Source organism: Paenibacillus sp. FSL H7-689, assembly GCF_000517905.1.
GTDB lineage: Bacteria > Bacillota > Bacilli > Paenibacillales > Paenibacillaceae > Paenibacillus > Paenibacillus amylolyticus.
On the sequence record NZ_ASPU01000002.1, the window covers coordinates 115,096 to 230,438 of the forward strand.

Below are 115,343 nucleotides of genomic sequence, written 5' to 3' on the forward strand. Positions count from 1 at the left end.
TTTTTGGCTGCATGGAAAGCGGGATAAAGACCATGAATCCGTTGGTCTCGTCTTGTAATTCACGGATCTGCACCATGTGGTTAACGCGGTCCTCATAGGATTCAATCGATCCATACAGCATCGTTGTATGGGTACGCATGCCCAGGTTATGAGCAGTACGGTGCACCTCAAGATAACGATCCACGTTCGCTTTGTCTACACGCATTTTTTTGCGATATTCATCTGACAGAATCTCAGCGCCGCCACCAGTCAATGTTTTCAGACCTGCTTTTTGCAGCTCCTGCAGAACTTCTCTGATACTGAGTCCGCTAATCCGGGTGAAGAAATCAATCTCGGCTGCCGTGTAGGCTTTCAGCGTAACATCCGGATATTTCTCGTTTAAAGCACGCAGGGAATCGACATAATATTGAAAAGGAACATGGTTGTTATGTCCGCCTACGATATGGAACTCACGTACGCCTGGATGAATATGCTGTTCCACATAATCGATCATTTCCTGACCGGATAATGTATAGGAGCCTTCTTCACCCTGGTCTTTACGGAAATTACAAAAAGCGCAGTGGGCTTCGCATACGTTCGTAAAATAAAGACTCATGTTTTCGATGAAATATACTTTCTTACCATTTTTCCGCAAGTTGGCCTCATTGGCCAGCTGGCCCAAAGTTAGCAGATCATCTGTTTCATACAGATATACGCCGTCTTCTACGTTCAGCCTTACGCCGTTCTGCACTTTCTCAACGATTTCAGCCATTCTTTTGTCTGTGAACGGTGTTACCAATGTGGACATACTGTTTCCTCCTGTTCTTAACCGGATTTGAGTTGTGTGTAGGATCTGCATACAGAACTACATAGCAAAGATGCGGTCAACTGCCGCCTTCTTATATGGACTAACTCTTATTTACCCGGTGCAGCGTGTGCTGCGTACGTAAAGCTAATTTTTTCATTAAAGTGAGTCTTGTGACTCTATATGCATTGGGGACTGCGGACAGTCTCGAAATGTGAAAAAAATTACAACTCTATATATGATCGTCACCTGAATAAGTCATGGCAAAATATCGACATTTCAGTGCGACCACCTATTCATTATAAACCTCGTGTCGCGGGGGTTCAATACACTGGGAAGAAAAAGGAGTAGAGGGGGAACGCGGAAAGAGGCAAACATGACTTGAGACCCTTGACGGGGTGGAGTATAATTTAAAGAAGAGTTAATGAAAAGGAGAGTGACCTGGCATGATTAACATCAGCGAAACGGCTGCTGACAGATTGAAAGAGATGCTTGCACAGCAAGAGACACCTGGTATGTTCCTGCGTCTTGGCGTAGCACCGGGCGGTTGCACCGGATTTTCGTACGCCATGGGCTTTGACGATAAAGAGTCCGATGAGGACCTGTATATGGATATTCAGAGTATGAAGGTTGTAGTTGAGAAGGAAAACCTGAAGTATCTGGATGGTCTCGAAATTGATTTTGAAGAGTCCGGTATGACGGGTGGGTTCACCATCCATAATCCGAACGCGGTAGCCACTTGTGGATGTGGATCTTCTTTCCGTACGAAGGAAGATGCGGGTGTGCCTGATAAGGATTGTTAAGAAACTGAGTTGTACAGCGGTTTCCCAATCTTGTTTTAAATAAGCAGTATGTAGTCCCTTTAATAGATAGCCTCTGAATTGTATCCGTTTTGCACGGGCATGATATCAGGGGCTTTTTTGCGTGTACTGATTGTGCATGGTTGACAAACTTAGTTGTAACAACTATAGTTACAATATAAAGTTCAAACATAAACAATATCGATAATTTAAAGGAGAGATCATGATGAACATTGCAATCATTGGTGCAACAGGCAAAGCAGGAAGTGTAATTTTGAAAGAAGCAGCAGACAGAGGGCATAAAGTAACGGCAATCGTTCGTAATGCATCCAAATTGGAAGATAAAAGCCTGAATACGCTGGAGAAAGATGTATTTGATCTTACAGCTGAAGATCTTAAAGCATTCGATGTGGTTGTAAATGCATTTGGTGCTCCAGCTGGTAAAGAAAACCTGCATGTGGAAGTAGGACAAGCGTTGATCAACATCCTCAAGGATGCACCAAACACTCGTCTGATCGTGGTGGGTGGAGCAGGAAGCCTGTTCACAGATGAGTCCAAAACATTGCGTGTCTTTGAATCCCCGGGATTCCCGGATGCTTACAAAGCAACTGCAACGAACCAAGGCCAAAACTTGCAGGATCTGCAAGCATCTTCAGGTATTCAATGGACATTCCTGAGCCCGGCTGGATTCTTTAATCCAGAAGGTGTACGCACCGGCAAATATCAAGCAGGCAACGACGTTATTCTCGTGAATAGCGAAGGCAACAGCTACATCAGCTATGCAGACTATGCGATTGCTTTGGTTGATGAGATTGAGAACCCACAACACAAAAACGAGCGCTTTACCGTTGTTGGCGAAGTGAAGTAACACTTTTAAATGATAATATGGAACATACAAACGGACGCTGATCTCCACAGATCGGTGTCCGTTTTTTTATGTTATCGAAGAGGGAAGTTCTGCAATAACGTTAGATAGGTTAGATGAGTATCGTTCAACTTCCAACTACTCCTTTGAATCTATGTTATATTATTCTAAAGTTGGGAGGAAAGTCTGATTGTGTGAAAGCCATCTTCTCTTCATTGGAATTGCTGCGAGTTCAAAAGTACAAGGGAGTGAACAGTTGTGAAGATGTATTCTAATGGAGTTATACTATTGATCTTTTTGGTTTTTATGATGAATGAATCGAGTGGTTCAGGGTTATCCCAATATACAAACGTTAAAAATAAGATGAATCAATTTCACATTACTTCTCTTTATCCGAAAAATAAGAATGGACAGACATATGGTTCTGCCGCATATGCGACTTCTCCAGAAACGGAACCTGATTTAATCTTGGCTACTGGTGTGGATGGTACAGACGGATATCTGCTGAAAAAAGACATGGATGGCGAGCAACCAAAAACACCTGAAGAAGCTATTGCGATACAGAACAGCAGATCACCAGACGGATGGGATATTCCACTGTATGACAAAGATGGTGAAACCGTAATTGGTGTGTTTCATGTTGGAGGAAAGTGAAAGTAACCAAAATAGGATCAAATGTGACGCTACCATACATAGACGATTCTTTTCTGAACGGCTTCCTACTACAGGATATGAACAGGTCGACGGAATGGAATTTGAAATTACTGGAGTTAAAGATGGACTGAATTTTGTTCCTAAAGGTCAGGAAAAATGTAACATTTTTCCTGTTAAACAGGTCAATAAAGATGTACCAATTAACATTATGAGAAGAAGGTGGAAAAACTGAAGCTTCGTATAATCACGTTAATTTTTTTTATATCTAGCGTGTTCTTTATCTCAAATGCACAAGATGTTAACGCTTTGTCATGTGTTGAATCGGGAAGCCCCCAAGAACAGTTAGAAATATATGATGGAGCTGTTTATGGTGAAGTAAAGCAAGTAAAGGTCGACTTGAAGCAAGAGGGATTTACGGGGACCAAAGAGAAAATTAGATATATTTTAGTGGAAGTTGAGAGGAGTTGGAATACTGAAGTTGACTCTCAACTAATTATTGCAACTAATTTCACATGGGGATTTGATTTCAAGGAAGGTAACAAATACTTAATATACTTTAGCGAAGTGGATGGCGAATTAAGTAGTAGTCCGTGCAGTTTGACCATCGAAATGAATGATTTGAACCAAGCAACTGAGCTATTTGGGGAAGGATATCCACCAAAACAACAAGTGAACGTAGAACACAAAATGTGGTTTATGTTTGAGCAAGATATTGATTTGTTTATCGTAGGTGTAGTCGTATTTGCGGCGATCTTTATCTTCTTCATGAGAGTAAGAAAGAAAAAGCGCAAAGCATAATTTGGTTGCGCTAAGCGGGGAATTTTACTCAAAGAAAAACTCATTTGAACTAGGCATGGATTCCTGTATGACCTATTACCCCCTTTACTTAAATGAGGATCGAGGCGTATAATCCGTTGAGATATCAGAGCAGTAAGAGGGGATACAGTTATGAATAGTGGATTAATCAACGCGATCATTGCGTATATCATGTGGGGAGTTCTCCCGCTGTATTGGAAGTTGTTTGAAAATGTACCGGCAGGCGAGATTTTATCGCACCGGGTTGTCTGGTCATTTGTCTTTATGGGGATTTTCGTTGCCGTCCAACGTCGATGGAGTGACATGAAGCGCATTCTGACCAGTCGTTCGACCCTGCTGTCCCTCACCGCGAGTGGGCTGCTAATTGCTATTAACTGGCTTATCTTCATTTGGGCGGTTAATAACGGTCATGTCGTTGAGACAAGTCTGGGCTATTATTTGAACCCGTTGCTGAACGTGTTACTGGCAGTTGTCTTCCTTCATGAAAAGCCAAACCGTGGACAATGGCTCGCGATTGCCATCGCTGGTGTCGCGGTGCTTATCATCGCTATTGACTACGGACGTTTCCCATGGGTTGCGATCTCATTGGCCGTGTCATTTGGCTTGTACGGTCTGGCGAAGAAGAAGATTAAGCAAGACGCTTCTGTGGGTTTATTTTCGGAGACAGCTGTAGTTCTGCCCGTCGCACTGGGCTACTGGATCTACTTAGCCATAGTAGGAAAAGCAACGGCATGGACGTTGCCTGCACCGATGTTCTTCGAACTGCTGCTTTCCGGTGTGGTGACGGCGTTGCCGCTGCTGTTCTTTGCACGGGCGGCTGCTCGAATGTCGTTGTCCACACTCGGCTTTGTACAGTATATTGGGCCGACAATCATGCTGATCCTGAGCGTGTTTGTGTTCAAGGAAACGGTCTCGCCAGTTCTGCTCGTTGGTTTCGCGCTGATCTGGACAGCGCTCATCGTATACGCTGCCGCATCGATACGTGCTACGAGACTCGCTAAGGTAAGCTGAACAGAGGTATCTGGTATCGCCATAATTGCCCTTTCTGCCAATGAGGTGGAGAGGGCAATTTGTTGTTTGTGGGGGAGCGATAGGTCGATAAAAACTAAAAAGGAAGGCTGATCAACGTTATGGTAAAATACAGGAGTAGTAATCAAAAATAGTAACCAAAAAGAGAAATAGAAAAACGAGGAGGCGACAGATATATGATGGTTAATAACCGTTACCGCAAACGAGAACCATTCTTTGTAAAGAAGGCTGTAGTTCAGATACTATTTCAGTTTGCAGTTTCAGCAATAATCGGTAGTATATATGGGTTCATGATGGTCAACGAGACGATAGGTAGATATATTAATAAACTATTACCGAGCACGGATGGTCCGGATCTTCATTTATATCTGCCCGTTGTGATAACGGTGTTCATCTACTCATGTTTTATTCAGAAGAAACAACGGATTTTTCTTGAAAAAATATCATTTAGTTGTCTCCATATTTTGGTTGCCCTAATAAGCTGTTTTTCTTCAGTTGTTGTGTTATTGGTGATCTAATCCGGATTCCGACGTATCCACACCTTCAGCCCCATCAACTGCATCGATGATACCGACAGCGAGTGTTGTTACCGCAGCAGCAGCTAAAAGATTCTTGGCACCAAGCTTCACTCTGTCCTTATCTTCCTCTTTCATGCCCACAACAACATCTTTACCGCTGTTATATACATACTTGGCTGATATCGCTACACCTTTTGCAGTATTGGTTACAGCACCTCCAATATCGGCAAGCCCCGCGTCTATGGCGGTATCATCTTTTCGAATTGCACCACTGGCAAGATCATATGTACCGCTAGCGAGTTGTCCAACGGTTTTGCCTGTATTAATCGTGGCTTTCTCTACGCCGTTTCCGACTTCTTTGATAAAGGGGCTTCCTGCAATTTCGCCAACAACCCTCACGCTACCGCCCAACACTTTCCCGGTAACTTCCCCAGCTAACTGACCGAACCCTTTTAAAAAACTCATCCATTTTCCCCCGCTCTTAAAATAAGCTAACCGATGTTCTGCATGATTTTATTTTATTATATTCATATGTAAGCGAAAAAACCATTCTGCATTTAGCCTGCTCATAAGAACGCTGCGCCCCCGGAACGCCGACCACGCTGCCCCCTCAACGCACTTCATCGCCAAAAGGCGCTAATCCCCCCGGGAACAGCGCCTCAAGCTCTTGTTTTACCTTACTACTTACCATTTGCCTACACACGGTTTTAGAAGTGTCTCAAGGAGCAGCAACGTAGTGGAGGGGGCGGAATCGATTCTGAAGAAGCGGAGCGGTCGCCTTTATCCCCGGATTTTCCCCCTATCAGGGGAATTCATAAAAATCTGGGGATAACAGCGATCATAAGAACGATCCGCCACCGGAACGCCACCACGCTGCTCCCCAAAGCCCACACTTCTAACCTCTCCGTGTTCTAGTCAATAAATCCTTCCATGACAACAGTTGGCATCATATTCGACTGCCAAGCACCCTTACCATATCCACTGTTATAACCTGGTGTAGCCTGAGGCTCCCAGTAGAATACACCTTTACCTTTGCCATTTGGCAGATTGCGAATTTGGTTTTTCATCGCGGCAACAAAACTTTTGCCAGCTGCAGCCTGGTTATTGTCCATGCCAATTTCGGAGATGATGATCTCTTTGCCATAACGGTTGATCATATCCTTGGCGTTGTTTACCGTATTTGTCACAGCAGTGTTCCAGCCGGAAGCTGAAGGATACAGGGACATGGCGATCATGTCAAAGTTAGCTCCGTTATTAATCAGACCACCAATATTCCATACATAGAGGGCGTTATCATCCCCACCTGCCAGATGCACAATGGTTTTGGTGCCGCTGCTCAGGGACTTCACTGCATTATGGCCTGTGTTCACCAACCAAGCATAGTTTTTCATGTTGGTAGATGCTTTACCATCTTCCCATAACATGCCGTTGCTTGTTTCATTACCGATCTGTACCCAGTCCGGGGTAACGCCTTTGCTTTGCATCGCCGTCATAACTTCACGAGTGTGGTTCCATACCGCATCCATGAGCTGTTGGAACGTATAGTTTTTCCAGGCAGCAGGTTTGGTCTGTTGACCAGGGTCTGCCCAAGAATCGCTATAGTGCAGAGTGAGCATTACACTCATGCCAGCATTCTTGGCACGTTGTGCGAGTGCAGCCGCACGATCCTTATTCATGTAACCGTTCCCATAATCATTCGAAGGATTAACAAATACCCGAATGCGAACGGAATTGATTTGATAGTCTTTTTTCAAAATATCAATGATGTCGCGCTGTACGCCGTTTTTATCTTTCCATTTGTAACCCTGGGCTTCCATTCCGGGAACCCAACTGATGTCGGCTCCTTTGGCGAAACTTGGTGCTGCGCTGGCATGCTGACCTGCGGGCAACATGATGGAGGTGAATAACAAAACAAAAGCCAACATGATGGATGTCTTGAAACCCCTTACATTTTTGAACATTACAAGATGCCTCCTCGGATTTAGGTTGAGTTGCATCCTAATTATAGCCATCCTGGTTTACTCTACTAAAGGGTCCATTTCCAATATTTTGGGTGTTTTATCAACCTCTCTACAGAAAATGAGAAAACAAAAAGCCGTCCGAAGACGGCTTTTCTACCCGTGGCGCTTTTTGAAACATTGATCCGTATCCCGCGCCTCCACCAGACTCTTTTAATTTGAGCTAGTGGATCGGGTAAGGGACACGTTCAACATGACATTAGAAATGTTGACGCACCTCCTTTCCTTGTGGCAAGAGTATACAACACCTTGTTTCGGAAAGCTAGTCTTTTTTACGTATTTACGAAAAATTATTTTTCAGTCTGGAACATCGTGATATCTCGTGCATAATGGCTCTTGGTTCCGTCATTGTTTCGGATGCGCACACTGTCTTCACTGATCCGCTCCACAATGCCACAACCAACCTCGCAATAGACGCCAGCCGGGTCTTCCTGCCATGCGCTTACCATACATTGGGATAGTGCAGCCGTGAAAAACTCTATATTTTTTTGTAACGTTCTAGGTTTGTTGGATTTCATTATATACTCCTTTGATCAATAATATTTGGAATGAGAACAAGCAACCGGACCAAATCACACTGTACTTCACTTTACTCTGTCTATTGACCTTTGTAAAGGGATGGAAAAAGTTGCGGCCATGAGGTATCATTTACATAAATTTTACGTAGCGTTTACACTGCGCTGACGCTTGATGTTGATTACGAATAGTACAATTATAGGAGAACTTCTAACCAAGAATAGATATGCAACACATTCGGAGGCCATACATGCATAGAGACGTCAAAACAGGCAACTACGTTAATCGTGATTTGAGTTGGGTTGAATTTAATCGGCGCGTACTTCAGGAGGCCCAGGATCCAACAACGCCTCTGCTGGAACGCATGAGATTTCTCGGCATTGTCGCTAGTAATCTGGACGAGTTCGTCAGTGTAAGGGTGGCGGAGACAAAAGAGAAGATCAAGGCCGGATTCACGCAAAAAGATTTTACAGGATACACGCCTTCGGGATTGTACCGCAGATTGATCAAACGAACCGGGACCATGGTCGCCGAACAGTATAAAACGTATCGTGAACTCATTCGTCTACTCGCCAAGAAAGGCGTGAACATTCAGGAATATACAGATCTTAATGTGACACAGCAGCGCGCAATGGACCAGTACTTTCATGAAATTATTTTTCCGGTACTCACACCGATGGCGATTGACCAGAGTCGTCCGTTCCCACTGGTACACAACAAGTCTGTCTATCTGTCCGTGATGTTACAGAAGGAAGGGGAGCAAGAGGGCGAGCCGTTTATGGCTATTGTTCAGGTGCCTTCCAATCTGCCGCGGGTAGTTCAGGCTCCCATTCGGGCGAATAGCAAAAAGAAAACATTCATACTGATTGAAGATCTTATCAAACATCATATCCATACGCTCTTCAGCGGATATATCTCGCTTGCTGCACAGGAATTCAGAGTGACCCGTAATGCGGATCTGTTTATTAATGAAGAAGAAGCGGAAGATCTGCTTGAGGCTATTGAAAAAGAATTACGCCGCAGACGCCGCGGGGCTCCTGTAAGACTGGAAGTGTGCAAGGATTTTCGTCCGGATGCCTTATTGGAATTGCAGGATGAATTTGATATTCAGGACCCGGTATATGAAATTGATGGACCACTTGATCTGAGTTTTCTGGCGGGATTCGTAGACAGTCTGGAAAGTTTCTCACATCTGAAATACAGTCCGGTGAAGCCAGTCTACCCACTTGAGTTTCTGCCAAGAGAAAGTCATTTTGAGCTACTGCGCAAACGCGATGTACTGGTACATCATCCGTACGAATCGTTTGAACCAGTCACTGATTTTATATTGGAGGCTTCGGAAGATCCAAGAGTTCTGGCCATCAAGATGACATTATATCGGGTCAATGGCGATTCACGCCTTATTCCGGCACTTGCACTTGCCGCTGAGAGTGGTAAGCAGGTCACGGTGGTGGTGGAACTGAAAGCCCGGTTTGATGAAGAGCGCAACATTGCTTGGGCGCGTAAGCTGGAGAAAGCCGGTTGTCACGTGGTTTATGGACTGGTTGGACTGAAGACCCATGCCAAAATAATTCTTGTTGTACGCAGGGAACAGCAGGGGCTGAGACGTTATGTTCATGTAGGAACCGGTAACTATAATGAGAGTACAGCCAAAGTGTATACGGACGTGGGACTGTTCACCTCTAATCCAATTATTGGGGAAGATGCATCCGAATTGTTCAATGAGATTACCGGATACTCCGGTCCAAAGGCATTGCAGGCGTTCCGTGTAGCTCCGGATGGTATGAAGGATGAGTTGTTTGCACTGATTCGTAGAGAAACAGAGCACGCGCTGAAAGGCAAACCTTCCAGAATCATTGCCAAGATCAACTCCTTATCCCATCAGGAAATGATTGATGAATTATACGAGGCTTCTCAAGCCGGCGTGCAGATCGATCTGATTGTGCGTGGGGTATGTTGTCTGCGTCCGGGGGTAGAGGGGCTCAGTGAGAATATTCGAGTCATTAGCATTGTGGATCGTTTTCTGGAGCATTCAAGGTTGTTTTATTTTGAAAATAGCGGCAACCCGGATGTATTCATCTCCAGTGCAGACTGGATGACACGTAACTTGAATCGAAGAATTGAACTGATGTGTCCCGTTTTTGATCCAGAGCTGAAGAAAATGCTAGTGGATATCCTTAATCTGTCCCTTATGGATAATGTCAAAGCGAGACAACTTATGCCTGGTGGCAATTATGTATTTGTAGAAAATGAAAAGCCCCCGCTGAGAAGTCAGACGGAGGCCATGGGTATTATCCCTTGGAAGCCTGCTGAATGGAGTGCGTTAACGTAACTCCCCAGGCTTCCTTCAGATCCTTGACGGCCTCTTCCAGGCCATCAAGTTCCAGTAACGGCTCAGCTGTACAGGTGAATTGCACCTGCAGCGAGTCGTTTTCTTTTGTTGCTTCAATCGCAGCAATGCTTTCGGATCGATTGATGGCTTCGGCTACTCGCAGCAGAGAGCCTAAACGATGAGCATGCCGCTCATCCGAGTTTTTCAGAATGTCCCGGTGCTTATTCAGTAGCTGGGGCGTTCTTTTTTTGGGATGATAATCAGCTGCACTGGCACTTAGAATGGTCTCCCGATGAGAAAGTCCATAGATGCTTGAATTCATGATCCAATAGGCCGAGTGCTGTGTATAACGGAAATAGTTAATCTGCTTACCAGCCATGTGCAACATGGAGGATGCATACAGGATTCGGGCATCTGCTTGATCAGGAGGGGTACCTTGTAATGCTGTATACAGGGTAACCATATCCTGATGAATCCGTTGCAGACGTTTCTCTGGAATAGGTGGACCAAAATGGATAAAGTTGCGGATACTGTCCTTCAGCGCGTCTGGAACGACCGGCTGCCCTCCAGCCATGTAATCACGCAACAACCCGTCTCGTAGACCCGCGCCACTAACCACATAACGATCTCCCTGTATTATCTGGAAGACAGTTCGTAGGATCAGTACGCCGGGCACAATGATGTCAGCGCGATCTTTGGCGAGCCCAGGTACCTTTTTGCGCTGTGCCGAGGTGAGATGTGGTAAGGAGCGAGCGATGTTCTCCATCGCTTCCTCACTGATCTCATAATGATGGCTGACAGGCAAAGAATACTGGGTGCGCTTCTGTTCCACTTTGGCGAGTGTACGCATTGTGCCGCCAAGTCCGATGAGTGGCAGACCAGGATGCTCACGAATCCAATCCTGTCCACGGAGAGCCTCAGTGACTTCGTTGCATAATGCATTTGCATTCTCCTCAGTCCACTGATCTTCGCCCCCGTAACGGGCATGTGAATTCACAGCACCAATAGGGAGGGAGATGCTATGTAACCTTTTCCGATCCCGAAAGACCGTGATCTCTGTGCTGCCGCCTCCAATATCCACGACGTAACCGTCTGCCAGATCAATGGATTGAGTGACACCAAGGAACCCATAATAGGCCTCCCGATCTCCCGATACACATTCAATGGTAAGCCCCGTCTCGGTCTCCAGCCATTCAATAATCTCCAGGACATTGCTTGCATTACGAATAGCTGCGGTAGCTGCTGCGCGAATCAGTTTGGTCTGATACGCTTCACAGGTCGCTTTGAATTGACTCAAGATGGTGATGGCTTTATCCAGAGAATGGCGCAGAATGGTTCCATCGGACTCAACAACGCTGCTCAGACGAGCGGCGTATTTGTCTTCATGAATGATGCGATAGGCTTCGTCCTGGTCCAGTTCATAGATAACTAGACGAATGGAGTTCGAGCCGATATCAATAATTCCTAAGGTTTCATTAGTACGTGTCATAAGCATCTCCTTCTACAGAGGTTCAACTACCCGAAGTGAAGAAGGGCAGCCATGGCTTCCGGTGAACCCGGCGGTGTGGCAGAGAAGGGCGTAGTTAACATAACAATAATGATAAAGACGATGAAACAGGCAAATATAAGACAACTCACGGCAAAGCCGCGATTACGCTTTTGCATAAACAGTCGAATACCTGTGACAAAGAGAAGTACCGTAACAGCTACCAGAACGATCGACATTGCAAAATAGGCTACGCCATAAAGTGATTTGAAAAATGCTTCCATTTGTTCTTAACGCTCCTTAGATCCTCATATTTAAGCCCTTCCAAGCCATTCCTTAGTAGCATACGACAGATTGACTTGTTTGAAAAGTAAACCGGGCGCTTGTTCCCGTTTCCGCCATCACCCCTGGGACAGGTTACATGGAAAAGGGGCCTTTGCCGTGGACAGACATCCAAGAAAGCAAGGCTTCTGTTGAGTATGTATAAGGAAGGACTATTGTTTCAAGGAAGGAGATCAACCCATGTCGAGACAACTTGCAAGCAAATGGCGGAAGACAGCGGCTCTGATGAAATATCCGGTAGCTGCTGTCCATATCCCACAGACCAAGGCATTCAACTCGGGTAATCTGCTGCAAATGCTCAGTCGTTATGGAATGGTGTATGTCAAACCTATTGTAGGAGGCGGAGGTTACGGTGTTATCCGGGTATCGGCTAGCGGTGGGGCTTATCGATACACCCATATGAAAACAACCCGTTCTTTCGCCAGTTTCAGCCAGATGTATCGCTCTCTGGTGCGTGTAAAGGCTAGACGCAAGTACTTGATCCAGCAAGGCATTCATCTGGCAACAATTCAAGGGAGACCTGTTGATTACAGAGTCAAAGTTGTCAAAACCCAACGAGGCTGGGTATTCCGTTCATTAGTAGGACGACTCGCTCGTCCCGGACTCTGTGTGACGAATCTGAGCAAGGGTGGCACCATGTTATCAGGAAGGCGAGCTCTTGGTTTATCCCTGCCACATATATCCGGTCGGCACAAACGCCGGGAGATGCGTTCACTTACAATGACATGTACGTACATTATGGAAAGTCAGTTCCCTGGTGTAGGTCAGCTTGGATTTGATTATGGACTGGATTATTCAGGCAAGATCTGGATTCTGGAAGTGAATACCAGACCCCAATAGAAAATGAATGGGAAAACTCAAGAAAATTCAAGAAAAACCGATAATATATAAAAGAAAACGGTATGAAAACCGTTTGAAATTTTACATTACCGGGTAATTTACTCGCAACAAGTCTTGAAACTATGAATTTATTCCAAAAAAAATACGCTGATAAACGTTCTGACAGTAGTACAAACTCCCTGTGCATAAATATTGTCCACACTATACACGTTGATTACTCTATATTTTTTCCATTTATCAACAAACTATGCACAGGATTTCCACATATCGTTGTGGATAACAAGAACGCTTGTTCTCTATATGAATCTCTGATATGATAGTTTTGAGGAAAAAAAAGGAAAGGTTGTGGCGGGAAATGGCTATGTTATCCGATGAGATGTTGTTGGATTCCTACCATAAAGCGATTGAGTTGAATCTCGAACGAGATTTCATCGCACTGCTGTTGGCAGAAATCCATAAGCGCAAACTGGGTACCGACGTATCTGCCATTCTTCACTAGAGATCCTCATTGCAGGCAATGTTACAGGTTTCCGGACAAGTCCCATAGTGAGACTGGCCATGGCGTGCTCGTCTGACAATGGTGACAGTACATCACATGATTGCAAACGTTTTCGACTTCGTCTGCCGTGTCAGAGGAAGTTTGGAATACGTAGGGGCTGTATGGTCCGGTGTAATCATCCAATTTGCCGCATTCTAACAGTCCCTGAAGGCAGTGGGGGCAAGCCTGCTCCGGTACAACCAGACCGTTACACAGCGGGCATATATAAGACAAGGGTATCCCTCCTGATATGGATTCACTCAGGAGTAAGATACCCTTTTTTGTATGAATATATGTTATTTCAGCAAAACTAGCGTTTCATGTTACTGCTGTGTCCTGGGGACAACTTGGCATCCGGATCGAAGTACACCTTCGCATTGTTGACGGCTGTTGGAGCTTCGCCGAATCCGACAGCGATCAGCTTCAGTTTACCCGGATATGTTGTGATATCTCCGGCAGCGAAGATTCCTGGAATAGATGTTTCCATGCGGGAATCAACAACGATGGAGTTACTGTCAATTTCGATACCCCACTCGGCAATCGGTCCGAGAGAAGAGACAAATCCGAAGTTAACGATCACGTCATCTACTTCGATTTCCTGAGTTTCTTTGGTTTTCACATGAGAAAGGGTTACTTTGGTAATCGTGTCATCTCCGTGAAGTTCCGTGATTTCGGTCGGTGTAACAACATTCACCTTGGAATTCATCAGGTTTTCGACACTGTGCTCATGTGCACGGAACTTGTCCCGGCGATGGATCAGCGTTACTTGCTCAGCGATAGGCTCCAGCATAAGTGCCCAGTCTACCGCGGAGTCACCGCCGCCACTGATCAGTACTTTTTTGCCAGCGAAGGCATTCAGATCACTGATGAAGTAGTGCAGGTTGCTCTTCTCGAACTTGGCAGCACCTTCAAGCTCCAGGCGACGTGGTTCGAATGCACCTACACCAGCTGTAATAATGACGGCTTTGGCATGATATTCATTCTCATCCGTCTTCACGACGAAATGTTGCTCATCCTTTTTCTCCACCGATACAACCTTTTCTTCAAGCCGGATGTTCGGGTTAAAATGATTCATTTGCTCAACGAGGTTATTCACCAGTTCCTGAGCTGTTACTTTCGGGAATCCGGCTACATCATAGATGTATTTCTCCGGGTAAAGAGCGGCAAGCTGTCCACCAAGCTGTGGCATACTTTCAACCAGTGTAACGGATGCCTGACGCATCCCACCATAAAACGCGGCGAACAGACCCGCAGGGCCTCCACCGATAATAAGTAAATCAGTCATATCATGACTGGAATTTTGTGCAGTCAAGAATCAACAACACCTTTCATATTTTAATAGGTAGTTAACAGAAAGAATGTGCAGGCTACGTATCGTAACCGGCATGGGTGCTGAACTGTCTTTCCTATTATAAACGGTGTATTCAGGGTTGCAAAGTTAGCGGCGTCACGAAACTGGGAACAATTGATGAAGATCAGATGAGAATAGGATGAAATTGGAAATGAAAGGTTATGAAAAATAACAAAAAAAACCTTGATCTTTACTAGAAATACAGATATCCTTGACCTGTACTATGTGTTTTTTTGTCTAATTTAGAGTCAATATGTAATATGAAGACAGATCCCGTGTTTTGTAGGATCTTGTGGTTAATTTCACAACTTGAAACGATAACTTGCGTGCAAACGTATCAATTTCATAAACCCTTTAGTTGCTTCAATCAAGTCTAGATATAGATCAAAACGGTTCGATACGTCGATATCTAGTTTCATAAAATCCATTTTTAGTGAGTTATGAAATTGATGCAAACGTTTAAATAAATTCGCGAAGTTAACATTTGTCGTCATAATGGGCAAGACCTCATCAATATTTGTAAGTATGTGCATTTTGCATCTCACCCAAGATCGGGCTGATGCAAGTGAAACCGGAAGGGGTATAGACATGAGCAGTATTCCCAAAATCGTCATCCTCGGCGCGGGCTATGGCGGGATTCTGACAGCCCAGCGGCTGCAGAAGGAATTGAACTATAACGAGGCCGACGTCACACTGGTGAATCGGCATGATTATCATTATATTACTACACATCTACATATGCCGGCAGCCGGCACGGATACCATTGAGCATGCAAGAGTGCCCATTTCCAAGCTGATTGATGAGTTCAAGATTGATCTGGTCAAGTCGTCCGTGAAGGAGATTCGTCTGCAGGATCGGAAGATTATTCTGGAGGACGGCACGTTATCCTATGATTATCTGATTATTGGACTAGGCGGTGAGCCTGAGACCTTCGGTATTCCGGGGATGCTCGATCACGCCATGACAATCCGCAGCATTAACTCGGTCAGATTGATTCGAGAACACATCGAATATCAATTTGCGATGTACAAAAACGACAACAAACGAAATCGTATTCGGTTTGTCGTAGGTGGAGCGGGTTTCAGTGGTGTTGAATTCGTAGCTGAACTTGCAGATCGTATTCCACAGCTGTGCAAGGAGTTCGACGTGAATCCGAAACATGTGCATATCTATAATGTAGAGGCAGCGCCTTCGGCCTTGCCTGGATTTGACCCGGAATTGGTAGAACATGCGATGAATGTGCTCAAGAAGAAGGGCGTTACTTTCAAAATTGGTGTTCCAATCAAGCAATGTCTCCCGGACGGGGTTATTGTGGGTGAAGGTGAAAAGCTCGATGCGGCTACAGTCGTATGGACCGGCGGCATTCGCGGTAACTCACTGCTTGAACAGGCAGGTCTTGAAGTGATGCGAGGACGTGTGAAAGTAGATGACTACTTGCGTGCTCCGGGGCATGAGCATGTCTATGTCATTGGTGATAATTCACTTGTGTTCAATGCTGAAGGACGGCCTTATCCGCCAACAGCTCAGATTGCGATGCAGCAGGGTGTGAACTGCGCTAAGAACGTCGTAGCATCCATTCGCAAGAAACAGCCACAACCTTTTGTATTTACGAGCAAAGGCACAGTTGCTTCATTGGGTAAAGGTGAAGCCATTGCCGTTGTGGGCGGCAAGAAATACAAGGGCTGGAAAGCGGCTCAGTTGAAGAAGCTGGTCGATCTGCGTTATCTGTTCATCATTGGTGGTATTCCGCTGGTCCTGAAGAAAGGGCGGTTTTTTGGATGAGACATTGTAGTGTTCAGGTCCGGGGACTATTAACACGTGAAGAGCTGGATCGTTACAACGCCCTGATGCAGGTCGGTGGTTATCTCGAGGAACAGGATCAGTATGATCTGGCCTACATCGTGCAGAAAGAAGTGGATATTCTCATTATGCCTGCGATTGAGCGGCTTAAAGAGAAGGGTCGTGACCGTGATCGGGCCACAGCCGAGTTCCTCGAATCGCTGAAAGCGGTAGATGATGAGGACGAGGATTAGAGACGATATAAGTTGAACTAAAGATGTTTACACATACACTTCAATGACAGAATAACCTTCCAATCGCTGTTATCCCCAGATTTTTTTGATTCCCTTTTGTTAAAGGGAAAATCCGGTGATAGCGTATGCTTCCGATGCAGCTTTCTTTCAGAAAGCTTGTAGCTTCGCTTTTTCAGTTTTTTTCTGTCCTTTCCGTTTTTGTGTAAATAAATAGTTCAAACAATATAGATCTAAATCAAGCTTGAGGTAGTAGAATATAGATAGATAATAAAGCACCGCTGACAATATCCTTTACAGGAGATGTCGCGGTGCTTTATTGTGCTTTGTGCTGTTTCTACAGCTTAAGCATGTCTTCCAGTGTTCCTTCGTTCAACAGACTTCCCACATAGAACGAACCGAATTCGCCATAACGGGCGCTAACTTCATCGAAACGCATCTCATAGACGAGTTTCTTAAACTGAAGTGCGTCATCCGCAAATAGCGTAACGCCCCATTCCCAATCGTCGAAACCGACAGAGCCGGTAATGATCTGTTTTACTTTACCCGCATAGCTGCGGCCAATCATGCCGTGACTGCGCATCATGGTGCGACGCTCGTCCATGGACAGCATGTACCAGTTGTCATTCAGCTCACGTTTTTTGTTCATTGGATAGAAGCAGATGTATTGTCGTTGTGGCAGAACAGGTTTCAGACGGGCGATAATATCCGGATTCTGCATCGGGTCTTCGCCTTCTTTGCCAAGATAGTTGCTCAGTTCCACTACACTGACGTAGGAATACGACTTAGTTGTGTATTGGGCAAACATCGTTTTGTTAAACGCGTTCTCAACAGCCTTCAGATCCTCCAGCGTTTCACGCAGGTGCATCATGACGAGGTCTGCTTTTTGACCTACAACCGTATACACAACGGTACTTCCTTTGGATGAATCCTCGACTTCTTTCCATTCTTTCCAGAATTCCTGAAGCTCGTCCAGTGCTACAGCGCGTTCTTCATCATCTGCTGCTTTCCAGGCGGCCCAGTTAATCGAGCGAAAATCATGCAGGGCATACCAGCCCTCCAGTGTTGATGCGGCTTCGTTCATTGGTTGTGTTCCTCCTGCAAGGTATATTTCCAAATCCCTATAAGAGGTTGTTCAAAAAGTCCGCTTTTGATTACGAATCATGCCTGGTGGCATCATCAGCATCGAATATGGCATTCAGCCGAAATAAGTGGGAGGCTTACGAAGTATGTTTCCTTAGGAAACATTGTAGCTGCTCACGTAGCTCTATCTACGCTCCGCTGCTCCATTTCTAACTTCATTCCATCTTCTCGGTACTGAAAACCAGTCTTTTTGAACATGCACTATAAGGGACGGGTGATTGCTTTATCGTTTACATTGTATCCCAACATGAAGCAGAAGGGCAAATGAACAGAGTATAAATATAGGGAAATTTGTCCAGAAAGTTCGTTGCTTCGCCACATTTTTTGCGGTACACTAACTACTATCCAGAAGTGAAACCTGAATGTGTGAAAGAAGAGGTGAATGTCGCCCGATGCAATTTATACCTGTGTTGGTATTGATGGTATTATTTTTCGTTATGATGTTTGGTATCGGTTTCATTCTGAACATGCTGATGAAGACAACTTGGTTTCCTTCCTATCTGTTCATTATTGTAATTCTGCCTATTGTTGTGTACTCTCTATGGGATCATTCGTCATCTCTGATGTCACATCTGGGTTCTTTCCAGCTTGTAGACTATATGACGGGCATCGCTGGACTGGCTGGTGCGATAATCAGTGGCTGGACGATCCAGAAGTTGCGTTTGGGTGGGTACAGAATGTTTTAGATTGTTGGGAGAGAGGTAACACATGCCACTGTAATCGCGTGAAAGTCTTGTCTTTGTCGTAAACGCTTACGAGTACAAAGGGAAGGCTTTTTTGCTATTCATTTATATTATAAGGATTATTGTACACTTGTACTTCATATACATCTGGAGAACATTCTCTTTAGATATTCCCTTGTATTCTGCGGCTACAGCTTTTATAGTATTCTAGCGGCTCTCGACATTTTATTTTAGAAATTTGCTGAATTCGGCGAAAACGTGAATGATGTCGACCTAGGACGAAACGGAACGAGAACAGGCCATCTTTTTACCTGTTTTTGAGCATTTGAGGATCAGACATTTATGATAGAATAGATAAACATACTTTTGGGGAGAAGGAGATCAGGCTATGCGCATGAAGAATCTGCACCATTATACTGAACATCATCGCTACTGCGTATACAGGGAGTTTGGACTTAGCGCCCTGGATGACCGTATGCTTACAGGAGCATATCAGCCCATGGTAGGTGCTTTTGCGGTTGGCTTGTATCGGCTGTTGTTTCAGCATCTTCCCGGTGAACAGGTCGGTTATTCGCCGCTTGAACAGCAACGGAGGCTGTTCATGACGCTTGGCTTGGAGCCAAGTGAGAAAGGGCGCAAATATTTGTTAGAGCAGACATCCAAGCTTGAGGCAGTGGGGCTACTTCAGACATCACGCCTATATATACCGGAAAATGATGATTACATCTACGAATATGAGCTGCAACCGCCGCTCTCTCCGGCAGAGTTTTTCCGGACACAGCATTTGACACTGCTGCTTCGTGACAAGATAGGCAAATTTGCCGTCCTTTCCCTGCGTTCCGGTTTCTCGGCAGTGGAAAATGGCGACGCGCCTTATCCGGCAGCTAATAAAGAGAATATTTCCGTTCCCTTTTACGATATATTTGAATTGAATACCCACGTAATTGATTATGAGTTGGAGCAAGCATTGTCGGAAGTATCAACTACGGCGCAGCGGACAGGCACGAATGATGCAGCGGAAGAAAATAGTTTGAACTATGCCGACATTATTTTGCGTTTCCCGCGGGAGTCCGTCAATCGCCGTCATGTAGAACAATTGCGATTTGATCACGAACAACTTGGCATTGTAAATTATGTCGTGAACAAGTTTAATCTCAGTGTGCAGGATGTATGCCGTCTGCTGGATGAAGATGATATCTTCAGTCCGCAGGGCCAGCTGATTCTGGATGATCTTCAGCATAAGGCGAGCATGCAGTTCAGACAGACGAAGAAGCGGCATGAGCAACAGACTGTACAGGCAGCCAAGGTCGTGGCACTGAGACAGCATATGGAGGAGCCTGAACGGAAAGAGGACTCTGGTGAACCACCTGTTGAACATGGAGTACAGATGGAATACTACGTCGAAGTACCTCCACAATTTATGACCAAGTGTGATATTCATCAATACAATATGATGTTGCGGAATGAGCCGTATACGCGTCTGTTGCAGACGTTCTTCCCGGGCGCAGTACCGGACAATCTCATCGATATATTTGAGAAAATTGATCTGAGCTACAAGTTGCCGGGTGAAGTCATCAATGTATTGATTCATTATTTGATGGCATTGCTTGTATCCGGTGGCGAGCAGCGGATTAACCGTAACTTTGTTGAGGCGATCGCCTCCAACATGTTGCTTAAGCAGGTAAACTCCTACGAGAAAGCCGTCCAATATATTCGTGATCAGGCCAAGGTCAAAGGCAAACAGGCTGCTGGTGCAGCTGGAACCCGTACCCGTACATACGGCAAAGGAACCAAAGCTAAACCCGAAATTCCGATTGTACAAGACATAAGCACCGATGGAGATGCCGTATCCGAGGAAGAGTTCGAAGAGATGATGAGATTTGCCCAGCAGATGCAGGCGAGTAAACAAAAAGGAACTTCTTAAATATTTATTATATAGCAAAAAGGCGAGTCCCCCGATTAATGGAGACTCGCCTTTTTGCTATATAAGTTGAACTGAAGAAACGTATTTTACGTTTAATCCATTTTTTTTATTATTTTGTAGGATATTTATCTAATTTAAACCACTGCTGAAATTCCTTTTTTGTGATTCTTTTTACAGGCTTAACTTTTTTGCTTCCTGTATCGTATCTGAAAAGAATCCATTGATCTGAAGGATACTCACTAATATAATCAATATTTTTTCCGTTCTTATACCATAAAATTAGACCTGTGCTAATATAGTTGGTTGCCCGAGGGAGATAAACAACACTGTCTTTCTTAGTGTCGTATATTGCTAACGTGCTTTTATCCGTACTTCCATAAGAAAATGCAATGATGTCTTCTTTTGGTGACCAATTATATGATGAAATGGTTTCTACATTTTGTTTACCTGCTTTTTCAAGACGTTCGTTTATAATTGTGTAATTTCCTGTTTTAAGGTTCACGAGAATGAGGTTGCTGCCGGCACTTTTTTCTACTTGGATAGCAACCCATTCATTCGATGGAGATTCAGCAACACTACTTATATCCAATAATTTCACTTCAAAATCTCCTGTTTGTAGGGTGTGCTTTTCTTTACCATGAGTAACTACAATGGTGTCAATGATGTTTTGCTCAAAATCGGCAGCAGCATCTAGCTTTAAGGTGTTCGCGGTTATCGTGATGTCGTCACCTCTCCAGACAATTTTGTTTGAGCCTTTTGTTTTTTCAAACTTAGATATACTCTGGTATGTCGAAGAGTTCACAGATGTTGAGTTAGCAGCAATATGTGCTATTTTATCTGAAGTATGAAGTGAAGATGATGCAGTTGATAACGTGCCTAAGCTACCTAAAACAATGACGCTTGATAATAAAACATTGGTGTATTTCATTATTATCTCTCCTTCATTTTGGGAAGGCGGTTACATGATGTGATTCCCTCCAGAACTATTCCAATCTTTGCTTATCATTATAAATTTGTAAAGATATGAAATCATAGAGATGATATGAAGTGAGATTTCAAAAAGGGTGATTAGTCCTGTAAGTAACAAACCTGAAAGATTGAATACATATTTATTTTATATTTATGTGGCCTTCTGACTCTCTCTGGTGTCTAATTCATTGTAAATCAAGAGGAGGTTCTTACCATGTCAGGAGCTCATGACACAAAACCTGTTTATCCGGATAAACAGGAAAGTATCACTAACTTTGAAAACACTTATGAGCTGTATCGTCAAAGAATTTGCAACTACTTTTCCCTGAAATTGAACCCGATGGTTGCAGATGATATGACTCAACAGGTGTTTTTAAAAGCAGTCGAGAATCTTCACCGATTCCAAGGGAAATCAAATTTATTTACATGGATATTCAAGATTGCTCAGAATACAGTGAAAAACGAATATCGAAGATTATTGCGAAAAAAAGAAACGCCGTTTGATTTTACGGGATATGAATCACAGTCGATCTCCCTTGAATTTACGAAGTATGTTGATTTTCGAATTGATGTCGGAGTTGCGCTGAAAAAGTTAAATGAAACCGACCAGGAAATCATTGCATTACGCTTTTTTGTGGACTGCACATTGCTTGAAATTTCTAAGATTGTCGGGATGCGTGAGAGTGCAGTAAAGAACAGACTCTACAGAGCTTTGGAAAAACTTAAAAAGGAACTGAAAGAATGGGGAGGCGTTACGATCATGTCTATTCAAGATCTGATTTCAATTGTTAATAAGGGTGAAAACGAGGGATTGAACAATCAGCCCAATAAAGTACACCATGATTTGTTCAATGAACTAAGTGATCATATTGAACGAATCTCGTTAAAGTACAATTATCATCCATCGCGAAAAGTAACGATTGAAGTATATCCTGATATGCCATCGTTTCACCAAGCGGTCGGAGAAGCAGATGCTCCGAATTGGTTCATGGGTACCTATGAAGGGAGTATTCTCAAAATTGTATCTCCATTAAATCCAGGACCGGAGCATACCTATCCATCGATTCTTAAAGGTACGGTTCACTTGTTCACCATGTGGCTAATAAGTGAAATCAATCCGAAGGCTCCGAAATGGATAAGGCAAGGAATTGGTGGATATGAAGCCAAGCTGATGACTCAGGACTATATTGAAGGTACAACAGAAGAGGCTATTCACAATTTAGAGATCCCAACGTTCGAACAATTAGATAATGATACCTGGGATTTCGAAACGATGAAGGGTTTTCAGTTTTCGTTCCTATTTGTGGAGTTTGTTGTTCAACGATATGGAATAGACCATTTAAACAAATTGATCCGTGACCCTCAGGATTTTAATGGTATCTTTCAATGTTCCGAGAAGGAATTGCATCAGAAGATGGTAGAGTTTATAAGTAAGTAACCCATACAAAAATGTATGTTGCCCGGGGGAAGAACTGGGCTTTTTTTAACGTGGTTATAGTTATGTTAAAGGTACGATCAATTAATTGGATTATTTTGTATAATGCATATAAAAAGAGGTTGTCTATGAATCCTATGGATGAATGTAAATAATACATATGGAGGTAATTAAGTTTGAAAACTCACTACTATTTCAGTTGGTTTAATCATTTTTTTCCTGAGAAGCTGGTCCATTGTTTGCAGGAGGATATACAAGACAGAAAATTGCTTGTTATGATTAGTGCTAATCCGTCTGGTTATAAAGATGAGCAAGTTAACTTTGATGATGTTTCTGAATGGACATGGTTGAATCAGGCTAACATTATTTTTGATGAATATCATTTCATCGATTACCGTATGCAGAAAGAAGATGCTCAGCGATTCATTCGGAACGCTTCTGTCATTTTTTTATGTGGTGGATATCCTGTTTTACAGAACGATTTTTTGTTGGATTATGAATTATCGGATGTTATTAAGAATAGCAATGCCATTATAATGGGTGCCAGCGCCGGTGCGTTAAACATGGCTGCAAAATGGTTAAGCTTGAATAACACTGATGAAGTTGAAACAAGTACTATTTATAATGGTATTGGTTTTGATCATTTTGCTTACGAATCTCATTCTCAACGCGATTACGCAATGTTTGTTCAAGGCTACCTGTTCCCCTTGTCTGAAGAGATTGATATTTATGCGGCAGAACAGGAGAGCGCTATACGTGTAAAGGACGGCAAAATAGAAATAATGGGACCTGTATATTTAATTTCCCACTCAAAGATTCAGAAGTTGGTTGAGACGCTCTAATTAGGGTGAGTGGCTGTGACCTTACATAAGTAATTCCTTTTGATGTATAAAATCATGGCTAACAGGCGAATTATCTCAGGTCTCCTTTCTATGAGTTTGTAAATAGATGCAATCTTAATATTCCTAGGACCTAAAGTCGGCAGGGTGTCAGAGTGATCAGTTACTTATTTAAACTAGCGGACTGACAATAGGATCGTTGCAAAAATGCTAACGATCCTTTTTGGTATACCTTTACAGAAAGTAGAGAACACGAAAAATTATATTAGGATGATGAGCTCCTTATTAAGCTAACGGGCAGGATAGTTTAATGATTGGGGCTATAAGGCTGTACTAGATAGAACATGTATGGTGTACTGTTGAGTTACGGGAGACCATAACAAAACCACCTTTTCGAAGGTGGTTTTGTTATGGTCAAATACTAGTATCAAAATTTAACATAGCCTAGATTTTAAATATTGCACCCACATCCCGTGCAGCTCAGCTTCCGATACTTGAAATGCGCCTTGAAAATCAGTGGCATCGCGTATGAATTTGTTGAGCGCATCTAAACTGTATGAATGGATGAGATATTCTACGAGCAAGTGCGAGAATGCATATCCCCCTATCTTCTCGAAATCCCAGGTATCATTAGTTAATGCTTGAAAGCTAGGGACAGCGTTATTTTGAATCGATTCGGAAGTTCTATACTGGATATATTCTTGTGACGTTTGTTTGGCTTCATGCCCGCCGAGACCGTGTGTAAGCCATTTCGGTGCCAACGGATTAATATCCTTCACTAACCACACCGTAAACAAGCTTAGAGTGTGCCGTAGTACCGATTGATACGTATGTTCAGGGCCTGGGTTGAGTGGGGATACGATTTTAATTTTATTGTCTTCATAGGTTCCCATAAACCAATTGGGCGCATCCGGCTCGTTTATTGCTTGATGAAAAGTGGGCAGATCCGGATAGATCTCAATAGCGATTTTCTGAGAAGGTCGATGACGATAGGTTATAATAATTCGATCTACATTGCTTTTCAACTCTTCAAATAAGTCATGGTATACCTTGTTCATACCATCATTCTTGGAGGGAGCCTCGTTTTTATCCACAATTGATATCAATTCTTTAATAGACATGATTGTAATGTCACCCCATTCTTTTAATTCTTTTTTTAGTTTGTTTAAGGCACGATAGAGTCTGTTCTTGACTGCGCTTTGAGGCATCCCGATGATTTTGGATATTTCCAATAAAGTGCAATCGACGAAAAAACGCAATGATATGATTTGTTGATCTAATTCATTCAATCGGGCTAATGCAACACTAATATCAAGACGAATATCGACATCTCTAGCAATATCGAGGGATATCGATTGGGACTGAAAATCGATTACTTCGTGCAATATTTCTTTATTTCGTGATTTCGTGCGATACTCGTTTTTCACAATATTTTGAGCGATTTTGAATAGCCAAGTAAATATACTGGAGTTATACTTAAACAAATGAAAGTTTTCCATTGCTTTTAAAAAAGCTTGTTGCGTTAAGTCATCGGCAGTTGCCGAATTTGTCTTTACTGCAATATAATTTCGAATTCTATCTCGATATTGATTATAAATGGCTTCGAAATGCTGGATGTGCTCCTGATCCTCCGGAAGAACAGGGATTTTCTTTTTGTCTTGAGCTCGTGACACCAGTAATACCTCCTCCTGAACTTACAATTCATTAGACACCGAAGGGAGGTAAAAAGCCACATCGTTTTAAAATAATTTTACACGACGCCACTCCACTTTTTTTAAACCCCGAAAAAGCAAAGCGTAAAGGCAATTCGGCTATGTGGTATTAAGTGAGGATTACCAATGGAGAAAGAGATGCAGGAGCTAAAAAACGTATTGGCTTTCTGGGAAAGCAAGTTCAGCTCACCTTGATTGGAATCTTTCAATTTATACCCCCCCCCAACGATTTGAACTAACGGGAAACGTTAGCTCAATAACAACAAGAAAGTAGCTGATCATTGTGATTGGCTGCTTTTACTCAACTAACGGACAGTTTTGCTGAATAGATCTGCTGAGTATGTGGAGCATCTGGCCTCTCGCAGTTGGTTGCGGACAAGAGAGATAAAAATCGTAAGGTAAAGGAGAAGTCTGGCAGATACGATTGCGATTAAAAAACTACCCATGACGCACATGCGTCATGGGTAGTTTTTTAATCATTTCCATACGTTCAGGAGGGGGCCGTGTGAAATAGCGATGTCCTAATCACTTCGTTGGACAGGACAGACAAAGTTTTGTGTAAAAATGGCCACCGTCCGGGAAGGGCTATTCTTCGTATCATTTCCGAACCGACTTACTTGACCGGCCCCATCCAGGTTGAAATCGTCTTCTGCTGGTGCGGCAACGGCGGTTTTAACTTCCCGTTATCGATCAAATGCTTCAAAATATAAGCGACAAGCCGGCCTCCGCCGGTGTTGCCTCTCACCATGTAAGCAAGTTGCGGCTCCAAATGCTTCGGCTGATTTTGCAGGAACAGCTTGAGCATTTTATCGTAGAGCTTGCCGACAGCAGGCGCATACAGAGCGGACAAATCCGGCATTGCCTTGTTCAACCGATCCAACGTTTGCGGAGAGTCGATCCAGACCGCATTGAACTTGTACCCCTCCTCCGTCTTGCGGATGTACCCCTTCTCCAGCAGGAACGAATATTGCTCGCTGTTCTCTTCGTTGTCGGGCAGTTCTCCTTGTTGGAACGCATGACAAACCTCGACATTCCGGTATTCCAGGGAACGCCAATCCACCTGGCGGTCGCTCCAGTACGTATTGAATTGCCACAAGTATAAGGGGCTGTCTTCGACGTAGCGGAGCGACGGACCGAAGGTGATGTAACTACTCAAATCAAAACCCGGATCGGCATTGCTGCTCGTGTTCAACGCCGCATAGGCAATATACTGACCTCCGTCCTTTCGCATTGGTGCGACCGCATCGAAGTTGTCGCCCGCCGGCATGCTCCGCCAAGATTGCTCCTCGACGTTCTTGGGCAGCAAGGTCCAGAGCAGGAAGTTATAGTCGCCGTCCGGAACGTACACTCCGCTATCCTCGACTTGCCGGCGAACTTCCATTAACGCGTCGAAATGAACATCGGCCACTTCGGCGGCGCAATCTTGCCAGAATTGATGACCAGCTACGGCTAACTCGAAGAGGTCCCAGACGATGGTATTGCTTTGATATTTGCCGGGAGAGGTTTGGATGAGAAAATTGTAATCGGCCAGGTGCCGGACTTCGCCTTCCAGCAAAGACGGCGGCATTCCGAGCTCCTCCGCGATTTGATGTACGGTACGCGCCTTATGATAAGCCGCGTAAACGATATTTTGCGCCAAGGCGCGTCCAAGAAAATCGTTGGTTTCGCCCAGGCTGCCGGCCGAACCGGAATGGCCCATTTCCCCCATACTGACCGGATTGACACTTAAAGTTCCTGTTGCACGCATACGTTTCATCCCTTTCCGTAACTTCTTTTTGGCCTCGCTCAAATGCCACTTCACCGTGTTGACAGGAATATTCAGAGCAATCGCGATATCGCCGATTTTAAGCTCGTCGTAGTAATGCATGACCACGATCCGGCGATGGATGTCGGACAGAAACGCGACTTCTCGGCGCAGCTCGCGGTAAGCTTCGGTTACCAGCAACCGGTCAAGCGGCTCTCGGAAAGGGGCAGCAGACAGTTCGGACATGCCGTTGATTTCGAACGCTTGGGGAACGTGCGCACGCTTTTTCAACCAATTCACCCAAGTGTATCGGGCAACCGTCCAGACGTAAGCGTCAAGGCTTCTAATGTCCCGCACCCCAGAGAAGGATTTTAACAACTGCAGCATAATCTCCTGAGCCAGATCCTCCGCCTCGGCCCGCTGTTTGATACGGTTTAAGGCAAAACCGAAAATCGGTTTGACATAGCTCCGAATTGCTTCCGCCGCTTCTTTTTCGTTTTTACCAATTGAATCCATCTTTTGCCTCCATAGTTGCATCTGTAATTCCTGACAATTATATAGTGTGCCAGGCGAAATAAAGGTTGGGATTATTTTTTTAAAAATTTGGACGTCCTACCGGATCACTCATACACGTATAATTACAAACATCAAGAGTAGATCATTTGAATGGTTAAAAAGACGTTATGAACTTTTTTGTTAAACGAGATGAAGATTACTTTAGATGTAAAGGTCTCACTTTTAGTATATAAAGATACTTCTTTTCCGTTCAACTATGGGAGGATACAAACTAGGAGCACGAGCCGAAGTTCTTCTTCGGGTACTTGGGGTACTCCTTCGTTCCGTAGTGAACCAGGAGTGGTCTCGATTAATTATTCAAATGCATAATTGAGGTTCATTAAAATAAGGGGAAACGTTAGCTTAATGCTCAAAGAATCAACGTAATCAACTGCGGTTTACAACTAACGGATTTAAAAAGGAGCCCAATTTTGGCTACCTAATTAAGCTAGCAAGTAGGTTAACGGCAAGGATCGTATGTGGGCAGAACTGTAATATCAGGAGAATTTATGAGCTTAATAGGGGATGATGATTACTTATTATTCCAGATATATGCTACTCTCTTTTTATTCCATAGTTTTCTTAACGGAGAAATGGAAATTTAAATGTTGGGGGTAATTGCTTGCTTCTATCCGAACGATTGCCAATTGCAGCAAGTCTGTACCCTGAGGAACCTGCGTTAATGCGACATGGGCAAACGATGAGTTATGGGGAGCTTTACGGTCTAGTTGAAAGACTCAGTCATACCCTGTATGTTGAAGGACTCCGAGCCGGTGATCGCTTTGCCCTTTTAGGTGATCCAGATCCCCAGCTCGTTGTTGCGTTTTATGCAGCAGTTGGGATCGGCGCTATACCACTCGTTCCTTCTCCTATGCTAACAGTGCCTGAACTCGCTGCGATATTTCAGGATGCAGAACCACATATGGTTATTCATGATGACCAACATGCTAAAGTAGCTATTGCCACGGTAAAGCTTCTTGGGTATTGTCCAAAACTGTTTACGATAGACGAAGAAGGGACGAATAACAGTTCGCTCGCTGCTCTTTTACAGCAGGAACCCGCGTTCTCTCCAAAAGACCATTTCAAACGAAGTGTAGACGATACGGCAGTCCTGATTTATACGGGTGGGACAACTGGTCGGCCAAAAGGAGTAATGCATTCGCATCGTGGTATGGCTGCTTGGAATCAACTTACGCCTTCTGCAGGCTTCGGTCATGATCTCGGGCGTCGTGTGTTAGTGCTCAACTTATCCCATTTGGTGGGTCAGTTCCAGCTGTGGGCGACCATGGCTGCTGGAGGCTGTCTTGTATTCCTAGACGAATACCCGGCGGATGTACACCGCATTATGGAAGCTATTGAACGTGATCAGATTACACAACTCAGCACAGTAGGCCAACTGCTTCGTGATCTTACCCGCGAGGCATCCGTAGGAGGTAGAAACTTGAAGAGTCTATCGCTTATTGGCTGCGGAGGGTCCATTATTTCCCCGGATACACTACAGGAGGTCGTATCGCAATTTCCTGAAGTTATCATTGTGAACAACTACTCACAAGCGGAATGTGGAATGTCCATAAGCCGCCTTTTTCCTGCTCAGCATATGGGCGATCCTCATCGCCTTCGATCCGTAGGTCGTCCTGCTGACTTGGCTGCCCAAGGTGAGCAGGCCTTCGAAGTTCGGATAATAGATACGGACGGAAGTGAGACAGTTACGGGCGAGGCTGGAGAAATCGTTGTTCGGGGTGCACAGACCATGCTGGGGTATTGGCTCCAGTTGGAGGCTACTGCCGAGACCATGTCCGATGGCTGGATTCGAACTGGGGATGTCGGTTGTCTGGATGTCGAAGGTTATCTTTATGTGTTTGATCGCTTGAAGGATATGGTTATTGTGGGCGGTTCCAATGTGTTTTGCGCCGAAGTGGAGCATGTTATGGTGAGACATGAGTCGGTAAGCGAGGCGGCTATAATCGGACATCCTCTTCCTGACGAAGGCGAGGAACTCGTCGCTTTCATCGTGTTACGGGACGGTGAAAGTATGGATCTGACGCGGGTGCGGGCGTTTTGTGAGCCACACCTTGCTCCGTACAAATGGCCGACTCAACTGTTCATTGTGGATACTTTGCCGAGAACAGCCGTGGATAAAATAGATAAAAAGCAGTTGCGCAAGCATCTATCCTCAATTTCATCCGAAGGACTATGCTAACGGGAATGCTGTTTAATAGCTGTTGGATTGAATATTTATTGTTAAATCAACAAAAACAGCCCTTCAACTTCCTTTTGGAAGTGAAGGGCTGTACGTTTTTATCTCAACTGTTATGCAGGCGAGAACAAAAAATACTTTGCAGTATTATCTCAAAATCGTACTGACCTGATTGCCCGCATAATCCTCAATAACCAGCTTCAATGAGCTGTTGTTGGACGATGGCGTAAAGGTCAGTTCACTCAGCTTTGTTCTTCCCCGAATGATATACGGGAATTTCTGCGAAACGTAAGTGACTCCGAACTCGCGTGGTACCCCATTTTCATATACATAGATCTTATACCAGTCCTCCAGATCCGGGAGGGCTAATGTGTACTTTCCATCTTTTACCGTGACCTTTTCCTTGGCGTATGGTGTAATCTGAAGATCTGCGAGCTGTCCGGTATGGGTAACCGGATTCTGCCCGCCAATGGCGATGTTCAGCACGTAATGTTCACCATTGGTCGGAAGTCCGGTCAGGACGGCAGATTGTTTTCCTTTTTTGACCTGAAGTGACTTGGTGAAAGGTTCTTTCGTGTATTCTGTTTCTAGTGTGAGCTGAATTGACTCGTTGCCTTTACCGTTGTCTTTATTTTTATCCCTGTCCTTATCCGTATTCTTATCTTTGTCTTTGCCTGATTCTTTCGCTTTTTTCGGGTTTTTCCAGCTTACAATAGCATCGCCATTCTTTTTGAATTTCACATCAATATTCTGAACGGCTGCATTCAGATCGTAAGGCAGGACGGTTGCTTCACTTTCGGTACCATCTGCACCAACCGCACGGATAGACAGTTCACCAGATGGCTGTTTTAGCGATTTGATATAAAAAGTGGAATCATACACGCCGCCTACATAGGCGCCATTTTCATATAAATTGTATTGTTTGACCTCAGAATAGTCTTTCATGTCCCATGCGACAACCAGTTCATCGGTATTGGTCAGTGCTTTGGCAATATGGAATCCGGTCGGTGCATCCGGTACAGCCGCTGAACCGTCGAACATACGGATCTCGCCTATATTCATCTGGTAATTCTCAATCTCTTTGCCATTCGGGTCGAAGGATAATCCCATAGCGGCAATGGTTTTGCCTTGATATGCACTCAAATCCAGCGAAGTTGTCTTCCAGCCTTCTGTATGCTGGCCTGACTGAGGCACTTCCACATTGACCACGTTAGATGGATTATCTTCGAAGATCAACCCAACATGCAGGGAGGAAGCGTCACTAGTCGACGGTTTGTTATACGTCAGTTCCAGTTTGGATTGTCCGTTGACGGACAGGTCGGTTTTGTAGAGGCGAAGGAAGTTCTCCGCGTTCAGTGTACCGTTCACCACGAGAGAGCTGCCGCCATTAAACGCTCCAATGGAGTCATAGTTGTACCTTGCACCTTTCTCATAAGATGGACCGTAGTCAAAATCAACACTGAGCTTGTCACCTTTACTATCCATCCACCATTGCCAAGTGACAGGGATATCCTGAATGTTGATATTTGACCATTCTTTATCGTTCGAGACAGCACCGTCTTCATAATATTTCAGGCCGTGGCCCGTATTGAAGCTGGTCGCAAAATTAGAGCCGTTGATGACGGATCGCTCGGTAAGATACGCAGCGATTCCATCCCAGTTTGCGCCGGAAGCATACACATCCGACAGATCGGCAGACGCATTACGACGTGCATCTGTCGGGTCTTGATTTGGACCAGACCACCAGGCACGATCACGTACAAAGGTCATCCACTGGTACTCATCTTCCGCACGATGATTGGTGCTGCCATCGCCCATCTCTTCATCCAGAGCGTTGTGGGTGAAGTCGGCACCTAATGTCGCGATGCTGTTCATCGGTTGACCGTTCTCATCCAGGTTATGGCGCAGGTCATAGGATTGCTTCCAGCGGCCGAATTTGTCATGTCCACCTTCGACACCAGCAAAGACGGTTTCCAGTGGATCAAGTCCCAAGCTAAGGGCATGATCACGGGAATCGCGGAGCATCTTGTGGTTCCATACATAGTTCAGGAAGATGGAATCCGAGACTCTGCCGAGAACGGAATCCTGCACAAAGGGGCTGTTGAGCCCATTAAATTGGTTCTGGTATTGAATTTTGCCTGTTGTATTGATGGTGGAATCATACCACTGAACGTACAGGCCTTTATCTCTTAGATATTTCATGAATTTCTTGTAGGATGCGATATCTTCAGGGGCTACACCCCGGGCAACCTCTTCCTGATTGAAGAAATATCCATCGTAGTTGTAGTATTCTGCCATCTCGGCCAATTTCTCGGCCACAGGGAAGTTACCGTTTTCATCCTGGATCAGCATTTGTTTGTACGTCTGTGGTCCACGGTCATTGTCCGAGAAAAAGATGTTGGCAATGGACTTAACGCCATTTTTGTGGGCTGCATTGGTGTAGGCCGGATTCGGAATGTTCAAAATACCAAACTCGAAGTATTTCTCCGTCCATTCTTTACTCGGATCGTACAGCTCCTCAGGTACTCCCGCAGAGGCCATACCGTGCCAATAGCTGTAGTAGTCTGTATATTGCCAATAATTAAACAGGTACTGGCTGAATTCATTGGTATAAGGTGTGCTATCGAAGAATGCATTGCCATAATCACCACTCATTGTGAACAGTTGGGTGTCCGGGCTAAGCTCAGGATAAGCCTGTGTGGCAGCGAACGCTTCATTACGGGGCTGCAAGGGAACATGGGCACGAAGGAGATCACCATGGATATCACTTTCCGGTGTCCAGTTCAGAATCTGGGCCGAGGTGTACCCGTGTTGATAGGGCTGATTCATCCCTTTGGCGCTTTCGCCTGTGTAAGGGAGCGTGTCTCCGGCATAAACGGATGATGCAACAACTTGTCCAAGCAGAGCCGTAGTCAGGACCATGGCAGTGACCTTGGGAATGAGGCCTTTTGGTTTGAGTTTGCGTGTCATGCTGTTCCTCCTTCAAGTGGAATGAATGTAAGGTATTCTTTTACACAAAGCTAAACTTATGGTTAACGATAGTGGATGAAAGCGTTTTTAAATAGGGTGAAATTAAAGAAACACAGATATAAACTAAAGAAAAGTTGCAGGTGACAAGTTAATGTCAGAAGCCTGATGGTATAATTCAAGTCAGGAAAACAGCATCGGAGGGAACATGCGAATTGAAAATTGTTAGCGTTTACAATAATTTCTTCAAAAATAATATGTTTATGAAAATGCTCCTGATCTTCTCGATGATATCGATTGTCACGATCATTACGTTATCTTATATCATCTTCCTGTCGGTGTCCGATTCCACGATTCGCCGGGAACTGGCGATCCAGAAAGCGGCGATGGAACATGTGGACCGGTACATTCATCAGCAGTATGAATCGGTGCAAAACATGGTGAGGGATATGCATCAGAATGAGGCGCTGTCCGCTAACATTACGTACCTGATGAATCATTCGTACGCTGAATATGTTCAGCACATGACCAATGGATATTACGCCAATCAGGATGACTATTCGGCCGATGTGTTGAAACATTTTCAGAACATTATGGATCGTAATTCGCAGATTAACCAACTCATGTTATATAGCGCTGAGCAGCAGGATTTGTCTACCTTTAATCAACACAAGCAGTTCCGCAAGCTGGACGCCAATGTAGCTCATTCCTATATTCCGGACGTGATGGCGATGGAAACGCCCAATATCAGTGCACCCAACTACTGGATTCGCAAAGAGATTAATCAATGGGACCCTGCGCTCTACTCCATCCGCGTACCGATTAACAATACACAGACTCTTCGGAATCTAGGCCAGTTTCTTGTCTTCTTTGACTCGGAGGGAATCGGTAACGCGCTGGATAACTACGAGAGTAATCTCAAGGGAGAAATCGTGGTGTTATCGGCGAAAGGGACAGTGTTATTTGACTCCAACAATCATTATTACGGGAAGAAGTACCCCTACGTGAATGTGGCCGATTCGCTGTTTGATCAGACGGATATGGATTCAATGAAAAAGGAGCAGAACATGTACGTCAACAAGTTTGTCTCCGCCGATCAGGGGTATGTGGTCATTGGCACCGTTCCGGTAGAAGAGATGGCTGAAACCTATGCGGGCATTCGCAATACCATTATCTCGATCAGTATCGTATGTATTTTGTTTGCCGTGCTGGTTCCGGCATTTTTCATTATTAACTTTGCCAAACGAACCCGTCGAATTATCCGCTTCACCCAAAAAGTGAAATATGGCAATTTGACGGCTCGCATCGACGATCCGCGAGATGATGAACTGGGGCAGATCTCACATAGCTTCAACGACATGCTGGATGAGCTGAATCTGTATATTGAACGGGTCTACAAGGCCGAGATCAAACAGAAGGAGACCGAGCTGGTCGCATTGCAGGCGCGCATCAACCCTCATTTTCTTTACAATACGCTTGAAGTGATTCGGATGAGGGCGATATCCCAAGGGGCGAGAGATGTTGGCGAGATGATCTATAGTCTATCCGTATTGTTCAAGAGCCTGGTACAGCAAAAGAAAAATTATACGCTGAAGGATGAGATGGAAGCTTGCCGCTTGTATCTGGAATTATTCCGAATCCGCTACAAGGATATTTTCATATATACGATCCAGATCGATGCTGCATATTATCAACATCCTGTGGTCAAACTTTCGCTGCAACCCATCATTGAGAATTATGTCGTACACGGCATTCAGACAGAACGTTCGGATAACCGATTATCCATTGTTGTGGAAGAGACAGATGATGTGGTGCAAGTGGAAGTCAAAGATAATGGCAAAGGCATTGATCCGGCACGCCTGACGGAAATCCTTGAAGAACTGGAACGTCCTGAAGAGTCTGGTCAGATGTTCGGGCTGCGCAGTGTCCATAGTCGATTGCGCTTCCTGTATGGGCCAGAGTTCGGTATCACCATAGAGAGCACCCTCGGAGAAGGAACACGAATCAGGGTGCGTTATCCATATTCAGAAGGGACAGGTGTGTAATATGTACAAGGTGTTTATTGTGGACGATGAGCCATTCATCATTGAAGGTTTATACGATATTGTGGATTGGTCTTCATTTGGAATGGAAATTGTGAGTCATGCGGGCAATGGACAAGCGGCGTTACAAGCGCTCTCTTCTCAGCCTGTGGACATTCTGATCACGGATATATCTATGCCACTCATGAATGGTCTTGACCTGATTCGGGAAGCAAGGCGAGTACAACCTGAGATTAAGGTCATTATCCTCAGTGGTTTCAATGAGTTCGAATATCTGAAGGAAGGCATGCAGCTGGGAATCGAAAATTATTTGCTTAAACCGATTAATGTGGAGGAATTGGAATCCACGCTGAGCAACACGGCGTCCAAGCTGGATCATACGGTATCACCTCAAGCCGATGATGCGTATGGCATCCAGATTCTGAAAGATAACATTCTTCATCGATGGCTTACGGGACAGATTGCAGCTACTGAATTTGAAGAACGTGCCCAGTTCATGAACCTTTCGTTGGATGCACCTGACGTTGCTGTAGCCATCCTGCGTGACAAAGGGCAAGTACCCGGCATGTTTGAACATGTAGAAGAGATGCTGAGAGACAGGCGCCATTTGAACGTATTTCATGATATCGATGGAGACATCGTCATTATTGCCAATATTCAGGGTACGAGTGATGAGGAACAGAAGTTGATGGATGGCTTGCAGGCATTATCTGATGAGATAACCGTAACCCATCCGGCGGCACGCATTGGAGCAGGCAGATTGATGAAAGGGTTATACCATGCGCCGACCAGTTATGCCGAGGCCAAAAAAGCACTCCAGTATGTGATGATTTATCCCGACCTTAAAGTCATCGACCATGCCATGCTGGAAAGGTGCGGAAGTTCAACGGCGACCTTTTTCATTGAATGGAGGGAGTATGCCAAACTCATTCTGTCCCGCAATACAGAACAACTTGCTGACAGGATTCGCATAGATTTTGAACAGCATCGCGATGGGCTTACGCCTGGGGAGTTACAGAATACCGCACTGGAAGTTGTGATTCGCTTCAAGATGGAACTGGAGAGCATCAAACACTCGGATGAGTCTGCCATATACCAACAAGGGCTTCAACTTGTACTGGACAGTGGTACTTTTGATGAACTCGTGCGGGCGCTTCAGCAGGTTGGGTCGCAGACGATCCAATCCCTATTGCAGGATCTGAAAAATCCAATTGTAAACCAAGTGCTTCAGCATATCGACAAACACTACGCAGAAGAGCTCTCCTTGAAGCTATTGGGTGCCCACTATCATCTGCATCCGGTGTATTTGGGACAATTGTTCCATAAGGAGACCGGGGAGACGTTTGCCGAATATATCAACAAATACCGGATTGAACGTGCGAAGGAGCAACTACGCAATTCCAATCTGAAGGTACATGAGATCGCCCGAAATGTAGGGTATTGGGAGACGGGGTATTTCTATAAACAGTTCCGCAAATATGTGGGGATTTCACCGACTGATTTCAAGGTGTTTGGTTAATTCGGTGACGGGTAGATCCAACCATGCGGACAGAGAGCCAAGAGACATATCGGGAACAGGAATGGCATGGTAGAAAATCATGGCATACGTTACCCGGCATGTCTCTTTCATGTAAGCGATTTATTTAAATAGGTACAAAAAAGTTGCCCAAGGACGATTTCTCTTTAATTTGTACCTCGAAAACTTAAGTTTATCTTCTTTTTGTAAATGCTTTCATTCGATAAGGTTAAAGCAGTTAGTAAGTAGAGCCTAAGGGAACACGAAAAGGGAGGATCAAAGAAATGAGTAAACAAAGAAAACGCTTCTCACTCGTTCTTGCATTGTTAATGGCCGTTACACTTGTTCTTAGTGCCTGTGGAGGAAGCAAAGATGCTTCAGAATCCGGGGGAGCTGGAGATGACGCGGTAGAGTTGATCTGGTATACCATTGGTACCCCTCAGAAAGACGTCAATAAAGTGATGGAAGAAGTGAGCAAGTATACCAAAGAGAAAATTAATGCCACGGTAACGATGAAGATGGTTGACTGGGGTGACTACCCGCAGAAGATGCAGGTTAACGTAGCATCCGGTGAGCCAATGGACATTCTGTTCACTTCTTCTGGTGGATTCGATTATGTACAAAATGCCAGAAAAGGTGCATTCCTTGAACTGGATGACCTGCTTGCTGAATACGGTCAGGATCTTACCAAGACCATTGATCCTGCGTTCCTCAGCGGTTCTAAGGTAGATGGACACAATTACGGAATTCCAGCCAACAAAGAGCTGCCACAACAAGAGGTATGGCGCTTTAACCAAATGCTGGTTGATAAATACAAGCTGGACATCTCTGGCGTTCGTACGTTAGACAGTCTGGAGCCTCTGCTCAAAACAATTAAGGAAAACGAGGCGAGTGTAACACCATTTGCTATGGATAAAAACTATGTTCCTTACGTGCCTTATGACTATGTCATTCAGAATCTGCCAATGGCAATCAAGCTGGATACAACAGACTATAAGCTTGTAAACATACTGGAAACACCTGAAATGAAAGAAGCACTTACTACGATGCACAAATACTACAAGGCTGGTTATGTATCGGCAGAAGCGGCAACAACAGGTTCCACGAACGACCTGACAACATCGGGCAACTGGTTCCTGGATCGTGCACAGACTCAGCCGCTCGCGGACAATCAATGGTCTGCAAGTTACGGTTATCAAGTCGTTTCAACACCGGCAAGTGAAGCAATTATAACAAATACATCTGTACAAGGTTCCATCATGGCCATCTCGGCCAACTCGGAATATCCGGAGAAAGCGATGGAATTCCTGAACCTGCTCAATACAGATCCTGTGCTGCGTAATATGGTGGACTCCGGTATTGAGGGCACACACTACAAAAAAGTGGATGACACACATATGGAAAATCTGCCTGAATCGAAAAACTACGATATGCCTTCATACTCCCTTGGGAACAACATGCTGCTCTATCTGAACAGCAATGACCCGGATAACAAATGGGATGAGTTCAAGAAGTTTAACGCTGAAGGTGTCAATTCCCCGATCCTCAGCTTTAACTTTGATGCAAGCAATGTATCGTCCGAACTGACGGCGGTACAGAACGTGAAAGAGCAATATTGGGCAGCACTGATGACAGGTACACTGGACCCGGCAGCCAATCTGGATCAAGTGATTGAGAAGTTCAATCAAGCCGGACTGGAGAAAGTAATGGCTGAAGCCCAAAGCCAGCTGGATGCCTGGAGAGCGGAAAACAAGTAACAGTACATCGTAAGGATCGGGCGGCTGCTTATCGCGTCCGGTCCTTTTTCATTCAAACCTGAAGGAGGATCTCCACAATGACTACATTTTTGAAAAACCTGATTAGAAACCGAGTCATGTTGCTCATGGTGCTACCAGGCGCCATCTGGTTCTTCTTCTTCTCCTACTTGCCACTCGTGGGTACAGTGGCTGCTTTCAAAGAATATCGATTCAGCCGTGAAGGGTTCTGGGCAAGTCTGATGAAGAGTGAATGGGTTGGCTGGGACAATTTCAAATTCCTGTTCAGCACAAGTGACGCATGGCTCATTACACGCAACACCCTCTTTTATAACATCGCCATTATCTTCCTGGGACTGGTGTTTGCTGTGGCATTGGCAATCCTGCTCTCGGAACTAGTCAATAAACGACTCGCCAAACTGTATCAAACCGGCATGTTTCTGCCGTATTTTCTCTCCTGGGTTATCGTTGGTTACTTCGCATTCAGCTTCTTGAGCATGGACCGCGGGATGTTGAATCAGATTATCGGCTGGTTTGGGATGGAACCAATTCAGTGGTACTCCGAGGCGAAATATTGGCCGTATATTCTGGTATTCGTAGCGTTATGGAAAACCATAGGTTATAGCAGCGTTGTCTATCTGGCTTCCATACTGGGGATTGATAAATCACTGTATGAAGCAGCCATGATTGATGGAGCAAGCAAATGGCAGCAGATTCGCAATATTACGATTCCGTTGCTGTCGCCCATCATCACGATTATGACCTTGCTGGCCGTAGGCCGCATTTTCTATGCCGACTTTGGACTCTTTTATCAGGTGCCAAGGGATTCGGGTACGCTTTATTCCGTGACTAATGTTATTGATACGTATGTATATCGAGGTTTGAAAACTAGTGGTGAGATCGGCATGAGTACAGCAGCGGGATTGTATCAATCCGTGGTGGGCTTTGTGCTTGTTATTATCTCCAACTATGTTGTTCGCAAAGTAGATAAAGACAGCAGCCTATTCTAGGACAGGGAAAGGAGTGAACCACTATGGCTCAAGCAGGGCTTGTTAAAAAACGCGACTTCCACCACGTATCCAACGGCTGGAACGTGATCATGAACATCATCGCAGGTCTATTCGCTCTGATCTGTGTATTTCCTTTTATATTTGTAGTCATCATCTCGTTTACAGACGAGAAAGCACTGGCCCGTGATGGGTATCGTCTGATTCCGGCAGAATGGAGTCTCGCGGCATATCAGTTTGTCTGGCAGAGTGGGGACACGCTGCTGCGGGCGTATGGAGTTACCATCCTGGTGACGGTACTTGGTACCATCATCAGTCTGATTCTCATGTCGCTGTATGCGTATGCGGTTTCCCGCAAGAGCTTCAGATATCGGAGATTTTTCTCCATCTTTGCAATTCTTACCATGCTGTTCAACGGCGGGATGATTCCAACCTATATGGTCGTATCCCAGCTGCTTGGGTTGAAAGATACGTTATGGGCACTGATTCTGCCGCTGGCGATGAATGCCTTCTATATTATGATCCTGCGTACATTCTACTCGACCAGTGTACCGGATGCAGTCATTGAATCGGCGAAGATTGATGGCGCCGGTGAGTTCTATACCTTTATGAAAATCGTGGTTCCACTCTCCTTGCCGGGACTGGCAACCATCGGGTTGTTCAGTACACTCGGTTACTGGAATGATTGGTTCAATGCGCTGTTATACATCGATAATCCGAATCTGGTACCACTGCAATCTATGTTAATGCGGATTGAGTCGAGTATTCAATTTATCCAGCAGAACTCTGCTAACAGTTCGATGAGTCTGGCAGCCATGCAGTCCATTCCGCAGGATACGTCCCGAATGGCGATGGTTGTGCTTGCTACGTTGCCAATTATATTCGCTTATCCGTTCTTCCAGCGTTATTTCGTACAGGGTCTGACGGTGGGCGCGGTCAAAGAATAACCGGATCACGTTATAGGATTGGAGAGATGCAGATTGATGACTTACAAGGACCAAAGCAAATCCGTAGAGGAACGGGTACAACACCTGCTTAGCCTGATGACTACGGAAGAAAAGGTAGGCCAACTTACGCAGCCATTTGGCTGGCAAACCTATACGAATGATCAAGGGAACATCACGTTAAACGAATCCTTTAAACAGCAAGTGGAAAATGGGGGCATCGGCTCCCTCTATGGTGCACTTCGCGCAGATCCGTGGACGGGCATTACGCTGGAAAATGGACTATCCGCCAGAGAAGGCGCTGAGGCGGTCAATCTGATTCAACGTTATGCGATAGAGCATTCCAGACTGGGGATTCCCATCCTGATTGGGGAGGAGTGCTCGCATGGTCATATGGCCATTGACGGAACGGTCTATCCTGTCCCCCTTTTACTGGGGAGCACCTGGAATGTGGATCTGTATCGGGAGATGTGCCAGGCAGTAGCAAGAGAGACACGTGCCCAAGGTGGCGCGGTCACCTATTCTCCGGTACTGGATGTTGTGCGTGATCCGCGCTGGGGACGTACGGAGGAATGTTTCGGTGAAGATCCGTTTCTCATTGGAGAGCTGGCAGTTGCTTCCGTAGAAGGGCTTCAGGGTGAAAGTCTTGACCGTGGAGATACAGTAGCGGCAACGCTGAAACATTTTGTTGGCTATGGCAGCTCAGAAGGCGGACGTAATGCAGGGCCTGTACATATGGGCTGGCGCGAGCTGCTGGAAGTGGATCTCTATCCATTCCGCAAAGCGGTGGAAGCGGGCGCTGCGTCGATCATGCCAGCATATAACGAAATTGATGGCACGCCTTGCACCGTGAATACGGAATTGCTGGAAGATGTTTTGCGTAAGGATTGGGGCTTTGACGGTCTGGTCATTACGGATTGTGGTGCGATCAACATGCTAGCAAGTGGGCATGATGTCGCGGCAGATGGAATGGAAGCTTCCGTACAGGCGATTGAGGCAGGCATCGATATGGAAATGTCCGGTGAGATGTTTGGGCAATATCTGGTGCAGGCGGTGGCAGAAGGCAAACTTGATATGCAGGTTCTGGATCAGGCTGCCTCTCGCGTGCTGGCCTTGAAGTTCAGACTGGGCTTATTCGAACAGCCTTATGTGGATGCCGATCGGGCAGCAGAAGTAATTGGAAGTGAAGCGCATATTCAACTGGCACGCCAGTTGGCTGCGGAAGGGGTTGTACTTCTCAAAAATGAGGCTGACACGTTACCTCTCTCGTTAGCAAATGTGGGCCGGATTGCCGTGATTGGCCCAAATGCGGATCAGGCCTACAATCAACTGGGCGATTACACATCTCCGCAACCGAAGTCGAAAGTGGCGACGGTACTAGATGGGATTCGCATTAAGCTGGCTAATCATGTGGATGGGCAAACGGAGAAGAGTTCTGTTGGTGCTTTGACTGGTGACAGCAGTACAGATCAGGTTCTTTATGCACCAGGCTGCCGGATCAAAGGTGATTCGAAAGAAGGATTCGAGCGTGCGATCGAAGTTGCCAGTCAAGCGGATACGGTCATTATGGTGGTTGGCGGCTCAAGTGCACGTGACTTTGGAGAAGGAACAATTGATCTGAAGACGGGGGCTTCCAATGTGTCGGATAACTCCTGGAATGATATGGAGTGTGGCGAAGGGATCGACCGGATGACGTTGGGTCTTGCCGGAGTACAGTTGGAACTTATTCAGGAGATTCACAAGCTCGGCAAAAAACTTGTCGTTGTTTACATTAATGGTCGTCCCATCACTGAACCTTGGGTGGATGAACATGCCGATGCAATTCTGGAGGCGTGGTATCCGGGTCAAGAGGGCGGTCGTGCCATTGCAGATATTTTATTCGGTGATGTGAATCCATCGGGTAAATTGACGATCTCCATTCCGAAGCATGTCGGTCAGTTACCGATCTACTATAACGGCAAACGGTCCCGAGGCAAAAGGTATTTGGAAGAGGATTTGGAGCCACGTTATGCATTTGGATACGGACTGAGTTATACCACATATGAGTACAGTGAACCGCAGTTGAGTGCTGCATCCATGACAGCTGGTGATATGGTTTCGGTATCGGTGAATGTGACCAACACTGGCCGTTATGCAGGTGCAGAAGTTGTACAGATGTACATCTCTGACATGGTCAGCTCACTAACTCGTCCGGCCAAGGAACTGAAGGGGTTTGCAAAAGTGAACCTGGAGCCAGGAGAGACACAGACCGTGGAATTCCGAATCGGAGCCGAGCAGCTACAGTATATTGGTCGTGATTTGAAGCCTGTCGTTGAACCGGGACAATTCCATATTCATATCGGCAGCAGCGTAAACGATACGCAAATAGCCGAACTGACCGTAAGGGAGGCGTAAGACGATGGAACGTATCAGACGATTTATTCGCGAGTTGTCCGAACATCAGTGGCTGGAGCAATTGCAGCTGCGCAACTGGGACATTACCCGCACCTATTATCATGTGCCAGGACAGTATGAGGATCAGGGTGAGTACCCCGAAGGGCAAGATTTTGAGCGTTTTCCGAGCAAACAGGGAACGACTTATTTTTTCAGAACACGTTTGGAGATTCCTGCTACATGGCAGCAAACACCTTATGGGCTTGTATTTGAGACAGGCGGAGAAGGCTTGCTTCGGGTAAATGGGACCTCTTATCAGGGCCTTGACCGCAATCATACCTACGTCACGCTTGATCCATCCAAAGTCGGAAACGCTCCAGAACTGGAGATCGAGATGTTTGATCCGGTACCTGAACCTGTAGACCCGTTGAATCAACAGGCGGTTATTCAGCCGCCAATCACATCAATTACGAGCTTGCTGGTGAGACCCAATGAAGCGGTTCGTAGTCTGATGTATACCGTCATTATTGTCCGTGATTCGGCTGTGTTGCTACCGGAAAGTGACTTTCGGCGGGTTCGCCTGTTAGAACTGGTGTATCGTGCGATGGATCAATTTGTAGGCATGTCAGCAGAAGAGATTGAGCAGGGAGAGGATATTCGTCAAATTGAGAATAATCTGAAGCATCATGTGCGTGAGATTGGCGGAAACGCGGAAGGTCTGGAGCATATGGTGGGACAGTCCCATATTGATATTGCCTGGCTGTGGCCTGTACGTGAGACGGTACGCAAAACGAGCCGTACTTTCTCCACCGTGGATGCACTCATGAATGAATATCCGGACTATGTTTATTCCCAGAGCCAACCCTTACTATATGCGTTTCTGAAGGAGCATGATCCCGAGTTGTATGCACGGGTGAAGCAGCGGATTGTAGAAGGCCGGTGGGAACTGGTTGGCGGCATGTGGGTTGAGCCGGATCTGAACATCCCGAGCGGGGAGTCCCTGATTCGCCAGATGTTATATGGTCAGCGTTTCTATATGGAGGAGTTTGGCAAGACATCACAGATTGAATGGCTGCCGGATACGTTTGGTTACTGTGCCTCCCTGCCGCAGATTTTGAAGCATGGCAATGTGGAGTATTTCATGACAACAAAGCTCGGATGGAATGACACAAATGTGTTTCCATACGATCTCTTCCATTGGGTGGGTATTGACGGCACACCGATCCTGTCCTACCTCAATCATGGGGTTAACGAACACACGTTGCCGAAGGACATTCATGATCACTGGCAGTCCTACCGTGAGAAAGCAACTCATCCGGAGCATATGCTTCTATACGGACACGGTGATGGCGGCGGTGGTGTAACACGCGAGATGCTGGAGTATGTGGATCGCGCAGACCTGATGGTAGGTCAGCCTGCGAGCCGATATAGCACAGCTGGAGCTTTCTTTGCCGGAATTGAAAAGGAGCAACCTGTACTTCCGAAGTGGCATGGCGATCTGTATCTGGAGTTACATCGGGGAACCTATACGACCCATGCGCGCAATAAGTGTAACAACCGGAAAGCGGAGGTTCTGTATCGAGAAGCTGAGCTGTGGAATACACTCGCTCTGCCAGATATGGAGGCAGATGCAGAAGCTGAAGTGCGTTCGAATCTGCATGAAGGCTGGAAATTAATTTTGCTGAATCAATTCCACGATATTATACCGGGATCGGCGATTACGGAGTCCTACGTCACTTCGAATGAGGAATATGTACAGGTATTTGAATTAGGCAGAACCGGACTGGATCAAGGCATTGCAGCATTGACAACGGGTATCAATACAGAGGGACCAGAAGGTTCAGTAGCCTATGTTGTATTCAACAGCCTGGGCTGGAAACGGAGTGCAGTCGTTCAACTTCCTGTGCAGGAGGGCTTGGATCGCTACGGCATCGATGAAGAAGGCCAACGGCTGCGGATGGATTGGGAGGATGGCAGCATGTCTATTCTCGTGACAGACATTCCGGCGTTTGGATATAAGACGATTTGGCTTGTACCGGAAAATACAAGGGAAACAAATGTACGGGAAATGAAGAACCTTGCCGCACAAACAACCTTCAATGATACATGGGATACTGCCTTTTATCATGTGCAGTTCAACGAACGTGGGGAGATCACCCGTCTGTGGGATAAAACCGCAGAGCGTGAGATGCTGAAGCCGGGTGAACGAGGCAATCAACTTCACTTCTTCCACGATCGTCCAACGCTCTGGGATGCATGGGATATCGACAGTCGTTATGAGGAACAGATTGCTGGCGAAGTGGAACTGTTGGAGAAAAAGCTGGTGCTGGCGGGTACAACGAAAGATGTCCTGCGCTTCCGGTGGAAGCTACATCAATCGGAAATCACACAAGATATCGTCTTTTATCATGATTCACGGCGAATTGACTTCCAAACACAGGTGAACTGGAACGAGAATCACAAACTTCTGAAAGTTGGTTTCCCGATTGATGTGGTGACCTCCAAGGCAACATTTGAAATTCCATTTGGCTCACTGGAACGCCCAACACATCGCAACACAAGCTGGGAACAAGCCCAGTATGAAGTCTGTGGACATCGCTTCGCGGATGTGTCCGAATATGGATACGGCGTGAGTCTGCTCAATGATTGCAAGTACGGGTACGACGTGCAGGGAAGTACCATTCGTTTGTCCTTGCTGCGTGCACCAAAATGGCCTGATCGCACAGCCGATCTGGGAGAACATGAATTCATCTATTCCCTATATCCACATGACGGAGACTGGAGAACAGCACACACCGTACGTCAGGCAGCCGAGTTGAATCATGAGGTGACAGTACAGCAAGTGAAACAAGTGCAACAAAAGGGCCAGATACAACAAGAGCAACAGATAGAACAGGTACAGCCAAGCACAGGGACTGGAGTCGATCTAATTGCAGATACAACTGCAATTGAGGCACCTGTAAGTCCAGCAACAGGCTCCTGGATTAACTTTAATAGTAATCACGTCATTCTCGATACGGTCAAAATGGCAGAGGATGGGCACGGAACAGTCCTTCGTTTCTATGAATCATCAGGCAAACGCGAAACCATCACATTGCAATGGCCACATGCCTTTGAACAGGCGTATCACTCCAACGCACTGGAAGAACCCGTCCAACCACTGGCCCATACCAATGGCCAGATTACATTATCTTTTAAACCTTACGAAATACAAACCGTGCTACTGCGGTAAACCTTTTTGAAATATTTCGAGCTATATATGTCCAGCTCTTTATTCACACGTTAACGGAGAGGACAGAAATAACCAGAAGAAGCGAAGCGTTCGCCTAAAAGCTTTCTGAAAGAAAGCTACATCGGAAGCATACGCTATCCCCGGATTTTCCCTTTAGAGAAGGGAAACAAAAAAAATCTGGGGATAACAGCGATCGGAAGGTTATTCTGTCATCGTAGTGGTCTAGTGTGAATGTTCTCAGCTTTATCTTTTATAGCTACACCATTCGATTTGTTTAAGGAGTTGCACTCATCCATGGAACAGTTCAGATTACCCAAAATACCCATGCCACCTGTTGCTTTGCCACAATCCATTCAGGCCGTGCTCGAAGAAGCAGAACAGAAACTGGCTCACCGACCGAAGCTGCTTCAATTATTCAAAAACTGCTTCCCCAATACCATCGAAACAACAACCAAGTTGATGGAGGATGGCACTACGTTTGTGATCACAGGAGATATTCCGGCTTCCTGGCTGCGTGATTCCGTGGAGCAGGTGGTACATTACATTCCGTTTGCAAAAGAAGACGAGGACCTGCAACGCATTATTGGCGGGCTGATCAAACGTCATATCCAGTATGTTCACATCGATCCATATGCCAATGCCTTCAATGAGACTGCTAACGACTGGCATTGGAACACCACGGACGAAACAGAGATGTCGCCTTGGGTGTGGGAACGCAAATTTGAGATTGACTCATTATGTTTTGTTGTACGTTTGGCGTATTTATATTGGAAGGAAACCGAGCTGACCGACATTTTTGATTCAAGCTTCAAGGCAGCGATGCGTAAAATCGTGGACCTGTTCAAAGTCGAACAGCATCACATGGAACAATCTCCATATCGCTTTACTCGTAATAACGGCATCCCAACAGATTCCCTGCGCAATCACGGAAAAGGTATGCCAGTCAACTACACGGGGATGATCTGGTCCGGTTTCCGTTCCAGTGATGATGCGTGTGATTTCCACTACAATATCCCTGGCAACATGTTCGCGGTTGTCGCTCTGCGCCAGATGCAGGAGTTTGCCGAGTGGGTGTTCCGGGATATGGAACTTTTGCAGGAATTGAAGGATCTGGAGCAGGACGTGGATCACGGCATTCAGTTGTATGGTATTTATCGTCATCCGGAATTTGGACCGATCTATGCGTACGAGACGGACGGTTATGGCAACCACTGTCTCATGGACGATGCGGGTACACCGGGACTTATATCCATTCCATATCTCGGTTACGTCACAGCGGATGATCCGATCTACCAGAATACGCGCCGCTTCGCTCTGAGCAAAGAGAACCCATTCTATTATGAAGGCAAGGTTGCCAAAGGGATCGGAAGTCCGCACACCCCACCAGATTACATCTGGCATATGGGATTGTCCATGCAAGGACTGACTGCGCAGTCTGCCGAGGAGAAACTGGAGATTATTCGCATGCTCGAAGCGACAGATGCAGATACAGGTTATATGCATGAAGGCTTCCACGCCGATGATCCAACGATTTTTACACGAAAATGGTTTGCATGGTCCAACAGCCTGTTCTCCCAGTTGGTCTACAGATCGATGAAGGATGGCCTGTTATGAGTATCCAACCTAATGATAAAAAGCTGATTATCTTCGCTGATCCTGCGTTTCCGATGGAAGGTGCTTCTCCAACTCATGAGGCTCTGAATACATGGAAAGCAGTCGAAGAGATCACCGTTGTAAACGCCGAAGAACTCGCAGAGGCTTTGAAGACCACAGCAGGTGAAGGATGTCTGGTCAATCTGCATGCACCCTATTTTCCAAAGTCCGCCTGGACGGAGATTGCCGCTTACTTGCATCAGGGCGGAAGCCTGATCAGTGTGGGGGGCGCACCCTTCAAACGTCCGGTTCGATATGAAAATGGGGCATGGGTTGTAGAGTCAGAGCAGACCGCGTATCATCAGGAACTCTATATTCATGAGGCACTGAACGTATCTTCTGCCAATGTGCAATCGTACACTTCATCCGAACAGATCCCGCTTCTCACTGGGAAAGAGGGGCTGTTCGAGAAGGCAGATACATGGAATTTGGTTCCACATACAACCAAAACAAGTGATCTGCCCCACCAGATGGGGTCATCAGGACCGATGAGTACGCAGATTTATCCATTGCTTCGTGGCATGAGTAAAGACGGGCGCAGTGTCGCCGCTCCGGTCGTTCTGTGGGAAAACTCGCGCGGGACTTTCGTAGGTTCACGCTGGATGTTTGTACATCTGCCGCTGACCACCTCATTCTGGACGCAGGATGGCGCTGCCGAGATTGTGAAATGGGCGCAATTCTGTGCGCAAGGTGTAACTGAGTTATCCCTCAAAACGAATTATGCTTCGTATGAGCCAGATGAGCGGGCTATACTCACACTTCAAGGCCAGATTTTACAGCGAGCAGGGAACAGACTTACCGAGTCCGAGCTGTGGGCATTCGACATAACAGTCGAGCATGAAGATCGCACAAGTGGCACGACGGAGAAGGTATGGAGCCATCGACTGGAGATGGAACTTTCCGGTGAGCAGCGTTTCGAACGTATACTTCTCCCGGTATCCATTGAAAGTGGGCTGTATCGGATCGTATGCCAGGCGCAGGCTCCTGACGGTGAAGTTCGGACCTTGCGTCAAGGCTTCTGGGGACAGGATGCTGCACTGCTGGCAGAAGGGGAAGTGATTACCCCCAGCAGGGACTATTTTGTAAAAGACGGACGTCCTCTCCCAGTTGTGGGCATGACCTACATGACCTCCGATGTGGCACGGAAATTTCTGTTTCTGCCGAATGCGGATGTTTGGGATCGAGACATGGCCCAGATGGCAAAAGCCGGCATCAACTGGATTCGGACAGGAATCTGGACCGCCTATCGCAACATGATGCAGGTGGACGGACATATGGCAGAGGATGTGCTTCGTGCCATTGATGCATTTATTTTAACGGCGAAACGCCACGGCTTACAGGTCACGTTCACTTTCTTCTCCTTTACACCAGAGACATGGGAAGGCACGAATCCGTATTTGGACCCGCAGAGTGTCGAAGCACAGAAACGTTTCATCCGCAGCATCGTCAGTCGTCACACGCATACAACACATGTGGACTGGGATCTGATTAATGAGCCATCGATGTTCGATCCAGTACGTATCTTCTCAGCTGGCCCACGCTCGGCGAGGGATTCGTATGAACAGCTGGCTTTTATCGCTTGGCTTGAACAACGGCATCAGACGATTGAGGCGTTGCAGGAGGCATGGAACATGTCACCGAAGCAGCTTCCGAACTTTGCAGCCGCGGTGATCCCGGAGGCGGAAGAGATTAATTTTGATGTACAGGACATGCACAAGGCCAAAAAGGGAACACGCTGGCTCGATTACTGTCTCTTCTCTATGGAGATGCATAATGTTTGGGCAAGAGAGCTTGTAGGTACGATCAAGGATCTGGTACCGAATCATCTGGTCACTGTGGGACAGGACGAAGCCCTTGGTGCACAGCGTCCTTCACCTTTCTTCTATGAACGTGAAGTGGACTATACAACGGTGCATTCCTGGTGGTTAAACGATGATCTGATCTGGGACGGTATTTTCGCTAAAACGCCACATAAGCCAAATCTCATTCAGGAGACGGGCATCATGTATGTGGAAACTCCAGATGGACGAGCCAAACGTACAGAAGAAGAGCTTCGTGGCATTCTCGAACGCAAGTACGCCTATGCTTTTTCGACAGGCGGCGCTGGCGCCGTGCAATGGATCTGGAACACCAACTTTTATATGGATAATGCCAATGAGTCCCATATTGGGGCCCTTCGTGCAGATGGTACGGAGAAACCCGAGGCGGATGTGTCTTATGATTTTGGCCGATTCATGGATGGCATTCGTGATCTCTTTGAAGACCGCGATCTGGAGGATATTGCAGTGGTGTTCCCGTATTCCAATGACTTCTCCAACCGTGCCCTCGCCTATGATGCCACAACAAAGCTTACTCGCGTGATGTCTTATGATCTGAAATTGCCATTCCGTGCGTTATCCGAATATCATCTGGAAGCGTTGGAGCAGCAGCCACCGAAACTGATTATCGTACCGAGTCCGCACAATATGGAGAGCGATGCACTTCAACAATTGCTCACGTTTGCGGAGAAGGAAGGCACGAGCCTGCTCATTACAGGGCCGCTGGGACTGGACGCATACTGGAAGGCAACTGACCGGGCCGATCATATCGTAGGTAAACGCAGTCTGGGTAACGTACAGCGGGAAGAACTGCTGAATATTAACGGCGTGAATCACCGGGTGACCTACGGACGGCGTCGTATCGCCGAGGTGGCAAAGGAGACGTTGCTTCATGGGGATAAAGGTACAGCAGATGAAGTAACCGTTTTGCCTTTGGGTAAAGGGAAATTAATCTGGACTCCACTGCCGCTCGAGTTAAATGGACGGGACGAGCCACTTGCTGAATTATATCGTTATGCGACTGAAATTTCGGGCATCGAACAGGAGTTGGAATGGATATCTGGCGGAGATATCGCAGGGATCTACGGCCGGAAGCTGAGTTTTCCAAAAGGGAATCTGTATGTATTTGTATCGGAGTTTGCCTTTAACCATGAAGTTCAAGTGAGAGATCAACGTACAGGTGTATCGTACTCGTTCCAATTGGAGAAAAATCGTTCGGTGTTATTTGCCACGGATGCTTCCGGAAAGCTGATTGCGGTGTATCGCCCTGATGAGGTTGAGATTGTACAACAAGAGGAAAGAGGTGGCATAACGCAATGATCAAACGGACAAACAAGTCGAAGAGAGCACATATTATTTCGCATACCCACTGGGATCGGGAATGGTACTTGCCGTATGAGAAGCATCATATGAGTCTTATTCAGCTCGTCGATTCACTGTTGGATCAGCTTGATGAGGGATCGGACTATAAAAGCTTTTATTTGGATGGACAAACGATTATTATCGATGATTATCTTCAGGTTCGCCCGGAGCAGAAGGAAAGACTGGAGAAGCATATCCGCAATGGGCGGATTGTGATTGGACCATGGTACATTTTGCAGGATGCGTTTCTGACGAGTGGAGAAGCCAATGTGCGCAACATGCAGGTTGGACATAAGGACGCCAAACGTTACGGCACCCCTTCGAAAATTGGTTACTTTCCCGATACATTTGGATTGGTCGGACAGACTCCGCAGCTGATGCAACAATCAGGCATTGATAATGTGTTTTTTGGACGTGGTGTGAAGCCTACCGGATTTAATAATACGGTATCGGATGCCGGATATGAATCAAGCTTCTCGGAGCTGATGTGGGAAGGACCAGACGGATCAAAAGTACTCGGCGTATTGTTTGCCAACTGGTACTCCAACGGAAATGAAGTTCCAGTAGACGAGGAATCGGCCCGCAAGTTCTGGGAAACCAAGCTTGCAGATGCCGAGAAATATGCATCGACCAATGAGTTGTTGTACATGAACGGATGTGATCATCAACCAATTCAGCGAGATCTGCCAGAAGCGATTCGCATGGCTGAACAATTACATCCCGATATCGAGTTCATTCACTCCAACTTTCCGGATTATCTGGAAGCTTTGAGAGCATCGTCTGAACATGAACTGTCCACGGTCAAAGGCGAATTGCGCAGTCAGCGTACCGATGGCTGGGGAACTCTGGTGAACACCGCCTCGGCTCGTGTGTATCTGAAACAGATGAACCAGCTGGGCCAGACTATGCTGGAAAAAGTGGCTGAACCCCTGGCATCCTACGCCTATCTGCTTGGACATGCCTATCCACATGATCAACTGACGTATGCCTGGAAAACGCTGATGCAAAATCATCCGCATGACAGCATCTGTGGATGCAGTGTGGATGAGGTGCATCGCGAGATGGTGACACGGTTTGATAAGAGCCGTCATGTAGCAGAGGCTTTAATTGAAGAGAGCACCAGCCAGATTACTACAGCTGTCGATACCTCCATATTTGAGCGTTACGGCGAGCAGGCTCGACCTGTTGTGGTATTTAATACAACGGGTTGGGAACGCAGCGGTGTAGTTCAGATGGAACTGGACGCGGCTCGGTTGTATTTCCGGGATGGACATACATTGGAGGAAATGGCGGCACAGATGAAAGCCGTTGACCTGTCAGATCGCATACTGGTAGATGAAGATGGTAACCACATTCCATGTACGGTGGAGGATCTGGGTCTGCAATTTGGCTATGATTTGCCGGATGATCGCTTCCGCCAGCCGTATAGCTGTCGGCGCGTTCGTATTCGTTTTGAAACAGAGAATGTAGCTGCATTTGGCCTGAAAACCTATGCATTGGTCAACGTTGCGGATGATGCTGAGAGTGGTACTCCGTCGAAAACGACTACGTTGTTGCGTGGTGAACGTGGCATGGAAAATCAACATATGATCGTCACGATTGCAGACAACGGTTCATTCACACTCACAGATAAACGAACAGGTCGGACTTATAAGGACCTTGGGGTGTACGAAAATGTGGGTGATATCGGTAATGAATACATGTTCAAGCAACCAGAGAATGAAGTGGCGCGAACAACACACGAGCTTCAGGCCGAGATTCGGGTCCTTGAGGATACATCATACTCTGCCTCGTTCGAAGTTATTCATCATTGGGAAATACCGGAGTCAGCGGATGAGATGCTGGATCAGGAACAGCGAGAACTGATTTATTATCCACATCGCAAAGCCCAGCGTTCAACTAAAATGATTCCGCTCCAGATTCGTACAGTGATATCACTGAGTCGTAATGGAAAAGGAGTACAAATGGAAACAACCTTCAACAATCAGGCGAAGGATCATCGGGTGCGTGCTCTTTTCCCAACGGATCTTGTATCTGCTGTTCATCATGTGGATTCCATGTTCGAAATTGCAACGCGTGATAACAAGCCTGCACCGGAGTGGCAAAATCCAAGCAATACACAGCATCAACAGAATTTTGTGGATGTGAGTGAAAAAGAGGCGGGATTGGTCGTAGCCAATCTGGGTCTGAATGAATATGAAGTCCTTCAAGATGGACGTAACACCATCGCCGTAACGCTGCTTCGTGCTGTGGGCGAACTCGGAGACTGGGGTTTGTTCCCGACACCGGAAGCACAATGCCTTGGTGAACATACATTTCAGATCGAGATCATTCCGCATGATGGAAATGGTGCAGCATCAGGTGCATATATTGAGGCGTATCAGTTCCAGGTTCCTTGGACGCTGGCACAAACCGAAGTACACACGGGTTATCTGACACCTAACAACACACCGTTTGCATGGCAAGGGGAAGGATTGGCGTTTTCTTCACTCAAGGTAAATGAGGATTCCGGCGATGTCATGCTACGCTGGTTCAATATGACCACCGACTCTGCCACGTTGAAGCTTGCAACATCACAAGCGAATCCGCAGCCATTCGAAACGGCATACAAAAGCAACATCCTGGAGGAAGAGGGCGAAATACTTCATCTTAACAGCATAGAAGAGGCATCAACATTATCATTTGCCACCAAGGAATGGAACATACAGACAGATTCATGCGAGATCGTTACTGTCGGCTTGCGCCGCTGATCAAAGTTGTTTAAAGAGTCGAAAAACAGACTTTTGAACACACACTAAAAGGTACAGGACTGCAAGTGTACTATAAACTAGGCATTACGTACGGTGGCAGAAGGGTTACGCTATTTACCAGATCTATGAGTTGAGTTATTGGTTGTTTTTCTATAGAATGAACAGTAGAATTGCAAATGATCGAAAGTTCCTATGCCATCAAGATGGTCAGGGGTACACTTCATTGTTCATTCTATATTGAAACATTAAGGGGGCTTGAAGCCATGGAATCCTTGGGAGGACTGCTTCAGCAGCTGAACCCTGCCTTTCGTGAGCAATCGCGGCGGATTGCGGCGGAATTGATGGAAAATCCGTATGTACGTGAATTCCGCGCAGGTCATCCTGAACTGCAAGATGCACAGCTCATGACCGATCTGAGCAAGCTGTTTCAGTACGCCAAAGACTCTAAGAACTGTGCGAATTGCCCAGGACTCGACAACTGCCCTAACGATTTTCAGGGCCACTTTTGCAAACTGGAAGTAGAACATTTTAACGGTAAACCCGAAATCATAGATATAAAAGCACCTTGTTCCAAACATATCGCCCGGCAAAATGAACATATTATTAAGCAACGCATTCGCAGTTTCTATGTGGACGAGCGTGCGCTCAGTGCCGGATACAACGATGTGGAGATTATGGGCAAGGATCGGATGCGTGCTCCGGCAGTGAATCAGGTGCTTCGGTATATTAGCGAGACCAAGGAGAACGGATTATCTCCGCAAGGACTGTTTCTGGAAGGAACATTCGGGACGGGCAAGACGTTTCTGATGTGTTACCTGTTGCATGAACTGGCGGTTGCAGGCCACACGGGTGTCATTATTTATATGCCTGACTTTGTGGAGGATCTGAAATCCATGATCAGTGAAGGGCAGAAGCTGAAGGAAATGACGGATATTTTGAAAAGTTGTGATCTGCTCATCTTTGATGATATCGGGGCAGAGAATCTGAACCCTTGGGTTCGGGATCATGTGATGGGGTCCATTTTGAACTATCGGATGAATCGCAAACCAACGTTCTATACGTCCAATTACAATCTGGATGGGCTAGAGAAACATCTTAGTTTCACCAATCGGGACGGCGAGGAAATGAATAAAGGCCAGCGTCTCATGGACCGGATTCGTCCATTTGTGGATGTTATCTCCGTTCGGGGTGAGAATCAGCGCGGTAAACGTTAAACCGATCTAATTGAACCAAAAGGTTCTGGACAAGGTTAATCTTCAAATTATCGGTGGAGCTTACGATTTAGAAGCTGAGCTGATTGTAATCAAAAGCTAAAGTAGTCCCAAAAAAAGCCTGGCTTTCGCATTGTCGCGAAAACCGGGCTTTTCTGGTCCTGCGTGAGACCTGTGAGTGTCCTATTCGGTGAGGAATTTGAAGATAACCATACCGAAAAAGATCACTGTCATCAGGCCAGCCATGCCGGCAACACCCGCGATCAGATCAAATAGATCGTTGCGGGGTTCCTCGTTCACATGTTCACGCGGGTCGCTGATCCGCACATTTGCATCCATGTTATTGCCTCCTTATGGGGAAACAGCTTGCCCGTATGGGAGGGGCTGAAACCCGGAGTAATTTTAGTATACTTGGAAAAGAAAGCGTTTGTAAAGATTTTGCAGTTAGTATGCTACATCCTGTAATTGTGAAGATTTGATGTTGGGAAGATGAACATTGCAGCGTTCAATTCACAAGTTTGACGTACCTGTGTTATACTGGAAGTGTCGTTCACGACGTTACAGGTTAAAATAAAACCGTAAGTATATATAAGGAGGACAATTTCATGGCTATTGTTAACGTATCCGATCAATCCTTCAACGCTGAAGTAGAAGGCGAAGGAACGGTTCTTGTTGATTTCTGGGCGCCTTGGTGTGGTCCTTGTAAAATGCTCGCTCCAATCCTGGAAGAGCTGTCCACAGAAGTTGGCGATGCAGTGAAAATTGCTAAAGTTAACGTGGATGAAAATCCGGAATCAGCTTCCCGCTTTGGCGTAATGAGCATTCCAACTTTGATCTTCTTCAAAGACGGTCAACCGGTAGATAAAGTGGTTGGTCTGAACTCGAAAGATGCGCTCAAAGGAATTATCGAAAAACACCAATAATTTACAGGTTTACACATACGCCTCCGGTTTACATGCCGGGGGCGTTTTGCGTCGAATACCTTTATATAGGACAATATAAAGTATACTATTTATATAAAATGAAACTGGAAATTTACATGTTTAACGAAGAAGACAGAAATGAACTGTAGAAGCATAGCCGTTGCAATTTTTATCCGAGTTTCACTTTTTAATATGTATTGCACTAATTACTCACACAATAGCGGAGAGAACAGAAAAAACCTGAAAAAGCGAAGCGTTCGCCTTTATCACCGGATTTTCCCCTTGTAAAAGGGAATCAAAAAATCTGGGGATAACAGCGATTGGAAGGTTGTTCTGTTATCGTAGTGTTCGTGTGAATTACGACGATCGAAAGGTCATTCTGTCATCGGAGTAACTCATGTAAGGTGAGGATTTCAGCTTTTTCGGGAAGGAGGATTCACCGAATTATGGATCAATTCATCAATGATTTGCAGGATCAGGAGAAGGCATTGGAGCAGATTCGCCACAAGCTCGCTTTGCTGCCAGACATGTCTGGATGTTACCTGATGAAGAACAGTGAAGGCACCATTATCTATGTTGGTAAGGCTAAAGTGTTGAAGAACCGCGTACGCTCTTATTTTATCGGCAGTCATAACGGAAAGACCCAGCGTCTGGTGTCTGAAATTCGTGATTTCGAATATATCGTGACGGGCAGTAACATGGAAGCACTCATTCTGGAGTGTAACCTGATCAAGAAACATATGCCGCGGTACAACGTGTTGCTTAAGGATGACAAGACATTCCCATATCTTAAAATTACAAATGAAAAGCACCCCCGGCTGGAAGTAACCCGGCGTGTGCTGAAAGATAAAGCCAAATATTTCGGACCTTATCCGAACTCGTATGCGGCACACCAAACGAAAAAATTGCTCGATCGCATGTATCCACTGCGCAAATGTGGTGTAATGCCCAAAGAAGTGTGCCTGTACTATCACATGGGACAGTGTCTTGCCCCTTGTGTGAAGGAAGTTGAGAAGGAGCAGTACGACCAGATTTCCCAAGAGATTGGTTCATTTCTGAGCGGTGGTCACGAAGAGATCAAGAAGGATTTGCAGCGTAAGATGCAAGAGGCTGCGGAGGATCTTTATTTTGAACGTGCCAAGGAGCTGCGCGATCAGGTAATCGCCATTGATGCGATGATGGAAAAACAGAAAATTACGATGGCCGATGCCAGAGACCGTGATGTATTTGGTTTTGCCATTGATAAAGGCTGGATGTGTGTCCAGATTCTATATATGCGTCAGGGTAAAATGATTGAACGTCACGTATCAACCTTCCCGTTTTACGGTGAGGCGTATAGTGACTTCATGTCCTATGTAACACAGTATTACAGCGATAATCCGGCATTGCCACAAGAAATTTTGTTGCCGGAAATGCCCAAGGATCTTGCAACAGATAATGATAGTGTTGATACGGGTTCTGATACTGATGGATCGGTACCTGCCGCAGTTACGGTAGAGTTCGATCAGGCGGGACAAGTGGAGCATAGTAACGCTTCCCAGCCACTGGTTGCTGAGACTCGTGCAACTTACGGAGCTTCCGCTGAGGCAGAAGGTGAACAACCTGACAGTATGCAAGAGGATGCTCTAATAATGGATACAACTACTTCAACTGAAAAGCTTCCATCAGGACTGGAAGACCCAACTCAGGTTGCTGCTGCTTTACAGGAGTGGTTGGAGATCAAAGTGCTCATTCCGCAACGTGGATTGAAACGCCAGATGATCACGATGGCTGTGGATAACGCACGTGTGGCATTGGAAGAGAAGTTCCGTTTGATTGAGCGAAATGAAGAACGTACATCCAAAGCTGCCGAAGGACTGGGACGTTTTATTGGATTGGATCAGCTTCACCGTATTGAAGCGTTTGATAACTCGAATATTCAGGGTACAAACCCGGTATCTGCCATGATTGTATTTACCGATGGTAAACCGGATAAGAAGGAATATCGGAAGTACAAGGTCCGTTCGGTTGAAGGGCCGGATGATTATGAAACGATGAGAGAGGTCATCCGTCGCCGTTACGAACGGGTATTAAAAGAAAACCTGACCCAGCCTGACCTGATTGTGGTCGATGGTGGTAAAGGACAGATCTCGGCTGCGGTCGATATTTTGGAAAATGAGCTGGGGCTGTTTATTCCGGTATGTGGTCTGGTGAAGGATGCGAAGCATAAGACTTCGCAGTTGATGATCGGTAATCCACCGGAAGTCATCTCCCTGCCTCGGGATAGTCAGGAATTCTACCTGTTGCAGCGGATACAGGAAGAGGTCCACCGTTTTGCGATCTCGTTCCACCGGGAACAGCGTGGCAAATCGATGGTGACATCACGTTTGGATGCCATTCCGGGTATTGGAGAAAAGCGGCGTAAGTTGTTGTTGAAGCATTTTGGCTCTTTGCGCAAAATAAAAGAGGCCAGCGTTGAAGACTTCCGGCCTCTATCTATTGGTGACAAACTGGCAAATCAGATTATTGCAGCACTTCGTGATGAGGAGTCGTAACATACGGCTTCTCTTTTTGTTTTGGATTGAATTTGTAGACCACATATCCAACGATGGCCGGCAGTACAATCCAGAAGAGTCCGGCAGCCATATTCAGGGCATCGCCCATAAAGACCAAGCTGAGTCCCATCAGCAAGCTGTCGAAGATCACATGGGCGAATACAACGGCAATGAAGCCGTGACGCAGCATGATCAGACTGAACAGCAATCCAATCACCAACAGCTCAATGGGACGGGTGATTACTGGATAGATCGGATACAATGTGTGTCCAAGTGCCCAAATGATGGTTGGAATCAGACAGGCAATAAACGTGTTACGCACAATCTTTTGCATCATACGAATGCCGAACAGTCGATAAACAGTTTCTTCACCAATACCGGCCATCCAGGCCATGATCGGGAAGAGCCAGGCATAGGTCATATTAAAAGTAGATTGATCTGCTGACGTCGTTGACCATGTGCCGATGCTTCGCTCCAGAATGAAGAACAGGATGGATTGCACACCCAGTAGAATGAATGCCCACAGGTAACCAGCAACCATGCTGTGAAGTACATATTTTCCATATCCGGGTTCTTTCGCACGAGGCCATGGGTTCAGACCTATTTTACGCCACATGCCGTCACCGGCAACAAGGGACAGATAGATGGTTGCACTCATGACCAGTGTAATACCCGTCTGCATTAACATCAGGAACGCTAACATGAAGCTGGAGAGCCCTTGTGCCTGAAAGAGTGGAATCATGTTCAGCGTACCAATTACCGAAGCTGCGAAATACACCAGCGAGAGAATGATCCCGCGTTTGAAAGACGTATATGCTCGGGTCAGAATGCTATAGATGATTGCCAGCACGCCCAGAACAAAGGTCAGGAATGCATAGCCGCCATAGGTCATCCAATTGGCTTGACGCGTTTGATCTTTCACATAATCGGTATGGGATTCAGGGACAGAGAATCCAGGATCGAAGGATCGTACCGCACCCTCTTCAAACGTAAAATTCAATTCAAGCTTGGAGTCTCCAATGGCTTTTGCAGAATCCACATACTTCAGTCCGGCTTCACCATCGCGAGTCTCCAGTTGAAGTGCCGGCACTTCATAACCGAATTCGGTCAGAACGCCAGCAGCAAGCTGTTGTTTCTCGTCCAAAGATATATTGCCTTCAGCAAGTACTTGCGATGTGGTCACTCGTCCACTAACCTGCTCCGCCTCAATGGCAGTATAGAGAGAAGAAGGCAGTTCCCGTTTGAAGCCGACGACTTTTCCTGTTTTCATATGTACGTCAACATTAAGATATCCGCCTTTGTGTTGATCAGGCAAACGAACGCGGAATACATCGTAAGGATAGCTTGTTTCCCATTTCTGGTTATAGGTATCAAGTTGTTTGGTTTTGGCCATATACCCGTAGATATCCGAATGTGTCTGGTAGGTGACCAGGGTTTTTGCATCATCATTTGGCAGTGTATAGTCATTCACAGAAGCTGCGAATGATCGTGCGGATTGCTTCGCCTGCTCCTTGGTTATGAAGGACGTAGACGAAATTTCTGTCGTTTGTGATGAGGTAGCAGGAAAGATCTGAAATACAAAAAATAGAATCAGGCCAATCGCCGCAAGCAACCCCAGCCGCTTGAAGTTAGCCTTGAGTTGCAAAGGCTGCCCTAAGGGATTCATGTAATGGTGTTCCTCCTTTATTGATAGAGGTAGTTCAAAAAGTCCGCTTTTGATTACGAAGGTTGCCTAACGGCATCATCAGCATCGAATATGGAATTCAGCCGAAATGTCCGTTGCTCACGTAGCTCGATCTACGCTCCGCTACTCCATTTCTATCTTCATCCCATCTTCTTGGTACTGAAAACCGCCCTTTTTGAACACGCACTAATATGGATATTAAAGTTAACATAGCACAGGCCAAGCACCGAATGCCAATGATGTAACGAAAACAGGTGTAAATCCTTGAAAATGAATGAAAAGGACCGAAAGAATCTGATCCATCCGTCGCCATATCTGAGTTCTTCCCTTTTTGGCTGAATTCGATCCGATTTACACAAAAAACGTTTTGTCTACAAACGTCGCAGCGCTTATAATTTTGAAACAAATGTGCAATGATTCGCATGTCTTTCGCCCAACAAGGGAACGAATAGGATATATTCCAACTTCATTATATATGTCGTTTTAATCTGAATCATACTTGTTTAACGTTTGGGAACAGCATTTCAAATGAAGAAGGCTCCACGGGTGTGGAGTTATTTTCATTTTAGAAGAGGTGGAAGATACTCAAGTGAAACTGAATGTGCAATGGATGCGATTATCGCCACCCCGTATTCTTGTGTTAGGGTTTGCTGGCATTATATTGGTAGGCACACTGTTGTTAATGCTTCCGGCATCCAACCGTAACGGTGACAGTCTTGCATTTATTGATGCGCTCTTTACAGCAACTTCGGCTGTTTGTGTCACTGGTTTGGTTGTGGTCGATACAGGGACTCATTTCTCGGTGCTGGGTCAGGTTGTGATCGCGATTCTGATTCAGATTGGCGGACTGGGCTTCATGACAATGTCCACATTGGTTGCCATTGCGTTCAAACGGCGGATCTCGCTCAGGGAAAGGTTGATTCTACAGGAAGCGATGAATCAGAGCACGATGGAGGGCATCGTCCGGCTCATTCGTAAAGTTGTGATCTACTCACTCATTATCGAAGGCATATGTGGCACACTGTTTGCCATCCGCTGGTCGTTCGACATGCCGGTTGGGCAGGCGATCTATTATGGCTATTGGCATGCGATCTCGATGTTCAACAATGCGGGCTTTGATATGTTTGGGGATTTCCGCAGTTTAACCGGTTATGTGTATGACCCGTTGGTTAATTTTACAGCAATGTTCCTGATTGTCTCTGGTGGTATCGGTTTTGTGGTGTTGTCAGACCTGGTGGATTACCGCAAAACGCGGAAGCTGTCTCTGCACTCCAAAGTTGTACTGTTAATGACTGGATTGTTAATTGTGTTTGGTGCACTTGTCATTTTCGTATTTGAATTCAGCAATCCACGGACACTGGGTGGCCTGAACTGGGGTGGCAAAATTCTCGGTTCATTCTTCCAGTCCGTTACGCCGCGAACAGCAGGAGCCAATACGGTAGATATTGCAGGGCTGAGACAGGCAACACAGTTCTTTATGATCATTCTGATGTTCATTGGTGCTTCGCCGGGTTCTACCGGAGGCGGGATCAAAACAACGACATTTATGATTATGGCTGGAGCGGTCATCGCCATGATGCGTGGACGTGAAGATATCGTGTTTTTCCGCTATCGGCTTGTACAGGAACGGATTTTCAAGGCGCTTACCATTACATTGCTGGCGCTTTTGTTCATCATAGCTGTAACGATGGCACTGAGTACCACAGAAGAAGCCAGTTTTATGATGATCTTATTTGAAACGACATCGGCCTTTGGTACTGTAGGATTATCGCTTGGACTAACGCTGAAGTTGACTACATTGGGCAAACTCCTGATTTGTTTTACGATGTTTGCTGGAAGGCTTGGACCGATTACATTAGCGTATGCACTTGGGCAGAAAAAGGGTAAAGAGTTATACAGGTATCCGGAAGGCAAAATGATTATTGGATAAATCTATTTTTAGTGAGTTTTGAAATTGATTTGGATAAGGGGTTCGTGAAGAACAATGAAAACACAGCAGTTTGCGGTGATTGGGCTTGGGCGGTTTGGCTCCAGTCTGGCACAGGAATTAATGGAACTCGGCTACGAGGTGCTCGGGATCGATAAAAATGAAGAAGTCGTCGAAGACATTAGTGAATTGGTCACCCATGCCGTTGTAGCCGATGCCACAGATGAGGAAGTGTTACGCTCCCTGGGTATTCGAAATTTTGACTGCTGTATCGTTGCTATCGGGGATGATATTCAGACGAGCATTCTCACCGCGATTCTGTTAAAAGAGCTGGGCGTCAAGACGGTCGTGGCCAAGGCCATATCCGTCCTTCACGGACGCGCATTGGATAAACTGGGGATTGATCGTGTCGTTTATCCTGAGCGGGATATGGGCATTCGGGTTGCCCACCAGCTGGTTACCCCGAACTTGCTGGATTACATTGAATTATCCAATGATTACAGTATTGTCGAGATGAAGGTTCCCGCGTGTCTGCACAACAAAACCCTTTCGACCCTGAATGCACGTGTACGTTTTGGTTGCAGCATTGTAGCGTTACAGAAAGAAGCCGGGGTCATTATTGCTCCGACAGCACTGGATTCGCTTCAAATGGGGGATATCATGGTCATTATTGGTAATAATGCAGATATCGACCGATTTGAAGAAGAGGTTATCAGCCAAGAGAGCTGATAATTATCATGAGTTAAATATGGAAGCCAGACGTTAGAGCCTGGCTTTTTCAGATCAAGGCAAAGGCGTCGTAGCCCTCCGTGAGGGCAATGGCGCCTTTGCTGTAAAGAGTGCAGCCGTCTCCTTGACCCATTGTCTGGAGGTCTCGCTGAGGTCCTCTTTTTCCCCATAGATCATACAAGTTGTTCTGCGGGTCTGCTGTAATTGAGGCAAATGAACAGAAACAAGATCATTGTCCGCGAGCAATTGTGGACGAAGATATGACTTGGGCAATAGAGCAGCAGCTTTGGCGGAAGGCAGAAGTCGGATGATCGCTTCGAAGGAATCAATCTCCATGCGAATATCCGGCATCACGGCACAGCGCTGGAAGAGATCGTCCGTTAATTTGCGATACCAGGTGCCTTTGGAGAACGTGATCATCGGCAGATCCTGCAAATGCTCCATCCCGGCTTCCTTACCGGACAAGGGGTGTGTAAGCGGCACAACCAGTTCCAGGTGATCGTCAAAGAGCGGCACACAGTTAAGTCCCACTTCACTGATGGAGGAGGCGACAATGCCCACATCGGCTTTTTTGTCACGCACAAACGACACAATCTCATGTGTTTTTCCCGTCAACAGTTTCAGTTCGGCATTTGGATGTTTCTCCATAAAGGCATTGACGAGAGGTGGTAACGTAGTTTGAAGCGTCGTCAGACTGGCTCCGAGTGTAATGGTGCTCTGTTCTTCGTCTTTATACTGGGCCAGCATGGTGAGGAACTTCTGTTGTTGCTGCTTCTGTTCTACAGCGTAGGTATAGGTGAACTGGCCCACACTGGTTAACTCCAGCCGTTTGCCACGGCGGTGGAACAGGGCAACCCCGAGTTCATCCTCCAATTTGGCAATTTTGCGTGAGAGTGCGGGTTGGGACAAGTTCAGTAACTTGGATGCACGGTTGAGGCTGGACTGCTCCACGACCACTGCAAATGCGTTTAACTCCTCAAACATGAACCATAACCTCTTTTCCATGAATGTGATTCTTGCCCTTGCTCAATCGTTTTCCATGTTGTATAGCCCGTAAACCCAATGTTTCACTGCTTATACCTATAGGTTATAACATTTAATAATTATATTGCAATTCCCTTATAAGAAAAAATGGAGTAACATGAACCGTGACACAAGTTGTTCACACCTGGGGAAAACGGAACAATTTGTCGAACCTTTTCATGGAAAAGGATTCGTGTCATGATAAGTGAAATCATTTATGAAAACGTTGTATTTAGCGAAAGGGGATCGACATTTTATGAAAGGGTTTTACTCCAGAAAGCTGCACTCCTTGCTTGGCGTCATTCCGCTCAGTTTGTTTTTTGTTGAGCATTTGGTGACGAACTTCACGGCAGTTGAAGGCGGCAAAGAAGCTTTTTACGGTGCCGTTGCATTTCTGAACGGTTTGCCTCTTGTTATTGTAATTGAGGCATTACTTATCTGGTTGCCGTTGTTCTATCACGGTGTTTATGGTCTTTACATTGCCTATCAGGCCAAGCCTAACGTTGGGCGTTACGGTAATGAGCGCAACTGGCGCTACACGTTACAGAGGGTAAGCGGTATTATTACGTTTGTATTCGTCATCTGGCACGTATGGGAGACGCGAGTACAGATTGCGCTGGGTAATGTATCCCATGAAGAGATTGGCGGCGTCATACATGATGCGGTGACGAATCCGATAACCTTTGCGATATATATGATCAGTGTGGTTGCGGCGTCATATCACTTTGCCAATGGTCTGTGGTCGTTCCTTGTTAGCTGGGGAATTACGGTTGGTCCGCGTGCGCAACGTGTATCCTCTTACGTATGTATGAGCTTGTTCGCTATTGTTTCCATCATGTTTATTGCTTCACTATTTGCTTTCCGGAGCATTGATTTCCAAACAGCTACTTCGATGATTGACGCAGTAAAAACAGTTCTAATTTAAGCATTTAGCGTATAAATGCTGACTTATAAGGGAGTGAACAGCAATGGCATCAACGAATGTAATTATTGTGGGCGGCGGTCTCGCGGGATTGATGGCGGCGATCAAATCGGCTGAAGCCGGAGTCCATGTTCATTTATTTTCACTGGTTCCTGTTAAACGATCCCACTCTGTATGCGCACAAGGCGGCATTAACGGAGCGGTAAATACCAAGGGTGAGGGTGACTCCCCATGGGTACACTTTGACGATACGGTATACGGCGGTGACTTCCTTGCGAACCAACCTCCGGTTAAAGCGATGTGCGAAGCAGCACCTGGCATCATTCACTTGATGGACCGTATGGGCGTAATGTTCAACCGGACACCGGAAGGTTTGCTTGATTTCCGTCGTTTCGGGGGAACGAAGCATCACCGTACGGCGTTTGCCGGAGCGACAACAGGACAACAATTGCTCTATGCATTAGACGAGCAGGTACGTCGCTGGGAAGCGGCGGGGCTGGTTACGAAATACGAGAACTGGGAGTTCCTGCAGGCAGTTTTGGATGATGAAGGCGTATGTCGCGGGATCGTGGCTCAGGATCTGAAAACGATGAAGGTACAGACCTTCCCTGCAGAAGCGGTTATTCTGGCGAGTGGTGGTCCGGGGATCATCTTCGGTAAAACGACCAACTCTGTAATTAACACAGGTACAGCGGCAAGTGCGGTGTATCAGCAAGGTGTAAATTACGCAAACGGGGAGTTCATTCAGATTCACCCAACAGCCATTCCAGGGGATGACAAGCTGCGTCTCATGTCTGAGTCCGCGCGTGGTGAAGGTGGACGGATCTGGACGTACAAAGACGGAAAACCTTGGTACTTCCTTGAAGAAAAATATCCATCCTACGGTAACCTGGTTCCACGTGATATCGCGACTCGTGAAATCTTCAGCGTCTGCGTAGATATGGGTCTGGGTGTGAACGGCGAGAACATGGTTTATCTCGACCTGTCGCACAAAGATCCGAAGGAACTGGATGTTAAACTCGGCGGAATCATTGAGATCTATGAGAAGTTCATGGGTGATGACCCGCGTAAAATCCCAATGAAAATCTTCCCGGCAGTCCATTATTCCATGGGCGGCATGTGGGTAGATTACAACCAAATGACTAACATTCCGGGGCTGTTCGCAGCTGGTGAATGTGAATATCAATACCATGGTGCGAACCGTCTGGGTGCAAACTCATTGGTATCTGCGATCTATGGTGGTATGGTGGCTGGACCAAAAGCGGCTGAATATATCAAAGGACTCAAAAAGTCGTCCGCTGATATCCCATCTTCCGTATTTGAGAAACACACCAAACAACAAAGCGACAAGTACGAAGGCATCTTGAAAATGCAGGGCACGGAAAATGCCTATGTCATTCATAAAGAGCTTGGCGAGTGGATGACAGCCAACATGACGGTTGTGCGCTACAACGACAAGCTTGAAGCCACGATTGGCAAGATCAAGGAATTGAAAGAGCGTTATGGCAAAATCAACATGTATGACAGCTCCGGTTGGAATAACCCAAGCGCAGCATTCACTCGCCAACTGTGGAACATGATTGAATTGGCAGAAGCAATGACTCTCGGTGCACTGCTGCGTAACGAAAGCCGCGGCGCGCATTACAAACCGGATTTCACGGAACGTAATGATGAAGAGTTCCTGAAAACGACCATCGCAAGCTGGTCGAAGGAAGGCCCGAAAATCTCGTACGAGCCAGTAGACGTATCCTTGATCCCACCACGTATCCGGGATTACTCCAAGGATTAAATATCACGGATTTATTTATAAAGTTAAATATTAAGCACCTGAACGAAGAGGCAGGACAACTTTGGAGAAGCAAAGCTTCTTCAAAGTTACTGCCATCAAAGTGAAGGAAAGACCCAGAAGAAGCAAAGCCCTAGCGATGCTTCAGAACTTCAATACTGCCTCCAGCATGAATGGAGTGCAGTTTTCCAGCAAAGTTACCCAGTGCACGACATAGCGGAAGAAGCGGAAATACCCAGAAGAAGCAAAGCGCCTAGCGATGCTTCAGCACTTCAATACTGCCTCCAGCATGAATGGAGTGCAGTTTCCAGCAAAGTGACCCAGTGCACGGCGTAGCGGAGGAAGCGGAAATGCCCAGAAGAAGCGAAGCGCTCGCCTTTATCACCGGATTTTAACCCTGGGAAGGGTTGATCAAAAAAATCCGGGGATAACAGCGATCAGAGGGGCATTCCGCTGACGAAGCGTCTCCCGTGCACCAAACCAGTAACTTTGCGTATCAGCAACACCAATCATCGTCACCAGAGGAGGGGACTACGATATGGCGGAACAAGCTACAGCCAACAAAACCGTCAAGTTTATCATCACCCGTCAGGATAGCCCGGAGTCATCTTCGTACAACGAAGAATTTGAGCTTCCGTACCGTCCCAACATGAATGTGATCAGCGCCCTGATGGAGATTCAGCGGAACCCGGTCAATACAGATGGCAAATCCATTGCTCCCGTTTGCTGGGATTCCAACTGTCTCGAAGAAGTCTGCGGTGCCTGCTCCATGGTCATCAACGGCAAGCCACGTCAAGCATGTGCAGCCCTGATCGACAAGCTCGAACAGCCTGTTCGTATCGAACCGATGAAGACATTCCCAGTGGTTCGTGACTTGGTCATCGACCGTAGCCGGATGTTTAGCGCCCTGAAACGAGTAAAAGCATGGATTCCGATCGATGGTACCTATGACCTCGGTCCAGGTCCACGGATGCCTGAGAAGAAGCGTCAGTGGGCATATGAGCTGTCCAAATGTATGACATGTGGTGTATGTCTGGAGGCATGCCCGAACGTCAATGAGAAAACAGACTTTATCGGTCCAGCAGCACTGTCTCAAGTGCGTCTGTTCAACGCTCACCCAACAGGGGAGATGAACGCCGACGATCGTCTGGAAGCGTTGATGGAAGACGGAGGCATCGAGGGCTGTGGTAACTCACAGAACTGTGTGCAATCCTGTCCAAAAGGCATTCCACTGACAACCTCCATTGCCGAAATGAACAAACAAACGACCAAGCATATGTTCAAACGCTGGTTGGGTGTATAATCTCGTCATAACATGTGCAGAAGTGTAATCTGCAACTTAGAAGAAGTCGTGATCCCGTGCAGCAACATGCCGGAGATCCCGGCTTCTTTTTGTAATGAAGCAGAGGAACCGGGCTACCCATGCAGAATATGATATACTAAGGGGATGGATTAAGAGCGTAGAAGGAGGGGGAGATATGGCAGAGACACCGCGTCAGGGCAGCAACAACTCGCCGTCCCAGCGCTCGCACAAAGCATCAGGTGCAGAAGAGTCTGTGTTTCCTGGAGAAGAAAAGGATCATGATCCCTCTCGCCGAAGTTTCTTATTGCGCATGGTTTTGATGACAGCGGGTGCCAGTTTGCTTACAGGAGGTTATGCCTGGTTATGGGAACCGCGTCGTCTGGAGATCAAGCAAGTAGAGCTGAAACTTCCGAAGTTTCCAAAGGCATTTGAGGGTTTGCGTGTAGTTCAGTTCAGCGATGCCCATCTTGGTTTTCATACCGGGGTGAAAGAGCTGAAAAAGCTGGCAGCAACGATTGAGGAGCAGCGACCGGACTTGATTTGTTTTACCGGAGACATCGTCGAGAGGGAAGCAGAGCCGATGCGTGAATGTATTCCGGTACTCGCCTCCATGAAAGCGAAGTATGGCAAATTTGCTGTTTTGGGGAATCATGATTATCGGGGCGGACAGCAGAATGAAGTGACAACCATGTTCCGTGAAGCTGGATTCACTTTGTTACGGAACGAACATGTGGTGATTGAACAAGGGGGCGAACGTCTGGCCATAGCTGGACTGGATGACGCACTTACAGGCAGGCCTGATCCTGCCCAAGCTATCAAGGGATTGGATCATGATGTGTGGAAATTGTTACTTATGCATGAACCGGATTATGCCGACATTGCCACTCCCTATGGTTTCGGATTACAACTTTCCGGTCATAGCCATGGTGGACAGGTACGTTTTCCCTGGATCGGGGCACTGACAACTCCGCGAGGTTCACACAAGTATGTTCAAGGATTGTATTACACGGATGTCCAGGGGGTATATTACACCACCCAGACACAGATGCCGGTGTATGTGAATCGTGGTTTTGGCATGACTCAACTGCCCATTCGTTTTCTGTGCAGACCAGAATTAACGGTTTTTGAGCTTAAAGGATCAACCACATAAAAGAATATAAGATGAATATAAAACATAAAGGATTCAACATGAATGGAGGTTATCCAGATGGAAAGAATTGCGATTGTATCCGACATTCATGGCAACATGACTGCCTGGGAAGCAGTGTTAAAAGATATCCGAAGTCGTGGCGTGGAGCGAATCTTTTGTCTTGGTGACCTCGTGGGCAAGGGGCCAGAACCGGTACAGGTTGTGGATCAGGTGAGAGCAACGTGCGAACTTGTTATCCGTGGCAATTGGGATGAACTGGTTGCGGTTAACCAAGACAATGAGAACTTTACGTGGCAAGCAGAACGGCTGGGTGAGGAACGATTGGCGTACTTGGCGGGCCTACCCTTCAGTCATCAATTTCAACTGAGCGGTCGCACCATCCGTCTGGTCCATGCTTCACCTCAAAGTGTATACCATCGTGTCCAGCCGTGGGACGCGATGGAAAAGAGGTTGGCAATGTTTGATCCTCCGGCTGATGAGCCTGAGCAAGGTGTTGCAGATGTTGTAGGTTATGGGGATGTGCATAACGCATACTTGCAGTATATGAACGGCAAGTTACTGTTTAATGCAGGCAGTGTTGGTAATCCACTCGATCTTCCCCAGGCTTCCTACTGTATTCTGGAGGGTGAAGACAGCAACGATAACAATACCCCGTTCAATGTTCAATTTGTGCGGGTGCCTTATGATATTGAGCGAGAAGTACAGGTTGCACAGTCGGCGAATGTTCCTGCATTGGATTTCTATATTCGTGAGATTCGTACGGGTATCTATCGCGGGCTGCAGGAGTAGTCAGCATCTGGACCTTTTAGCGTGAGGAATTGAATGATGCAATATATTAATACTAAAATGCGAATACTAAAGTTCGTGGATCAGTTCAAATGGTATTACGCCGGATCATCATCAGAGCATGCTTGTCTTACCGGACTAGAGCCCGTTTAGGCAAAAGGAGCGATTGTCATGCTTACCCGAAAAATGCTGGTTCAAGGTCTGCCGGCTTTGTGGACAGAGCGTCTTGTCCTGCGATCATTACGTCAAAGTGATTACAGCACATTATCGGAACTCTTTACCGATCCTCAAGTCATAAGATATGTGAATAGGGGAAGCCAGCCCACGCCAATCCGAGCGAGACGGTTATTGAACCAGATACGGAGCAGCAGCGCCAAGCTGGATTCGTTACATTATGGGATCTGCTGGAGAGGCAAGGAACAAGTGATTGGGATCACCTCATTCCAACACTGGAATGATCTGAATGGTACCGCACAGATTGGTTATATCCTGAACAGGTCCTGTTGGGGCAGGGGTGTGGCTACCGAGGCGGTACAGCGGCTGCTGCAGTTTGGATTTGACGATCTTCATCTGGGGAGGGTGGAAGCACGTTGTTATGAGGCCAATGTATCTTCACAACGGGTGCTAAGCAAAATAGGGATGTCCTATGAGCGGAGTCTTCCCTCGTTCGGACTGAATGATGAGGATGACGAGGGATCCGAATCCCTGATGGATGTTAAAGTGTACAGTATGTACCGGGAACAATACGTCAGACCGCTTCAGGAAAAAGACCTGCAAACCCTGGTATCTGACAAGCCGCAATGACATAGAGTAAGAGTAGTCAAACGTGAATGAATCGAACTTCAATCATTTGTTACACAATTGAAATATAGTTGCAATTGAACTCTAACAGACAGGGGGTAAACTTATCTCATGACCCCCTTTTTGATAATAGATAATGCTGTTGGGACCCGCGCGAGCGGGTTCATTTTTTTTGTCCATATAAGTTAACTGTGGAATATTTACACTGGCCACTCCGATGACAGAATAACTTTCCGATCGCTGTTATACCCAGATTTTTTTGATTCCCATATTTTAGAAGGGGAAATCCGGGGATAGCGTATGCTTCCGATGCAGCTTTCTTTCAGAAAGCTTTTAGGCGACCGCTTCGCTTCTTCATGTTATTTCTGTCCTCTCCGTTATCGTGTAAAATATAATTATATTTCCTTATATAGGGCAATAAAAGGCCCCCACGGCGTGAACAAGCGCGCTGTGGGGGCCTTTGAGTTTGCTATTTTTTACAGTGGAACAACCTGCATCTGTTTCTGCTTGAAGTATACCCAGTCGGTGAATCCGATCTCCTTGAGACGTGTACGAACGTCATCCAGCTCGTCTGCAACCCGCTGTGGTTTATGAGCGTCCGATCCAAATGTCACCTTCACTCCATAATGATGGGCGCGTTCCAGAATGGCATCCGAGGGATACCAGCCACCGCTGAGTTTGGTTTTGCCAGATGTGTTAATTTCGATCGCTACGTTGGATTCTGCAATGACCTGCAACGTTTCATCAATGGCCTGATCAGCGATAATATCGGAGAAAGGTGGATAGTTTCCTTTCATCGCATCAATATGTCCAAGAATCTGGAACATACCGCTGCGAGCCGATTCCCGAATTAATGAATAATAGCTTTCTTTCACTTCAACTTTGCGAGGATTGCTTAGGCCATTCCACCGGGTTTTGTTGAAGATACTCACATCCTCGGTATGATGAACTGAACCAATAATATAGTCAAAAGGATACTGTCCCAGTGTGGTACGGTACAATTCTGCATGAACAGGGAAGTAGTCGGATTCAATGCCGAGCAGCACATCGATTTTACCAGCGTACTCTTCTTTCAAAGCAAGGACTTCTTCCACATAATGCTGCAATTCCGACTTGCCCATTGCGATCCGGGGAAATGCCTGCTCAAGCTCACTGCCAAAGTACGGCGTATGATCCGAGATACCGATGGCCTGAAGTCCTGCCTTAATACCTGCCTCTATATAATCGCGGATGTTGCCGTCTGCGTGACCACAACGAAAATGATGTGTATGAAGATCAAATTTCATATGGAATCCTTCCTTTCTCATGGCTCATTGTCATTCTGAACTGATGAATTGGGTTTCCGGCATACCTTTGAGGTCACTTATGAATTGTTGCATTGCTGAGTTAAGGTATCGACTGGACTTATAGATGACACCAACAGGGTGACTGACCTCCAGCTCACTTAAGGGTATCATTCGCAATGTACCTTGACGCAACTCATGCGCAACAGATTGTTTGGAGATGACAGCTGCCCCGAGATCAATCTCGACCATCCGTTTCACTTCTTCGCTGCTCGACAACTCCATTACAATATTAGGTTCAATATTATGTTTCTTGAAGATCGTTTCCGTAAACCTTCGTCCTACGGTATCAGGGGACAGCAGAATCAATGGTGTACTCCGGAGTACATCGACTGCAGCATGTTTTTTCTTCGCCAGCGGATGGGAAGGAGATACCACGAGTTCAAATGTGTCATAGTACAGCACAGATGTATTCAGGTTGGGATTACGCTCCGTGAGATAACCGATACCAATATCAACCAGACCATTTTCGACCTGGGTATAGATCTGTGATGAGGGAAGGGATTGGATACTGGTTTTGATCAACGGGAATTGATCTTGGAAATAGGATAACACCCTTGGCAAGATCTGAATAGCAATGGAAGTTGTTGTGCCTAATACGATACGTCCCTGAGGCGTTTCATCGAGATCGGACAATTTTTGTTTTAACTCATCAACGATGTCGAGCATCCGTTCAGCGTGCTCCAGGAATACCTGTCCACGGTCTGTCAGGGTAACGGGTTGGTTCCGATCCACAAGAACGGTGCTGAATTCGTCCTCCAGACTTTTGATCTGGGCCGAGACGGCAGGCTGGGTAAGGTTCAGAAGTTCTCCCGCCTTGCGGAAGCTCATCGTTTTGGAAATGGTAATTAGTGTCTCCAGTTGGCTTATGTTCATAGGTGACCTCCTTGCAGGCAAAATTTCTTGATTATGTAGTGTTTGGTTCGATGTAATCCCGTAACTAGTTATTGTTCCGTTATCTTAAATTATAGGTGATTCAGGACAGCAGAGCAATGAAGGTAATTATCAGGATCAAAAGTAGTTCAAGAGACTGTGAAAAAAACGCGAATACAAGAATTTGATTTTTTTTACAGTTGTGAGAAGCAGTAATAAAGTCCTAAATGCCTTTTGCCACGCACAATGAACGAAAAGCTTTCTTCAAAAGAAGTGAAAAGCGCTGTTTATTCGCTAGAATCAGCTATAAACATTTGCCCCACGGATGACGATAAATTATAGTACACATGGTTTAACGAATTCTTAATGAATTCTTGTACGTGATAAAGTATAATAAATTTAATGAATATGGGACTTTTGGTGTGTGACCAATAACCCAGTGCGAGGGGGACATAGACAGTGAAAGCGGAAGTGATTAATCCTTTCCTGGAATCGGCACGGAACGTATTTGAACAGCTCATCCAGGTTTCGCCTTCCACCGGGAGTCTTGGCGTGAAAAATGTAGAGTACATTGCAGACCATGTCTGGATCGTGATCGGAATGACCGGACAACTTAGCGGAAACATTGTATTTGGAATTAATGAACAAGTTGCATTGAAAATTGTATCTGCGATGATGGGCGGTTTTGTCATTACAGAAATGGATGAAATGAGCAAAAGTGCGATTTCCGAACTGGGTAATATGATCAGTGGTAACGCCAGCACTATCCTGTCAAACCAGGGTGTTGTGGTCGATATTACACCTCCACAAGTGATGAAGTCCGAACATCTGACTACATTTAGTGCAACGAAAGCACTGAGCATTCCTTTGCTGATGGACGGCATTGGTGAGATGGATATTCAGGTCATGATCTCGTAGAATAGAACCATACGCCTCAAAAGGCAATATGTGTTCAATACGGGAGGACATCACGGATGCTGAAAGATCAGGTAGTGTTTATCACAGGTGCATCGAGTGGTATCGGTGCGCTGTGTGCGCAGATGCTGATAGAAGAAGGAGCCATCCCAATTCTGGCTGCCCGTTCACGGGACAAGCTGGAAGAGATTGGTGCCTCGCTGAAAGGGCCGCATGAATTACTCACGCTTGATGTTACGGATAGTGAGCAGGTTCAGGCAGCTGTGGATGCGATATTGCATAAATACGGACGAATCGACATTTTGCTGAACAATGCAGGTTACGGGAAATTCGCAGCGATGACAGAGATGTCTGTACAGGAATTCGATGAGATGATGGACGTTAATTACATGGGCATTGTCCGCTGTACCAAAGCAGTGCTTCCACAAATGCTGGAACGTGGCAAAGGTCAGATTGTGAACGTGGCCTCCATGGCTGGCAAAATTGGTACAGCCAAATCCGCTTCCTATACAGCTACGAAACATGCTGTCCTCGGATTTAGTAATGCGCTGCGTCAAGAGCTTCGCAAGACTGGCGTCCTGGTGACAACGATTAATCCGGGTCCGATTGATACACCATTTTTCCATCGGGCTGACCCTTCTGGCAATTATGTGAATAATGTACGCTGGATGATGTTGAAACCGGAAGACGTTGCGGGTCATATGATTCGGGCGATGAAAAAGCGCAAGGAAGAAGTGAATCTGCCAAGACTTGCTTCTGCTGGCATATGGTTGTACCAGCTATTTCCTCGTCTTGCAGATCGATTGTCGCACGGTGTAATGAATCAGAAGTAAATGTGATACGAGGCATCATATACGGAATGAAAGAAAGGCTCCGCCGAGGGGCTTTTCTTTTTTTTGGCGTGTATACATACAATTCTGGAATAAGATTTGGTACACAGGCTTTTTTCGCATATAATGAAAGGTAATGTGATGACAGGCTTCGGTTTTATATCCGTACAAGCAAGGCTAACATCAAAATGAATAAATTAAAAGGATGGACATACATGACGAATCAAACATTTGCTTCAATTGGCGTGGAACAGGATCTGGAGGCCGTTTTGGCGAAACATGGCATTAACGAACCTTCACCTGTACAGGCTCAGACGATCCCGGTTATTTTGGAAGGACGAGATGTCGTATCCAAATCCCAGACGGGAACAGGAAAAACGCTGGCATATCTGCTGCCACTGTTACAATCCATCAAAATGGATATCAAAGGTACGCAGAAACTCATTATTGCACCTACGCAAGAGCTGGCGATGCAAATTGTACGTGAAGCGCAGCGTTATGCGGAAGAACGTAAGATTGGCGTATTGGGTCTAATTGGAGGTGCAGCGGCTAAACGTCAGATCGAGAAGCTGCGTGAGCATCCACAATTGGTTGTGGGTACACCGGGACGACTGAAGGAATTGATTACACTCAAAAAACTGAAAATGCACAACGTTTCCACGATCGTTATCGATGAAGCAGACCAAGTGTTCCAACTTGGCGGCGTAAGTGACGTGAACTTTGTACTTAAGAGCGCATTGCGGGACCGTCAGCTGATCTTCCTGTCAGCAACCATTGATGAGCATACAGCTGGACTCGCAAAGCGTGAGATGAAAGAGCCTGTTCAGATCGGAATTGAACCGGATCGAGCTACGGCTGCGGGCCTTGAGCATTATTATTTTGTAGAAGAAAACCGTAACAAAATTGACATGCTGCGTCGTCTGGTTAGACAGTACAATCCGGATCGGGCAATCGTATTTGTGAATGCAACCGAAGATATCGGTGAAGTTGAAGCAAAAATGAATCATCTGGGCTTGTCCGCTGCTGCGCTGTATGGAGATGCTGACAAAGTGACCCGCAGTAACGTATTGTCTGCCTTCCGTAATGGCAAACTTCAGTTGCTGATTGCCAGCGAAGTGGCTGCCAGAGGACTGGATATCGAAGGTTTGCCAATGGTCATTAACTATGACCCTGCCTTTGACTCGGAGCACTATGTTCACCGTGCAGGTCGTACAGGCCGGATGGGACGCTCGGGTATCGTTTTGTCCATTGTGGATGAAACACAGATCTTTATTATGCGTAAATTCGCACGCGAACTCGGAATCGAACTGTCAGAACGTGTACTCTTTGGCGGTAAAGTATTGGAGGCTGACCCGCGTCCGGACACGCGGCCTGAGGGACATTCGTTCTCGAGAAAACCAGGACAATCCAGAGATCGCAAACCAGGTCAGGGCAATCGTAATGGGGGAACCAGAGCTACAATCTCCAATTCGCGTCCAGTGGGTAGCAAACCAACGGTTAATACAGGCCGCACGGAGCGCGACCAGGATCGTAAAAACAAAGGAGCACCCAAGTGGAGTAAAGATAAAACGCCACGCTCCGAAGAATAGAATCTGACGAAAGGGGTGCAGGGATAGATGGAAAACGTTCAATCGCCTGTTCTGCAAATCAGCGGGTTAAGCGGAGGTTATAGTGCCAAACGGCCCGTCCTTCACGGCATCGATCTGGAAGTTGGACGTGGAGAGATGGTCGGACTAATCGGCTTAAACGGTGCTGGCAAAAGCACAACCATGAAACACATCCTCGGCTTGATGACCCCTCAACAGGGCGAAGTGCGAGTGATGGGCAAGAAGCGGGACGAGGATGCGCAGATCTACCAATCGGCTATGGCATTTGTACCGGAATCACCCGAACTGTATGATGAGATGACGGTGATGGAGCACCTGGAGTTTACGGCAAGAGCGTACAATGTGTCGGAGGCTGATTTCAAACAACGTACGGAGAAACTGCTGGAACTGTTCCGTATGAATGAGAAAAGTACAAGTCTGTCGACTCACCTGTCCAAGGGGATGAGACAAAAGGTCATGATCATGTGTGCTTTTGTGGCAGGACCACCACTGTACATCATTGATGAGCCTTTCCTGGGACTGGACCCGCTGGGTATTCGCTCTTTGCTTGATTTTATGCTGGAGATGAAAGCTTCGGGATCATCCATCCTGCTCAGTTCACACATTCTGTCCACGATTGAAAATTACTGTGACCGTTTTATCGTTCTGCACCGTGGGCAGGTTATTGCTCAAGGTACGCTGAATGAACTGCGCTCCCAATTCGGGGAATCCGATGCCACGCTGGAGCACATGTTCTATTCCCTCGTACAAGGCAGGGATTGAGCATGGATCTCAAGCTGCTATGGAAGCAAAGACGCACAGGATTCTGGAATGGAATTCTTCCTTATCTGGGTTATGTGATCCAGAGCGGTGTAGCTATGGTTTTTTTATTTCTCGTCATTGCGTTCTCCGCCTGGTATACATCGTTTGTCCAGAACATTCCGGCGGAATTTCCGATTCGCTGGGTTGCATTGCTGCTGCTGGCACCACTAGTGCTGTTTAGCAGTTATCGTACATATCTGCTTCCGGCAGATATTGTGTTCCTGCGACCACAGGAATATCGGATGCAGGAATATTTGAAGAACAGCTTTGCCCGGGGCATCATCTATAAAACTCTCGGCTTGCTGCTTGTATTTGTTACACTGTGGCCGCTCTATGTCAGAGCAGATCTGGATGCACGGCCATTTGGCTGGTTCATTGTGTTCCTGCTGCTGTGGAAAGGGTTGTCCAGTTATGGAGCATGGCAAGAGCTAAGAATGGTTCAGGTTGGGGCAGCAAGAGGATATCGTCTCTTGCGATGGGCTCTGGCAGTGCTGGCGGTTAGCGCTTGGCTGTGGCAACCTCCGCAGCGCAGCGTCTGGTTCCTGCTGTTGCTGGCTGTTGTCTACATCGTCGCCCTGCGTATACCGGTGAAACATCGTGTAGCGTGGGAACGACTGATTCAGGTAGAGCAGGGTCAGGCTGGCAGGGTTATGCGGACGCTTGGCTGGTTTGTGGATGTACCTTCATCCGGACAGAAAGTAAGTTCGCGTCGCTGGCTTAGCAGATTGGGGAGTGGTCTTCCCTGGAATGCAGGTAAAGCTTACCGTTACTTGATAACCAAAACGTTTGTTCGAACCGAAGTGTTCTCAATCGTGTTACGCCTAGTTGTTCTGGGCATGTTACTATCCTGGTGGACAGCAGGCAGCTACTTTGGTGTCGGGGTGTATCTGTTCTTCCTGTTGCTTGCAGGTGTTCAGTTAGGTGCACTGCGTCGCAGTCATAGTGAATCGTTCTGGATTATGATCTATCCAATCTCGGGTGAGAGTCGTCGTTCTCAGGTGTTGGGATTCATATTCCATCTACATGCACTGGCTGCATTGCTCATGTGGTTGCCTATGCTGGCTGCCGGAGCAAGCGGACTGACTGTCACCGGAGTAGCACTTATTTTGGGTATACTGGTGATTGTGATCATGCGGCGTTCGCAAGGTAACAAGTGGTTGAAGGAAGAAGAGGACGAGTAAACGATCGGACACCTGACCAACTCGGATTATTACATTGGGTTCATCAGTGAGAGGTACAAAAGATAACAAAAGAAGGGTATGCCGGGCTGTATCCCGGTATACCCTTCTTTGTGCTGTAATGGAATCTTGCAATCAGATCACTTGATTCTCGCGCAAGTGTGTATTGATACTAACAGAGGAACGATTTAGTGATGATCACGAGCAAGATGAACAGAACGAGAATGGCACCTGTGTTTGTAAATCCTCCGCCGTAACCGCCGCATCCATAACCGCCTCTTGTATCTTCAACTCCAGACATGGTCATTCCCCTTTCAAGTGGTTGTTTGGCACGCCCTTGCGTACATCGTATATTATGTGCCATGGGGGTAGGCTGATTGGGCCGATGCCCGGTAAAGCCAGAAATTAAAGCTTTTGGGCTGATAAAACACAAAAGAACCCTTTGTATATTCAGTGACATGAAGCGTCGCCGTTATACAAAGGGTTCTTATAACATTCAGGGTTCAGGTATGATTTAACTCGTCCGCAGATCCTGAACTCCACGATAGATGGTTTCATACAGATCTTCCAACCCGGATTCTTCAATACAGGAGAAGGCGATTCGCAGATCCGATTCACCCAGCGCGATTGTACCCACACCATATTTGTGCAGCAAATGGCTTCGAAGTTCTTCAGCGCCAACTTCTTTCAGCTTCAGGCACATGAAGTAACCGGAGTTGAACGGATAATAGTCCCATGCATCTCCATACTTGCCGCTATCGAGAATGGTTTTTACCTTATTGGCACGGCCTTTCATAATCTCGAACTTCTCCTGTTTCTGTGCTTCAAATTCCGGTGCTTTGAGCGCATCCAGTACAAAAGTCTGGGAAGGATGCGGGCCACTGGAGATCGTTGCCCGGATAATACCGAGTGTTTTTTGTTCCAATGCATGCAGAACGGCTGCATCTTCATGGGCATACGTAATGAATCCAACGCGGAAGCCCCATACGAATTCTTCCTTGGTTGCACCATCCACTTTTACGGTCAACACACGTGGATGAATGTTGGCAAGTTTGCCAAACAGGGATTCATGAATGGAATCTTCGAAGAACAGTCCAAAGTAGGCATCATCTGTTACAGCAACCACGTTAACGCCGGCTTCAGCTGCCTGAAGAATCGTGTTCACAATGGCATCTGCTTCTTCGGCTCCAGGCGTATAACCTGTAGGGTTATTCGGGAAGTTGAGCAGAACGATGGCTTTACCTTTGTCCTTTTGATCAAGCAAAGCCTGAAGCAGACCATCACTGTTGAAGTTCAACTGATCATCGAACAGGGGATAATGAACCAACTGGCCATGACGACGAATTCCGAAGGTCAGCTCGTAATTTTCCCAGTTTTTATCTGGATATATGACAGCGTCCCCTTCATCGGCGAACAGGTCGGCTACGATACTAAGTCCATGGGTTAATGCATTGGTTACAATCGGATTGCCAAACGTTTTGCCTTCCAGAGAAGGTGTTTCCTTCAGCATCTTGTCTCTCCAAACGGTCCGCAATTCAGGTTTGCCTGCAGGTGGAGCGTAAGGATACAGATCCTTTGGTTGGAATGCAGACAGCTTCTCCTGAATAACCTGAAGATGCATCGGCACACCACCCTCCAGGGCGATACCAATCGTGGCATTATGGGTCTTGGCCAAGCTTGCTGCTTCAGCAGATTGACTCAAAATCCCCTCTTTAGGAAAATAAATTTCTTTGCCAAGCTGTGACAGCATGGAGTAGACGTGACTGCTGCCTGTCTGAATACTTTCGTTCAACTGTTCAGCCAGTGGATTCATTCTTTTCATCCTTCCAAGTCTTTGTGATTCAACTGCCTAACATTATATCACCTTGACATGCCCCCGTCACGGAAATTACGCAATATGACAGTTATATCACTTTACCGCGTTGTTGCAGAGGGTTTTCGGGTGGGTTATCGTTGTATTCGACCTTGGAGTAATCCTCAAGAAATGAAACTTATTGCTGATGAAATGGACAGTATTTCCGCATCATTTCAGCAGTTTCGGCATCTCTTCCTTCATTGCGCTGTTCCAGTTCACCACGGATATGATCGAATCGTTCACTCGAGAGGTTTTGTCCAAATTTAAACTTGGCACTGATCCTTTCAGGACTAATTCGGACTACGGCTACAGCTTTGAGGTTTCCTGTGTAACGCGAGTCAGTAGCGTCAATGGGTACATATCCGCCTTGCGGCTGGAGTTTCTCCATGAATCGTTGCAGTACCTTACCTTTGATGTCCAGATCTTTAACCGGTTCAGCCTGACCAAAGGCCATAACACTTTTGAAGAAAGAAGTCGCTGGACAAGCAAGCTCAGGATCACTGAAATAAGATGGAATCAGGGAGAACTCTTCAGCTACTGTGAAACTGACCGACGAATCCTGTTTGATCTGTTTCATCTTCTCGCCAGCCAGACTGCCGTGAAAATAAAAGCAACCGTCCATATATACGAAATTCAGCGGTGTAACCCGTGGTTGTCCGTCCGGACTGACCGTTCCCAGAAACCCGAAGGAGCACTGATCCAGAAATGCGGTAATTTCCTGTTCTTCATCTACTGTGAATTCTTTCCGTCTCATGTGTATTCCCCCATCATTGAATGTATAATAGAACGCCATATCTTATGGATAACCATAGTTCATACATTGACAATGAAATAGATCCAATTTACATTCACTTTAGTAGGCCAATTAGTCGGGGATCACAGATGAATACAAATGAAGAGAGGTGCATGATGGAATTGTGGCTGCCGATGGATACCTATGAACTTCAGCATCGATACAAGTATGAGGCCTTGTACCATGCGTTACGTGATGCCATTCATGCAGGCACATTGGTGGGAGGCACGCGGCTTCCTTCCACCCGTGAGCTGGCAAAGCAATATGAGATGTCACGTGGTTCGGTAGCTCAGGTATATGACATGTTGCTTGCGGATGGTTATGTCCATGCACATCGGGGAAGAGGTACATTTGTCACCGAAACATTATCCACTCAGGAAAATGAAAAACAGGAAGCCGTTCTCAAGTTGTCTCCCTGGGGCGAACGAGTACAGATGTTGAATACGCAACATGAAATCCTGCGGACTCAGATGTCTTCACCGAAGGCGTCCGTCATTAATTTTCAAATGCAGCGCATGCCTGCAGAACATTTCCCGTTAGGGGAGTGGAAGAGTGCACTCGCTGCGGTTCATCGCAGTGGTTGGCGAGAATCGAGCGGTGTAGCAGGTGATCCGGAGCTGCGTGAGGCCATCGCCTCCCATCTCAGATGGACACGTGGTATTCAGGCTGAACCCTCTCAGATTGTATTGTTCAGTGGTTCAATGCAAGGCATCACCTTACTATCCCAGCTGTTGATCACAGAGGGGGCAGCAGTTGTATTAGAGAATCCGGGGTATCCGGGCATCGCTCATGCCGTCAAGTCCTGTGGTGGGCATATCATCCCGGCAGAGCTGGATGCCGCAGGCATTATTCCTCAGCCTTGGGAGGCACAGACGTTATTTGTCACCCCTACCCGGCAGTTTCCAACAGGGGCCGTGCTGGGATTGGACAGAAGACGTGCCTTGCTTGCGTGGGCCTCAAAGCGGAATGCGGTCATCATTGAAGATGATTACGACAGTGAATTCCGATGGGGTGGAAGACCAATTGAACCCCTCAAAGTGCTTGATCGTGAACAGCGCGTCATCTACGTTGGTTCATTCTCACAAACGATGGTTGCTTCGTTTCGACTTGGCTACGCCGTACTGCCACCTGGTCTGGTAGAACCTCTGCTTGCCGCCAAGGCGTTGTATGAACCGGTACCTCCGGCGCTGTTAGAGCAGCGCGCACTGGCAAAATTTATGACCAGAGGAGGTTACCTGAGGCACTTACGACGGTTAACCCGGTTATATGGGGAACGGCATGATTTTTTTGTCCGCGAGATGGAACTACAGTTGCCGGAGGCATTCACAATGCAGCTTGGTGATGCAGGACTGCATATCTACGCTACCTGGAATGGCGATGTGGACAGTTATCAGCGATTTAAAAAGCTTGCTCAGGAGGATGGCATATTGTTCCGTGATGCAGAGCGATATCGGTTGACTTCAGGTCATCCGGCGGCCTGTTTTGCTTTTGCACATCTGGAGAAAGAAGAGATGACAGAGGGAATCCGGCGAATGCGGCTAGCCTGGGAGAAGTGCACATTTTCGTTTCGGTGAATTCCGCTGTATAATGGGATAAGACATTTCGCTCCTGTAGGGGCAGAGATTATATATGAGCAAGTTGGATTGAATCATGCAAGATACTGAAATACATATGGCCTGGATTGAAGAAGTGAGATTCAGATCAGAATGATGCCATATGCAGAGAGATTAACTATCAAGGGGGAGTGGCGACATGCTGCAGGCATCGCCGTCATCATTTGTTATTTTGCCCGCTGTCGCCAAAATTGTCTGTGAACCGGGCTGGAAGTGGCAGAAACGGGAAAAACCGATGCAAAACTATGATTTATTTTATGTATGGAGTGGTGAAGGAACGCTTGTACTGAATGACCAGTCGTATGAAGTTGGCAAGGGTAGTTGTTTTTTGTTCAGGCCAGGAGATCATCCTACTGCAACACATAATAAGCAAAAACCGTTGGTACTTACGTATATTCACTTTGATGTGGACGTGCCTGTTGCTGACGTTCCCCAGTCCTATCGCGAGGTACAGGAAACGGTGGAGTTTGAGCACTTGCTGGCACGTTATGTAAGACTGTTCTTATCGGATGTGTACGGACGTGATGAAGAGAGCCGATTGATTCTGAAACAATTGATGATTCATCTGCTGCGCGCCGATACGGAAGAACCTGTGGAGAAAAAGGTGAGCAACCAGTTGTCCGATGTCATCCAGGAGGTCGCCAATTATGTGCGTCAGCATCCCGGGATTACGCATCGGGTGGAAGATCTGGCTGCGCGGGCTGGCTTATCGCCCCGATACTTCTCGATCAAGTTCAAGGAACTGGTGGGATCATCGGTGCAATCTTATATTATCCGCATGCGTATTGAACGGGCGGAACATCTGCTGGTGCATACCGGCATGAATGTGACCGAAGTGGCGGATGCTCTGGGCTACCGGGATATTTTCTTCTTCAGTCGTCAGTTCAAGCAGTATACCGGCAAAAGCCCGTCCGAGATTCGTTAAAATTCTAATGAGAAAAACAGGAAACCGTTTCAAGTCTGGAATGCAAGGGTAATTATCTAGCATTCCAGATGACCAAAAGGGGGAACTTATGATGAACGGAAAACGTCGGGTCCGCAACCGGGGATGCTCTACGAAGGGATGCAATATTTTCCGGAACCGTCTGCGTCGCTTCAAACCGGCAGAGGACTTGCAAGATGTGTGGTTTTGAGGAGAACTCAGCAGACCAATAACGACGGAGCGAAGCTTCGTATTGCATGTATATATGGATGAATATGAATTCATAAAGAGGATGGCGCAATACCTGGTTACAGGTGCTGCGCCATCCTCTTTATTTGCGTATGGACTCATTAGTTCTTCGGTTTTAAACGACCAAGCAATGCTCCCATTTTGACGGAATCGCCTGGCTGTAAGCCCGGGTTTGGTTCGAATGTGCCACTCTGCGTCAGCAGAACAACGGTGGAACCGAATTCAAAATAGGCCAGATCATCGCCTTGTGCCCAGGTACTTATGTCCGTATCAGCATATTGTATGCTACTCACGTTCATCGCACCTACTTTGACAACCGCCACTTCACCGTAATCATGTGCGATATACGTAATGAGTCGTTCGTTTCGACTAAGCACGGATCTCATATGGGTCAGGCCAAAGTCATTCACGGGATAAACTTTGCCTTTGATGTGTTCGCTCTCTATCTTGCGGCCGCTGACAGGTGCATGAATGCGGTGATAGTCGCGAGGGCTGAGATAGAGGACGAACCCGTACCCGTGCTTGTACTTCTCCAGATGGGGAGAATGGTTTAATAATTCAGCAAGTGTATAATTTTGTCCCTTAACATTCAGGAGTGTCCCTGCAGATATTGGACCGGCTGCCGTAATCTTGGCATCTACCGGGCTGATCAGTGCATGCTCTGAAAGTTCCAACGGGCGCATGCCCGGCTTTAATTTGCGGGTAAAGAAATCGTTCAGTGAACGGTATTCCTTCCAGTCTTTCTCGGCCTCCTGAACAGGGATGTCGTAGGTCCGGACAAAATAAGGGATAAATGCCTTACTTCCCCGGCTTTTGGAGAAGGCTCCCACGGTCCGGGAGATCCATTTGCGCGAAGAAAGCTCGGTCATTAATCGCAACAGCGTTTTTGCCATGAATATCCCCCTTAGGGTTAATGCGAACTTCAAGGCCGGCAAGACCGGCCGTTCTGCATAATATTGACACAGAATGCACACGAAATCAATATAGTCTCCTATCGTATGTCTGCGGTTGTCTCGGAATTCTCGAATTCTGTTCCAGCAGCAGACGCCCATAAGCCATCGGTTTGCTGTACGTTGCCTTCCAGTGTTCCGACATTCCCGCCTTGCGAAAACCGTAACGCTGATCCCGTCCATTGCATTCAATAAAATAGATCTGGCCGCTGCGCGTTATCCCGAGATCAAGACCCAGATCAGCCAGATGTGGCAGACTGGCCGCCAGGTTCTGGGCAATTCGAAGTGCAACGAGTCCGATTCTGTATTCCAATTGGGCCAGGTCAAAGCCAGATTCCCCTAATCCAAGGGCCTCTGCGAGCTTCATGACTTTACCGCCCTGGGCGATATTGCTGACAAACGTATGGGCAGGAGCCGCTTTGGCAAACATGCCTGTTATTCCCCAAAGACCATCGCTGCCACGTTGTACAGATACCCGCAAATCTACCGGCCTGCCCTCATAACGTACCAGTGGGATACGCTCTTCAATGAGGTAGGCATGGCGAAAGATCCGCCTTAGGGTGGCGGAAGGAAGCTGTCCTTTGCTCAATCGGAAGGTAGCCCACCCTTTGCGTGCCGCCTTCGTCTCACAGGTTAGTTTCCACTGCCCATCTCGCTCGAAGACTCGCATAATCCCATGACCGATGCTACCGCTGCATGGTTTGATGACGAGGTCATCATATTGTTCCATCATATAGGCCAGAGACTCTGGCGTAGCTTTGACTGCACGGGGCAGGTGTTCTCGCAAGGCGAGGTCCTGATGAAGCATGTCATGAATGTGATCTTTACGGTACCGGTTGCGAACGTTGAATACCTGGATACCCTGCAACATCAGCTTGGTAATCTGATGCTGTTCCGTCCGGCGAAGCTGGAGTGAGCGGTTATGAATGACGGAGGGCAGTGGCATACGCTCGCGAACATATCTGCCTTCTTTTTTAACATAGGCAAGACATGTTTTTTGATCCGAATCGATATCTTCCAGCCTCAAAAAGCAGGGGGTTAATCCATAACTGGCCGCTGCCTGTTCATAATTCGCGAGTGATTCCTGACCGGTCCTTCCGGCCGGTATCCCCCGGTACATGCGTGAATCGAACATAATGCCGATCGTTTCTTGGAGCATGACCGTTCCTCCTTCGATGTTATCGCGACCATGGATCGTCCATTCATGGAATGCCGGCCTGTCACCGCATGGCTCAGACATCGCGATAACGCAGACCGGTGTGTAAGATGCATCGCCAAGCACTAGTGCTTGCTCAAGGCGAGTCTAAAACTCTGAAGGAAGCAGGTTTTGCCGAATCTTCGTTCCAAGCAAGGAGGTTTTCCGCAGGCGTGCCGGGGCACGGCTAGGGAAAGTGACACAGCAGGGGGGCGAAAAGACGGTGAAAGATGCACTTCAGCGAGTTTTCAGACACGACCTAGATATAATATCCTATGACATGACTGGGACGGGGGCGTGGACAGCCGCCTTTCCTCTGCAGCCCTGACACGCCTATTTCCACGAAGATCATCGAACCTTCCTGTCTTGACGCCTGTACATTCGTGCTCTGGAATCCGCAAAAGTCATAAATGAAGTGGCAGATGCCCATATGGAAGCATATGATGCCGGAGACGAACGTTAGAGGAAGGAGCAAGCTGCATGAGTAAAAATGGCAAAAAGAAGGTTCCAACGCCGAAACTGCGGCATGTGAGCCCGAAATACAAAGAATTGGAACTGACTGATCGCCGGGCAGACAAGATGAACTCAGGTTTCACTGTGAATAGGGAAGAACGTTTGAATACGAATAAAAGGGAATCAAGGGCTGTTCAGGAGTCGGAAGAATTCCTATTCGACTCAATGGAGCTACCTGCTTCAACAAACGAGCTGGAAGAGGTGGAGATCGAAGCCGAAATCAAGCCGGAACCCGTAGAGTCTGATAGCAAGGAAATCGAGACAGAAGATAGCTCGGATAAACAAATTCAGGTTAGCAGCGTGGCTCCGCCTGTTCTGGAAGAAGAGGTGGATATCATCAAGCAAGAAACAACAAGCAAGGACCGGCTGCAGATCCTGAACCAGAACCAGATGCCGGGTCATACCGGACATTACATCTACACGGACGACTTGAGTGAATTTGCTGTTACGGAGAGCAAGTTGGCTCCTTTCTCTGTAGATGCCTCCAAGCTGAAACCGGATGCGGTTGGCAGTGAAGCATTGCAGGATTATGCGGTGACCAGCATTCACATTGCAGACGGGGCCATCGTTTCAGCGAAACTTGCGGAAGCGTCTGTATCTGAGGAGCACCTGATTGACGGTTCTGTGTCTGGTCACAAAATACGAAATGCTTCTATTGCCGGTGAGAAAATCAGAGATGGCAGTATTACTTCTCAGAAGCTTGGCAACCAGGCCATCGATTCGGCCAAAATTGCCGACGGTTCTATCAGCACAAGACATCTCAGCCGGATGCTGGTAACGGAAGAATTAATCAAGAATCATGCCGTAACTGGAGACAAGATCGCGATTAGCGGGGTGGATACAAGGCATCTCACGGGAGGAGCTGTGAATACCTCCAAACTGGCTGACGATGCAGTGACTACAACCAAAATTCGTGAAGCTGCTGTCACAGGCAGCAAAATCGAAGAACACTCCATCGAGTCCCACCACATTCAGGCAGGTGCTGTTAAACAGACACATCTGGCAGAAGGGTCTGTCGGTCGTTCCCAACTATTAAGTGGCAGTATTGGAAGTGACCAGATAGAGGATGGATCCATACAAACAAGACATTTAGCTGAGGGTTCACTAACTGGAAGACATCTCCTGGACGGTTCAATCGGATCAAACCAGATTCGCGCTCATTCCGTTGGCAAGGAGCAGATTGGCAATGGAGAAGTGGGCAGTGAGCATTTGACGGAAGGTGCAGTAACCAGTAGCAAACTGGCAGACCAGTCTGTTGGAACAGCAAAATTGCTGGAACAGTCCATTACGGCATCCAAGATCTCTGATCAGAGCGTCATTTCTTCCAAAATTGCGGATGAAGCGGTACAAGGTAAACATCTTGCCAAAGGGTCCATTCGTGCGGAACACATTGCAAATCGGGGAATTACGCCAGTACATGTGGACAATTCCGCAATTCACTCTATTCACATTGCAAGTGGAAGCATCGAGGCAGCTCATCTATCTGCCGGAAGTGTGTCCGGAGACGCTCTTGCAGACGACGTGGTGTGTGAGCGGCATCTTGCAGAGTCGGCCGTGGGTACGTATGAATTGCAGGATGGTGCCGTTACAGACGTTAAACTTGCGGATGGAAGTGTGACAACAGAAAAGCTTGGAACGGCATCGGTGAGTAGCAGAGCGCTTGCCCCGGGAAGTGTTATATCCTCGCATCTTGCGAGTGGTGGAGTCACAGGGACACATCTGGCTCCAGGCAGCGTGGGTTCCGAGGCCCTGAGACCTTATGCAGTGAAATCGGAACATCTGACAGAACACGCCGTAGGTGTACCTCATCTTCAGCCGGGTAGTGTTGAAACGGATGCGATTGCACGGGCCGCGGTCACAACAGACAAATTGGCTATTGATAGTGTAACTTCAGCCCAGCTGGCTGGCGGGTCCATTTTTCCGCCTCATCTAACAGATCATGCGGTTACCTCCCCCAAGCTTTCACCAGAGAGTGTTGCAACAGATAAACTGGCGGATTTTGCTGTCACGTCAGCTAAACTGGCAGACGGCAGCGTGACTTCTTCCAAGATTATGGCAGAGAGTATTAACGCCAAACATATTCCAGCAGGAACCATTCGCGGATATCACCTGAAGCAGCATGCCGTTTCCCTGGAACATTTGTCGGAAGAAATACGCTCGCCCGAGTTATTTGCTGATGGCAGTATTACCGGCAACAAACTTCAGCATGGCTCCATAAGTGCGGACCATTTGACAGCAGACTCGGTATCCGGGACAGAACTGCAACAGGCTGCTGTAGGTAGCGAGCACTTGCAGCCATCCGTTGTACAATCCGTCCATCTGGCTGAAGGCAGCGTGAAATCTGACCATTTGGGGACTCAAGTAGTGAGCTCACAGCATCTGAAGCCAGACATCATTCATGAGGAGCATATTGCTGAACAGGTGGTCACATCGCATCACTTGGCACCTGGATCTGTCGAAACAGACCATCTGGCACCTTTATCCATTACAGCGGCTCACCTTCAGCCAGGTTTGATCAGTGGTTTGCATCTTCAGGCAGAGTCGACAAGTGCTGTTCACCTGCAGCAAGGAGCTGTGCATTCCCGTCATATTCAAGATGGTGAAATTCTTCCTCATCATATCCATGAACGCAGCATCGGAACATCTCATCTGGAAGAAGAAGCGGTAAGTACGATTATTTTGCAGGATGAATCTGTAACACGCTCCAAACTAGCAACGGGTAGTGTGGATGGCAGCAAATTAGCTGCAGGAAGCGTATCGGCTACTCACCTTGCCAATGAAAGTGTGCAAACCCATCATATTCAAGAAGGAGCAATCCTTGCTGATCATATTCAAGAGTGCAGTATTGGCTCAGTTCATCTGGATGAGCAGTCTGTAAGTACAGTTCATTTGCAAAATGGATCTGTAACAAGTGCCAAACTGGCGGATGGCAGTATCAACGGCAGCAAATTGCTTGAAGGAACCGTATCGGGGGTTCATATTGCGTCCGAAAGTGTGCAAACCGGGCATATTCAGGCAGGGGCCATTCATGCTGATCATATTCAGGAGCGGAGCATCGGCACAACCCATCTGGAGGAGGAAGCAGTAAGTGCGATTCACCTGCAAAATGGGTCTGTCATCAGTGCCAAACTGGCCGACGGCAGTGTAACCGGCAGTAAGTTGATCGAAGATGCAGTGTCGGGAATCCATATCGCTTCTGAAAGTGTGCAATCCCGCCATATCCAGGCAGGAGTAATCCTTGCTGATCATATTCAGGAGCACAGCATTGGCATGCTTCACTTGGAACAGGAAGCAGTAAGTGCCATTCATCTGCAAAATGGATCTGTAACAAGTACCAAGTTGGCCGACGGCAGTGTAACCGGCAGCAAGTTGCTCGAAGGAGCAGTATCAGATATCCACATTGCAGATGATAGTGTGCAATCCAGTAAGATTCAGGCAGGAGCCATTCATGCTGATCATATTCAAGAGCGGAGCATCGGCACAGCACATTTGGAAGAGGAGTCTGTAAGTGCCATTCATTTGCAAAATGGAGCTGTAACGAGTGCCAAACTGGCGGATGGTAGTATAACTGGCAGCAAGTTACTCGAAGGTACGGTATCCGGGATTCATATCGCATCGGAAAGTGTGCAATCCGGGCATATTCAGGCAGGAGCTATTCATGCTGTTCATATTCAGGAGCGAAGCATCGGCACAGCCCATCTGGAGGAGGAAGCCGTAAGTGCGGTTCATCTGCAAAATGGGTCCGTCACAAGTGCCAAATTGGCTGACAGTAGCATTAGCGGCAGCAAATTGCTCGAAGATACTGTATTGGGGAGCCATATCGCGTCGGAAAGTGTGCAAACTCGCCATATCCAGGCAGGAGCGATCCTTGCTGATCATATTCAGGAGCATAGCATTGGTACGTCCCATCTGGAAGAGGAAGTCATAAGTGCGGTTCATCTGCAAAATGGGTCTGTAACGAGTGCCAAACTGGCGGATGGCAGTGTGAGCAGTGACAAACTGCTAGAAGATGCGGTGTCGGATGTCCATATTGCCAATGGAAGTGTGCAATCCCGTCATATCCAAGAGAAAGCCATACATGCTGACCATATTCAAGAGCGAAGCATTGGAATCTCCCACCTCAAAGCCGAATCGGTAAGTTCGATTCATCTGCACAATGGTTCCATAACAAGTGCCAAAATGGCTGACGGCAGTGTAAACGGTAATAAATTGCTTGAAGGTGCGGTATCGGCTATCCACATAGCAGACAAAAGTGTGCAAACTCGTCATATCCAGGATGGAACCATTCTTGCTGATCATATTCAAGAACGCAGTATTCGCACAACTCATCTGGAAGAGGAAGCAGTAAGCGGGGTTCATCTGCAAAATGGGTCCGTCACCAGTGCCAAATTGGCCGATGGCAGCGTGAACGGCAGCAAACTGAGTGAGCAGAGTATTACCTCTAATCATTTGAATGCGGGGATTGTAGGTCCAGCGCATCTGAGCGAAGAGATATGGAATGCGATTCGTCAGTTCAGTGGAGAAACGCTGGAGCAGCTGGCAGCTATCAAAAGACAAGAGGGATTGCTTCAACCAGAAAATGAGGTTGTACAGCAATCACAGCAGGTAATCGTCGAGGCATTACCGAGTGCTGGTCTGGAGCAACAACAAGAGCTGGTATCCCAAACAGATCAGCTTGGCGAACTACCGGCAGCTTTGTTCACAACTGAGCAGGCAGTGCAGGCAGATCAGGAAGATCAGGCTCAGCAACCACAGCTTGAACAGTCACAGGAGATCGCTGGAACTACGGAGTTTATGTTAAGTGAACAATCGATTAAACAGGAGCATCTCTGTGATGATACCGTGGGCAGCAGCCAGTTGCAATCGGGGGCAGTTCAAGCCAAACATCTGGCCTTCCAGCCCGTTCGCAGCGTAAGCAAACAACCGGTTGTACAACAATTCGGAATGGAAGCTTTTGTACTGCCAGAGAGTGAAGTATGCACAGAGGTAACTGTTGTTTTTGAAGAGTCATTTGCTTCAGAACATTATGTGATTGTGGGCATGAGTAATGATCGGGGATTCCAGATTTCCTTGCTCTCGCAGAGTGAGGATGAAGCGGTACTTGAAGTGTCACGTACAGCAGATTGCAAGCATACGTACGGATTGTTGTCATGGATTGCTGCGGGACCTTCGCAAGGATAGTGCAGGATTGTATCCGTAATAAACAAATGACAAAAGCGGTGTCCAGAGTTGTCCGGGACACCGCTTTTGATTGATATCAGCTTAATCCGTTCGGACGGTGAGGGGTGTCTGAACGTTTTGTTACCATTAGGATGAGTACATTATAAGTTGAACTACAATAAAATAAGATTTTACAGGCCTACAGCTTGATATGCTTTGGTAATAGCAGTAGCTTCAGCGGAAGTTGCTCCGTACAGATCTTTGGCTGCTTGAATGGTAGCTGTTTTGGCAGCGGCAAATTTGGACGTTGGTGTCAGGTAATTCACCAGTGTGCTGTAGAAAATCTGGATCGCTTTATCCCGACCGATTCCGGTAACAGTCACACCATTATGTGTTCCGCCTTGAGCAGCAAGGAAATAGGCTTTATTGATGATACCACTGTTGATATGGACACCGCCGTTGTCCTGTGAGCCTGTGTAGCGATCGCTGTATTTGTCAGGTTGACCATACAATGTAGGGTTGGAGAGGGAGCGTAGCGCATCTCCTGGAGTGTTAGGTGTGTAGATATCATCACCGAGCAGCCAGTTTTTGCTTTGGATCGTATTACCGAAAATATCGGCAAAGGCTTCATTGAGTGCGCCTGGTTCATTGCGATATTCCAGATTGGCTGTATATTCAATAACACCATGCGTCAATTCATGGCCCACAACATCCAGATCACCAGACAGGGATCGGAACATCGTTCCATCGCCGTCACCAAAGACAATCTGTGCCCCGTTCCAGAAGGCGTTATTGTAATTGGAGCCGTAGTGCACGGTTGATCTGATCAACAATCCGTTACCATTAATACCGTTACGGTTGAATTTGTTTTTGTAGAAATCATACGTAGCAGCGGCATGAGCGTGAGCATCTACACCTGCACGATCAGTCCATACATTATCCGAATCTGTGAGCAAGCTACCAGGCAGTGATGAGCCATTGTTCGCCGTGTACGTTTGGATGCCATTGCCGCGAGTGGTGTCTTTCAGTTGGAAGGTGCTGCCGGATTGGGTGGTTGTCAGGGTTTTGGTATCTCCAAGTACACCTGTACCTGTTCCGGTGGCAAAGTTAATGAGGTCAAACTGGGATACGATACTGCCATCCACTGCGTTAATGAAATATTTGGTCCGTAGAGGGGCAGGTTCGAGTACGTTTACTTCCGTAATGTAAACCAGATACGTCTGACCATCTTCTTCATGATGATAGATGTTCAATTCAGCTTGAGGTGTGATTTCCGCGGCGCCAAGCTCTCCAATCCGGGAGGTTGCTTCTTCGGTTGCAATCTGGATCGCGTCTTCTCCGCTGATCTCGGCTACACCATCATTCGGAATGGCCTGCTCTTCAATCGGTGGAAGATCGCCAAGTGCGGAGCTCACGGCTCCGGTTTTGTCCAGGTGGACCGTCTGTTCTGCACCATAAACCGGGATACCTTTAATATACTGTTTCAGGCGGAAGTGTCTTACGCCAGATGTATCTGTGTTTCTTTTGACAATTTTGAGTTGGGATTTCACATCGGAATTCAGGAGTTGTTCCTGCTGTCCAAGATAATTAAAGATAGTGTCATCTGTTCCACTGTTCAATGGAATACCCTCCTCAGAAGCATAAGGGGCCTGAAGTGGAATGGATTGATCAGACACTGGAGCTGCAGTAGCAGAGGACACGGAAGCGAGCAAAAGAGCTCCTCCAAGAATTGTTGGCATAACTTTGGCAAATTTCATAGTAAACTCTCCCATTCTTAAACTTATTTTTTGTTGGAAAATGTTCATGCCAGTCTCGGTTGGAATTCCGTCTGCAACTTGGGCAGCGCGGAGCGTGGGGCTAGACCTGAAGCGTGGAATGAGACAAGAAACGATTGGAACAAAATCGGCTTGGCCTTAGCTCGGGAAGTGTTAAGCACGACACCAAACAAAAAGGATAACCGTTTATTCAGTTCAACCGAAGGTTGAATCGTCTATTGTGTTCCTCTTTCAGAAAGCCGGGGGTTGTCCAATTGCGCAGGTAGAAGATACGTTCACGGAAAACTGGGGTGTTCAATCCGGGTTTGCGTAAATGACAAAGGCAGTGTGTTCTGAACGGCATCACTCCTCTCAAGAGTAGAATGTATCTGCTTAACAAGATCTGTGAATGAGGTCATAATCTAATCAACCTAAGGTCAATAAATTGATTTAAAAAATATAGGGGAACTTATGTTCACCACAAGGTTATTTTTGTAAATAAAACTGCTTGGAACGTATATTATCACAATGTAAAACTTTGGAAAAGATACAATTTTAGATTTTTGTTAAATTTGTGTCTGAAGTAGGGGAGAGGTAGCGTTTTTCACATATTTTGACGTATTTTGTCTAAAAGCAAGGCCTGTACCCTCGTGTTCACAGGGAGAACCTGCTTAGTGCAAGGACAAACGCCGTTTCCACTGCTCCACGAATACATAGAATAACGTGTACTCCCTTGGCATGCCGATGATCGAATGCGGGAGGTGAAACTGTTGCGCAAAACCCGTACCACAGCACGTTATGCAACCCGAACCAATGTGACACGAAGAAAAACAGTGCTGAAGAAACGAAGATGGAAGTCTGGACACAAAAAGGGTACAAAGGCCTATACGTTCGTTATTCCATCCAAACAGCTGATGTCACAGGCTAAGGATGGAGTAGAGAATGGCGCGGAAAATGGCATGAGTGATGCTCCTTCACACAGGGGGGGTTCTCAGCGACCGATGCTCTCGGTCATTATCCCTGCTATGAATGAGGAGAAAAGGATTGGTGCAGTTGTCCGTGAAGCGCGGCGGATATGCCGTGATGCTGAAGTGCTTGTCGTTGTGAATGGTTCAACAGACGGTACGGCAAACGCAGCCAAACGGGCTGGAGCACGCGTGCTCACGTATGCCGAAGCACTGGGGCATGATGGAGGACGAAAAGTAGGCGCAGCGGAGGCGCGCGGTCAGGTATTGTTATTTACTGATGCAGATATCGCAATTCCCGCAGAGCACCTTGCACCTTACGTGAAGGCTGTGCTGAAGGGAACGGATGTGGCACTTAACGACTACCATGGGCCGGTCACTCATCATCCCGTTCATCCGGTAGTGGAGGCCAAACACATGTTGAACAGCATACTCGCAAGATCCGATCTCCGGGGGGCATCCATGACAGCAATTCCACATGCAATAAGCCGAAAAGGGCTTGAGGTCATGGGGATATCCTCACTGGAAGTTCCGCCACTCGCACAAGCGAAGGCAGTGATCGGCGGACTTCGGGTACGCGCTGTCCATCACGTACCTGTGGGTAGAATGAATGCAGTACGAATCAAGAAGCGAAGCGGACCTGATCCGCTAAGTCAAGTGGTACTGAATGATCATATGGCAGCGATCAAGTGGATTACGGATACGCTCGGTCCCCGCGGAGGTTATACCGATCTGCAACGTGTTCGCAACCTGGCGAGGTAAGCATGTCGCATCGGATGATGCAACATGCTGGAGGTGAGGAAATGAAGGGACGTTCAGGGGTTGCCCGCCGCAAGCGGACAACAAGTAGACAAACGACAGCAGGAAGAACAGTAATGAACAAGCGTCATAGGAACAAGAAACATGTAGATATTCAAAAAAAAAGAAGAAGCCGAGCAAAGTCTGGCCAAGTAGATCTACACTTGATGTGGAAAGCGGGGCAAGTTGCAGGAAGGGAGGCAAAGGCAAACAACACAGTATCAGAAGAACATGCACGTCTCGTATGGAATGCACACGCGGTGAATGTTGCGGAGCTAAGCAACTTCGAGCTAGCTCTGAAGGCAGGTAAGGCATTTATGCAAGGTTATGCTCAGGCCTCGGGGCATTCATTCCAGATCGTGCCTCTACCTCTTCGTCATTCGGCTGTTGCTGTTGTCTGTGCCTGTAATGAGGAACACACACTGGGGCAGGTGTTATTGCAACTAAAGCGGTTGCCTCTGACGGATATTATTGTGGTACTGAATGGAACGACAGATGACAGTTTGAAGCAGGTACTAAGGCAGCCGGGACTTACAGTAATCTATGAACCGGATCGGGCAGGACATGATGTGGGCCGGGCACTTGGAGCCAAGATGACGGATGCGGAGACGGTACTTTTTGTGGATGGGGATATGGTCGTCTCGGCTGAACAGCTTGCACCCTTTCTGTTCGCGGTTGATCGGGGACAGGATGTGGCGTTGAATAATCTGACGTCTTTGCTGCCTGCGTTTGCAGGCCAGGATGAGGTAAGCCGGATCAAAGCATATCTGAACCGGACATTAGGCAGGGCAGATCTTGGTTCCAATTCCATGACAGCCGTGCCTCATGCATTGTCTCGTCGTATGATTCAGACCGTGAAGTCAGCATCACTGGCCGTTCCACCTAAGGCACAAAGTCTAGCTATTCAGCATGGAATGAACGTCTCGGCACCAAGTCAGGTGGATGTTATTCGTTCCAATCGGTTGCGTCCTGGTAACACGGGAAGTGGGAATGATGTCGCCAAATTGATCATCGGAGATCATCTGGAGGCACTGGCTACATTGCTGGGTACAGGTTGGAATCCAGCCCAAGCACATACACTCTCCCGTGTAGAAGTCGCTTACAGGAGGAACGCCTAATGACACTGACGAGTATGATTATCCCAACTTACAATGGGCTGGATCTGATCAGGCCCTGCATCGATGCCATACGTCAATACTCGGGCGATCCTGCGTTATATGAAATTATCGTGGTAGATAACGGTTCGACGGATGGAACGGCTGAATATTGTGCGCTGGAGCGAATTCGATTTGTAAGGTTCCCGGACAATCGGGGGTTTCCGGCAGCGTGTAACGCTGGACTTCGTGCAGCTTGCGGGGATGAGTTGTTGCTGTTGAACAATGATGTTACGGTCACGCCCCGTTGGCTGGAGAACCTGCGAACGGCTCTGTACAGTGACGCAAGTATTGGGATCACGGGTCCTGTTACGAATTATGCAAGCGGCATCCAGCAGATTAAATTGCAGTTTCGGGACATGGAACATTTTCAGGAGTTGGCCAATTCCAATAATGTTGCGGATTCTTCAAGGTGGAGGGAAGTACGCCGGATCGTCGGTCTGTGCATGCTGATGAAACGAGATGTCGTGGAATCAGTTGGGCTGCTTGACGAGGCATATTCTCCGGGACACTATGAGGATGACGATTATTGTTATAGAGCAAGATTGCAGGGATATCGCCTGCTGGTATGTGGAGATGTTCTCGTGCATCATCAGGGAAGTGCCAGCTTCCAGAAGACAGATCCGGTAGCGTGGAAACAGCTGCTTGAGCGTAATCGTTCGATTTTTATGAACAAATGGCATGTCGATCCGCTTGAATATATGGACATATCCGATGAAGGAGGGAACGTGGAATGAAAGGTGTAATTCTTGCCGGCGGAACAGGAACTAGACTGTATCCGCTGACCCGGCTCATTAACAAACATCTGCTTCCAGTCGGTAAACATCCGATGATTATGTATGGCATCGACAGGCTCCGCCAGGCAGGCATTGATGAACTATTGATTGTGATCAACAAACATTCCGCCGGGTTATATACAGAGTATCTTGGTGGCGGAGCAGATCATGGGGTCAAGTTGACTTATCGCATTCAGGAAAAGGCAGGCGGGATTGCGGAAGCATTGGATCTGGCAACTTCTTTTATTCTTCCTGGCGAAAAATTCGTTGTGCTTCTCGGTGATAATCTCTTCAGCGATGATCTGAAGCCTTATGTGGACCGTTACATGCAGCAACCTGCTGGTACAGCGCGAGTTCTACTCAAAGAGGTGGATGATGCACGACGTTACGGGGTGCCTGTTTTTGATCCAAAGCATCCTGAGCGAATCTCGTACATTGAGGAGAAGCCAAGCCAGCCGAAAACCTCTTATTGTGTGACGGGCATATACATGTATGATGATCATGTATTTAACCTGATTCGCAATATTGCGCCGTCTGCGCGCGGAGAACTTGAAATTACGGATGTGAATAATCACTACGCGTCTGCTGGCGGACTGGAATACGACATTTTGCAGAAATACTGGAGTGATGCAGGTACATTTGAATCGCTCCAGGAAGCAGCTGTCCGTATGAAAGGACAATTGCCCTAAAATATATGCGACTGATGCTGCCGCTGTGCGGTGCCCCATGGGAGCAGAACACTCTGCGCCGGAGCTGGAAGGATGCTCCGGCGCTTTGCGCAGCGACAATCCTCGTGCATGCCAAAGGAGGGAATGGCGTGAGAGTAGTGACACGCACCGGGGCCGCTAGGGCCTCCGTGTCGGGTAAACCCCGGGGCATCCACCCGGCCGTATTTATGGGCAGTGGCACTCCGGCAGCAGCAGGTACAGGGTCTGCTGGAGTCAAAGGTGTGAAGTCAGGGAAACGGAGTACCCTGACCAAAGCGGGTACATCTGCCGGCGCATCGCATAAGGCTGCTGCAAGGAAAGCCAGCAGCACAGGCAGTGCTGTTGGCAGAGCAGCAAGAGCCAGCCGCACCGGCAAAGGCAAAGCCGGCCTGCGCCGGGCCACTGCTGGGCGCAGGCCGGCATCAGCGCGGGGCCGGCGTGCCGCTGCTCGCGCCAAGCAGCGCACGGCGATGCGCCGTGCGCCCATGCCAGCACCGCAAGCCAGCACGCCACAGGCGATGCCTGCCAGCGGTGCTGGCCCCGCCCCGCGCCAGGCGACACACCCGAAGGGTGTCGCCCCTGCGGGGCGGGGAGGCGCTGCCGGCGCGAAGGGCTTGCCGCCTCCGCCCGCGGAGCACGCAGTGCAGGCGGAGGCCGTGCCCGGCGGCTACGCCGAGGGCTACCGCGACGGCGTATTCGCCGGCGGGGAGGCGCTGGTGGCGCAGCACATCCCGCCGGATCACATTCTGCCTGCCGTGGCGGCGGCAGATCTGATTGCGGCGGGATTCCGCCAATATGCGCCCAGCCTGGCCCGGCTGTCCAGCCCTCATGAGATGGCTGGACACATCACGGCGGCGCTGGATGCGCAGCGCCCCTTGTCTGTCGTTCGCCTCGGAGATGGCGAACTGCTCACGCTGGCAGCCGATACGGTGCTGCCAGGCCACGAAGTGCAGGAGCTGGCACCGTTTCTGCCCTATGCAGGGGTGCCCTGCTCAACCCCCGACATCCGCGCGATGCTTGCGGAAGCCATACAGGCCGCCGACTGGGTTGGCGTGCCGATCTCGCGGGCGCCGACATTCCAGGGGTTGTTATTCCCGGTATTACGCCACTTCGGGATCGACTGGTCCCGGCTGAAATTGACCAGTTCCACGATCAATTACAGTCTGCATCAGTCTGGCCTGGTGTTGCCCTTGATGCAAGGACGGCGGGTTCTGCTCATAGGCAGCCAGGCACCAGAGCTTGCGGCACTGCTGCATAACCGGGGGATTCATGTCACAGGTATCATTGGTTCTGTGGCGGGAGTTATGGATATTCCGAGGGTGATGCAGCAAACCTCAGAACATGCTTTTGATATCGCGTTGGTGGCGGCGGGAATTCCGGCGGTCATTCTGTGTCGGCGAATTGCAGGTGAACTCGGCAAGGTTGCTCTGGACTTTGGACATTTGGCTGACAAACTGGTAACAGGAGAGCTTCAACTCTAGTGGACGTCCGGGGGCTGGTTATGTGCGTGTTAGCCTCACGGACAAGTGGAAATGGAGGGAGCAACATGAGCACACCCGATCAACAGCGCGGGGAAGAACGTCATAGCCGCAGCAACAAGGTTAAGGCTCGAAACGTAGTCCGTCGAAAGGGTCACAGTCATCTGAACATCATTCCAAATATCAGCACTCGCAGTGACAACAGCCGCAGTGAAAACAACAGGAATGGCAGCATAAGCAACGAAAAAAAAGCGGCCCGCCGTGCCACACAACACGATGCCTCGCGATCTGACATGGCAGTCCTGCATGCAGCAGGTCGTCGCTCAATACGGAAATCCAGACGTAAAGGCAAAAGCAGGCGCACACCCAAAGGCGCCAGGCTCTACAAACAGGGGTATACCAGAGGATACAACGAAGGTGTCCGCCAGGGACAGAACTCGTTTGGTCTTGTTTTTGAAGGGGTCAGCATCATTATTCCCACGTACAATCAGCGGGAGTATGTGCTGAAATGTGTGTCCAGTATCGAAAAACATACCCCTGCCCCCTTCGAAATCATTGTTGTGGATAATGCCTCCGAGGATGGAACTGCCGAGGCCATGCTCCGCAAAGGCGGCATGGTGAGGGTGGCTGCCCTGGATAAGAACCGGGGGTTTGCCGGAGGTGTCAATCATGGGCTGATGATGGCGAGAGGACGACATATCATCGTGCTGAACAACGATACGTTGGTTACTCCGGGCTGGCTGGATAACATGATGACTTGTCTTGCCGGTGATCCGAAGATTGGTGTGGTGGGCCCGGTGACCAACTATATTGGCGGGGATCAGCAGATTCAGGTTCCGTACCGTGAGGTAGAAGAGATGTGGTCTTTTGCCGCCACACATAATCGTCCGGATGCAGACAAACATCGAATAACCGATCGCTTGGTCGGATTCTGCTGGCTGTTCTCACGGGAGCTGCTGGAACGGGTAGGTTATCTGGACGAAGGGTACGCGGTGGGCAATTTCGAAGATGATGACTGGATCATCCGGGTGAAGCTGGCAGGATACCAACTTGCGGTAGCCGGGGATGCTTTTATCCACCACTTCGGAAGTGTCAGTATGAAAGCCTTGGGTGAGCAAGACTTTGCTGTAGTGAATAAGGATAACGAGCAGTTTTATAGCCAAAAGTGGGGAGATCCCCATGCGCTGGTTGCCGAAACCTCCCGCTTAGCTAGACAACAAATCTCTGGTACCCCATCCGGTCAACAAGAGGAGGGTGATACCAACCCAATGGATCCGCGTCAGCGAATCTCAACGCAGGGCAGCCAAGATCCGACATTACAGTTCAGACACAGTTATGACTTCTACCCGGAAGGTTCGTTCCTGTCCGATGCCAAAGGAGATGTCTATACTTTAACTGGCGGTCGGCGGCGGAAGCTGAATATCCCTGTACCGCGTGGAATATCACCTGTTCAGGTTGCCAAACCTGACCTGCTCGCCATTCCTGCCGGAGAAGCACTGATATCAGCGGGGGACGTGCAAGGATGGCCGAGGGAATCACAACAGGTGCATACGACAGCGGTTCATGGTTCTCACAATGGCTGGGCAGAAGGAAGTATTGTTGCCGTAGTGGATGCACCCGAGATTCGATATCAGATCAGCGGAGACAAGCGGAGACGATTTGTATCGGTCTATGCGGCAGAACGTTGGGGTGTACATTCTGGTCATATTATCAGCGTGTCTGCGGACCAACTGAATGCGATGGAAGAAGGCTGGCCCATTATCGCCCCACCTCAGCTCTTGAACCCCGATCTGTAATGTCAGGCGATCTGTTTATGCGAATCAGCAGTATGATGCGGAATGGAAAATGTAGCGGTACCCTGTGTAATCGCTCTGATTCATTCCGCATCCGAATATTACATATGAGTTGGTAGCTAGACTACTGAAGCAGTGCGATTCATTCCTGTAAAATAAGCCATCTTTCAAATTTATAATTTAATCTTTCTATTTGGTTATAGGTTTATTCTATTAGCAGATCCATTGACGCAGGAAGGGCACAGGAGTACATTTAGAGCCATAATTCTTATTTAACATATGGGAATTAAAGGTCTAGGGCGTTCATATTCAATCGCACAGATCTTGATCTTAAAACTAATCAGGAGGTATGTCGATGTCATCATCAACCAAAAAAGTCGTGCTGTGGAGCAAAACAGGCTGTCATTTCTGCGGGGAAGTGAAAGCATTTCTGACAGAGCGAAACCAGCCTTTTGAGAACATTGAAGTGCAGGGCAATGACGTGCTGCGTGATGTGCTTGAAGCAAAATATGGCATTCGGCATGTACCCGTTATTGAAGTGGGAGGGGACGGCAAGTTTGAAGCCTTGCTGGAACCTGATCTGGAGAAGCTGGCTGAACTTCTGGCACGAGCGGACGAAGCGGCAGCAGTCTAACGGGAGTTGATATATACCTTTGGAGCAAGCCGTTCCGGTTGCTGCATGATGCAAGATCGCATTTGTACAGCAGCCGGAACGTTCAATAAGTTATAGCTCTCTTGGGATGTAAATGGTCTTATTTACATCTTCAATGTTCATATAGAAAAAATCTATTAGTCACGCTGTTGACCCTTTTACGGGGCAGTGATAAGATTTGTGAAATTAAAACAAACCAAACTCATAGGAATAGTTAACTTTTAAGTTATTTCGCATACGTAATCAGTTCAGTTGGCCCTTGATCATTCTTTTGAAGATTCTAATCCAAGGAAGGCGGAGTGCATATGACAGCGAAACGCAGTTTGAAATTTGGAGCCATTATTCATGGGGTTGGAGGAAGCAACACCACATGGAGACACCCGGAGGTTCTGTCGGATGCCAGCGTTAACTTTGGATTCTACAAACGTCAGGCACTGAAAGCGGAGGAAGGCAAGTTCGATCTGGTCTTTATCGCAGACGGTCTGTATATTACCGAGAAATCCATTCCGCATTTCCTCAATCGCTTCGAACCAATCAGTATCCTCTCCGCTTTGGCTGCCGTTACTTCACATATTGGACTGGTAGGCACCCTCTCGACATCCTATAGTGATCCGTTCACCGTAGCCAGACAGTTCGGTTCCCTCGATCAGATCAGTGATGGCCGTGCAGGCTGGAACGTCGTGACTTCTCCGCTGGAAGGTACAGCGAAGAACTATAGTAAGAGCAGTCACCCTTCGCATCCGGAACGTTATCGCATTGCCGCGGAATATTTACAGGTAACCAAAGGGTTGTGGGACTCTTGGGAAGATGATGCCTTTGTAAGAGACAAAGAGAGCGGCGTATTCTTCGATCCATCCAAGCTGCACACGCTTAATCATGAAGGAGAGTTTTTCTCCGTACAAGGTCCGCTCAATATTGCCCGTTCACGGCAAGGACAGCCGGTGATTTTCCAGGCAGGTTCATCGGAAGATGGCAAAACGCTGGCGGCGCAAGAAGCGGATGCTGTCTTTACCGGACACGATACGATTGAAGATGCACAGGCATTTTATAAGGATGTCAAAACACGGGCGGCTTCCTATGGACGTTCTGCACAGGATATTGTTATTCTGCCAGGCATCAATCCTATTGTTGGACAGACGGAAGAGGAAGCTGAACAGAAATATCAGGAGATCGCAAGTCTGGTTACCATTGATAAAGCGCTGGATTATCTGGGACGTTTCTTCGAACACCATGATTTTTCCCAATATCCGCTGGATGAACCGTTCCCGGAGCTGAATGGCATTGGAAGCAACAGTTTCCGCAGTGGAACCGACAAGATCAAGAAGGATGCCAAAGAGCAAGGATTGAGCTTGCGTGAAGTGGCTCTGCGGGCAGCAACACCACGCAGCAAATTCTTGGGCACACCGGAGCAGGTCGCTGACAAGATTCAGGAATGGTTTGAGACGGAAGCGGCGGATGGTTTCATTATTGCTTCGGAGCTGCCAAGTGGATTGTCTGATTTTGTGGAACTGGTTGTTCCGATTCTGCAAGAACGCGGCCTGTATCGTACGGACTATGAACACGATACATTGCGAGGTAACCTTGGGGTACAGATTCCGGTTAACCGTTATACGGCTGCGAAGAAGCAAGTTGTATCTGATTTGGCATAACGGATAGGGAGCGAACGAGCATTTGATTTTGTCTGTTGTGTTCTCCAAACGGTAATAAAGTAATTACTACGTTTCGTACTATATTAAAACCAACTTAACTCATAGGATATATAGAGTATTGGTATAAACATCAATTTAATGACACCTGTATACACAGAGGGGGAAGCGATATGAACAGGTCTATCTCATGGATGAAATATATGGCATTGGCAGCAGTATTGGTGATGGTATTATCCGGTTGCGGAGCGGCGGGAGGCAGCACGAACAGTACGGCACAGGCATCAGGCGGGGGGCAGGCCGGGCAAGCCGAAGGAGGCAACCTGACTTTTGCACTCGCCACTTCACCGGATACACTGGACCCTCATCGCAGTGGGCTTGCTGTAACGGTACGCGCCATCCGAACGATCTACGACAATCTGGTCGTGCAGCTGCCTGATGGTTCTATCAAACCTTGGCTCGCCACGGAATGGAGCGTATCCGAGGATGGCAAGAGTTATACGTTCAAGCTGCGTGAAGGCGTGAAATTCCACGATGGCAAACCGTTTAATGCGGAAGCCGTGAAATACAATCTGGACCGGGTGATCGACCCGGCCACCAAAGCTGCCAATTCTCTGGCCCTGATTAGACCGTATAGCTCCTCCGAAGTCATTGATGAATATACGATCAAGGTAAATCTGGAATCACCAGCGCAAGCCTTTCTCGGTAACTTGAGCCAGGCACTTCTGGGGATCGTATCCCCAACAGCTGCCCAAAAATATGGTGACCAGCTAGGTAAAAATCCGGTGGGCACAGGTCCGTATACCTTTGTAAAATGGGATGAAAATGCGGATATCGTCGTTGCCAAAAACAAGGATTACAACTGGGGACCTGAGACAGTTGAAAATAAAGCCGCGCCCCATGTGGATACGATCACATTCAAGATTGTACCGGAAGAAGCAACGCGTATCGGAAGTGTACAGAGTAGTCAGGTACTCGCTGCCGAGACGGTTCCACCGCAAAATATCGCTGCATTAAAAAACGATCCGAACCAGCAATTGTTACAGGCCAATACGGTTGGACTGCCGTACACACTCTTTTTCAATCTGCGCAAAGCGCCTTGGGACGATGTGAAAGTAAGGCAGGCAGTACAATCCGCTGTAGATGTGGAATCGATTGTCAAAACATTGTATCTGGGCAACTACGAACGTGCGTGGTCCGCACTGTCTCCTGGAATCCTGGGTTATGATGCATCGCTGGAAGGAAGCATCAACCCGGACATCAACAAAGCCAATCAACTGCTCGATGAACAAGGCTGGGTGAAAGGCGCTGATGGAATTCGTGCCAAAGACGGCCAGAAACTGACCCTGCGGTATGTCGATGGTTCGCCCAATCGGGAGAAACGCAATGACATTGCTGCCATTATCCAGCAACAGTTGAAACAGGTTGGCATTGCGGTTGAAGTGGAAATTACAAAAGACGTAGCAACGGTTATCTATCAGAACTGGGATTATGATCTCTATGGAAACAGTCAGGTCAATTCTGACCCAAATGCCTTGTACGCTTTCTACCATACGAGTGCAGAGGGCGAGCGTCCCACATTGTCCGGTTTGTCTGATCCAAAGATCGATGAACTGTTAGAGCAGGGAGCGGTCGAGACGGATCCTGATAAACGTGTTCAGATCTACAATCAAATCCAGCAATACCTGATTGAGCAAGCGGTAATTCTGCCGATCTATGTATTCCCGTATACCGTCGCTGCATCCAAAAAGGTCGAAGGCATCAAGTTTGATTCATTGGGTTATCCACTCTTTAACGACGTCCGCATTCAGCCCTAACAGAGGTTGTTCAAAAAGTCCACTTTTGATTACGAGTCATGCCTAATGGCATGATCAGCATCGAATATGAAATTCAGCCGAAATAAGCGGGAGGCTTACGAAGTATGTTTCCTTTGGAAACATTGTAGTTGCTCACGTAGTTTCCTACGCTCCGCTACTCCATTTCTAGCTTCATTCCATCTTCTCGGTACTGAAAACTGGTCTTTTTGAACACGCACTATAGGAACGGCCAATCCAGATTGAGGAAGGAGATATCCCGGTATGGTTCAAACGATACTGTCACGACTCGCAACATCGCTTCTGGTTATTTTCGGAGCTTCGGTGCTGGTGTACTGCATCATGTATCTTCTGCCGGGTGATCCGGTTCTGCTCATGCTGGACCCGTCCTCGGCTACCCCGGAGATGATCGAGAATCTGCGGGTTCAGCTTGGACTGGATCAGCCGTTTTACATCCAGTTTGCGAACTATTTTGGTGATATGCTGCGTGGGGATTTCGGCAAATCAATGATCAATTCGGATCCGGTATTGCCCAAAATCCTGGAACATTTTCCAGCGACACTGGCTTTGACCGCACTCAGTTCAATCATTGCCATCACGATTGGAATTACACTTGGTGTACTGTCTGCGATTCATCGCAATGGCGTGATTGATTTCGTCGCTAGGCTCGTTGGACTGTTCGGTATCTCCATGCCAACCTTCTGGACGGGGATACTGCTCATCCTGTTATTTTCAGTACAGCTTGGCTGGTTCCCTGCGATGGGTTCCGACGGATTCAGCTCACTGGTTCTTCCGGCGGCTACGCTGGGTCTCGTTGGTGCAGGGTTTATCGTACGAATGGTGCGGAATAGCATGCTGGAAGTGATCAATGAACCGTTTATCGTGGCGTTACGGGCCAAAGGACTTTCGGAGCGTGCCATCATGTATGGTCATGCACTGCGTAATGCGCTGATCCCTGCCGTAACGGTAATCGGCATGCTGATCGGTGATCTGCTTGCGGGAACGGTTGTGGTGGAGACCGTCTTCTCTAGACAGGGGATCGGCCGAATTATTGCGGATGCACTAATGGCCAAGGATCTGCCAGTGGTGCAAGGGGTTGTTTTCTTTACATCCATTATCTATGTGGTCTTGAACCTGCTGGTGGATATCTCGTATTCGTACATTGATCCCCGGGTTCGGCGTGCAGTCCGAACATGATATCGGATAGAACAGTCAGAAGTGTCCTGACACGGAGTATGAAAGGAGGAGTTGTTGCTCATGAGCATGAAACCTTTGGCTGGTGACAAAAAAGCATGGGCCGGCAGTGTAGGACGTATCCATCTGTGGAATCGCCGCCCTTGGCGTTATCGCGTCTCATTCGCGGTATCCCGATTATTCTTTTATGCAGCATTGCTGGTGGTGGTGTTTACCGTGGCATGTGCAATTGTACCGGGCTGGATTGCGCCCTATGATCCAACTCAGATGATGACGGATGCCATACTGCAGGCTCCTTCTGCTACGCATCTGTTCGGGACGGACTATTTTGGCAGGGATATCTTCAGTGTGGTTGTGCATGGAAGCAGGGATTCGCTGCTCATTGGATTTGCTTCCGTTCTAGTGGGCGGTATTGTCGGTAGTGCGCTTGGTATTATCTCCGGTTATGCCGGAGGAATTGTTGATACTGTCACGATGCGGGCTGTCGATATTCTGATGGCTGTACCCGGCGTGCTCCTTGCATTGTCTGTTGCAGCTGCTCTTGGGCCAGGACTGATGAACATTGCACTGGCTGTTGCGGTTTCCTCCATTCCGGGCTACGCACGGGTGATGCGTGGGCAGGTCATATCAGTTAAAGGTCTGCCTTTCATTACAGCGACACGTTCACTGGGCGGTTCCAATGCACGTATTTTCTGGAAACATGTACTGCCACATTCGTTGTCACCCTTGCTGGTCATGGCTACGCTGGGCGTAGGGACATCAATCCTGACGGGCTCCGGACTCAGTTTTCTGGGACTTGGGGTGTTGAAGGAAATACCGGATTGGGGCGCATTGCTCTCACAAGGTAGAGGTTATCTGACGGTTGCCTGGTGGATCTGTACGTTCCCGGGTCTGGCGATCACGTTGTTTGTACTGGCGGTTAATCTGATTGGAGACGATATTCGCGATCGGCTGGACCCCAAAGTAAAAGGAGCGGCTTGACCGCTATTCCAAAATATAAGAATTTATAAGTTTCACCCTATCCATTTTTATATTTCACTGCGAAACGGTAGCTGTGCCACCAGAGGACGGCGACAGCCGTTTACGCTTGAGGAGGAGATATTCATGTCACATGTTGTCATTATTGCCGGATCACCTTCCAAACGTTCGCGTTTGACAGGTCTGACGGATTACAGCAGCCAAAAATTAACGGAGGCAGGCATCACTGTTGAAGTTATTCACGTTGTGGATCTGCCCGCTGAGGATCTGGTGCAAGCCCGGTTTGACAGCTCATTCATTCGTGATGCACTTGCTGTCGTGGAAGCGGCGGATGCCGTTATTGTGGCAACACCGGTATACAAGGCATCGTACTCGGGAGTGCTCAAGCTGTTCCTGGATCTGATTCCGCAAGAAGGATTACGGGGTAAGTTGACACTTCCGCTCGTTATCGGTGGCTCTATAGCTCATCTGCTCGCCATTGATTATGCATTGAAACCTGTTCTGGCAGCCCTTGGTGGAAGACATATCTTGGGTGGCGTGTATGCTGTGGATCAGGGAATTGAACGACTGGATGATGGAAAATTTGTACTCTCGGCAGATGTGACTACACGTTTGGATCGCTCGCTGGATGAATTGATATTGACACTGGAAAAGGATGGGATTACGATATCATAAAACCAAGTAAGTATATTGGATAAATCAATATAAGATCAAACGTCTGCGGACGTGGATACGGAGGCGCTCATGAATATCGAGAATATTGAAGCATTTGTATATATCAATCATTATGGAAGCTTCAATAAGGCTGCCGAAGTACTCTTCTTGTCCCAACCTTCGGTCACAGCTCGCATTCAGTCACTGGAAAGGGAGCTGGGCTGCAAGTTGTTTGATCGGCTTGGCAAACAAATTGTGCTGACAGAGGAAGGTCGTAAATTCCTGCCGTATGCGCAGCAAGTACTGCAAGTGATTCAGAAGGGCAAGCAGAAGATTCAGCAACGGCGATCAACACCGGATGCTCTTCGACTTGGTAGTACAGTATCGGTATCCAACTATGTCATTCCCGATTTTTTACCCAAGATCAAGGAAGCTTACCCCGAAATTAATATCAAATTGACGACAGCAACGACGGATCAGCTGATTGCCAAACTGCTTGGTCAGGAGATCGATCTTGCTTTTGTGCGCAAGGTCATGCATCCTGCGATCCGTACGGTTGCTTTTTATGAAGATCCGATCCAGCTCTATGTGTACAAAGGACATCCATTCATTGAGAGCGGGCATGTCAGCATGGAAGCCATCCGGAATGAGCAACTGGTCTTTTTTGAATGTGGTTCACTGGACTGGCTTCGCATTCACCGGGCTTTCGACTCGCTGGAACATCCGCCGAATATTACATACCATGTTGATAATTCGGAGACGGCGAAGAAACTGGTTATGCAAGGGGCAGGCATTGCCTTTCTCCCAGGACTTACGGTGAAGAAGGAAGTGCAAAATCAGGAGCTGTTCCCCATTCAGGTACATGAGGTAGCAGGTGTATCGTTGCAGATCAGCGTCGTTACTTTAAAGGAAGAATATTCGCCATTGGCAGAGCCCTTCGGGGAACTGCTGCGGCAACTATAAAGCGTCTAACGTTGAATCTGACTTTTACACCAAAACGGAGAGTGCAGAACCAATCTGAAGAAGCATCTCCAGTTCAACTTAATAATGATTCAAGAACAGCGGTTCAGCACAATCAAGGAGGAGAAGGATATGAGTATTCGTGTTGGCATTTTGGATCAGACTCCCATCTATGAAGGGGAAACGGCGGTGGATGCTTTTCGCCATACGATTGAGCTGGCACAGCGTGCAGAGCAACTTGGATTCCATCGATTCTGGGTGTCGGAGCACCATGATTCAGGGCATGTTGCAGGTTCCTCCCCGGAAGTACTCATTTCCCACTTGCTTGCGCATACAAAGCGGATTCGGCTGGGGTCTGGCGGAGTAATGCTCCAGCATTATAGTCCATACAAAGTCGCCGAGAATTTCAATATCCTCGCCGCGCTCGGACCAGGAAGAGTTGACCTGGGAATCGGTCGTGCACCAGGCGGGTTACCACGTTCGACACAGGCGTTGCAGGAAGGTATTCAGGAAGCCGCATCTCTTCAAGAGAAAATTGTTCAGGTGAAACGATACATCCACAATGAGTCGCTTGAAGATCCATCACATCCACTTGCAGGTCTCAGCGCTTCGCCTGTGTCGGATATTCCAGCGGAGCTGTACGTACTTGGAGCAAGTGTCGATAGTGCAGGTATGGCTGCGGAACTGGGACTCCCATATGTCTTTTCACTGTTCATTAACAGTAATATAGAGGTAGCGCTTGAAGCGATCCGTGTATATCGTGAACAATTTGATCGTTCCCAGGGACGAGAGCCCTACGCTGCACTGGCCATATCGTTAATTGTGGCCGAGAGTGAGGAGGAAGCGGAAGGACTTGCGAGCGAGCATATGCTGGTGAAGATTCATCTGGAGAGTGGTAAGGTGCTGACGGTTGGTTCTGTGGAACAGGCGGAAGAATTCGGGCGTCAATCAAACGAAACCTATCGGATCGAAATTTTGGAGCCAAGTGTGACCCGGGGGACGAAGGAAAGCGTAGGTCAGGCACTGCTGAAGTTCCAGCAGGAGTTTGCTGTGGAAGAGTTCATTGTGACTACAGCTACACGGGACTTTACCAAGCGAATTCGTTCATTCGAATTGTTGCGTGAGATTCTGGCAGAGCAGGGACTCAGTGAGTTTGCACTGGAATCCAAGGAACAGGAAGCTGCAATCGGATAGAATTAGGCAGTTAATATAACAGTGAATATATACGAATGGGAGGCCATGTGATGAAAAGTGATCTGGAACAACCCAAGCAGCATTCTGAGCAACAAGCACAGGGCCACGAGCATGAACTTCACGGTGAACGGGCGGAAGAATTTGCGGAACGTTTAATCACCATTCGACGACATCTGCATCGTAACCCGGAATTGTCCGGCGAGGAAAAGGAGACGACGGCTGCCATTCGCAGTTGGCTGGAAGAGGAAGGCGTCCGTATTGCAGACGAATATGCGCTGCGGACAGGGCTTGTCGCTGAAGTGGGTCAAGGGGCCGGTCCTGTTGTCGCCCTAAGAGCAGATATTGATGCGCTGCCCATTCAGGAAGAGACAAAGCTGGAATTCGCCTCCCAGGTAGATGGAAAGATGCACGCATGCGGACATGACGCACACACGGCAATTCTGATCGGTGCTGCACGATTACTGAAACAGCGCCAGTCCATTCTACCGGGAAAAGTACGGTTGATATTCCAGCCATCGGAGGAAAAATCAACGGGTGCTCGGCAATTGATCCAGAGCGGCGCATTATCCGATGTTCGGGCCGTATTTGGTTTGCATAACAAGCCTGATCTCCAGGTAGGTACGGTGGGCATTCGAGAAGGCGCATTGATGGCAGCAGCAGACGGTTTTGTTGTCAAAGTGGAAGGTGTAGGCACCCATGCAGCCGTGCCTGAAGCCGGCATTGATCCAATCGTGGTTGCCGCACATATTGTTACGGCATTACAGGCCATCGTAAGCCGCAATGTGGGAGCACAGGAGAGTGCTGTAATCAGTGTCACCAAGCTCCACAGTGGCACAGCCTGGAACGTTATTCCGGATGAAGCGATCCTTGATGGCACAGTGCGTACCTTTGATGAGAAAGTGCGTGCACGGATTCGCGAGCGTTTCAATCAGGTAGTCGCCGGTGTGGCGGCAGCCTATGGCACACGGGCTACGGTCCGCTGGATTCAGGGACCTCCTGCCGTGGTCAACGATGAGTCTCTGGCATCTGCGGCAGAGCAAGTTGCAAGTGAGATTGGATTAAACAGTGTTAGACCGCTACCTTCTCCAGCAGGTGAGGACTTCTCTTTTTATCAAAAAGAAGTTCCGGGCCTGTTCCTCTTCCTGGGCACCTCTGGCCCGCATGAGTGGCATCACCCTGGCTTTGATGTGGATGAACGGGCTCTGTCGCTGGGAGCACATCTTCTGGCTGCACTGGCTGAGAGAGCACTGCACAATGTGCAAGCACATCAAGCGTGATGAGTACAGTGAATCACTGGATCATATCCAGATCGAAACGGTTCCGTTCGACGGCAACCGTTTTTCGTATTCCCTTTTTTAGTGAGAGCGAGGTAGGAACGACGATTCGTTGAATCTTATCAGATGGTGTAATTATGGCTAGGGCTGGCGCAGAAGCGTCAGCTCTGTTTGGGTTTTCTTACAGGAGGTGCTGCTAAAGGTATTATGAAATTTTATTTTTTTAAATGGAAATATTTGTTGACGCTCCCCAAAAAGATGTGCTATATTTTTCTCGACCTTTAATCGTAATTATTACTATTAGATAAAAAGAAGAACAGGAGTAGTCGCTGCGATGAAACAGGAGATCGATTTTATCAAGTTCAGTCCCACCCAAAACATGACGATTCTGGTTAAAACGGATCATGCAGCAGAGAAATACAATCATATTGCAACTCGTCTAATGTCGTATGATAACGTTTACGCTGAACAAGTGGGATTCATTGAACCAACGAGGAGACCGGAAGCTGTGGCCCGCCTGGAAATGGCCGGAGGAGAGTTCTGTGGCAATGCCTGTATGGCACTTGCAGCACACCAAGCATCTGAAGCAGGACTGGCACATCAGGAGTCTATGGACATCATGCTGGAGGTTTCCGGAACCGATCAATTGATCATGTGCCATGTGAAGAAGCAGCAGAACGAATATGACTGCCAGGTAACTATGCCGATACCAAAGCAGATCGAACAACGAACAATCCGATACGAAGGCATCGAACTCGATATGGTGATCATCCGGTACGCTGAGTTCATCCATATCGTGATTGAAGTCGATGACTTCGACGATACGATGAAGAAGAGGGCACAGACCCTTGCAAGATTACTGGGACTAACCCTGGGGGATAAGCTGATTGGTATCTTGTTATATCAATCACACTCGGAAGAAATGGCCCCACTCATCTATGTTCCGGAGCTGGATAGTCTGATCTGGGAGAGAGGGTGTGGCTCGGGTACGGCCTCCGTGGGAGCGTATCTCGCATGGAGCCAGCAGAGGCAGATTACGCAGTACATCAAGCAGCCTGGTGGTGCGATCAAAGTGGTAGCCCAGTGGGATGGCACAGAACTTGAGAGTATTACGATTGAGGGATCTGTTGGCATCGTGGCTCAGGGCAAAGCCTTCATAGATGCTCCAGCAGAATGGAGCGTTGTAAACGCATGAGGTACATGATACATGATCGAGACAACGTATAGGGGGAAAAGAAATGATCACATTGGTCCATTTTCAGACATGTTTGAGTGAATTTGCAGAGAAATTCGATAAGCTCGCGAGCAAGTATGATCATACGATTCAGCATAGTGCAGAGCTGGAGGCTGTGATCAATGACTATTCCCGCTTTGTGACTGATCAGGACAATAAGGCAGCCTGGGAACAGTTGGAGCATTCGGAGTTGGAAAAACTGGATTCGCTTGTGTGGGAGTTAAGAAATAAATCCGCCCAGTGTGTGGCGATCATGGAGAAATATCGTGCATTAAAGTTAGAGAACGGGGATGTGCAGATTGCCGATTATTTCAAAAATATAGAAGAGTGTATCGATAAAGAATTCGGCAGCTTCCATGTCACCTCCGATTCCAGAGTGTTGTTGGTAGGCTCCGGTTCATTCCCCATGACACCATTACTCATCGCCAAGCGAACAGGTGCACAGGTCGTCGGGATCGATATTGATGAAGAATCCATTAGACTCGGGCAGAAGGTGTTGGAGACGCTGGGCGCGGGCTTGAAGATACGTTTGCAGTCAACCTTGCTGGAAAATCTGGAGTATACCAAGGAAGCAACCCATATCATTTTCAGCTCTACGGTGGCCCCTAAATATGAGCTGCTCGATCAACTGCATGCCCTGACGAATGCGCAGGTGGTTGTAGCTATGAGATACGGTGACCAGTTGAAGTCCTTGTTCAATTATCCGATGAGAGCGACGGATAGCAGCAAGTGGAAGCTGGTGGACCAGATCCTGCGCCCGGATGATGTGTTTGATATTGCGTTGTATCAAAAAGCATAGGTATGCAAGTGCATCCAAGTGCGTCCAAGTGCGTCCAAGTGCGTCCAAGTGCGTCCAAATGGATTACAGATTGAACATTGAATTAAGGAGGCTTATATGAGCAATCTTCAGCGAATCCTGATACTCGGAACCGGACCTGCATCCATTCAGCTTGCGGTAACGCTCAAAGATGATCTCAACTGCTGTATAGGCATTGCGGGGAGACAATCGGTTCGTTCAGCGTCCGTATTCTCAGCCCTCGAACAGAGCAATGGGCGTATTCAGGTCAGCATTCAAAATGAGAAACATCAATCGCTCGCAGGTGAGTGTTACGTTGATCATGTGTTCAAGGGATATGACACCATTGATGGTAAATGGGACACACTTTTCTTGGCTGTAACTACGGATGCTTATATCAATGTGTTGGAACAAATGAATGATGAATTCATCAAACAACTGAAATGTATCATTTTGATTTCTCCAACATTCGGGTCCAATCGACTGGTAACCCATTATATGAGAGAGCGGAATGCAGCGCCGGAAGTGATCAGTTTCTCTACCTACCTCGGAGATACTCGTTGGATGCACGAACATCCGTCGAATCATGTGATTACTACAGGGGTCAAGAAAAAGGTTTATATCGGTTCCACTCTTTACCCGTCTGAACAGGTCAGTAAGTTATGCCAAGTGTATGAGCGTTTGGGTGTTGCGCTGGAAGTGATGCGATCCCCACTGGAGGCAGAAACGAGAAATATTTCGTTGTACGTGCATCCACCTTTGTTCATGAACGACTTCTCATTAGAAGCCATCTTTGGAGCATCGAATATTCAGAAATACATATACAAGATGTATCCTGAAGGTCCGATTACACAAGTTTTAATACGGGAAATGCGGGCACAGTGGCAGGAGATTATGAATATTACGGACCGACTCCATATCCAGGGAGTGAACCTGCTTCAATTCATGACGGGTGACAACTATCCGGTTCGATTAGAGAGTATATCACGCCAGGATATCGAGAATTTCAATCAGCTGCAGGTCATTCATCAAGAGTATTTATTATACATACGATACACCTCATTATTGATTGATCCATTCTCGGAACCCAATTCGGAAGGGAAATATTTTGACTTTTCAGCAGTCCCATTCCGTCAAACGTTCATGAACCACGAAGGGGAACTGGACATCCCCCGTATGCCCAAGGAAGATTACTACCGCATCAAAATCATTCAGGGCATAGCCAGACATCTGGATGTAAACTGTCCAACCATTAATCAATTTATCACCAGATATGAAGCGAAGCTTCAGGAAGTGGCTGACGCACACCCGGATCAGCGCTTGTCCAGCGCCTTTTCAATCCAATCCTTTGAAGAGGATATCCGTATGATCTGCACCGGACTTTGAGTAATAGGGTCTAGTTACATTTAAATAATGCAAATTAAATTTTGTTTTACACAGTAACGGAGGGGGCAGAAAGAACCTGAAGAAGCGAAGCGTTCCCCTTTATCCCCGGATTTTCTCTTTAGAAAAGAGAATCAAAAAAAATCTGGGGATAACAGGGATCAGAAGGTTGTTCTGACCACGTAGTGGTCTTGTGTAAAGTCTGAATTTGATTTGCTTATCAGGAGGAAATGTTGTGAAAAAGGGTCTTACTTTTACATCCATACTATTGCTGGTGTCTGCCATTGCGCTGTTCGCCGGATGCGCTCAGAACACAAAAGAGAAAGAGAGCGCCCAAACGGAGCCTGCGAATAGCCAAGTACAAACAGAACTTATCTATGCTTCTGCCAAAGATATTAATGATATGAACCCACATCTGTATACAGGCTCCATGCCTGCGCAAGGGATGGTATACGAGTCTCTTGTGGAAAACACGCCTGACGGAATCAAGCCATTGCTGGCGGAATCATGGGATATTTCCGAGGATGGCAAGACGTATACCTTTCACCTGCGACAAGATGTGAAATTCCATGATGGGGAGCCGTTCAACGCAGAGGCAGTTAAACAAAATATCGAGGCAGTACAGGCGAATGCCGAAAAACATGCTTGGATCAAGCTGTCTACCAAAATCACAAGTGTAAAGGTTATCGATGAGCATACGGTGGAGCTGGAGCTGTCGGAAGCTTATTATCCGGCGTTAGTAGAACTGTCCATGACAAGACCTTACGTCTTCATATCACCCAAGGATTTCAAGGATGGCGGAACCAAAGACGGAGTGAGTGGTTTCCACGGGACAGGACCTTACAAGCTTACAGCTCATAAAGTTGAAGAGAATGCCACGTTTGAAGCCAATGAAGACTATTGGGGTGGTGCACCTGCAATCAAGAAGATCACATCCAAGGTTCTTCCGGCTGGAGAAACAACATTCCTGGCATTGCAAAAAGGAGAGATCAACTTTGTGTTCACCGATGACCGGGGAGCAGATAG

87 protein-coding genes (2 of these 87 only partly in view) are annotated in these 115,343 nt (G+C 47.3%); 63 read left to right on the top strand and 24 right to left on the bottom strand.

What is annotated here, in order from left to right:
• A protein-coding gene (mqnE, locus tag C170_RS00525; RefSeq protein WP_036605752.1) for an aminofutalosine synthase MqnE crosses the window boundary here: on the bottom strand, positions 1-787 show its 5' portion. It extends 320 nt beyond the left edge of the window; 787 of the gene's 1,107 nt are visible here — the first part of the coding sequence; it begins with the start codon at positions 785-787; its stop codon lies off the left edge, out of view.
• Positions 788-1,230: 443 nt separating this feature from the next.
• Here mqnE and C170_RS00530 point away from each other — a divergent pair, with 443 nt between their 5' ends.
• From C170_RS00530 to rarD, 5 genes are all read left to right on the top strand, one after another.
• Positions 1,231-1,587 (top strand): HesB/IscA family protein, encoded by a 357-nt coding sequence (locus tag C170_RS00530; RefSeq protein WP_036605753.1) that lies wholly within the window; start codon positions 1,231-1,233, stop codon positions 1,585-1,587.
• Positions 1,588-1,810: 223 nt separating this feature from the next.
• The gene (locus tag C170_RS00535; protein WP_036605754.1) at positions 1,811-2,452 is read left to right on the top strand and encodes an NAD(P)-dependent oxidoreductase; all 642 of its coding nucleotides are present in this window, start codon (positions 1,811-1,813) and stop codon (positions 2,450-2,452) included.
• 255 nt (positions 2,453-2,707) lie between these two features.
• On the top strand, positions 2,708-3,103 hold the full coding sequence (locus tag C170_RS00540) for a hypothetical protein (RefSeq protein ID WP_133120498.1): 396 nt from the start codon (positions 2,708-2,710) through the stop codon (positions 3,101-3,103).
• 219 nt (positions 3,104-3,322) lie between these two features.
• Positions 3,323-3,901 (top strand): hypothetical protein, encoded by a 579-nt coding sequence (locus C170_RS00550; RefSeq protein WP_036605756.1) that lies wholly within the window; start codon positions 3,323-3,325, stop codon positions 3,899-3,901.
• Positions 3,902-4,051: 150 nt separating this feature from the next.
• Positions 4,052-4,930 carry an EamA family transporter RarD gene (rarD, locus tag C170_RS00555; RefSeq protein WP_017692421.1) on the top strand — a complete coding sequence of 293 codons (879 nt, stop codon included), beginning with the start codon at positions 4,052-4,054 and terminating at the stop codon, positions 4,928-4,930.
• A 521-nt stretch (positions 4,931-5,451) separates the two neighbouring features.
• On the opposite strand, the gene C170_RS00565 is transcribed toward rarD, so the two are convergent.
• The 3 genes from C170_RS00565 to C170_RS00575 form a co-directional block, all read right to left on the bottom strand.
• Complete coding sequence (locus C170_RS00565; protein WP_036605758.1) at positions 5,452-5,931, bottom strand: hypothetical protein; 480 nt, start codon at positions 5,929-5,931, stop codon at positions 5,452-5,454.
• Between the two features lie 446 nt (positions 5,932-6,377).
• Positions 6,378-7,427 (bottom strand): glycoside hydrolase family 53 protein, encoded by a 1,050-nt coding sequence (locus C170_RS00570; protein ID WP_036605759.1) that lies wholly within the window; start codon positions 7,425-7,427, stop codon positions 6,378-6,380.
• A 347-nt stretch (positions 7,428-7,774) separates the two neighbouring features.
• Positions 7,775-8,002, bottom strand: coding sequence for a hypothetical protein (locus tag C170_RS00575; RefSeq protein WP_017692425.1), 228 nt, complete (start codon positions 8,000-8,002; stop codon positions 7,775-7,777).
• Positions 8,003-8,250: 248 nt separating this feature from the next.
• Between C170_RS00575 and ppk1 the strand changes: the two genes are divergently transcribed.
• The gene (ppk1, locus tag C170_RS00580; RefSeq protein WP_036605760.1) at positions 8,251-10,332 is read left to right on the top strand and encodes a polyphosphate kinase 1; all 2,082 of its coding nucleotides are present in this window, start codon (positions 8,251-8,253) and stop codon (positions 10,330-10,332) included.
• On the opposite strand, the gene C170_RS00585 is transcribed toward ppk1, so the two are convergent.
• Together C170_RS00585 and C170_RS00590 are read right to left on the bottom strand one after the other, a co-directional pair.
• On the bottom strand, positions 10,292-11,821 hold the full coding sequence (locus tag C170_RS00585) for a Ppx/GppA phosphatase family protein (protein ID WP_036605761.1): 1,530 nt from the start codon (positions 11,819-11,821) through the stop codon (positions 10,292-10,294). The genes ppk1 and C170_RS00585 overlap by 41 nt on opposite strands.
• A gap of 26 nt (positions 11,822-11,847) precedes the next feature.
• Positions 11,848-12,102, bottom strand: coding sequence for a hypothetical protein (locus C170_RS00590; RefSeq protein WP_036605762.1), 255 nt, complete (start codon positions 12,100-12,102; stop codon positions 11,848-11,850).
• Positions 12,103-12,340: 238 nt separating this feature from the next.
• On the opposite strand from C170_RS00590, the gene C170_RS00595 reads away from it, so the two are divergent.
• Entirely contained in the window at positions 12,341-13,000 is a 660-nt protein-coding gene (locus C170_RS00595; RefSeq protein ID WP_036605763.1) for a YheC/YheD family protein, read from the top strand.
• Between the two features lie 355 nt (positions 13,001-13,355).
• A complete protein-coding gene (locus C170_RS00600) occupies positions 13,356-13,499 on the top strand; it encodes a sporulation histidine kinase inhibitor Sda (protein WP_017692430.1) in 144 nt (47 codons plus the stop codon).
• A gap of 21 nt (positions 13,500-13,520) precedes the next feature.
• Here C170_RS00600 and C170_RS30625 read toward each other — a convergent pair whose 3' ends face one another.
• Positions 13,521-13,772, bottom strand: coding sequence for a hypothetical protein (locus tag C170_RS30625; protein ID WP_076319806.1), 252 nt, complete (start codon positions 13,770-13,772; stop codon positions 13,521-13,523).
• A gap of 76 nt (positions 13,773-13,848) precedes the next feature.
• Complete coding sequence (locus C170_RS00605) at positions 13,849-14,823, bottom strand: NAD(P)/FAD-dependent oxidoreductase (RefSeq protein WP_207765610.1); 975 nt, start codon at positions 14,821-14,823, stop codon at positions 13,849-13,851.
• Positions 14,824-15,477: 654 nt separating this feature from the next.
• Here C170_RS00605 and C170_RS00615 point away from each other — a divergent pair.
• Together C170_RS00615 and C170_RS00620 are read left to right on the top strand one after the other, a co-directional pair.
• Positions 15,478-16,671 carry an NAD(P)/FAD-dependent oxidoreductase gene (locus tag C170_RS00615; RefSeq protein ID WP_036605766.1) on the top strand — a complete coding sequence of 398 codons (1,194 nt, stop codon included), beginning with the start codon at positions 15,478-15,480 and terminating at the stop codon, positions 16,669-16,671.
• Positions 16,668-16,922 carry a hypothetical protein gene (locus C170_RS00620; RefSeq protein ID WP_036605767.1) on the top strand — a complete coding sequence of 85 codons (255 nt, stop codon included), beginning with the start codon at positions 16,668-16,670 and terminating at the stop codon, positions 16,920-16,922. Before C170_RS00615 ends, C170_RS00620 begins: the two co-directional genes overlap by 4 nt.
• A gap of 334 nt (positions 16,923-17,256) precedes the next feature.
• Here C170_RS00620 and hemQ read toward each other — a convergent pair whose 3' ends face one another.
• Positions 17,257-18,003, bottom strand: coding sequence for a hydrogen peroxide-dependent heme synthase (gene hemQ, locus C170_RS00625; protein WP_036605768.1), 747 nt, complete (start codon positions 18,001-18,003; stop codon positions 17,257-17,259).
• A gap of 451 nt (positions 18,004-18,454) precedes the next feature.
• On the opposite strand from hemQ, the gene C170_RS00630 reads away from it, so the two are divergent.
• Together C170_RS00630 and C170_RS00635 are read left to right on the top strand one after the other, a co-directional pair.
• Positions 18,455-18,748: a YuiB family protein gene (locus tag C170_RS00630; protein ID WP_036605769.1), complete on the top strand. Its 294-nt coding sequence runs from the start codon at positions 18,455-18,457 to the stop codon at positions 18,746-18,748.
• Positions 18,749-19,133: 385 nt separating this feature from the next.
• Positions 19,134-20,669 carry a helicase DnaB gene (locus tag C170_RS00635; protein ID WP_036605770.1) on the top strand — a complete coding sequence of 512 codons (1,536 nt, stop codon included), beginning with the start codon at positions 19,134-19,136 and terminating at the stop codon, positions 20,667-20,669.
• 109 nt (positions 20,670-20,778) lie between these two features.
• Here C170_RS00635 and C170_RS00640 read toward each other — a convergent pair whose 3' ends face one another.
• The gene (locus C170_RS00640; protein ID WP_036605771.1) at positions 20,779-21,597 is read right to left on the bottom strand and encodes a hypothetical protein; all 819 of its coding nucleotides are present in this window, start codon (positions 21,595-21,597) and stop codon (positions 20,779-20,781) included.
• Between the two features lie 255 nt (positions 21,598-21,852).
• On the opposite strand from C170_RS00640, the gene C170_RS00645 reads away from it, so the two are divergent.
• Both C170_RS00645 and C170_RS00650 read left to right on the top strand, forming a co-directional pair.
• The gene (locus C170_RS00645) at positions 21,853-23,076 is read left to right on the top strand and encodes an RNA polymerase sigma factor (RefSeq protein ID WP_036605772.1); all 1,224 of its coding nucleotides are present in this window, start codon (positions 21,853-21,855) and stop codon (positions 23,074-23,076) included.
• A 173-nt stretch (positions 23,077-23,249) separates the two neighbouring features.
• A complete protein-coding gene (locus tag C170_RS00650; protein ID WP_036605773.1) occupies positions 23,250-23,915 on the top strand; it encodes a cyanophycinase in 666 nt (221 codons plus the stop codon).
• 431 nt (positions 23,916-24,346) lie between these two features.
• Here C170_RS00650 and C170_RS00655 read toward each other — a convergent pair whose 3' ends face one another.
• Both C170_RS00655 and C170_RS00660 read right to left on the bottom strand, forming a co-directional pair.
• Entirely contained in the window at positions 24,347-25,585 is a 1,239-nt protein-coding gene (locus C170_RS00655) for an RNA polymerase sigma factor (RefSeq protein ID WP_036605774.1), read from the bottom strand.
• A 652-nt stretch (positions 25,586-26,237) separates the two neighbouring features.
• A complete protein-coding gene (locus tag C170_RS00660; protein WP_036605775.1) occupies positions 26,238-27,884 on the bottom strand; it encodes an RNA polymerase sigma factor in 1,647 nt (548 codons plus the stop codon).
• A 661-nt stretch (positions 27,885-28,545) separates the two neighbouring features.
• On the opposite strand from C170_RS00660, the gene C170_RS00665 reads away from it, so the two are divergent.
• A complete protein-coding gene (locus C170_RS00665; protein ID WP_036605776.1) occupies positions 28,546-30,123 on the top strand; it encodes a class I adenylate-forming enzyme family protein in 1,578 nt (525 codons plus the stop codon).
• A 144-nt stretch (positions 30,124-30,267) separates the two neighbouring features.
• Here the strand turns inward: C170_RS00665 and C170_RS00670 are convergent, their stop codons facing one another.
• Positions 30,268-33,090 carry an endo-beta-N-acetylglucosaminidase gene (locus tag C170_RS00670; protein WP_051446914.1) on the bottom strand — a complete coding sequence of 941 codons (2,823 nt, stop codon included), beginning with the start codon at positions 33,088-33,090 and terminating at the stop codon, positions 30,268-30,270.
• Between the two features lie 212 nt (positions 33,091-33,302).
• Between C170_RS00670 and C170_RS00675 the strand changes: the two genes are divergently transcribed.
• The 11 genes from C170_RS00675 (at position 33,303) to dnaI (ending at position 54,751) form a co-directional block, all read left to right on the top strand.
• A complete protein-coding gene (locus tag C170_RS00675; protein ID WP_036605777.1) occupies positions 33,303-35,132 on the top strand; it encodes a sensor histidine kinase in 1,830 nt (609 codons plus the stop codon).
• Position 35,133: 1 nt separating this feature from the next.
• Positions 35,134-36,648, top strand: coding sequence for a response regulator transcription factor (locus tag C170_RS00680; protein WP_036605778.1), 1,515 nt, complete (start codon positions 35,134-35,136; stop codon positions 36,646-36,648).
• Between the two features lie 281 nt (positions 36,649-36,929).
• A complete protein-coding gene (locus C170_RS00685; protein WP_036605779.1) occupies positions 36,930-38,402 on the top strand; it encodes an ABC transporter substrate-binding protein in 1,473 nt (490 codons plus the stop codon).
• A gap of 77 nt (positions 38,403-38,479) precedes the next feature.
• The gene (locus C170_RS00690) at positions 38,480-39,409 is read left to right on the top strand and encodes an ABC transporter permease (RefSeq protein ID WP_036605780.1); all 930 of its coding nucleotides are present in this window, start codon (positions 38,480-38,482) and stop codon (positions 39,407-39,409) included.
• A 23-nt stretch (positions 39,410-39,432) separates the two neighbouring features.
• The gene (locus tag C170_RS00695) at positions 39,433-40,353 is read left to right on the top strand and encodes a carbohydrate ABC transporter permease (RefSeq protein WP_036605781.1); all 921 of its coding nucleotides are present in this window, start codon (positions 39,433-39,435) and stop codon (positions 40,351-40,353) included.
• Between the two features lie 36 nt (positions 40,354-40,389).
• A complete protein-coding gene (locus C170_RS00700) occupies positions 40,390-42,744 on the top strand; it encodes a glycoside hydrolase family 3 N-terminal domain-containing protein (protein ID WP_036605782.1) in 2,355 nt (784 codons plus the stop codon).
• Between the two features lie 4 nt (positions 42,745-42,748).
• Positions 42,749-45,955 (top strand): alpha-mannosidase, encoded by a 3,207-nt coding sequence (locus C170_RS00705; RefSeq protein WP_036605783.1) that lies wholly within the window; start codon positions 42,749-42,751, stop codon positions 45,953-45,955.
• Positions 45,956-46,249: 294 nt separating this feature from the next.
• The gene (locus C170_RS00710; protein ID WP_036605784.1) at positions 46,250-47,569 is read left to right on the top strand and encodes a glycoside hydrolase family 125 protein; all 1,320 of its coding nucleotides are present in this window, start codon (positions 46,250-46,252) and stop codon (positions 47,567-47,569) included.
• Positions 47,566-50,745, top strand: a complete 3,180-nt coding sequence (locus C170_RS00715) for a beta-galactosidase (protein ID WP_036605785.1) — start codon at positions 47,566-47,568, stop codon at positions 50,743-50,745. The genes C170_RS00710 and C170_RS00715 overlap by 4 nt, the downstream gene beginning before the upstream one ends.
• Positions 50,742-53,537 (top strand): alpha-mannosidase, encoded by a 2,796-nt coding sequence (locus C170_RS00720; protein WP_036605786.1) that lies wholly within the window; start codon positions 50,742-50,744, stop codon positions 53,535-53,537. The genes C170_RS00715 and C170_RS00720 overlap by 4 nt, the downstream gene beginning before the upstream one ends.
• Positions 53,538-53,800: 263 nt before the next feature.
• Complete coding sequence (gene dnaI / locus C170_RS00725; protein WP_036605787.1) at positions 53,801-54,751, top strand: primosomal protein DnaI; 951 nt, start codon at positions 53,801-53,803, stop codon at positions 54,749-54,751.
• A 180-nt stretch (positions 54,752-54,931) separates the two neighbouring features.
• Here dnaI and C170_RS30630 read toward each other — a convergent pair whose 3' ends face one another.
• Positions 54,932-55,087: a hypothetical protein gene (locus C170_RS30630; RefSeq protein ID WP_017692450.1), complete on the bottom strand. Its 156-nt coding sequence runs from the start codon at positions 55,085-55,087 to the stop codon at positions 54,932-54,934.
• Between the two features lie 266 nt (positions 55,088-55,353).
• Here C170_RS30630 and trxA point away from each other — a divergent pair, with 266 nt between their 5' ends.
• Both trxA and uvrC read left to right on the top strand, forming a co-directional pair.
• Positions 55,354-55,671 (top strand): thioredoxin, encoded by a 318-nt coding sequence (trxA, locus tag C170_RS00730; protein WP_036605788.1) that lies wholly within the window; start codon positions 55,354-55,356, stop codon positions 55,669-55,671.
• A 446-nt stretch (positions 55,672-56,117) separates the two neighbouring features.
• The gene (gene uvrC / locus C170_RS00735; RefSeq protein WP_036605789.1) at positions 56,118-58,205 is read left to right on the top strand and encodes an excinuclease ABC subunit UvrC; all 2,088 of its coding nucleotides are present in this window, start codon (positions 56,118-56,120) and stop codon (positions 58,203-58,205) included.
• On the opposite strand, the gene C170_RS00740 is transcribed toward uvrC, so the two are convergent.
• Complete coding sequence (locus C170_RS00740; protein WP_036605790.1) at positions 58,174-59,871, bottom strand: CPBP family intramembrane glutamic endopeptidase; 1,698 nt, start codon at positions 59,869-59,871, stop codon at positions 58,174-58,176. The genes uvrC and C170_RS00740 overlap by 32 nt on opposite strands.
• A 628-nt stretch (positions 59,872-60,499) precedes the next feature.
• On the opposite strand from C170_RS00740, the gene C170_RS00745 reads away from it, so the two are divergent.
• The gene (locus tag C170_RS00745) at positions 60,500-61,819 is read left to right on the top strand and encodes a TrkH family potassium uptake protein (RefSeq protein WP_036605933.1); all 1,320 of its coding nucleotides are present in this window, start codon (positions 60,500-60,502) and stop codon (positions 61,817-61,819) included.
• Positions 61,820-61,873: 54 nt separating this feature from the next.
• Positions 61,874-62,545: a potassium channel family protein gene (locus tag C170_RS00750; protein ID WP_017692455.1), complete on the top strand. Its 672-nt coding sequence runs from the start codon at positions 61,874-61,876 to the stop codon at positions 62,543-62,545.
• A gap of 54 nt (positions 62,546-62,599) precedes the next feature.
• Here the strand turns inward: C170_RS00750 and C170_RS00755 are convergent, their stop codons facing one another.
• Positions 62,600-63,529 (bottom strand): LysR family transcriptional regulator, encoded by a 930-nt coding sequence (locus tag C170_RS00755; RefSeq protein ID WP_036605791.1) that lies wholly within the window; start codon positions 63,527-63,529, stop codon positions 62,600-62,602.
• Positions 63,530-63,824: 295 nt separating this feature from the next.
• Here C170_RS00755 and C170_RS00760 point away from each other — a divergent pair, with 295 nt between their 5' ends.
• From C170_RS00760 to C170_RS00785, 6 genes are all read left to right on the top strand, one after another.
• Complete coding sequence (locus C170_RS00760; RefSeq protein WP_036605792.1) at positions 63,825-64,493, top strand: succinate dehydrogenase cytochrome b558 subunit; 669 nt, start codon at positions 63,825-63,827, stop codon at positions 64,491-64,493.
• Positions 64,494-64,536: 43 nt separating this feature from the next.
• A complete protein-coding gene (gene sdhA / locus C170_RS00765; protein WP_036605793.1) occupies positions 64,537-66,279 on the top strand; it encodes a succinate dehydrogenase flavoprotein subunit in 1,743 nt (580 codons plus the stop codon).
• 535 nt (positions 66,280-66,814) lie between these two features.
• Positions 66,815-67,579 carry a succinate dehydrogenase iron-sulfur subunit gene (gene sdhB / locus C170_RS00770; protein ID WP_036605794.1) on the top strand — a complete coding sequence of 255 codons (765 nt, stop codon included), beginning with the start codon at positions 66,815-66,817 and terminating at the stop codon, positions 67,577-67,579.
• A 175-nt stretch (positions 67,580-67,754) separates the two neighbouring features.
• Positions 67,755-68,729, top strand: a complete 975-nt coding sequence (locus C170_RS00775; RefSeq protein ID WP_036605795.1) for a metallophosphoesterase — start codon at positions 67,755-67,757, stop codon at positions 68,727-68,729.
• 57 nt (positions 68,730-68,786) lie between these two features.
• The gene (locus C170_RS00780) at positions 68,787-69,518 is read left to right on the top strand and encodes a metallophosphoesterase family protein (protein ID WP_036605796.1); all 732 of its coding nucleotides are present in this window, start codon (positions 68,787-68,789) and stop codon (positions 69,516-69,518) included.
• Positions 69,519-69,686: 168 nt separating this feature from the next.
• Entirely contained in the window at positions 69,687-70,319 is a 633-nt protein-coding gene (locus tag C170_RS00785; RefSeq protein ID WP_051446915.1) for a GNAT family N-acetyltransferase, read from the top strand.
• A gap of 473 nt (positions 70,320-70,792) precedes the next feature.
• Here the strand turns inward: C170_RS00785 and C170_RS00790 are convergent, their stop codons facing one another.
• Both C170_RS00790 and C170_RS00795 read right to left on the bottom strand, forming a co-directional pair.
• Positions 70,793-71,602, bottom strand: a complete 810-nt coding sequence (locus tag C170_RS00790; protein WP_036605797.1) for a histidinol-phosphatase — start codon at positions 71,600-71,602, stop codon at positions 70,793-70,795.
• Positions 71,603-71,632: 30 nt separating this feature from the next.
• Positions 71,633-72,535 (bottom strand): LysR family transcriptional regulator, encoded by a 903-nt coding sequence (locus tag C170_RS00795; RefSeq protein WP_036605798.1) that lies wholly within the window; start codon positions 72,533-72,535, stop codon positions 71,633-71,635.
• Positions 72,536-72,991: 456 nt separating this feature from the next.
• On the opposite strand from C170_RS00795, the gene C170_RS00800 reads away from it, so the two are divergent.
• The 5 genes from C170_RS00800 (at position 72,992) to C170_RS00820 (ending at position 77,866) form a co-directional block, all read left to right on the top strand.
• Positions 72,992-73,450, top strand: a complete 459-nt coding sequence (locus tag C170_RS00800) for a chemotaxis protein CheX (protein ID WP_036605799.1) — start codon at positions 72,992-72,994, stop codon at positions 73,448-73,450.
• Positions 73,451-73,506: 56 nt separating this feature from the next.
• Entirely contained in the window at positions 73,507-74,280 is a 774-nt protein-coding gene (locus C170_RS00805; RefSeq protein WP_036605800.1) for an SDR family NAD(P)-dependent oxidoreductase, read from the top strand.
• A gap of 212 nt (positions 74,281-74,492) precedes the next feature.
• Positions 74,493-75,866: a DEAD/DEAH box helicase gene (locus C170_RS00810; protein WP_036605801.1), complete on the top strand. Its 1,374-nt coding sequence runs from the start codon at positions 74,493-74,495 to the stop codon at positions 75,864-75,866.
• Between the two features lie 27 nt (positions 75,867-75,893).
• Positions 75,894-76,646: an ABC transporter ATP-binding protein gene (locus C170_RS00815; RefSeq protein WP_036605802.1), complete on the top strand. Its 753-nt coding sequence runs from the start codon at positions 75,894-75,896 to the stop codon at positions 76,644-76,646.
• A gap of 2 nt (positions 76,647-76,648) precedes the next feature.
• Complete coding sequence (locus C170_RS00820; RefSeq protein WP_036605803.1) at positions 76,649-77,866, top strand: ABC transporter permease; 1,218 nt, start codon at positions 76,649-76,651, stop codon at positions 77,864-77,866.
• 169 nt (positions 77,867-78,035) lie between these two features.
• On the opposite strand, the gene C170_RS31235 is transcribed toward C170_RS00820, so the two are convergent.
• The 3 genes from C170_RS31235 to C170_RS00830 form a co-directional block, all read right to left on the bottom strand.
• On the bottom strand, positions 78,036-78,164 hold the full coding sequence (locus C170_RS31235; protein ID WP_017692471.1) for a hypothetical protein: 129 nt from the start codon (positions 78,162-78,164) through the stop codon (positions 78,036-78,038).
• A 213-nt stretch (positions 78,165-78,377) separates the two neighbouring features.
• Positions 78,378-79,676, bottom strand: coding sequence for an aminotransferase class I/II-fold pyridoxal phosphate-dependent enzyme (locus C170_RS00825; RefSeq protein ID WP_036605804.1), 1,299 nt, complete (start codon positions 79,674-79,676; stop codon positions 78,378-78,380).
• Between the two features lie 178 nt (positions 79,677-79,854).
• Positions 79,855-80,472: a pyridoxamine 5'-phosphate oxidase family protein gene (locus C170_RS00830; RefSeq protein ID WP_036605805.1), complete on the bottom strand. Its 618-nt coding sequence runs from the start codon at positions 80,470-80,472 to the stop codon at positions 79,855-79,857.
• 128 nt (positions 80,473-80,600) lie between these two features.
• Here C170_RS00830 and pdxR point away from each other — a divergent pair, with 128 nt between their 5' ends.
• Both pdxR and C170_RS00840 read left to right on the top strand, forming a co-directional pair.
• Complete coding sequence (pdxR, locus tag C170_RS00835) at positions 80,601-82,085, top strand: MocR-like pyridoxine biosynthesis transcription factor PdxR (RefSeq protein WP_442789446.1); 1,485 nt, start codon at positions 80,601-80,603, stop codon at positions 82,083-82,085.
• A gap of 178 nt (positions 82,086-82,263) precedes the next feature.
• Positions 82,264-83,049, top strand: coding sequence for an AraC family transcriptional regulator (locus C170_RS00840; protein ID WP_036605807.1), 786 nt, complete (start codon positions 82,264-82,266; stop codon positions 83,047-83,049).
• A gap of 347 nt (positions 83,050-83,396) precedes the next feature.
• Here C170_RS00840 and asd read toward each other — a convergent pair whose 3' ends face one another.
• The gene (gene asd / locus C170_RS00845; RefSeq protein WP_036605808.1) at positions 83,397-84,188 is read right to left on the bottom strand and encodes an archaetidylserine decarboxylase; all 792 of its coding nucleotides are present in this window, start codon (positions 84,186-84,188) and stop codon (positions 83,397-83,399) included.
• A gap of 85 nt (positions 84,189-84,273) precedes the next feature.
• A complete protein-coding gene (locus C170_RS00850) occupies positions 84,274-85,404 on the bottom strand; it encodes a YheC/YheD family endospore coat-associated protein (RefSeq protein WP_036605809.1) in 1,131 nt (376 codons plus the stop codon).
• A gap of 516 nt (positions 85,405-85,920) precedes the next feature.
• Here C170_RS00850 and C170_RS29865 point away from each other — a divergent pair.
• The gene (locus tag C170_RS29865) at positions 85,921-91,134 is read left to right on the top strand and encodes a WIAG-tail domain (protein WP_051446916.1); all 5,214 of its coding nucleotides are present in this window, start codon (positions 85,921-85,923) and stop codon (positions 91,132-91,134) included.
• A 170-nt stretch (positions 91,135-91,304) separates the two neighbouring features.
• Here the strand turns inward: C170_RS29865 and C170_RS00860 are convergent, their stop codons facing one another.
• The gene (locus C170_RS00860; RefSeq protein ID WP_036605810.1) at positions 91,305-92,870 is read right to left on the bottom strand and encodes a M4 family metallopeptidase; all 1,566 of its coding nucleotides are present in this window, start codon (positions 92,868-92,870) and stop codon (positions 91,305-91,307) included.
• Positions 92,871-93,628: 758 nt separating this feature from the next.
• Between C170_RS00860 and C170_RS00865 the strand changes: the two genes are divergently transcribed.
• From C170_RS00865 to cntA, 19 genes are all read left to right on the top strand, one after another.
• Positions 93,629-94,594: a glycosyltransferase family 2 protein gene (locus tag C170_RS00865; protein WP_235200697.1), complete on the top strand. Its 966-nt coding sequence runs from the start codon at positions 93,629-93,631 to the stop codon at positions 94,592-94,594.
• 41 nt (positions 94,595-94,635) lie between these two features.
• Positions 94,636-95,748, top strand: coding sequence for a glycosyltransferase family A protein (locus C170_RS00870; RefSeq protein WP_162158945.1), 1,113 nt, complete (start codon positions 94,636-94,638; stop codon positions 95,746-95,748).
• Positions 95,748-96,521, top strand: coding sequence for a glycosyltransferase family 2 protein (locus tag C170_RS00875; protein ID WP_036605811.1), 774 nt, complete (start codon positions 95,748-95,750; stop codon positions 96,519-96,521). The genes C170_RS00870 and C170_RS00875 overlap by 1 nt, the downstream gene beginning before the upstream one ends.
• Positions 96,518-97,249, top strand: a complete 732-nt coding sequence (locus C170_RS00880; protein WP_036605812.1) for a sugar phosphate nucleotidyltransferase — start codon at positions 96,518-96,520, stop codon at positions 97,247-97,249. Before C170_RS00875 ends, C170_RS00880 begins: the two co-directional genes overlap by 4 nt.
• Before the next feature lie 674 nt (positions 97,250-97,923).
• Complete coding sequence (locus C170_RS00885) at positions 97,924-98,748, top strand: GT-D fold domain-containing protein (RefSeq protein WP_051446934.1); 825 nt, start codon at positions 97,924-97,926, stop codon at positions 98,746-98,748.
• Between the two features lie 65 nt (positions 98,749-98,813).
• Positions 98,814-100,541 (top strand): glycosyltransferase family 2 protein, encoded by a 1,728-nt coding sequence (locus C170_RS00890; RefSeq protein ID WP_051446917.1) that lies wholly within the window; start codon positions 98,814-98,816, stop codon positions 100,539-100,541.
• 352 nt (positions 100,542-100,893) lie between these two features.
• Positions 100,894-101,172: a glutaredoxin family protein gene (locus tag C170_RS00895; protein WP_036605813.1), complete on the top strand. Its 279-nt coding sequence runs from the start codon at positions 100,894-100,896 to the stop codon at positions 101,170-101,172.
• A 323-nt stretch (positions 101,173-101,495) separates the two neighbouring features.
• A complete protein-coding gene (locus C170_RS00900; RefSeq protein ID WP_036605814.1) occupies positions 101,496-102,839 on the top strand; it encodes an LLM class flavin-dependent oxidoreductase in 1,344 nt (447 codons plus the stop codon).
• A gap of 170 nt (positions 102,840-103,009) precedes the next feature.
• A complete protein-coding gene (locus tag C170_RS00905; protein ID WP_036605815.1) occupies positions 103,010-104,653 on the top strand; it encodes an ABC transporter substrate-binding protein in 1,644 nt (547 codons plus the stop codon).
• 261 nt (positions 104,654-104,914) lie between these two features.
• A complete protein-coding gene (locus tag C170_RS00910) occupies positions 104,915-105,847 on the top strand; it encodes an ABC transporter permease (RefSeq protein ID WP_036605816.1) in 933 nt (310 codons plus the stop codon).
• A gap of 60 nt (positions 105,848-105,907) precedes the next feature.
• Complete coding sequence (locus tag C170_RS00915; RefSeq protein WP_036605817.1) at positions 105,908-106,825, top strand: ABC transporter permease; 918 nt, start codon at positions 105,908-105,910, stop codon at positions 106,823-106,825.
• A 123-nt stretch (positions 106,826-106,948) separates the two neighbouring features.
• Positions 106,949-107,497, top strand: coding sequence for an NADPH-dependent FMN reductase (ssuE, locus tag C170_RS00920; protein ID WP_036605818.1), 549 nt, complete (start codon positions 106,949-106,951; stop codon positions 107,495-107,497).
• Between the two features lie 69 nt (positions 107,498-107,566).
• Positions 107,567-108,439, top strand: coding sequence for a LysR family transcriptional regulator (locus C170_RS00925; RefSeq protein WP_017692495.1), 873 nt, complete (start codon positions 107,567-107,569; stop codon positions 108,437-108,439).
• 129 nt (positions 108,440-108,568) lie between these two features.
• Positions 108,569-109,630 (top strand): LLM class flavin-dependent oxidoreductase, encoded by a 1,062-nt coding sequence (locus C170_RS00930; protein ID WP_036605819.1) that lies wholly within the window; start codon positions 108,569-108,571, stop codon positions 109,628-109,630.
• Positions 109,631-109,680: 50 nt separating this feature from the next.
• On the top strand, positions 109,681-110,907 hold the full coding sequence (locus C170_RS00935; RefSeq protein ID WP_036605820.1) for an amidohydrolase: 1,227 nt from the start codon (positions 109,681-109,683) through the stop codon (positions 110,905-110,907).
• 331 nt (positions 110,908-111,238) lie between these two features.
• Positions 111,239-112,099 (top strand): diaminopimelate epimerase, encoded by an 861-nt coding sequence (locus tag C170_RS00940; protein WP_036605821.1) that lies wholly within the window; start codon positions 111,239-111,241, stop codon positions 112,097-112,099.
• Between the two features lie 43 nt (positions 112,100-112,142).
• Positions 112,143-112,937, top strand: a complete 795-nt coding sequence (locus C170_RS00945; protein WP_036605822.1) for a class I SAM-dependent methyltransferase — start codon at positions 112,143-112,145, stop codon at positions 112,935-112,937.
• A gap of 96 nt (positions 112,938-113,033) precedes the next feature.
• Positions 113,034-114,320, top strand: a complete 1,287-nt coding sequence (locus tag C170_RS00950) for an opine metallophore biosynthesis dehydrogenase (protein ID WP_036605823.1) — start codon at positions 113,034-113,036, stop codon at positions 114,318-114,320.
• 232 nt (positions 114,321-114,552) lie between these two features.
• Positions 114,553-115,343, top strand: partial view of a staphylopine-dependent metal ABC transporter substrate-binding lipoprotein gene (gene cntA / locus C170_RS00955; protein WP_155985003.1) — the 5' end (the start) only. It continues 838 nt past the right edge of the window; only the first 791 of its 1,629 coding nucleotides appear in the window; the start codon lies at positions 114,553-114,555; its stop codon lies off the right edge, out of view.

Coding starts and splice junctions, on each gene's coding strand:
- C170_RS00530 (WP_036605753.1), top strand. CDS start 1,231: ATGATTAACATCAGCGAAACGGCTGCTGACAGATTGAAAGAGATGCTT.
- C170_RS00535 (WP_036605754.1), top strand. CDS start 1,811: ATGAACATTGCAATCATTGGTGCAACAGGCAAAGCAGGAAGTGTAATT.
- rarD (WP_017692421.1), top strand. CDS start 4,052: ATGAATAGTGGATTAATCAACGCGATCATTGCGTATATCATGTGGGGA.
- C170_RS00565 (WP_036605758.1), bottom strand. CDS start 5,931: ATGAGTTTTTTAAAAGGGTTCGGTCAGTTAGCTGGGGAAGTTACCGGG.
- C170_RS00570 (WP_036605759.1), bottom strand. CDS start 7,427: ATGTTCAAAAATGTAAGGGGTTTCAAGACATCCATCATGTTGGCTTTT.
- C170_RS00575 (WP_017692425.1), bottom strand. CDS start 8,002: ATGAAATCCAACAAACCTAGAACGTTACAAAAAAATATAGAGTTTTTC.
- ppk1 (WP_036605760.1), top strand. CDS start 8,251: ATGCATAGAGACGTCAAAACAGGCAACTACGTTAATCGTGATTTGAGT.
- C170_RS00585 (WP_036605761.1), bottom strand. CDS start 11,821: ATGACACGTACTAATGAAACCTTAGGAATTATTGATATCGGCTCGAAC.
- C170_RS00590 (WP_036605762.1), bottom strand. CDS start 12,102: ATGGAAGCATTTTTCAAATCACTTTATGGCGTAGCCTATTTTGCAATG.
- C170_RS00595 (WP_036605763.1), top strand. CDS start 12,341: ATGTCGAGACAACTTGCAAGCAAATGGCGGAAGACAGCGGCTCTGATG.
- C170_RS00600 (WP_017692430.1), top strand. CDS start 13,356: ATGGCTATGTTATCCGATGAGATGTTGTTGGATTCCTACCATAAAGCG.
- C170_RS00605 (WP_207765610.1), bottom strand. CDS start 14,823: ATGACTGATTTACTTATTATCGGTGGAGGCCCTGCGGGTCTGTTCGCC.
- C170_RS00615 (WP_036605766.1), top strand. CDS start 15,478: ATGAGCAGTATTCCCAAAATCGTCATCCTCGGCGCGGGCTATGGCGGG.
- C170_RS00620 (WP_036605767.1), top strand. CDS start 16,668: ATGAGACATTGTAGTGTTCAGGTCCGGGGACTATTAACACGTGAAGAG.
- hemQ (WP_036605768.1), bottom strand. CDS start 18,003: ATGAACGAAGCCGCATCAACACTGGAGGGCTGGTATGCCCTGCATGAT.
- C170_RS00630 (WP_036605769.1), top strand. CDS start 18,455: ATGCAATTTATACCTGTGTTGGTATTGATGGTATTATTTTTCGTTATG.
- C170_RS00635 (WP_036605770.1), top strand. CDS start 19,134: ATGCGCATGAAGAATCTGCACCATTATACTGAACATCATCGCTACTGC.
- C170_RS00640 (WP_036605771.1), bottom strand. CDS start 21,597: ATGAAATACACCAATGTTTTATTATCAAGCGTCATTGTTTTAGGTAGC.
- C170_RS00645 (WP_036605772.1), top strand. CDS start 21,853: ATGTCAGGAGCTCATGACACAAAACCTGTTTATCCGGATAAACAGGAA.
- C170_RS00660 (WP_036605775.1), bottom strand. CDS start 27,884: ATGGATTCAATTGGTAAAAACGAAAAAGAAGCGGCGGAAGCAATTCGG.
- C170_RS00670 (WP_051446914.1), bottom strand. CDS start 33,090: ATGACACGCAAACTCAAACCAAAAGGCCTCATTCCCAAGGTCACTGCC.
- C170_RS00680 (WP_036605778.1), top strand. CDS start 35,134: ATGTACAAGGTGTTTATTGTGGACGATGAGCCATTCATCATTGAAGGT.
- C170_RS00685 (WP_036605779.1), top strand. CDS start 36,930: ATGAGTAAACAAAGAAAACGCTTCTCACTCGTTCTTGCATTGTTAATG.
- C170_RS00690 (WP_036605780.1), top strand. CDS start 38,480: ATGACTACATTTTTGAAAAACCTGATTAGAAACCGAGTCATGTTGCTC.
- C170_RS00695 (WP_036605781.1), top strand. CDS start 39,433: ATGGCTCAAGCAGGGCTTGTTAAAAAACGCGACTTCCACCACGTATCC.
- C170_RS00700 (WP_036605782.1), top strand. CDS start 40,390: ATGACTTACAAGGACCAAAGCAAATCCGTAGAGGAACGGGTACAACAC.
- C170_RS00705 (WP_036605783.1), top strand. CDS start 42,749: ATGGAACGTATCAGACGATTTATTCGCGAGTTGTCCGAACATCAGTGG.
- C170_RS00710 (WP_036605784.1), top strand. CDS start 46,250: ATGGAACAGTTCAGATTACCCAAAATACCCATGCCACCTGTTGCTTTG.
- C170_RS00715 (WP_036605785.1), top strand. CDS start 47,566: ATGAGTATCCAACCTAATGATAAAAAGCTGATTATCTTCGCTGATCCT.
- C170_RS00720 (WP_036605786.1), top strand. CDS start 50,742: ATGATCAAACGGACAAACAAGTCGAAGAGAGCACATATTATTTCGCAT.
- dnaI (WP_036605787.1), top strand. CDS start 53,801: ATGGAATCCTTGGGAGGACTGCTTCAGCAGCTGAACCCTGCCTTTCGT.
- C170_RS30630 (WP_017692450.1), bottom strand. CDS start 55,087: ATGGATGCAAATGTGCGGATCAGCGACCCGCGTGAACATGTGAACGAG.
- trxA (WP_036605788.1), top strand. CDS start 55,354: ATGGCTATTGTTAACGTATCCGATCAATCCTTCAACGCTGAAGTAGAA.
- uvrC (WP_036605789.1), top strand. CDS start 56,118: ATGGATCAATTCATCAATGATTTGCAGGATCAGGAGAAGGCATTGGAG.
- C170_RS00740 (WP_036605790.1), bottom strand. CDS start 59,871: ATGAATCCCTTAGGGCAGCCTTTGCAACTCAAGGCTAACTTCAAGCGG.
- C170_RS00745 (WP_036605933.1), top strand. CDS start 60,500: ATGCGATTATCGCCACCCCGTATTCTTGTGTTAGGGTTTGCTGGCATT.
- C170_RS00750 (WP_017692455.1), top strand. CDS start 61,874: ATGAAAACACAGCAGTTTGCGGTGATTGGGCTTGGGCGGTTTGGCTCC.
- C170_RS00755 (WP_036605791.1), bottom strand. CDS start 63,529: ATGTTTGAGGAGTTAAACGCATTTGCAGTGGTCGTGGAGCAGTCCAGC.
- C170_RS00760 (WP_036605792.1), top strand. CDS start 63,825: ATGAAAGGGTTTTACTCCAGAAAGCTGCACTCCTTGCTTGGCGTCATT.
- sdhA (WP_036605793.1), top strand. CDS start 64,537: ATGGCATCAACGAATGTAATTATTGTGGGCGGCGGTCTCGCGGGATTG.
- sdhB (WP_036605794.1), top strand. CDS start 66,815: ATGGCGGAACAAGCTACAGCCAACAAAACCGTCAAGTTTATCATCACC.
- C170_RS00775 (WP_036605795.1), top strand. CDS start 67,755: ATGGCAGAGACACCGCGTCAGGGCAGCAACAACTCGCCGTCCCAGCGC.
- C170_RS00780 (WP_036605796.1), top strand. CDS start 68,787: ATGGAAAGAATTGCGATTGTATCCGACATTCATGGCAACATGACTGCC.
- C170_RS00785 (WP_051446915.1), top strand. CDS start 69,687: ATGCTTACCCGAAAAATGCTGGTTCAAGGTCTGCCGGCTTTGTGGACA.
- C170_RS00790 (WP_036605797.1), bottom strand. CDS start 71,602: ATGAAATTTGATCTTCATACACATCATTTTCGTTGTGGTCACGCAGAC.
- C170_RS00795 (WP_036605798.1), bottom strand. CDS start 72,535: ATGAACATAAGCCAACTGGAGACACTAATTACCATTTCCAAAACGATG.
- C170_RS00805 (WP_036605800.1), top strand. CDS start 73,507: ATGCTGAAAGATCAGGTAGTGTTTATCACAGGTGCATCGAGTGGTATC.
- C170_RS00810 (WP_036605801.1), top strand. CDS start 74,493: ATGACGAATCAAACATTTGCTTCAATTGGCGTGGAACAGGATCTGGAG.
- C170_RS00815 (WP_036605802.1), top strand. CDS start 75,894: ATGGAAAACGTTCAATCGCCTGTTCTGCAAATCAGCGGGTTAAGCGGA.
- C170_RS00820 (WP_036605803.1), top strand. CDS start 76,649: ATGGATCTCAAGCTGCTATGGAAGCAAAGACGCACAGGATTCTGGAAT.
- C170_RS31235 (WP_017692471.1), bottom strand. CDS start 78,164: ATGTCTGGAGTTGAAGATACAAGAGGCGGTTATGGATGCGGCGGTTAC.
- C170_RS00825 (WP_036605804.1), bottom strand. CDS start 79,676: ATGAATCCACTGGCTGAACAGTTGAACGAAAGTATTCAGACAGGCAGC.
- C170_RS00830 (WP_036605805.1), bottom strand. CDS start 80,472: ATGAGACGGAAAGAATTCACAGTAGATGAAGAACAGGAAATTACCGCA.
- pdxR (WP_442789446.1), top strand. CDS start 80,601: ATGAATACAAATGAAGAGAGGTGCATGATGGAATTGTGGCTGCCGATG.
- C170_RS00840 (WP_036605807.1), top strand. CDS start 82,264: ATGCTGCAGGCATCGCCGTCATCATTTGTTATTTTGCCCGCTGTCGCC.
- asd (WP_036605808.1), bottom strand. CDS start 84,188: ATGGCAAAAACGCTGTTGCGATTAATGACCGAGCTTTCTTCGCGCAAA.
- C170_RS00850 (WP_036605809.1), bottom strand. CDS start 85,404: ATGCTCCAAGAAACGATCGGCATTATGTTCGATTCACGCATGTACCGG.
- C170_RS29865 (WP_051446916.1), top strand. CDS start 85,921: ATGAGTAAAAATGGCAAAAAGAAGGTTCCAACGCCGAAACTGCGGCAT.
- C170_RS00860 (WP_036605810.1), bottom strand. CDS start 92,870: ATGAAATTTGCCAAAGTTATGCCAACAATTCTTGGAGGAGCTCTTTTG.
- C170_RS00870 (WP_162158945.1), top strand. CDS start 94,636: ATGAAGGGACGTTCAGGGGTTGCCCGCCGCAAGCGGACAACAAGTAGA.
- C170_RS00875 (WP_036605811.1), top strand. CDS start 95,748: ATGACACTGACGAGTATGATTATCCCAACTTACAATGGGCTGGATCTG.
- C170_RS00880 (WP_036605812.1), top strand. CDS start 96,518: ATGAAAGGTGTAATTCTTGCCGGCGGAACAGGAACTAGACTGTATCCG.
- C170_RS00890 (WP_051446917.1), top strand. CDS start 98,814: ATGAGCACACCCGATCAACAGCGCGGGGAAGAACGTCATAGCCGCAGC.
- C170_RS00895 (WP_036605813.1), top strand. CDS start 100,894: ATGTCATCATCAACCAAAAAAGTCGTGCTGTGGAGCAAAACAGGCTGT.
- C170_RS00900 (WP_036605814.1), top strand. CDS start 101,496: ATGACAGCGAAACGCAGTTTGAAATTTGGAGCCATTATTCATGGGGTT.
- C170_RS00905 (WP_036605815.1), top strand. CDS start 103,010: ATGAACAGGTCTATCTCATGGATGAAATATATGGCATTGGCAGCAGTA.
- C170_RS00910 (WP_036605816.1), top strand. CDS start 104,915: ATGGTTCAAACGATACTGTCACGACTCGCAACATCGCTTCTGGTTATT.
- C170_RS00915 (WP_036605817.1), top strand. CDS start 105,908: ATGAGCATGAAACCTTTGGCTGGTGACAAAAAAGCATGGGCCGGCAGT.
- ssuE (WP_036605818.1), top strand. CDS start 106,949: ATGTCACATGTTGTCATTATTGCCGGATCACCTTCCAAACGTTCGCGT.
- C170_RS00925 (WP_017692495.1), top strand. CDS start 107,567: ATGAATATCGAGAATATTGAAGCATTTGTATATATCAATCATTATGGA.
- C170_RS00930 (WP_036605819.1), top strand. CDS start 108,569: ATGAGTATTCGTGTTGGCATTTTGGATCAGACTCCCATCTATGAAGGG.
- C170_RS00935 (WP_036605820.1), top strand. CDS start 109,681: ATGAAAAGTGATCTGGAACAACCCAAGCAGCATTCTGAGCAACAAGCA.
- C170_RS00940 (WP_036605821.1), top strand. CDS start 111,239: ATGAAACAGGAGATCGATTTTATCAAGTTCAGTCCCACCCAAAACATG.
- C170_RS00945 (WP_036605822.1), top strand. CDS start 112,143: ATGATCACATTGGTCCATTTTCAGACATGTTTGAGTGAATTTGCAGAG.
- C170_RS00950 (WP_036605823.1), top strand. CDS start 113,034: ATGAGCAATCTTCAGCGAATCCTGATACTCGGAACCGGACCTGCATCC.